Genomic DNA, 113,838 nt, shown 5'->3' with positions numbered 1-113,838 from the left:
CCGCGTCATCGGCGGCTCCGGTTCACCGCTTGGTTAGGTGACAGCCCCTAGGATCTCCCGGGGGTGGATCACTGATTCCTAATTTCCGGTGGGAATCGGAATCTTGACGCCCTCCTTCTCAAGCTGCTCGCGGATGTGCAGGAAACGGAAATAGGAGCTCAGCGTGATCGGGCCCGAGTAGGCTGCACTCTGCATCGGCCGAGGCGGGTACTTCACGTAGGTTTCCATCTTCTTCTTAATCGCCTCGCTGATCGTCACCAGTGTCCAGGTCCGCTCTGTGTAGTTGTTCATGAAGATGTCGTAGCGCTCCTGCGGGTCTTGCCAGAGGTCGAAGACCTGTGGCACGGTGGCGACATACGCCTCCGGACCCTTCCACCCAAGGTTGGTATCCACGGCGAGTCCTCCAGTTGGCTGGCCATTGTCGCCGCGCAGGTTGAATGCAGCCTTGTAGTTGCCAACACGTGCGGCGCCAGGCGTCAGCTCATTCTCGGTGAAGTAGAACCACTCGTTCCGGTCACTTTTGCCGGTACCGAACAGGACTGGCGACATGTCGTAGCTGTCGAAAATAATGGGTTTACCCTCGCGGTCTTTTTCGGGCAGCTCCACACCGGCAACGGAGGCGAACGTGGCCATCAGGTCGAGGCCGCCCAGGATGTCGTGGTTTTTCGCGCCGGCCTTGATCTTGCCCGGCATCCAGGCAATCGCAGGCACCCGGTTGCCACCCTCACGCACTGTGCCCTTGGTGCCGCGGAACGGCGTGTAACCGGCGTCCGGGTAGACGTCCTGCCAAGCACCATTGTCGGTGGTGTAGAAGACCATCGTATTCTTGTCGAGTCCGAGCTCCCGCACCTTGTCCATGATCCGCCCGATTCTGGAGTCCAGCTCCACGACCGAATCCGCATACTTGCTCTTCGAAAGAGATTTGTGTTCGTAGTCAGGGTGCGGCATGTTCGGCTGGTGAACCTTCATGAAGTTGATGCTCATGAAGAACGGAGTCTTCGACTTCGATGCCTTGTCGAGATAGTCGATGGACGCCTTCTCCACATAGCCGTCGAAAAACGGAATCCCAACGACCCCATTCGGGTAGTCAGCCGTACTGGCATCGGGCGTATCGACGTACTGGCCGTTGATCGCGAATTCTTCAACCGGCTTCTCGCCTACCTTACCTGACAAGGCACCCTTGGTCACTTTCTTGAACATGGCACGCAACTCCGGACTCATGTCGGGGAACCATGTCGGATCGGCATAGGTATAGGCGTTGAGGTGGTAGAGGCCGGCGTACTTCATCTCGTCGTAGCCCTGGGCGTTGGGCAGCGCATAGTCGTCCTCGCCGAGGTGCCACTTGCCGGTGAAGAAGGTGTTGTAGCCCGCGGTCTTCAGTACCGCGGCTAGAGTCCACTCGGCGGCGGGCAGTCCGCCGCCCTGCCCCTGAAAGGCCACGGTGGTCATGCCGCTGCGGTTCGGGATACGGCCGGTCTGCATCGCCGCCCGGCCGGGTGTGCAGCTTGGCTGAGCGTAGAACGAAAAAAAAGTCGTCCCTTCTCTAGCCAAACGGTCGATATTCGGCGTAGGCATGCCGCGCCCTTCACCACCACCATAGGGGCCGAGATCGCCATAGCCGGTGTCGTCGGAGACGATGAGTATGACGTTGGGTTTGCTCTCCTGGGCCGTGGCTAGCATGCCGGGTAAAACGGTCAGGACAAATAGCAGGCTGAAAAATTGTCTCATGTGTTTCTCCTCTCGAAAGTTCTTCGTGTAAATTAGCACGACTCGACGATCGCCACCTAACGTCACGCGTCACCCGGCACGCGCGGAAGATTCTCAAGTTCAAAACCGCCCGACTCGCGTGCTCGGGTGCACGCGATTGTTCGCCAGGGCTTCGAGAGTTAGTCGATAGGTTCGGTGGCGTCAGGAACTGGTTTGCCGCTGGCGTCATAGTATACCGGCTTGCCGGCGTTGCCGTACATGTTCACGTCCGGCATGTATTCGTACGTGTATTTGCTACGGATGGTCCCGTCTTGTCGCAAGTAATACCCAACGCCACCTGTCGCCTTGTCGTAGGTCTCGGTCGCAAGTTCCCGGCCATCAGGTGTGAACCAAGTTGAGCGGTAGATTAAACCGCGGAAGTACCACTCCCGAATCATCAGCGATCCGTCGTCGTAGTGATACTCTGCGACGCCAGTCCCGCGCGGAAAACCGTTTTCGTTTTTGTGATACGTTCCCGGTATTGCGTCCCAGTAGGAGTAGGCCGCAATCGCGAATGCGACAAGCGTGACGAGAACGATAAGCGTCCTGAGTCGGTATCTCACGGCAGCGAGCGGATGCATGCGGAGGTGTCAATCAGCTTGATCGGCGAACTTGTTTATAGGGTGACCAACGTAACACCTGTAGACGGCAAGGTTGTCAACCTAACGCGCAGTACGTCGATCCTCGTAAGTGGTTGCCTAGTCTCTATTTGCGTCCAAATCGCGATTGCCGCGGCGTGATAGGATGTTTCCGTCTATCGCTCCTCTGGTCCGGGCGCCAGGCCGTCTGCCGGGCTGCGGACTCCACGGCCGCCTCGATTTAGGACATGCGTATAGATCATGGTCGTGCGAACGTCCTTGTGGCCCAGCAGCTCTTGCACCGTCCGGATGTCGTAGCCGTCGGCCAGCAGGTGGGTGGCAAACGAGTGGCGGAACGTGTGGCTCGTGACTCGCTTCGTGAGACCTGCCTGCCTCACCGCGGTCTTCAGCGACCGCGAAAACAACGATTCGTCGATGTGATGACGGCCCTGCTCACCGGTCTTGGCGTTTCGCCAGCGGCGTTCCTGTGGGAACACGAACTGCCAGCACCACTCGCGGTTGGCGTTTGGGTACTTGCGGACCAGCGCGTGGGGCAGGTCCACGCGGCCGTAGCCATCGGCTACGTCTTGCTGGTGGATCGACTTGACTTGCTCCAGATGTTCCTGCAGAGGACGCGCGGTTGCGCGCGGCATAGTCGTCACGCGATCCTTGTCTCCTTTCCCCTCGCGAACGGTAATCTCGCCACGCTCGAAGTCCAAATCCTTGACCCGCAGGCGGAGTGCTTCGAGCAGACGCAGCCCGCCCCCGTAGAGGAGCATGGCGACCAGCCACTTCACCCCAGCCAAGTGCGGCATCACTCGCGAGACTTCATCGACCGTCAAGACGACGGGCAATCGCTTGGGCCGCCGGGCACGAACAACGCCTTCGATGCGGTCGAGCGGTTGCTGCAGGACATGCTCGTAGAGAAAGAGAATCGCCGAGAGCGCCTGATTCTGCGTCGACGCAGCGACATGCTCTTCGACAGCCAGGTGAGTCAGGAAACGGTTGACCTCGTCTTCGGCAAGTTCGCGGGGATGGCGCCGATCGTGAAAGCCGATGTATCTGCGGACCCAGTGGACGTAGGCTTCTTCCGTTCGCCGGCTGTAGTGCCGAACGCGTAGCACTTCGACCATGTGGTCATGGAGCCGGGGCGTCAGCTTGTCGGTGAACAAACCAAGCGGTGAGCGGCGTTGCTGCGACGAGTTGGTCACGGCCAAGTCCCATGAGAAACACAGCTAGCACCGAAAATTAGAGCCGCGAGGAGTGGCGGAATCAAGCAACGCCGGTCGATGCGATGAATCAGGCAATCGAGGAAACCGACGCACATTTCGCCAGTTCCTTCGAGCAGGCGGATGCCTCGGCCGACAGAACTTTAAACCGGACCAAACCTGCATCGGTGGACATCACCTCGGCAGGAATGCAGCCGGACGAAGCCGCCGACTGACTCTCCTTCGAACCGTCGTAGCTCGCCGCCAAAGCCGGCGCAGAGCGGGAATCCCGCCGTGGCCAAAACACGCTGGGAAAGGCCTCGCTTGGGCGACAATGCCGGGTTCGTTGCGGCTTGAGCAGGGCCGACGCCGCGTCGAACGCCGCAGGCGCGTTGCGCGAAACGACGCCGTTTCGTTACACCCAGGGCAGCGCGTAACGCTTCGCTAAGCCGTTGCCGGGCAGGCGCTTAACGCCGTTTTGGACACGATCAAGCGTGACACAGCGTTCGCCAGCGTGTCGCGTTTGTAACGAATCAGCGCGGATCGACAGCCGCAATTTCTTCCCAAGCCGAAGGCGCCGCCGCGCGGGCGAAAGAGCCCCTATGACCTAGCCCGAACGACCAAGCCCGCACGACCAAGGGCGCCAGCTCAACTTCACGGACCACGGACCACGGACCCCAAGCCACAAGCCACAGGCCACAGGCCACAGGCCCCTAGCCACTGACAACTGGCCACCGACCAGTTACACGCTCGCCATCTCGCCGGCGTGCTCTACTGCGCGGCCTTCGGCGACCGACGTGTCGCAGGTGAGCCGCAGCGTGACGCTCCAGCGGCCGTGCGCGTCGCCTTGCAGGATCCAGCGGGGCTGCACGGTGACCGACTGGTTGACCAGCTCGAAGCCCCCCTCGCTCTGGCTCACGGTAGAGATCGGATAGGTCCAGTACGAGGTGGGCCGGTCCGCGTCGACGCCGATCTCGATCCCTTGCCAGCCGTCGACCAGGCAGACCCGCTCGACGTCGATCAGGTCTTGCGGCTCGCCGAGTTGGCCGATCGACTCGCCGTCGCCGAGGTGGAAGTACCGGTCGTCGGCGCCGGCCGGCAGGCCGGCCAGGTTCAGCTCGGTGCTGAACAGGAGCGGGCGGTCGGTGGGCAGCCGCTCGAGCAGGTAGGCGATCTCGAGCGTGGCGCCGCCGGCGTCGAGCGTGACCCCCTTGTGGATCGTCACGGGGTGGCCGTCGACGTGCCCCTCGCGGGTGAACAGAGCTTGCATGCGCTCCGGCTTGCGGCGGAGCTTGGTCTCGTACTGGGCGCCGACGAAGTCGCCGGCCTCGCGGGCCTCGCTGCGGCGGATCGCGTCGGGGGTGACGTCGAGGTCGTAGAAGTGGTCGGTCAGGCTGCGGCGGGGGCGCTGGTCGTACTGCAGGTGCTCGTCGAGGCCCTCCTGCTTGAAGACCACCCGGTCGTGGATGCTGGCCACGCCGGAGTTGTCGCTGGGGCCGGCGAGGACCTTGCGGTGGTAGGCCTCCTCGCGGCGGGCGAGCGTGGCGCCGAGGTTGAGGCAGATCGAGCGCACGTCGAGCTCGTAGATCTCGGCGCCGTCGGCGGGGGTCATCAACGCGACCAGGCGGTTCGACGCGAGGCGCACGTCTTGGCGGCCGTCGAGGTTGTAGTCGGCCGTGTCGAGCTCGACCCAGTCGGCGTCGCCGAGGCCGCGGCGGCGGCGCTGGTCGAGCAGGTTCTCGGCCGCGATCAGGTGGTTGTAGACCGCGTGCCGCAGGTGCGGCAGGTAGACCCCGCCGAACGCGCCGTGCCAGTAGCTGCAGTTGCACTGGCCGCGGTACAGCTCGGTGCGGGCAGACAGGAGCGTCTGGTCCGGCTCGCCGTCGTCGCGGCGCGCGTCGTCGGCCTGGGCCTCGGCGAGCTGGCGGCTGACCATCTGCATGCGGGCGTACATGTCGCTGGTTTCGGGGTAGCGGACCTTGAAGTTCCGCCAGAACCCGCCGCGTACGAAGGGGGCCACGGCCTCCCACTGGCCGGCGTCTTGCAGCTGGTGCTGCACGTCGTGGAAGAGGTTTTGCTGATCGGCGGGCAGGGCCCACTCGGTCATTTCGCGGTAGCTGCACTCGGGGATGTAGAGCTTGCCGAGGGGGCCGACCGCGTCGAGCGCCTCGCTGGGGGTGGTGAGCTTGATCCAGTCGGAGTTGGCCTCGAGGGCCTCGAAGAACCGGCGCAGCCAGCCGTGGGTGTACACGTGCGCGTGGGTGTCGGGCCAGGTGCCGAACTTCTCGCCGTCGTCGCCGAACAGGACGATCGCGCCGGGCTGTTTGGCGGCCACGTGGCGGAGGTGGTCGATCGTGGCGTGGGGCTCGGCGAAGGGGATCGTGTAGCGGAGCCGCTCGCTGCCGGGGAACACGCGCAGCAGGCGGGTGTCGTCCTCGGTCAGGTAGTAGCCGTGCAGTTGGTCCTCGGTCCAGCCGGCGTTCTTGAAGTGGAAGTCGTCGAGGATCGTGTACTCCATCCCCGCGTCGACCAGGTCGCGCGTGAGCGACTGCTCCCACACACGCTCGGGCATCCACATGCCGCGGACCCGCGCGCCGAGGCGGTCGGTCAGCCACTTCGAGTACGCGCGGATCTGGCCGACCCGGTCGCGCGAGGGGATCATCGTCAGGATCGGCTCGAAGAACGGCCCGCCGAGGATCTCGATCCGCCCCTCGCTCACCAGCCGCGCCAAGCGGTGCAGGTACTCCGGCCGGTGGCGCTCGAGCCACTCGATCAGCGAGCCGCTGGTGTGCAGGCCGATCTGGATGCCGCGGAACTCCTCGAACACGTCGAGGAACGGCAGGTAGCTCTCTTGGTACGCCTGCTCGAACACCCCGTCGAAGTTGCCGATCGGTTGGTGATTGTGCAGGACCAGCACAAGCCTTAGCGGTTGGCTCATCAGAATCGCTTCGAAGCAGAAGGGCGGGGGAGGGCGGGGGCGAGTCGCGAGCACGCAGCGCCGGCCCGGGGGGGGCCGAGGGCTGGCCGCTAGGTTTCACCGCGATCCTAGCGAAAGACGCCGCAACCCGTCCACGCGTCAAACGCGACAGGGCCGCGGAATCCGGCAAGCTCGGCGCCGGGCATCCCCGACGACCGCGGTGCTTTGCCTAGCTGTTGTATCTTCGGCGACCGGCCGGGTCGCCTTTGGGGCGGTCTGGCGAGTTCAACGCTTCGGCGAGCGCGGCGGCCGCGGTTTCCGGATCGACCGAATTGACCCAAACCCCGGTGGCGATCTCAAACCCGGCAGCCAGCCCGCGTCGCGGCAGCACCTCGAGCCACCACGGCGACGAATCGTACGCACGCGGCGGCGCCTGCAGCACCAGATTCAACGCCGGCGCGGCGGCCAGCCCCGTCGCGACTCCCGCGACCCGGCGGACCAGCCCGCCGACCCGCGCGGCTGCTAGCGGGTCGGCCGCGACCTCTCCCACGGTCGGGCCCCCCGCCGCGGGCGCGATCCAGGCCTCGTAGGCGACCCGCGGCGCCGGCGGGGCGATCACACGCAGGCCGTCGGCCTCGTAGACGCTCGCGCCGCCGGCCAGGCCGCCAGCAGCCACGCGGCGCCACATCGCTTCGACCTGCGCCGGGGTGCTCCGCAGAGCGACCACCTGGCTGTGCACGTGCTCGAGCGTCGCGCCGGCCAGCGGGCCCTCGTTCTTGAAGACGAGGCCGTAGTCGAGCCCTTCCGCCTGCAAGGCGGCGAGCCGGCCGAACCAGGCGGCGGCGGCCGAGTGGGTCTCTTCGTCGGTCAGGTCGACGAGCCGCCGCACGTGGCGGGGCGACTCGACGACGACCTCATGGGCGCCGCCGTCGGCCTCGACGATCGGGTACAGGTTGTCGACCACGCGGGTCAGCCAGCCGCCGCGGCCCCCAGCGATCCGCAGCCGCTCCGCGGGGGTGTCTTGCTCTGCGCCGGCGCAGAAGGGACACCTCGTTGGCGGCCCGCGGGGATCGTCGAAGTCGCTCGGCCGCTGGACCCGGCCGGCGGCCAAGCGGACGGTTCGGTCGGTCAGCGGGTCGTGCCGCCAGAGCAAGAGAGAGATCCTCGTTGGCCCCCGGTCAACGACCGGGGGCTGATTTATCAAGCCGTGGCTGTGGGCGGACCTGCCAATGGCCGTGGCGAGAACATCAGCGACCGCTAGCCAGCGCCGGCTCGCCCTTCTTGGCGCGGGCGAGGGTCTGCTCGTAGAGGTCCGCGTACTGCCGCGCGCTGCGGTCCCAGGACCAGTCTTGCCGCATGCCGGTCTCGACGAGCTGGCGCCACACCGGCTCGCTGCGGTAGGCCCGCACCGCGCGGTCGATCGCCATCGACAACGCGTAGGCCGACGCGTCGGCGAACGAGAAGCCGTTGGCCGTTCCGTCGGCGAGCGTCGCCTCGGACGTGTTGGTGATCGTGTCGGCCAGGCCGCCGGTCTCGCGCACGATCGGCACGGCGCCGTAGCGCAGGCTGTACATCTGGTTCAGGCCGCAGGGCTCGTAGCGGCTGGGCATCAGGAACATGTCGGCGCCGGCCTCGATGCGGTGGGCGAGCTCGTTCGAGAAGCCGACCCGCACCGCCACCCGCTCCGGGTGCTCCGCCGCCAGTCGCAGCATCATCTGCTCGTAGCGCGGCTCGCCCGTGCCGAGCAGCACCCACTGCGCGTCGACCTGCTCGGCCAGGCGGGGCATCACCTCGGCGATGAGGTCGAAGCCCTTCTGGTCGGCCAGCCGGCCGATGTTGGCCAGCAGCGGCACGTCGCGCCGCAGCGGCAGGCCGACCTCGGCTTGCAACGCGCGCTTGCAGGTGCCCTTGCCCTCTTGCCAGTTGTCGACCGTGTAGTTGGCGACCAGGTTGGGGTCGTCCGCCGGGTCCCACGCGGAGTAGTCCACGCCGTTGAGCACCCCCACGAGGTCGTCGCGCCGGTGCCGCAAGATGCCTTCCAGGCCGCAGCTCATCGGCGGGTCGAGGATCTCTTCGGCGTAGCGGGGGCTGACGGTGCTGATCATGTCGGCGCGGGTCAGCGCGGCCTTCATGAAGTTCAGCCGGCCGTAGAACTCGACCTCCTGCCAGTTGAAGTGCTCCCACCCCAAGCCCGTGAGCTCCATGTCCCAGTGCCAGAAGCTGCCCTGGTAAGCGAGGTTGTGGATCGTGAACAGGGTCGCCACGTCGGCCAGCTCGGGCCGGTCGGCGTACAGGGTCCGCAGGTAAACCGGCAGGAGGCCGGATTGCCAGTCGTGGCAGTGCAGCACCTGCGTGCCGAGGTCGAGCCTGCCGATCGCTTCGAGCACCGCCCGCGCGAAGAAGACGAACCGCTCGCAGTTGTCGACGTAGTCGCCGTCGGGCTCGCGGTACAGCTCGGGGCGGTTGTAGTAGCCGTGCTGCTCGACCAGGTAGACCGGCACGTCGGAGCCGGGCAGCGAGCTGCGCAGCAGCTCGCCCATGACCTTCTTGCGGCCGATGGGGACCTCCAGCCGCACGCCGGTCTCCTCGATCGCCTGCCCCGAGTTCATCGCTTGGCGGAACGCGGGCAGGATCAGCGTGGGCCGCACGCCGATCGCCGAGAGGGCCTTCGGCAACGCGCCGCACACGTCGCCCAGGCCGCCCGTCTTGCTGAAGGGGAGGGCCTCGGTGGTCGCGAAGAGAACGTTCACAAGCGCGTCGCGGTCGGGGGATGGCGCGGACAGAGGGCCTCAGACGACCGTTTCGACCCAGCCGCCAGATTTTATCCAGTCGATCTGGCCCGCCAAACCGCCCCGCGAGCCGCCGCGCACGCGCACGGGCGATGCAGCCCACACAGAGCGATCGCGCGATTCCTCGACGCGGCCGGACAATCCGCCCAACCCGCGCGGCGCCACTCGGCGGGGCGCCCCCTCAGGCCTCGCGCTGCGCCTCGGCGATGGCTTGGCACAAGCGGTCGACGTTGTCCGGGTCGATCCCCGCCACGTTGATGCGGCCCGAGCCGACGATGTAGATCGATCGCTTCTCGCGGAGGAAGTCGACCTGCGGCCTCGTCAGGCCGCTGAACGAGAACATGCCGCGTTGCCGCCGGATGAACGAGAAGTCGCCCTCGGCGCGGTGCTCGGCCAGCTTCGCTACGAGCAGGCTCCGCATGCCGTTGATGCGGTCGCGCATGGCGGCGACCTCGGCGTCCCACAGGCCGGCCAGCTCGGGGTCGTCGAGGATCGTGCTCACCAGCGCGGCGCCGTGCGCCGGCGGGTTGGAGTAGTTGGTGCGGATGACCCGCTTCATCTGGCTGGCGACCCGACCGCAGGTCTCGGCGTCGGCGGCGACGAACGTCACGGCCCCGACGCGTTCGCGGTACAAGCCGAAGTTCTTGCTGAACGAGCTGCACACGATCAGCTCCGCGCCGGGGCGGCAGAACTCGCGGAGGCCGGCCGCGTCTTGCTCGACGCCGTCGCCGAAGCCCTGGTACGCGAAGTCGAGCACCGGCAGCACGCCCCGCTCGCTCAGCAGGTCGGCGAGGCGGCGCCACTGGTCGGGCGTGGGGTCGATGCCGCTCGGGTTGTGGCAGCAGCCGTGCAGCAGGACCGCGTCGCCGGCCGGCACGCCGGCGAGCGTGTCGAGCATCGCCTCGAAGGCCAGGCCGTTGGTCTTCGGGTCGAAGTACGGGTACGAGCGGGTCGGCACGCCGGCCGCCGCGAAGATCGCCGGGTGGTTGGCCCAGGTCGGGTCGGACAGCCAAAGCGTGGCGCCAGGCAGGTTCTGCTTGAGGAAGTCGCCCGCCACACGCAACGCGCCGGTGCCGCCGGGCGTGTGCGCGGTGACCGCGCGGCCCTCGGCGATGGCCTCGCTCCCCTCGCCGAACAACAACCGCTGCACCGCGGCCGCGTACTCCGGCGCGCCGGGGATCGGCAGGTACGACTTGGTCTTCTCGGTGGCGACGACCCGCCGCGTCGCTTCGGCGACGGACTCCAAGACCGGCGTCACGCCGTGTTCGTCTTGGTACACGCCGACCCCGAGGTTGATCTTCTCCGGGTTGGGGTCCGCTTTGAACGCGTCGGTCAGGCCGAGGATCGGATCGACAGGCGCGGCTTCGATTGACTGGAACATAGCAGCGACTCGGGTTGCGGAAGCGGCGAGCACCAAGCGAAGCGGGCCGCGTCAGAGCCCAGGGGCGCCAGCCCGCCGGGCGCCGACGCCCCATCGATTGACCTCGGCGGCGGCGCTGCCGAGGATCGGTCAATCTAGTTCCGCCCGCGGCGAGTCGGTAGCGGTCCCCCGCGTTACCCGGTGAACGGCCCCATGACAGACAGCAAGACAGGCGTTTGGTTCGTCGGCGCGCGGGGGTCGGTCGCCACGACGGCCACCGTCGGCCTGGCGGCCCTCGTCCGGGGCGAGGCGCCCCCCATCGGCCTGGTGACCGAGTCGCTCGGCGAAGGGGCTTTCGCGGCCTGGGACCGGCTCGTCGTCGGCGGGCACGACATCCGGGGCGGCTCGCTGGCCGATTCGGCGGCCGAGCTCGAAAGGGGCCGCGTGCTCCCGCCGGGCTACGCGGAGCGGTTCGCCGACGAGCTGGCCGACGCCGACGCGCGGATCCGGCCCGGCGTGACGCTCGGCAGCGGCGCGGCGATCGAGCGCCTCGGCGAGCGGGGATGGGTCGAGCCTTGCGACACGCCCGCCGAAGCGGTCCGGCGGGTCGCGGCCGACCTGGCCGCGTTCCGCGAGGCGACCGCCGTGGAGCGGCTGGTGGTGGTGCTGCTCGGCTCGACCGAGCCGCCCGTCGACCGCGACACGTTGCCCCCGCGGTGGGAAGAGCTCTCGGCGACGCTCGGCGACCCGGCCCGCTGCCCGCTGCGGCCCAGCTCGCTGTACGCGATCGGCGCGATCGAGGCCGGCGCGGCGGTGGTGAACTTCACGCCGTCGCTCGGCGCGGGCTGCCCGGCGATCGACGAGCTGGCCCGCCGCCGCGGCGTGCCCCACGCGGGCGCCGACGGCAAGACCGGCGAGACCCTCCTCAAGGCGACCCTCGCCCCGATGTTCGCCGCCCGCAACCTGAAGGTCGATAGCTGGGTCGGCCACAACCTGCTGGGCAACCGCGACGGCGCGATCCTGGCCGACGCCCAGAACAAGCAGGCCAAGGTCGAATCGAAGGAGCGGCTGCTCGCCGAGCTGCTGGGCTACGCGCCGCAGAGCCTCGTGTCGATCGAGCCGATCGAGAGCCTCGGCGACTGGAAGACCGCTTGGGACCACATCCACTTCCGGGGGTTCTTGGGCGTGCCGATGACCCTGCAGTTCACCTGGCAAGGGAGCGACTCGGCGCTGGCGGCGCCGCTCGTGCTCGACCTCGCGCGGCTGGCCGACCTGGCCTTGCGCCGCGGCGAGTCTGGCGCGCTGGGGGAGCTGGCGGCGTTCTTCAAGAGCCCGGTAGGCGACCGGCCGCCGCACGCTCTGGCCGACCAGATGCGGGTGCTCAAGGAGTGGCTCGCGGGGGGTAGGCCTGAGGCCTGAGGCCTGAGGAAGAGGGAAGAGGGAAGAGGCGGCTTTGGCTCACGGTTCACGCCCGCCTTCATTGCAAGAAATGCTGCAATCGGTATTGACGCCGCGCGCTGGCAATTGATTGAATCCGCACAAGCCTGGCGGTTTGCGTTCGCGAAACGTTTCGCGGGGCCCGCCTAAACAAGGAAGACGCCGCTGCTTTTTCAATCTGAAGCGCCCGGAGGGCGCGGCGTAACAACCCACCGGGCGCCGCCAGGGAAGGGAGTCATTCAAGCAATGGCCGCTCCGAAGAAGACCGCGAAGAAGCGTGTCGCCAAGAAGGCGACGACCAAGAAGACCGCGACCAAGTCGACCAAGAAGAAGGCGGCCACCAAGAAGGCCGCCAAGAAGTCGACCGCCAAAAAGGCGGTGAAGAAGTCGACGAAGAAGAAGGCCGCTAAGAAGTCGACGGCCAAGAAGGCGGTGAAGAAGTCGACCAAGAAGAAGGCCGCGAAGAAGTCGCCCGCCAAGGGGACGACCAAGCGCGCCGCGAAGAAGTGATCCGCGCCGGCGCCCTCGCGCCGGCTAGCTCGACAAGCAACGCCGCGAGGCCGGTCGCCCCACTGGGGGTGTCGGCCGTCGGGTGTCCTTTTCGCTGCTTTTCGAGCCGGTCGGGGCCTTGCCGTACGGGTCCCGACCGGCTCTTTTGTTGCGTGGGCGCACGATTTGCATTTGCCTCCGGGGTTGCCGGGGGTTATGGTTTTCACAGATTCTATGTCGGCAGTCGCTCTCGCGAGCCGCTCCGGGGCGTGATCCGCCCCGGGAGACCCCTCTAGTGACGAGGGCGTCGGGCTACGGTGTGGGCGGCATTCGAGAAAGAAACGACCCACCACCATTCCCGGCCACGCCACGCCCGTTCGCTGGACGGTGCGGGCGCGTCGACGCCGCCGCCGCGGGCGAAGTGATCCCGCCGCGCGTCGTGCTCGCCCACGCCGAGCTTCGCTTGAGATAGCGTGGCGGCCCCCCTCTGTCCGAAGGGCCTCCGTGTCTACTGCTGAACTCGAACAAACCACCCAAGACCAAACGACCACCACCGACGACCTCTCTGGCTCGACCGCTTCGAAGCGGTTCGACGAGCTCGGCCTGTCCGACGAGATGCTCGCCACGCTGGCGGACATCGGCTACGAGACCCCCTCCCCGGTTCAGGCCGGCGTGATCCCGGTCGCGCTCAGCGGGCGCGACGTGCTGGGCCAGGCCCGCACGGGGACCGGCAAGACCGCGTCGTTCGCGATCCCGATCCTCGAGACGATGGACGACCGCGGCAAAGGCGCCGCGCCGCAGGCGATCGTGCTGGTGCCGACGCGTGAGCTGGCCGTCCAAGTGACGGGCGAGTTCCAGCGGCTGGCGGGCCGCAGCAAGATCCGCTGCGTGGCGGTCTACGGCGGCAAGCCGATCAAGTCGCAGATCGGCAAGCTGGAGCGCGGCTGCGACGTGGTGATCGGCACGCCGGGCCGTGTGCTGGACCACCTCAGCCGCCGCACGATCGACCTGCAACAGCTGCGTGTGGTCGTGCTGGACGAGGCCGACCGGATGCTCGACATCGGCTTCCGCCCCGACATCGAGAAGATCCTCCGCCAGTGCCCGAGCGACCGCCAGACGCTGCTGTTGTCGGCGACCGTCGCGCCGGGCGTGCAGCGGCTGGCCGAGCGCTACATGCGCGAACCGGAGATGCTCGACTTCTCGCCGAAGAGCAAGTCGGTCGACACGATCGAGCAGCACTACTTCACGGTCGACGCCGACCGGAAGTTCGAGCTGCTGGGCCGGTTGCTCGACCGCGAGAAGCCCGAGCAGACGATCGTGTTCTGCCGCACCAAACGCGGCTGCGACAAGATCCACCTCCGGCTGAGCAAGAAACGCAAGGGCGTCGGCTGCATCCACGGCGACCTGCCGCAGGGCGCCCGCGACAAGGTCATGAAGGCGTTCCGCGCCGAAGAGATCAGCCTGCTCGTGGCGACCGACGTGGTCGGCCGCGGGATCGACGTCAGCAGCATCTCGCACATCATCAACTACGACATCCCCCAGTCGTCCGACGACTATGTGCACCGCGTGGGCCGCACCGGCCGCATGGGGCGTGACGGGGTCGCGTACACGTTCGTCACCCGCGAAGAGGGCGAGGAGCTGACCCGGATCGAGATGCTCATCAACAAGGTCCTCATCGAGGACAAGATCGAGGGCTTCGAGGCGGCCCGGCCCGTGCAGAAAGCGGCCGCGGCGCCGGTCAAGTTCTTCGGCGCCGGCGTGCAGCAAGACCCGGACCTGCAGGGCGGCGACGCCGCACCCGCCGAAACGCCCGAGGCAGAGCCTCCCAAAAAGAAGCCGGCGCCCTTCGGCCGCCGCGGCCGATCGAAACACCGCCGCGGCCTCTGACAACCCGCGCGGCGCCGCGGCCGAGAGGCCGGCGTCACGCGGCTAGAAAATCTCCACGCTCACCAACAACGCCCTGCGGATTGCCGCGGGGCGTTGTTTTCTTTTGGTGGCGCCGCAGATCGCTAAATCCACCCAAGCGGCACGACCGTAATCCCCCCGAAATCAGTCGGATCAAGCCCGGGCGATGGCGCGCCCAATCCACCAGACTCCTACACCAGGTCGAACCCATGATCGCGAACCGAGAAGGGCGTTGCTTTGCGGCAATCGCCGCAGCCGTGGCGTTTGCTGTTCCCGCCGCGCCTGCCTCAGCAGAACTCGTCTACGCGTTGACCACGCAGAACAGCGTAGCGGTGTTCGACTCGGCGGACCCCTCGGCCATCCTCGACGGGGGCAGCGTGCGAAACCTGCCGGGCTCGGTCGACCTCGAGGCGATCGACTACCGGGCCGCGACCGGCGAGATTTACTTGCTCGACGACATGGAGAACGTGTACACGTTCGACCCGGCGTCGTTCGAGGCGAGCGTCGTTGGCACGTTCTCGCCGCGTATCCCCGGCCTGAGCTTCGCGTTCGACTTCAACCCGGCGTTCATGGGGGGGCAGTTCGCTCGCATCATCACCGACACGAACGACAACCGCGTTATTAGCGGCGACACCGGCCAGTACCTGCCGCCGGTCGAGAAGACCGACGTGTTCTACGCCGCCGGCGACCCGAACGAGGGCGCCGACCCGAACGTCGCGGGCATCGCGTACACGAACAGCTTCGGCGTGCCGAGCTCGACCCAGCAGTACGGCATCGACAGCCGCTTGGGCGTGCTGGTGACCGTGGCGAACAACGCGGGCACGCTCCAGACGGTCGGCAGCCTCGGCGTCGGACCGCTCACCAACGAGCTCGGCTTCGACATCAGCGGCGCGACCGGCGTCGCCTACGCCGCGCTGCAGAGCGGGCCCAACAGCATGCTGTACACGATCGACCTCGGCACGGGCGCGGCGACCCTTGTCGATCAGATCGCCGCGGGTGACCTGATCCGCAGCCTGACCGTCATCCCGGTGCCGGAGCCGACTGGCTTCGCTCTGGCCTCGCTCGCCGGGCTGGGTCTGCTCCGCCGCCGCGGTTGATCGCGGGCTTCGTTGTCGACGAGCGAAACGAGAGAACGCCAAAGCCCCGCGTGACCTGGTTCACGCGGGGCTTTGGTCGTTGCGGGGCCCGCTCAGCCGGCCGCGCCGAACTCCTCGGCCAGCCATTTGGCCGCGTCGTCCCAGCCGGCCGCGGCCGCGGGCCAGTCGACCTGCATGGCCTTGACGTCGTCGGGCGTCTTGACGCGGCAGCGGCACGCGTTGTCGGCCTTGCTGTTGCGGTTGAGCGGGATCTGCGCGCTGGGGCCGATCACCAGGCGGCACTCGACCATCGACGTGAGCAAGAACTCGGCCAGCGCGTGGCCCGCTTGCGGGTTGGGCGAGTCCTTGATCAGCGCGACCGTGTTCGGGATGAACAGCGTGCCGAGCGCTGCGGAGTCGCCTGCCGGCGGGTCGTCGGCGGCGGGCTGGTCGGGGTAGATGATCGCTAGCGGCGCGTTGTTCTCTTCGATCTCGACCATCGCGTCGTCGGTGTCGGTGATCCCGAAGATCAGGTTGCCCTGGGCGACCTCCCGGGCGACCCGTCGGTTGCCCGACAGCACGCGGCAGTTTTGTTTCACGCCGGTGAAGAACTTCTTCGCCCGCTCCTCGCCCCACTCCTGGAACAGGCACGCCGCGTGGGTCGCCGTGGTGCCGAACAGCGGCTTGGCGATCCCCACCTGGTCGTAGAACTGGGGGTCGGTGAGGTCTTCGATCGAGTCGGGCCAGCGGGCCTCGGCCAAGCGGTTGGTGTTCACCACCAGCACCCGCGCGCGGGCGGCGAAGCCACGCCAGTCGTGGTCGGCCGAGCGGTACTCGGGCGGGTAGTTCGCGTCGGCCGACATGGGCTGCTCCCGCAGCAGGCCCTGCTGCTTCAGCCGCAGCGTGTGGAGCATCTCGTTGTTCCAGAACACGTCCGCGCGGGGGCGCTCGCCCTCGGCGAGGATCGCGTTGGCGAGGCCGACGGTCTTGGTGCTCTCGGTGTCGAAGCGCGCCTTGACCTCGATGCCGGTTTCGCGGGTGAACGCGTCGAAGATCGGGCGGCTGAACTCCTCGTCGAGCGCGGTGTAGACGACCACTTCTTTCGGCACGGTCGGCACGTCGCAGCCGACGACCACGACGACGAGGGCGGCGGCGGCGATAAGCGACAACCCGGCCGCGGCGGATGCGATACGCTTCATAGACCCGTGGGGGGGAGGTTTGCTACGTTTCGGAGGCCGCCCGCCGCGGCCCAGGGCTACCACCAACATAGCCCTCGACCCCGCCGATGGGCGCCGCCCATCCCACCGCTCACGGTCCGGCAACCCGCGTGGCTATGCAAATCGAATTGCTCGGCGCCGGCGGCTACCACCCCTCGCCGCGGCGGCACACGGCCTGTGTCTTCTTGCCGGAGGCCGCCCTCGCGCTCGACGCGGGCACCGCGGCCTTCCGGCTGCTACGGCGGGTCGGGGAGGGGGCGCTAGGCGAGTCGCGTCGGCTGGACGTGGTCCTCACGCACGCGCACCTGGACCACGTCGTCGGCCTGACCCACCTGCTCGGCATGGAGCACGCCGGCGAGCCGATCGAAACGGTTGTGCACGCCGCGCCGGAGGTCCTCGCGGCGATCCGCCAGCACCTGCTCGCGCCGGCCCTGTTCCCGATCCAGCCGGTGACCCGCTTCGAGCCGCTGGCCGACCCGCTGCGGCTGCCCGGCGGCGCGCGGGTCGATTGGTTCCCGCTCGACCACCCGGGCGGGTCGCTCGGGCTGCGCGTCGAGCACGGCGGCAAGAGCCTGGCTTACGTGACCGACACCCGCCCCCCGAGCCAAGCCAGCATCGACCGCGTGCGGGGCGTCGACGTGCTGCTGCACGAGGCCTACTTCGCCGACGCCCGCCGGGACTTCGCCCACACCACCGGCCACTGCACCGCCAGCCAAGCGGCCACGGTCGCGCGGGCGGCCGGCGTCGGGCGCCTGGTGATGGTCCACCCCGACCCGCGGGCCGACGAGGCGACCGAAGCGGCCGCGCTGGCCGAAGCCCGCCGCGTCTTCTCGGACTCCCAGTTCGGCCACGACGGGCAAGTCATCGAGGTCTGACCCGCCCCGCGTGCTAGCGGGCCGAGGGCGCAGCTCGCAGGCCCCGAGCGAGCCGGCGCCACTCGCGGTCGAGCCGCCGCGCGTAGCCGAAGTGCTCGACCTCCAGCAGGTGCCGCGCGGTCTCCACGTACCGGAGGCGCCGCACGCGGTCGTCGCCCCGTTTCTCTTGGCGGAAACGCCGCGCGGCGGGCGTGTCGCTCCGCGAAGCCAGCAGGCACCGAGCGACCAGCCGCGCCTGACGGTCGACCAGGCCCCACTGGCCGCTGTCGGGCTGGATCATCCCGAGCACGAACAGGTCGTCGCGCTCGGGGTGGAACACGTTGAGGTACAACTGCGGGCGTCCGTCGCGCCAGGCGAGCAGCGACTTGTCGATGAACGGGAAGGACAGGCGGTAGCCGGTCGCGTAGAGCACCACGCCGAACTCCTCTTCGCTGCCGTCGACGTACCGCACGCCTTCTTCGGTGAGCCGCTCGACGTCGGGCCGCACCTCGAGGTCGCCGTGCCGCAGGCAGTACACGAGCTGTGAGTTGATGACCGGGTGGGTCTCGAACAGCTTGTGGTCGGGCTTCGGCAGCCCGACGCTCGCCCGCGAACCCAGCATCAGGTAGCTCACCAGCCCGGCCAGCGCGCGGCGCGCGGCGATCGGCAACCGCAGGCGGAGCAGGTTCTCGCCGACCTGGTCGATCGGCAAGCCGCGGTAGAACTTCGGCAGCAGGTGGTACCCCCGCCGGAGGCTGAGCCGCGTGGCGGCCGCGTGCTGCGCGGCCTCCACGGCGATGTCGCAGCCGCTGTTGCCGCCGCCGACGACCAGCACTCTCTGCCCGCGCAGGCACTCCGGCGACTTGTACTCGCCGGAGTGCATCTCGATCCCCGTGAACGGGGACTCCGCGCCGGCCCGCCCGCTCCAAGCGGGGAACGACGGGTCCCAGTTGTGGCCGTTGGCGATCACGAGCGAGCCGTAGCGGCGGCGCTCGCCCGACTCGAGTTCGACCAGCCAGCCGCTCGCGGCGCGGCTCGCGTCGAGCGGCTGGACACGCCGCACGCCGGCCCCGTACTCGATCGCCTCTTCGAGGCCGAAGCGATCCGCGTAGCCGCGCAGGTACTCCAGGACCAGGCGGTGGCTCGGGTACTCCGGCCAGTGGTCGGGCATGGGGTGGTCGAGGTACTCGGTCAGCCGCTTGGAAGAAATCAGATGGGTTGACTCGAACACACGGCTTGTTCGCAGCGCAATATTCCAGTTGCCCCCCAGGTCGCGCTCGCGCTCGAGGCAGTCCACGGCGAGGCCCCCTTCGCGGAGCCGGCGGACCATCGCCAGCCCCGACGTGCCGGCGCCGATCACCGCGACGCGCTCGCGTCGCTCGAGACCGACCGCCGGGGGGGACGCGCTCACCTTCATGGGGGCTGTTGGCTGCATCGGATCTCTGCGTTGACGGGAGCGGCGCCCGGCCGGGGGGGTCGCCCACCCTGCGTCGCCGGATCAAGCCCCCTAACTTCCTTGCGACTTCTGCGGTCGTTCCGGCCGCTTCTTAGAAAACGAGTTGACGCCCTGCGGCGCGGTCCGAATGCTCTTGTGGGCAGTGGTCCAAGACGGACCGCCCACGGTGGAGAGCCGGCCAATCGCGCCCGCTCAGCGTACTCCGCTGGCCCCACGTGGGGGAACATGATGGCCAGGAAAGCCCATCCCGAATCCGCTCTCGCGCCCGACCCGCCCTCTCGAAAAGGGGGCGCGCCGGCCGATCTGTATCGCCTGGAGGGGACCTACGAGCGGCTGCGCCGCGCGTTGGTGCAGGGCCCCGCCGACGGGCGGCTCGAGCGGCCGCTGTCGTTCTGGGTGTTGCCCGACGACCGCCGCTTGCCGATCGCGTTCCTCGACCGGCCGATCCGCGTGCTGCTCGAGCGGCCGCTCGTCGAGTTGATGCAGACCCCCGGCGTGGGCCGCAAGAAGATCCTCGGGTTCTTCGAGCTGCTGCGTCGCGCGGTGAAGGACCGGTCCGCCCACGAGCCATTCGGCCTCGTCGGAGCGAACAACGGCGGCGCCGGCCCGGCCGCTAGGCGGGGGGTCGGCGTCGGCCGCGACACGGGGGCGGTTTCTGAATCGGTCTGGGCCGACTACTGCGAGACCGTCCGCCGCGCGGGCTTCGAGCCGCTCCCGCTGGGGTGCGTGGCGCCGAGCCTCAAGCCGCTGCCCACCGTGCTGTGGCGCAAGCCCCTCGCCGATTACGCCGGCCAGTCGCTCGCCGAGATCCGCGCGCTGAAGACCCACGGCGAGAAGCGGGTGTCCGCGATCATCGAGGTTTTCGCCACCGTGCACGAGGCCGCGTCGACCGCCGCGCTCGACGAGCACCTCCAGCTCGACCTTAGGCCGCACTTCGTGCGACCGATGACCGACTGGCTGCTGCGACGGTCCGAGGACCCGTCCCGCCTGACGCTGCCCGAGGCGCGCCAGCGACTCGCGCAGCCGCTCATCCACCAGACAGAGATCGACCTCGGGGCCGACGTGGCCCGCCTGGCGAGCGAACGCCTGGGCCTCGCCGGCGACGCCCCCTCGGTCAAGGAACAAGCCGAGCGGCTGCGGGTGACCCGGGCGCGTGTTTACCAGATGTTCGACGACTGTTCGCGGGTGCTAGCGGTGCGCTGGCCCGAGGGGCGTTGGCTGATGGCCGCGCTGGACGGGACCGACGCCACGCCCGACGCGGCGGCCCTCGTGCGTGGGGTGCGGGCGATCTTCTTCCCCGTGTGAGCGTGGCCCCGGGGCCGCGGTGTGTATACTCGTACACACAGCTCGCCCATGGCGCCGCCCCGCCCCAGATCCGTGTCCGATACGTCGCTGGCCCCCCGACCGTCGATCATTGCGCACAACGTGCGCCGGCTGATGGCGCGCGACGGGCTGACCTACGACGACGTGGTCGCCGCCACGGGGCTCGACGCGCGCACGCTGCGTGGCATCCTGCACGGCAAGAAGCGGCCCCACGCCAAGACGCTGCGGCGGCTGGCCGACGGCCTGGGGGTCGGCGCCGACGAGCTGTTCCTCGGCGAGGAGGGCTCGGCGTCGGCGCGGCTCGACGCGGCCAGCAACCCCGCTATCGAGCAAGCGGTCGCCGACCACCCCGGTCTGTTCGAAGACTGGTCGCCCCATGAGTTCGCCGAGCTCGCCAGCCGGGTGGGCGCGGGGGGCGGCCTGACGGCGGAGGGAGCGCGCGTCGCGGCGGCGGCGATGAACGCCAACCGCCGCACGATCGACCGCGCGAGGGTCCTGCTCGAGAGCGACCAGGCCGAGGCGCTGCGGACGGTCGTCGACGCGCTCTACGAGCGGGCCGCTTCGAGCAGCCGGTCGTAGCAAGCGCGGAGCTCGCCGCGGCGGGCCTCGACGTCGCGGTCGAGCGTGGCCGCGTCGGGGTAGTTCAGCAAGAACGCCAGCTTCTCGGCCTCGAGCTTGTCGGTCGGGTACTCGTGGCGGCCGGCCGAGTTCATCAGCCGGATCCTGGACTCGACGCTCCGCAGCAGCCGGTAGCCCTCGCGCAGCAACTCGGCGTCCGACCCGCCCAGGTAGCCGCCCGCCCGCAGCGCGTCGATCGCGTCGAGCGTGCCGGGGCGGCGGATCGACTCGTCGGCGCCGCCGTGGCGCAGCTGCAGCGTCTGCACGACGAACTCCGCGTCGACCGTGCCCCCCACGCCACGCTTGAGGTTGCGCGGGCTCGCGGTCTCCTCCATCCGCCGACGCATGTCGCGGATCGCGTCGACGTGTTCCGGCCGCCACTCGGCGCCGTAAGCCGCCTGGGCGACCGCCGCACGCGCCCGCTCCGCAGCCGGGCCGGTCCCGTAAACGACCCGCGCTTTGCACATCGCGAGCCGCTCCCAGAGCTGGCCCGACCCCTCCGCGAAGTAGTCCCGCAGCGCGCGGATCGACACGGCGAGCGTGCCGCCGCGGCCCGTGGGGCGCAGGCGGGCGTCGACCTCGTAGAGCCGCCCGTGGGGGCCGAGGCGGTTGGCGACCGAGATGATCCGCTGGCCCAGTTCGCTGAAGAAGTGGCTGTTGGTCGTGGAGATCGCGCGGCGGGAACGGCGCGGGTGGACCGTCGGGCCGTCGGCCTCGTAGAGGAAGACCAGGTCGAGGTCGGAGTGGTAGTTCGGCTCGCGGCCGCCGAGCTTGCCCAGCGCGAGCACCACCAGCCCGGCGGTCTGGCCCTCGCGGCCGGCGGTCGCCGACCGCTCTTCCTCGGCCGCGGCCGACTCGCCGGCGACCTCGTCGGCCGGCCCGATCGTCGGCGTGCCGTGCTTCTCGCACAGCGCCGCGTGCTCGCGCCGGGCGATCGCCCCCACGCACACCTGTGCGATGTCGGCCAGCGCGGCGTGGGTCTCGCCGACGTCGTCCTTGCCGACGAGGTCCCGCACGCCGACCCGCAGGTGCTGGGCGTTCTTGAAGCTGTGGAGGATCGGGTCGATGTCCTCCGCGCCGCGTGTCAGCTCGGCCAGGCCCAGGCAGAGCTGGTCGGGGGTGGGGAGCCGGTCCACCAACAGGCTGTCGACGAGCTCGTCGATCATGCCCGGGTTGCTGGTGAGGATGTCCGCCAGGTACGGGCACGCCGCGCAGAGCTTCACGTACAGCTCGAGCGCCGCGTCGCGGTGGCTGAACAGCTCCCACAGCGCGGCCTTGCCGCCGAGCGAGTCGCTGGTGCGGCTGAGGTTCACCAGCGTGGCGTCGGGCTCGGGCGTCTGGGCGACAGCGGCGAGCAGCCGGGGCGCGATCGACGCGAGGAAGTGCCGGCACCGCCGCGTCGACAAGAAGCGGATCCGCTCGGTCGCCAGCGCCATCAGGTTCGAGTAGGCCGCCTTCGGGTCGGCGAACGGGTAGCGGCCGAGGACCGACAGGATCGCTTCCTCCGAGGGGGCCGGGTCGTTCACGAGGTCGACCTCCGGCTCGTCGGCCGCCTGGTCGGTGAACGCGTCGTGCAGCAGGTGGTCGAGGATCCGGCGGTTGACCTCGGTGCGCTCGCGGAAGTCGTTCTGGAACGACTCGAGGGCCGAGGCCTTCTCGGTGTCGCGGTAGCCCATCCGCACGGCGACCTTCGCCAGCTCTGCGCGGTCGTCGGGCAGCGTGTGGGTCTGCAGGTCGAACAGCACCTGCAGGCGGTGCTCGAGCCTGCGGAGGAACTCGTAGTTCTCGCTCAGCCTCGCGCATTCTTGCGGCGTGAGGCAGCCGGCTTGCTCCAGGCGGTGCAGCGCGTCGAGCGTGGTGCCGGTGCGCACCTGGGGCAGCGCTCCGCCGTTGAGCAGCTGCAAGAACTGGATCACGAACTCGATGTCGCGGATGCCGCCGTGGCCGGTTTTGACGTTGCTCGCGTCGTCCCCCTCGCCGGTGGAGCGCTGCTCGATCCGCCGCTTGAGCGACTTGATGCCCGCGATGTCCGCCAGGCTCAGGTAGGTGCGGTAGACCCACGGCTCGAGCGTCGCTAGGAGCGAGCGGCCCAGCTCGAGGTCGCCCGCGACGGGCCGCGCCTTGATCAGCGCCTGCCGCTCCCACGTGCGGCCGCGGGTGTCGTAGTAGGCGACCATCGCGTCGGCGGTTTGGCAGAGCGGGCCGCGCGAGCCGTCGGGGCGCAGGCGGAGGTCGACGCGGTAGCCGGCGCCGTGCTCGGTGGCCTCGCCGACGAGCTTCACCACGTCGCGGGCCAGTCGGTCGAAGTACTCGGCGGTGGTGGTCGAGCCGGGCCGGTCGGTCGGGCCGTCCTCGTCGAACACGAACATCAGGTCGATGTCGCTGGAGTAGTTCAGCTCGACGCCGCCGAGCTTGCCGAGGCCGAGCACACAGAAGCGGGCGCGCTGGCCGTCGCGTCGCAGGGGGGCGCCGAAGCGCGCGTCGAGCTTGCGCGCGGCGAACGCGAGGGCCGCCTCGAGGATGGCGTCGGCCAGCAGCGAGATCTGGCGCGCGACGACCGCCACGTTCTGGCCGCGGACGATGTCGCCGTAGGCGATCCGTGTCATCTCGCGCCGCTTGGCCCGCCGCAACGCGGCCGACACGCGCGACGCGTCGTCGAGCGAGTCGACCTCGCTCACCAGCTCGTCGACCAGCGCCTCGCGCGACACGGGCCGGCCCTCGGTCATCCGCACCAGGTCGTAGCACTCCTGGTCGCGCACGAGCTGATCGGCCAGGTGTTGGCTGGCGGCGAGCAGTTGCAGCAGGTTCGGCAAGGCCTCGTGGTCGCGCTCGAACAGCGCGGCGGTCGACAGCGGGTGCCGCGCGGCGGCGATGAACCGCTCGAGGTTCCGCAGCGCCATCGGCGCGTCGGCCAGGCGGGGCGCCGTGGCCTCGTACTGCGTGCGCATCAACGCGACCAGGTCGGCAGGCACGCCCGACGCGCCGATCTCGCGCCAGGCCGCGTCGGTGGCTGGTGTCGGTGTGGAGGTCGCTGTCATGGGTCCAAGCGGCGGGCCGAAACGGCGGCCCGGGAAGAGCTACGCGATCAGTCCAAGGCCGGGGGCGGCCGCCTGGCCGACGCCCCCTGGCGGGTCTAGTTTACCCCGTTCCAACCGCCGAGGCGAGCACACGCCGACCGTCCGCGTTCAGGCCGAGCCGGCGAGCTGGAACAGCTCGGGCCCCGCGTGCTCGGTCACCACCTCGCCGAACAGCGTGTGGGCGTTGGCGTCGTACACGGCGACCGGCAGGGTTTGGCCGATCTGCCGGGGGTTCCCTTCGAACACGACGATCCGGTCGCACATCGTGCGGCCGGTGAGCTGAAGCGGGCCCTCGCCCCCGACCCGACCCGCTTTGACGGCCGCTTTGCTGGGCCCCTCGACGAGCACCCCGACCCGCGCGCCGAGGAACCGCTGGTTGTCTTCCTCGCTGATCTGGTTCTGCAGCGCGAGCAGCTCGTTGTTCCGCCGCCGCTTGACCTCGTCCGGCACGTCGTCGGGCAGGCGGTCGGCCGCTTTGGTTCCGGGGCGCTCGCTGTATTTGAAGATGAAGCTGTTCTTGAAGCGGCACTCGCGCACCAGGTCCATCGTCTGCTGGAAGTCCCCTTCGGTCTCGCCGCTGAAGCCCACGATGAAGTCGCTGGTGATCGCCACGTCGGGCATCCACCGCTTCGCGCGGTCGTGCATCTCACGGTAGTCGGCGATCGTGTAGCCCCGCTTCATCCTGCGGAGCTGCTCGTCCGAGCCGTGCTGCGCGGGCACGTGCAGGTACTTGCACGCCTTGGGCAGGTCGCGGACCGCCCGGAGCACGTCGTCGGTCATGTCCTTCGGGTACGACGTGACGAACTTGATCCGCTCGATGCCGTCGACCTCGTGCAGCGCGTAGAGCAGGTCGCTGAACCGCCAGGCGCGGCCGTCTTCGGTGTGCCGCCAGCTGTTGACCGTCTGGCCGAGCAGGACGACCTCTTTGCAGCCCTCGCCGGCGAGCTGCCGAGCTTCGGCGAGGACCTGGCTGGGGGGGCGGCTCTGCTCGGGGCCGCGCACGCTCGGCACGATGCAGTACGTGCAGAACTTGTCGCAGCCGATCTGGATCCGCACGTACGCCTGAAACGGCGTGGGACGCATCGTGGGGTCGCGGAGCGGGTCGAATGACTCGTGGCTGCGCTTGATGGCGTCGGCCTTGCCGTCGGTGCGGCCGAGCGAGACCTCCAGCCGCTGGCCCCCCGGCTTCGATCGGGCTTCGCGCACCAGCTGGGGCACCTGGTGGAGCTGGCCGGGGCCGACGACGATGTCCACGTACGGCGCGCGGCGGAAGATCAGCCGCTGGTCCTTTTGCGCCATGCAGCCCATCACGCCGATCACCTTGTCGGGCATCGCGCGCTTGGCGTCCTTCAGCCGCCCGAGGGCCGAGTAGATCTTGTCCTCGGCGTGCTGCCGCACGCTGCACGTGTTGAACAGCACGGTGTCGGCCTCGTCGGTCGAGCCGGTCAGCTCGTAGCCCTCTTTGCGTAGCGCCGCGACGACCAGCTCCGAGTCGAGCAGGTTCATCTGGCAGCCGACGGTTTCGATATAGAGCTTCTTCATCACGCTGCGTTAGGAGGCTTTTCTAAAGGCTTCTCGCGCGGCCTTCTCGCGGGCCTTCTTCTTCCGTTCGATCTCTCGGGCGTGGTGGGCGTCGACTTGTTGCTGCACCTGGCTGACGAGCGTCGCCGCGCGCTGCCGCATCATCTGCACCAGCATCCGCACCGCGACCCCAGCCGCGGCGACGAACAGGACCCACTCGAGCGTCGTCATCCCTGGGTTCTCCTTCCGTGGAGCCAGCCCGCCGGCGGCGGGGCTGCCTAGTTTACCCAGGTTGGCCTCTGCCGGGCGAGGGCAAGGGCCGCGGGTGCTAGCAATCACCAGATGCGGGCGACGCCGTACGCGTCGAACGCCTTGTCCCGGCTGACGATCGGGAGGCCCTCGGCCATCGCCTGAGCGATCAATAGCCGATCGAACGGGTCGCCGTGGTGGTGCGGCAAGCTCGGCAACAATCGCGGCATGCGACAGGCCGACCGGTAGTAACTGCAGTCCGAGCTGCTTGGTGGCTTCGCGAAAGTAGATTTCGAAAGGCTTCGCCAACTGGTATTTTCCCAACCCGACCTTGATGGCGATTTCCCAGTAGCTCCCGGCGCTTAAGACCAACGAGTTTCTTACGTCGGATAGGGTGTCTGCCGCGACGGAACTCAGCTTCGAGCTGTCGTCCATCGCCCACAGGAAAGCATGCGTGTCCAGCAGGACCCTCAAGGCATGTACTCTTTAAAGTCTTTCAGATGCTCGTCGTCTTCTTCGATGACCGTCAACCAGCCCTTGAGCAGCCCGAGTTGACGCCGTTTCGGTTGAGCGCTGTCCGGCGCCTCGCTAGTGGAGGCCCAGAGCGTCGCCACCGGCTGGTCGCCGCGGGTAAAGACGATCGGCTCCGTCGCGACGCGCGCGACGAGGTCCTTCACGGCGTCGGGGGCGGTCTCGAGTGGGACGATGACAGACATCGGAGGTCTCCAGGAAGGCTGCCCTATTCTACTACTCGCCCAAGAGCGACGCGAACGCCGCTAATGAACGGGCAGTGACAACCGTCGTTCACCCCGAACGAAGGCTCGCGCCGGCAGACAACTTCGCCCCCCGCAACCACTCCGCCGCCGCCATCCGCCGCTTGCCGGCGGGCTGGACCTCGAGCAGCTCGAGCGCGCCCTCGCCGGTCGCGACCAGGAGCCGCTCGTCGGCCTCGAGCACCTCGCCAGGAGCTCCGTCAGCGTCGGTCGCTTCCGCGCGGTCGACGACCAGTCGCAGCGGCTCGCCCTTCGCCTGCGGCGCAAACGTATAAGCCCGCGGCCAGGGCTGCAGGCCGCGGACTTGGTTCTTGATCTGGGTGGCCGGGCGGGACCAGTCGATGAGGCCGTGTTCCTTCTTCAGGCGGGGCGCCTTGGAGACTTGCGACCCGTCTTGCGGCCTGCCCTGGGCGGCGCCGGCCGCCAGCTCCGCGACGACCCGCTGCACGACCTCGGCGCCCATCGCGGCCAGCCGCGCCTCGAGGTCGCCGGCCGTCTCGTCCGGGTCGATCGGCGTGCGGGCCTCGCCGAGCACCGGGCCCGCGTCGAGGCCGGGCGTCATCTGTATGACGCTCACGCCGGTCTCGGCATCGCCGTTGAGAACCGCCCACTGCACCGGCGCCGCGCCGCGGTAGCGGGGCAACAACGAGCCGTGCAGGTTGATTCCCCCGAGCCGCGTCGCGGCGAGCGCAGGCGGCTTGAGGATCTCGCCGTAGTCGCACACGAGCAGCAGGTCGGCCTCGTAGCCCGCCAGGCGCTCGACCGATTCGGCGAGGTTCACGCTCTCGGGCTGCCAGAGCGGCAAGCCGAGCTCGTCGGCCGCCAGCGCCATCGGTGCCGCCGGCTCGCCGCGGCGGCCGCGCGGGGGCCGCGTGACGACGGCCAGCAGCTCGGCGTCGCCGGAGTCGGCCAAGAGCCGCAGCGTCGGCACGGCGAACGGCCCGGTTCCTAAGGCAACAATCCGCATGGGTTTAGCCGCTGATGTACGCTGATGGTGTCGGATGTCAAACGCAGAAACAAATCCTTCCTGCTCTCGATGCCGATGAGCTGAGAGTCGCAACGAACCAATCGACATCCGTGTCGATCCGCGTTCATCCGCGGCTAAATTCTTAGCACCGCAGCGACTCGAGTTCGGCCAGCCGCGCGGCGATCGCTTCGTCGCTGGGGGCGTCGCCGGTTTGTTGGCGGCTCTGCCAGTCGACCTCCAATTCGTAGAGCAGATCGTCGACCTCGGCCCGCTCGGTCGGCGACATCTTGTCCGTGAACAGGATGCCATCGAGGTGGTCGGTCTCGTGCTGGATCACGCGCGCGAGCATGCCGTCGACCGTTTGGTTGATCTCGTTGCCCGCCAGGTCGTACGCCTGCACCTGGATGGTGGTGTGGCGCCGCATGGGGCCGCGGATTTCGGGCAGGCTGAGGCAGCCCTCGGACATCTCGGCTTGGCCCTTGCCTTTGGAGAGGACCGGGTTGAGCAACACGGTCTCGTGCTCCTTCTGGTCCGGGTCGCCGGTCACGTTGATCACGAACATGCGGTAGGGCAGGTCGACTTGGTTGGCGGCCAAGCCGATCCCCTCGTGCTCGTACATCAGCTCGATCATCTCGGCGGCCCAATCGCGGAGCTGTCGATCGACCTTCACCAGCGGCCGGGACACGTGGCGGAGGGTCGGGTGCGGGTAATTGACGATTTCTAGCGGCACGACGCACGGCGCTCCGGCGGATTGGTAGCGATTCGAGGCGGAGCGTTCACTATAAAGGGACGGGCCGGACCGCGGCGCCCTGTCAGCCCGCCCCGTCAGCCCGCCCTGTCAGCCGGCCCCGTCTGCCCACCCCCTCTGCCCGCAGCAACGCCGCTGGAATGCCCCGCGTGGAAGCCGACCGCCGCGCTAGCCTCGCCGCTTGGGGCGCTTCGCTAGCGGCCCACTCGTTGCTGGTCGGGGGCGTGCTGTGGAGCGGGCTGGGCGCCGGCGCGCCGCAGGCCGGCGACGAGCCGACCCGCGAGGTAGGCATCGTGGTCCGCCAGTCGGACCAGCCCCCCGCCCCGTTCGAAACCCCGGCCGAAGCCCCGACCGACACCCAATCGCCGGCCGACTCCTCGGCGCAGGAGCAACTGCTGGCCGACATCCAAGCGGCGCCGAGCCCGTTCAGCGGCTTGCTCGAGGAGCTGCTGGCGGAGCCCACGCCGGGCCCCGGCGCCGCGGCGGCAGCCGCATCGAGCCAGGCGGCCGCGGGCGGGGGCGGTCGTCCCACGTTGCCGATCGGCGAGGCGCGTGTGCCGTTCTTCGGCGTGGAGGGGGTCGGCACGCGGTTCGTGTACGCTCTGGATCGATCGATCAGCATGCGGGGCGGGCCGCTGCGCACCGCGAAGGCCGAGCTGCTGGCGAGCCTCGCGGGGCTGGGGCCCACGCACCAGTTCCAGATCGTGTTCTTCAGCACACGCGTCGACGTGTTCGACCTCAGCGGCCGCAACCGCCTGGCTTGGGGCGACTCGCAGAGCAAGCGCCGCGCTGAGCAGTACGTGCAGTCGGTCACCGCCGAAGGGGGGACCGAGCGCCACTCGGCGCTGCTGGCCGCGCTGCGGTACGGGCCGGACGTGGTTTTCTTCCTCACCGACGACGACCTGCCGATGGCCCGCAACGAGATCGAAGAAGTCGTCGGCAAGGCCCGCGGCACGACGATCCACGCGATCGAGTTCGGCGGCGGACCCGACCACGGCCGCGACAACTTCCTCCGCGAGCTGGCCGAGCGGACCGGCGGCCAGCGGCGGTATGTCGACACCTCGCGTCTGCCCGATTAGCCTCGCGGTCTGCCGCAGGAACCTCCTCCCGCCTTCGCGCCCTCTGCACGCCATGCCGCCGGCCAGCCCGCTGCCGCCTGTCGCCGATTCTTGGGCGTGGCAATTGCTCACCTCCGGCGGCGTGCCGGGCATGCTGTTGCTGGGCGTGCTGCTGTTGTTGTCGCTGGCGGCGCTGGCCCTGGCGGTCGAGCAATTCCTCACGGTCCGCGCCAGCCGCCTCGCGCCGGAGACCGTCGGCATCCGCGTCCGCACGCTGCTGGAAGCGGGCGACCTGTCCGGGGCGGCGCGGGCGGCCGACTCGGGCGGGATGCTCGGCGCGGTGCTCAACGCGGCGATCGAAGAGGCCCAGGAGCTCTCCGGCACGGCCGGTCCGACCTGGCCGGCGGTCGAGAAAGCGATGGAGGACGCCGCGCAGGTCGGCGCCGCGCGGCTGATGCGGCGGATCGACTACCTGGCCGTGATCGGCAACCTGGCGCCGATGGTCGGCCTGCTCGGCACGGTCGTCGGGATGATCTTCGCGTTCCGAGAGGTGGCCGCCACCCAAGGCGCGGCGACCGCCGGGGAGCTCGCGTCGGGGATCTATCAAGCGCTCGTGACGACTGTCGGCGGCTTGCTCGTGGCGATCCCCTCGCTCGCCGTTTACGCGGTGCTGCGGAGCCGTGTCGAAGCGATCACGGCCGACGTGGCCGCCCAGGCCGACACCGCGACCCGGCCGCTGAAGCGCGCGCTGTGGTCGGACGGGGCGCGGCAGGCGGCCTCCCCCGCGATCGCGCTCCCCGCGAAGCCCGGCCGCCGAGCGTGACGATGCGTGTGCCGTTAGCCAACCGGTCCGGCGCCGGCCGCCACGCGGCCGAAGCGAACATGACGCCGATGATCGACGTCGTGTTCTTGCTGATCATCTTCTTCCTGGTGAGCAGCCACCTCGCCCGCCGCGAGACCCGCCTGGCGCTCGACCTCCCGTCGGCGCGCACGTCGGCCCCCGACGCCGACACCGCGCCGCGGCTCACCGTGAACGTGACCGCCGACGGCGCGGTGACCCTCGGCGCCCAGCCGGTCACGCTCGGCGAGCTGACCGAGCGCCTGAGCCAAGCCGCCGCCCAGGCCGGCGCCGCGCCGCGTGTGCGCCTGCGGAGCGACCGCGCGGTCGACTACGCACGCGTCGAGCCGGTGCTGGCCGCGTGTGTCGCCGCGGGCGTGGAGGACGTTTCGCTCGCGGTGCTCGGCGCGGCGCCCGCGGCCGGAGGGCCCACGCCGTGAGGACGCCGCGAGCCCCGCGGACGCTGGCCGCCAACCCCCTGGCGGCGGCCATGACGCCGATGATCGACGTGGTGTTCTTGCTGCTGGTGTTCTTCCTGTGCACGGCCAGCTTCCAGGAGCCCGAAGAGAACCTGGCCGCCAGCCTCGCCTACCAATCGGCCGACGCGGGGTCCGGCGCGGGCGAGGCGACCCGGCCGCCGCTGGAGGAGATCGCCATCGCCGGCCGGCGGGTCGAGGGCCGCACGCTGTGGACCGTCAACGACGGCCCCCAAGCCGCCGACCCGGCCACGCTCGCGCGGCTGCTCGCCGACCTGGCCGCGATCGACCGCTCGCTGCCGGTCACGATCGACCCGGCGGCCGGCGTGCCGATGGGCGACGCCGTCGCCGCGTACGACGCGGCCCGCGCGGCGGGGCTCGGCCGCGTGCTATTGGTCGCCTCGGACGCCGGCGCGGACGAAGGAGAACCGGCGCGGTGAAGACCTTTCTCCGCACGACGCTCGCCACGCTCGTCGCCGCCGGGCACGCGCTCGCGCAAGGCTCGCTGACCGACGACTTGGACCGCGCACAGCAGCAGCTAGGGCAAGCCGCCACGCCGGTCCCGGACGACGTCGAGTCGCTGGTGGCTGAAGCAGGGGAGCGCCTCCGCGCTGGCCACACCGACGCGGCGGTCGCCGCGCTCGACAAAGCGGCCTCGGCTGCGAGTCGGTCCGGCGCGACCGGCAGGTCGTTCGAGCTGTCGCTCGCCGCCGCCGAGGCGCTCCGCGCGGCCGGCCAGCCCGCCGAGGCGGCGCGTCGCTTCCGTGATGCGGCGCTCGAGAACCCGCGCGACCCGCGGGCCGCGGCCGCCCACCGCGCGGCTTGCGACGCGCTCGTGCCGCTGCTCGCCGCGGCGGACGAGGGGTTCCTTGCCTCGTACGACAAACTGCTCGCCGAGCACCTGGATGCCTGGCCCGGCGGTGAGTCGGAAGAAGCGGTGCGTCGCTTGCGGCGGCGGGTGCTCGCGCTCGCCGAGCGGTGGCCCGAGCTGCTCAAAGAGCTCCGCGCCGCGGCGGACGCGGCCGAGCCAGAGCTCCTCGTCGCCGCGCACGCGGGCCTGCTGCGGGAGGAGCCTTCGATCGAGCGCTTCGAAGCGGCCCGGGCCGACTTGCAAGGGATGTTCCTCGTCGGCCAGCCCCCCGCCTGGACCGACAACTGGACCGACGCGAGCCGCGAGGCGGCGCTCGTGCTGGCGACCGCGTCGCTGGGCCGGGGCGAAGACTGGCACGCGTACGCGCGGAAGCTCCTGCGGGTCGCGGCCCACGCGCCGCCGGCGCCCGACGCCGAGTGGCGCCGCCGCGCGGCGGCCGTGCGCGTCGTGGCGGCGCTGGCGTCGGACGACCGGCAGGGCGCCTCCGCGGCGATCGCCGACGCCGGCCTGCGCGGCACGCCGGCGGTCGCCGAGCTATTGCAAGCGACCAGCGCGAGGCTGGCCGAAGCCCGCTCGCCGGCCGCCGCCGCCCAGGCCGCGCGGCGGCTAGCCGACAGCCTCGGCGCCCTGGCCGGCGACAAGCGGGCCCCCGCCGCGAGCCAGATCGCCGCCGCCGGCCGCGAAGCGGAGGCTCTGGCCGTCGCCAAAACGCTCGCCGAAGAGAACCCCGCCGACCGGGCCGCCCAAGCCGCCTACGCGCGGCTGCTCGCCGAGAGCGCCGACGCCGGCAAGAAAGAGAAAGCGCTCGAGCGATGGCGCCAGATCGAAGCCCGCGACCCGCGCGGGACCCAAGCGTGGTACGAGGCCCGCCTGGCGCGGATCGACCTGCTCGAGGAGCTCGGCCGACAGGACGACGCCCAGAAGCTGGTGGCCCTAACCCGCCTGCTCGCGCCGCCGCCGCCGGACAGCGAAGCGGCGGAGCGGCTCAGCCCGCTGTAGGTCGCGTGGCGCCGCCGATCCACCGCCAGACTCAAACGCGGAGCGCCAATTCCCCGAACGACCCCACCCGCACATGCGGCGGCTGCGCCGCCGAAGCCTCGGCGTTGCCCGGCCGGACCACCAGGCAAGTCGCCATCCCCGCCGCGCGGGCCGCGTTGAGCTCTTCGGTCACGTCGCTGAGGAACAGGATCTCGCCGGGCGGTAGGCGCCAGTCTTCGGCGATGCGGCGGTAGCTCTCCGCGTCGCGCTTGGGGCCGGTCGTTGTGTCGTAATGGCCGCTGAAGTGGGGGGTCAGGTCGCCCGCTTCGGTGTGGCCGAAGAACAGCCGCTGCGCGTGCACGCTGCCGGAAGAATAGACCCGCAGGTCGAGGCCCGCCGCGCGCCAGCGCTCCAGGGCCGGCGGCACGTCGTCGTACACGTGCGCCTGCAACTCGCCCGAGCGGAAGCCGGCTTCCCACACGAGGCCCTGGAGGGTCTTCAGGCCGGTGGCCTTCACGTCGGAGTCCATCAGGCGGTGGGCCTCGTCGGCGAGCGCCGAGGGCGAGTCGAACTCGCGGCCCGCGTCCTGGGCGAACTGGCGCCGCACGTCGCGCATCGCGTCGTCGGACCAGTGGTCGGCCACGTACGTGGGGATCGCCCGCCGCGCGAAGGGGAACATCACGTCGTACACGTAGGCCACGGCCGAGGTGGTCCCCTCGATGTCGAGCAATACCCCGCGGCCGGAGAACTGCATACTAGTCCTTGGAATGAACCACAAAGGCACGAAGGACACAAAGACGCCTTCGTGATCTTCGTGCCTTTGTGGTTCCCTTTTGCCTTACAACCGGACCGGCCCGTCGCCCAGCGCGGCGGAGCCCGCTTCGGCGGTCATGTAGCGCGGGCCCCAGCACAGCGGCGGGTGCTCGGCGTGGACCGGGTTGTCCATGTACTCGGGCGTCCAGCCGCTTGTCTCTTGGAACAAGCGGATGCAGCGGATCGTGCGGTCGTCGCACAGGTGGAACCAGTGCCGCGTGCCGCGGGGCACGTTGATCAGGTCGCCGGGGCCGACCTCGATCGCGAACACCGGGTCGCTCCCCTCGGGGTTGATCCAGAACACGCCGGCGCCGCGCACGGTGAAGCGGACCTCGTCCTCCGAGTGGGTGTGCTCCTTGTCGAACTTGGCGAGCATCGCGTCGAGGTTCGGGGTGTCGGGCGACACGTTGATCACGTCGGCGGTCACGTAGCCGCCGGCCTCTTTCAGCCGCTCGATCTCCGGCGCGTAGGCGGCGAGGATCTCGTCGGACTCCGCGTCGGGCCCGACGCGACCCTCGACGTCCCAACGCTCGTGCCAGATGCCGTACGGCTTGAGGAACGCGGCGATCTCGGCCGGGTCGTCGAGGCGGCGGCTTTCGGCGGGAATCTTGACGGTGGCCATGGGAGGGAAGGCTGTAGGCTGGAGGCGGTAGGCTTTAGGAAGCGCTGTCGCGGTGCTTGGGGGATCACGCGCCCCGCCGCGCTTCGCACTCGAACAGGAACTCGAGCGCCTCGACGCAGCGCCGCGCGCCGCTCAGGTCGCTGTCCCAAGTGTAGAGGCCGTGCTTGTCGATGAGGAAGCCGCGGCGGACCGATTCGTCGCCGGCACGCAGGCGCTCCGCGAGCTCTTCGGCCAGGGCGGCGATGTCTTGCGTGTTGGGGAACACGGCCAGGTCGACGGCCGTGTCGTGCGTGGTCACGCCGGGCAGGGCCTTGAGCATCTCGTAGCCGGCGAGGGTGACCACGCCATCGGGCCCGTGGCGGTCGGACAGCAGCGTGTTCCAGACCGAGTGCGTGTGCACGATCGCCCCCGCGCCGGCGAACCGCGTGAGCGTGGTGTGCAGCAGCGTTTCGGCGGACGACTTTGGGGCGTCGGGCTCGACGCTCTGGCCGGTCTCGTCGACCAGCACGAAGTCGTCCTCGGTCAGCCGGTCCTTGTGCTTGCCGCTGGCGGTCACCAGCAGCCGCAGCGGGTTCTCCGACAGCCGCACGCTGTAGTTGCTGCTGGTCGCCAGCGACCAGCCCCGCGCGTGCATCTCGCCGCCCAGGGTGATCAGGCCGCGCGCGGCGGCCCGGCGGGCGTCGGCGGCGAAGGGGGCGTCGGCAGCGGCTGGCGGGATTGGCACGCCCGCTATGCTCGCAAATCGGGCCGCGGATGGTCAACAAGCTGCCTGGGCGCCTGCTTCGCAACCTGGCGAGCGGCCGCCCAAACCCACCCGCCGGCACGGCCGTCGCGACCCGCCCAGAACTTCGGCATGCCACACCCGGCTGCGGGCAAGCGCGGCGTGCGGACCAACGCATGTTTAAGCGGAGGCCGCTCCGCGTCGGGCGCCGCGCGTCGCCGCTACCAGTCCTCCGACTGCGAACGACCGTTGCTCCGGCGGGCGGTTGCATCGGTTCCTGTACCCGACGACCAAGCCGGTCGCCCGAGCCGGTGATTGTTGATGTCCTCCCCCGCCGCTCATCCCGCCATCGCGTGGCTCGCTCGGCCGAGCGTGTCGTCGAAGATCGCGCTGGGGTTCGGCACGGTGCTCGTGCTGCACCTGACGGTCGTCGCGCTGGGGCACTACGGCCTGCGTCGCGCGCAGAGCGACCGCGTCGCCCAGGAGGCGCTCCGCTCAAAGGTCGAGACCTTCAACGAGGTTGATCGCACCCTCGCCGAGCTGCAGCGCAACGTGCTCCTCTTCGAGTTCACCGGCTACACCGGGCCCGAGCACCGAGCCGAAGCGCTCGAGGGCAGGCTGCGGCAACTGCTAGACGAGGTCGAGGACTGCTTCAGCCCCGGCTCTGGGTTGGGCCTGGATCCAGAGCTGCTCACCCGGCTCCGCGGAGGCCTGCGGCGCCACCACGAGACCTTTCAGGCGGTAGTCCTGAAGCGGGCCGAGCGGCAGCGCCTGTTGGAAGACACCCTCGCCGGCGAGGCGCAGCGGTTCCTCGACTTGATCGGGCGGCTCGGCGCGGGCGCCGAGGAGGACCCCCGCCTGCTGCGGGTCCAGAACGCGTTCGCCGCCGCGCGGCTTCACACCCTGCGCTTCGTGGCCGACCCGTATTCGTCACACGTGCGCGTCGCCAAGCAGTCCCTCGCCGACGCGCGGCGCTGGCTTGCGAAAGCGGCCCCGGAGTTCCCGCGGCGTTCGGCCGACCTGCTCGACGCGATCGACCGGTACGAGTCGGCCTTCACGCAGATGGTCCAGTCGACGCGCGGCTACCTGCGGCTGGCGAACGTGGTGCTGGCCGGCGAGTCGGAGTGGTTGCTCCAAATGACCCGCGAGGCGCGTGTCGAGTGCGCACAGCGGACGCACGAGCTGTCCCAGCAAGTCGAGGCCGACGCCGACCGGTTCATCGCGATGAACACCGCGGTTTCGGTGATCACGGTCTTGCTCGGGCTCGGCGCGTCGTGGCTCATCGCCCGGAACGTGGCGCCCCCGCTCAAGGCGATCGCCGCCACGTTCGATCGGCTCGCCGCCGACCAGCCGTGCGGCGCCGTGCCGTGTCTGGGCCGCGGCGACGAGCTCGGCCGGCTGGCCCACGCGGCCGAGGCCTTCCGCGCCAAGGCCGCCGAGACCCAGCGCCTGCTCAACGAGATCACCCGCCTGAGGGAGCACGATCGGCAGGTCGCCCACTCTCGGAGGATGGAGTCGATCGGCCAACTCGCCGCCGGGATCGCCCACGAGGTGAACACGCCGATGCAAGCGGCCGTGAACAACGTCGGGTACATCTCGACAGCCAGCCGACGCGTGCTCGACGAGGTGGCCGCCCTGCAACAAGCCTGCCAGAGCCCCAACGCGGGCCGGCCGCGTTGGCGCGCCGCGGTGCGGCGCCGCGCCGAAGACCCCCAGCTCACCCACGCGGTCGCCGAGATGCCCGTCGCGATCGACGAGCTCCGCGGGGCCGTGGGCCGCGTGGTCGAGATCGTCGGCGCGATGCGGGTGATGGCGCACCCCGGCCGGGTCGCGAAAGCGCCGATCGATGTGAACCAGCTCGTGCGCGACGCCGCGGTCCTTAGCAGCAATCGCTGGAAGGAGCACTCCGTGTGCGAGTTCGAGCTCGGCGACTCGCTCCCCATGCCCGAAGGCGCCGCCGCCGCGATCAGCCAGGCGGTGCTCAACCTGATCGTGAACGCCGCCGACGCGATCGCCGAAGCCCGCGCTGCCGGCCGGCACGACCTGCCCGGCGTGATCCGCCTGTGCACCTACGCCGACGCCGATTCGGTCTACATCGAGGTCGCCGACACCGGGCCCGGCGTGCCGGAGGCGATCCGCGAGCGGATCTTCGATCCCTTCTTCACGACCAAGGACATCGGCCAAGGGACCGGCCAGGGGCTCGCCCTGTGCTACGACGTCGTCGTGCGACAGCACCGGGGCGAACTCACCCTCGTCGACCACCCGGGCCGCGGCGCGACGTTCCTCGTGCGTATCCCGATCGAGGCCGCCGACGCGTTCGAGCCGGCGCCGGCGACGGCCTCCGTGGTCGCGGCGAGCCAGCCTACCACGACGTGAACGCCCACACGGCCAGCCCACCGACCAGCCACGCCAGCGACGCCCAGGCCAGCCAGGTGAGCAACCGGTCGGCCGCGCTCGGCGATCCGCCGCCGTGCGAGTGGCCCCCCCCGTCGTCCTGCCCGGAGTGCGCCAGCCGCCACAGGCCGACCGTGAGGGCGGCGAAAAGAAGGTTCAAGAACAGGGTGTAGTCGACCCCGAACCGCTGGGTCGGCTCGACCGACTCGCTCGCCCCCCCTTGGGGCAACAGCCCCGCCAGGGCGAACCCGTAGTGCAGCGCGAGCGACGCCGCTACGAGCGACACGAGGAACACCGCCAGGATGTACAGCGCCATCTTCCAGCCGTAGTACTTCGCGTTGATCCGCAGCACCGGGAAGACGACCAAGTCGCTAAAGATGAACGCCATCACGCCGGCGAAGCTCACGCCGTTGGCCAGCAGCAGCGACGCCAGCGGGATGTTGCCCATCGAGCCGATGAACGTGCAGAACGCGGCAACCGGGCCGACCACGGTCTGCGCGAGCACCTGCCAGAAGGGCAGCGAGTCGCCCGACCCCGCGCCGACGAACAGCCAGGTGAAGAACTCCCGTGGCACGAACGCGCTGATCACGCCGGCCACCGTGAAGCCGAAGGTCACGTCGCGCCAGACCATGCCCCATTCCATGAAGTAGCGCTCCGCGACGCGTCGCCAGCCGTCCCACGAGCGGATCAGCTCTCGCCAGTCGTCCGGGTCGCCCTGGCCCCCCTCGCCCTGGGCCCGCTGCCGCGCCTGTTCTTCGAGCGACTTCGGCAGCGTCAGGCGCACGATCAGCCACATCACCAAGATCAGCAGCACGCCGCCGAGGTACTCGCCGACAACGAAGTGCCAGCTGAGGAACACCGCGATCAAGATCCCCAGCTCGATCACGAGGTTCGTCGACGCCAGCATGAAAGCCAGCGCCGGCGCGAGGCCCGCCCCCTTCTTGAACAGCGCCTTGCTGGTCGCCAGGGCGGCGAAGCTGCACGAGCTAGAGATAAAGCCGAACACGGTCGCCAGGGCCATGCTCTTGGGCCCCGACTCGCCCATCGCGCGCCGCATCCGCTCCCGGGTCACGAAGACCTGGATGCAGCTGCTGATCACGTACCCGAGCGCGAAGGCCCAGAAAGCCATCCAGAAGAAGCTGACCGTCGTAAGGGCGGACTCGCCCCAGCTCTCGACGAATGCGTCCCAAGACAAAACCGGCCCCCGAAAGGCAATAAGCGTGATGCGCGGGTGAGCCAAGCTGACGCCGCAAACGCTATGCCGCAAACACGGGCCGATACCTCGAAAACGCCCCTACAAGCCGCCGCCGCCCCGCGCGTCAGGCCGGCGCCGGGGCCTGGGCGCCGTCGGCGCGGAGCCCCAGCTCGACGACCGGTTTGCCGGTCGGCGCGGCGATTTGCTCGGCCGTCGCGGCGGGCAGCTTCAGGGTGAACTGCGTGCCGCGGCCCACCGCGCTCTCGACGCGGACCTTGCCGCCGACGGCCTCGATCATCTCACGGCAAGCGGCCAGGCCGAGCCCCGCCCCGCCCTTGCCGGTCGAGTCGGGGCCGGCTTTGGTCGTGTAGCCCCGCTGGAAGATCTTCGGCAGGTCTTCTTGGGGGATGCCTTGCCCGGTGTCGCGCACCACCAGGTCGACCGTGCCGGCCTCGGGGTCGTCGGCCGTGCGCACCACGACCTGCCCGCCGCGGGGCATCGCTTGGCGCGCGTTGGTGAGCAGGTTCAGCAGCACCTGCTGGATCTGGTTCCCCACGACCAACGCGGGCCGCGTGCTCTCGTAGCGGCGCTCCACGCCGACGCGGTGCTTTTGCAGCTCGCGCTCCAAGAGCACGAGCGTCTCGTCGGTGATCGCGGCCAGGTCGGTCGGCTCCGGCGCGGCGGAGCGGTTGCGCGCCAAGCCGAGCACGCTGCCGGTCAGCTTCTCGGCCCGCTGCGCGGCGCCGAGGATCTTCTCTAGCGCGCGGGTGCGGGTCGCCTCGTCGGTGTGCCGGAGCCCCAGCTTCGCGTAGTTGAGGATCGTCGTCAGCACGTTGTTGAACTCGTGCGTGGTGGTGCTGACGAGTTGGCCCAGCGCGGTCATCTGCTGCGCGGCCCTCAGCTCGCTCTCGAGCCGCTGGATCTCTTGTTGCATGGTGTCACGCGGAGCGGCGTCGATAGGATTCATTGCTAGCAGGTTCCCGCCGGGATATTTGATCGCCCGGATATGAAGTTCGTCGCTTTTGGCGTCGTGCCGTGAACGGCGGCGGACTAGAATCTCGCCCGATCGGCGGGCAGGAAGCCCGCCACACCAAACTGTGACGCCTGACCCGGCGAGGCAAGGATGCCCACCCAGACGAAGGCCCGGCTGCGCCTCTGCGCGGCCGGGGCAACGGCGCGAGGCGCCGAAGACTTTGCGGCCTACGAGGCCGGCCCCACGCTGCTGTCGTTCGAGGAAGCCGCCGCGCGCGAGCGTCGCTGCGTGGCGACCGCCGATAGCGACACCGCCAGCCTGCTCGGCGAGGCCCTCGACCTGGCGCGCCGCTTCGGCTGCGAGGTCCGCCGCCGCCGCTTGGGCGGCATTGGCGGCGGGTGCCGCTGGGTCGGTGCGCGGCGACGCATCGTGCTCGACCTCGACAGCACCGCCGCGACCCGCTTGGCCGTCGTGGCCGACGCCCTCCGTGGCGAGCCGCGCTTGCCCTACACGCCGATGTCGCAAGAGCTGACCGAGTACCTCCGCCCCACCCGCGCCGCATGACGCGCCGCGCGCGGCCGCTCGCGCTGGCGCTGCTGGCCGGATCGCTCGCCGCCCCGGCCGCTGCGCTGGACGTCGGCGACCCGTGGTTCGACGAAGCCACTCCCGGCCCGCCCGTGCGGCTGGAAGTGGCGTACGTCGACCTGCGCCGGGGCGTGGAGCTGCAGAGCCAGCCGATGCGGCTCGGCACGGCCGCTAGCGGCCCCGCGGTGGTGGGGCCCACGCTGCCGCCGGTCAAGGGCCACGCCGAGATCGAGCACGCGCTGCTGCGGCTCAGCGCCTCGCCGACGGCGCGCCTCGCGGGGCAAGTCGATATCGGCATCGGCGGCTCGGACGACGACGGCGACCACCTGGTGCTCGTCGGCGGCGCGCTGCGCGTGCTGATCGGCGAGACCGGCCCGCTGCGGCTCGCGGCCCAGGCCTCCGGCCACTGGATCTCCCCGCACACGGAGCGGATGTCGGGCGTCGATCCGAGCTGGGGGTCGTTCGCCGCTATTCAGAAGAGCGACTACAGCGAAGCGGGCGTCGCGCTGCTGGGCTCGTTCGACGCGCCGCTCGGCGAAGTCGCTTGGCTCAGCGTGTACGGCGGGCCGCGTTTCAGCGCGTTCGGCGGCTCGGTCGACGCGGTGTTCGACTACGAGAACCCGATCGTCGTCGGCGGCACGCCGGTCGGCGACCGCATCTGGCTCTCCGGCGAAACCGAGCAAGAAAGCCTGTTCGGCATCGTGGTCGGCGCAAGGGTCGACCTGGGCGACGTCTGGACCCTGCGAACCGAAGCCCGCCTGGTGGAAGAGTCGAGCTTCACGGTGAGCGTCGGAGCGGGATTTTGACGGAGGGATAAGGGACGGGGGACGGGGGACGAGGGAAAGCTGGCGCGCGAAGCCCCGGCCTTAAATCCCCTCATCCCTCGTCCCTCCCCCTACGGCGTCAGCCCCTCCGGCACGCCGTCGGGGAACACGTCCGCGATCACCTGCTGGATATACCGCACGCGGTTGGCCGGCTTCGGGTGGGTGCTCATGAACTCGGGCGGGCCGCCGCTGGGCGACGACTCTTCGAGGACTTTCATCAGGCCGATCATCGCGCGCGGGTCGTAGCCGGCCCTCTCGGTCAGCAGCACGCCCCACCGATCGCTCTCCAGCTCGTCGTCGCGGCCGTACTTCATCTGGATCATGCCGGCGATCATCTGGCCCATGCGGGCCGACTCGGCGTCGCCCCCGAGGGCGCCGCCGGCCATGCCGATCGTGGCGAACAACTGCTGCTCGGCCATCCGCTCGTTGCCGTGCCGCTCGATCACGTGGCCGATCTCGTGCCCCAGCACGCCGGCCAGCTGGCCGACCGTGTCCAGCCGCGAGTAGAGGGCCTCGGTGATGAAGACCTGGCCGCCGGGCAACGCGAACGCGTTGACGGTCTGGGGGTCGGCGAGCAGGGTGAACCGGAACTCGTAAGGGTTGCGGAGCTCGACGCCCAGCTCTTGCTCCTTTTGAGCCATCCACAGCTCGAGCCCCGCCAGCAGCTCCTGCCCGACGCCGCGGACCTGCGCGACGAACTCCCGATTGCGGGACTCCCCGCGGTGCTGCGCGATCATCTCTGGCGCGGCCCGTTGGCCGAGCGCCATCTCTTGCTCTGCGTCGGGGATCGCGACACGCTCGCGCTGGCCGGTGATCTCGTTGACGTCGCCCGGGTTGCCGTAGTACGTGACGAGCCCAAAGGCCACGATCGCCAGCGCGATCAACACCCGCACCCCCAGCCCGCCGAGCATCGGCCCCTTGCGCCGGCCGCCCAGCGAGTGGCTGTCGCGCGTGCCCACGCCGAACAACGGCCGCGACCGCTGGTTGTAACCCCCCGGCACACGTCGATAACCGCCCGAGGGGGCGCGGCGGGTGGGCATCGGGTACGGGAGGTGCACTCTCGGCACGGCAGGTCAACCTGGGAGGAGTCGGGCCGCTTCCGGGGGACGGCGTATGATAGCAGCCCGCCCGGCCCCGCCTACAATCGAGCCGCCCACAAACCGGGGGCCGAGCCGTCAGGGCCGCAGCGGCCGGATGGCGTTGGTCGCGCAGTGCACGTTGCCGCTCCACTTGTGGTACTGCCGGTCGTCGACGAATCGCACTGCCGCGTCGACTCCCTCCAGCCGGCGGACGACCTCCGCCCGGAGCGCGTCGTGGCCGCCGACGACCGGGCCGTCCGGGTCGGACATCGCCACCACGCCCGGCGCCCCGTCGCGGCCGGGAAGGACCAGGGCGTTCACGACGTTCGGCGTGCGCGCCGCGCCGCCGGCGTGGAAGAGCACGGGCAAGCGGACGAGCCTATCGGCGTCCACACCGATCTCGCTCAGCAGCTTTTTCGCGGCGGGCTCGATCCGCTGGGCCCACAGCCGCTCGTTCTCCGCCACGAACGGCTCGTCGGCCAACACGCCGGCGACCGTCGCCCCCGCTTCGTACTTGCCCAGCAGCGGCGCGGCGCCGTGGCCATCGGCCGCGAGCCCCCGCAGCACGTCGAGCGCCGCGGTCGGGTCCGGCACAGCCACATAGAACCCACCGCCCTTGGCCGGCAGGAACGAGACCATCTCGTCGACGTGCTTGATCTGCAGCCAGCCCACGTCGACCCGCAGCGGCGCTTGCAGGCCCTGCTCGGTCAAGAAGTCCACCACCTCCGGGTGCAACTGGGCGCCGCTCGCCGGGTCGAAGCCGTACAGCACGCGGCCGTGGGGCCACGCGTCGGTCGGCGGCGAGGCCTCGAGGTTGCCGTACCAGTCGATCCAGCTCACGCCCCCCTCGCCCCGCGCGTAGTCGGGCCGGTGCTCGCCGACGCGGAGCACCGGGACGCCCTCCAGCCGGTCTCCCGCGAAGGCGTCGATCGCGCGGTCGCGGTTGGCGGCCAGCGCGACGGTCCCGGACCCGTCCGACCGCTCGAGGAACTCGGTCGCGTCCTGCAGCCAGACGTGGTTGTAGGCGTAGGGCTCGCCGGCCGGGACCACGTGCAGCTCGGCGCCGACGGCGTCGCACAGCTCACGCAGCTGCTCCACGAGCCGCTCGTTCCGACCCGGGAACTCGCGCACGAACACCGTCTCGGCCGGGGCGAGGCTCGACCGCACAACGAGCGGCGCCTCGTCGGCCGCCGCCGTGCAAGCGACAAGGAAGACAGCAAGCATCCGCAAGGCCATCTCGACCTCCGTAACGTGAGCAGGGTTCGCGAGCGCCGACGCCCGACCCTAGCCGCGGGCGTGCGATAAGCCAGGGCCGGTCGCCCGAACCGCGAAACGCCTGCGCTAACGCGTTACCATCGCGACCACGCGCGGCAGCATCGCGCGGGTCGCGCGGCTGCGGTGGCTGATCGCCCGCTTCACCGCGGGCCCCATCTGGCCGAACGTGCGGTGGTACTCCCGGACCTCGAACAGCGGGTCGTAGCCGAACCCGTTCTCGCCGCGCGGCGCCGCGGTGATCCGCCCGTGGCACTCGCCCCGCTCGACCGCGCGGACCTCGCCCGTGGGGTCGGCCAGCGCGAGCACCGCCACGTAGTGGGCCGAGCGCCGCTCGGGCGGCGTGTCGGCGAGCTTCTCGAGCACCAGCGCGTTGTTCGCGGCGTCGGCGCCGTGCTCGCCCGCGTAGTGGGCCGAGGCCACGCCCGGCTCGCCGCCGAGCGCCTGCACGCACAGCCCGCTGTCGTCCGCCAGCGTCCAGTGGCCGGTCGCGCGGGCGTACTCGCTCGCTTTTTTGCGTGCGTTGTGCTCGAACGTGTCGCCGTCCTCTTCGACCTCGTGGTCGAGGCCCGTGAAGTCGGCGAGCGTGCGGACCTCGACCCCGTGCGGCGCGAGCAACTCGACGAGCTCGTCCCGCTTCTTCACGTTCCGCGAGCCAACAACCAAAACGGGGCGATCCGCCATCGAGGTGCAGCTCCGAGCCGGAGAGCGGTGGGTAGCAGCCGCCGGCGGAAGCCGACGGGGTCCAGCGCCACGGTAACGCCGCGCCGCGCAACAAAAAACCGCCGGCTCCCGCCGGCGGCTGCGCTCGATCCGCGGGGCACGCGTGGCCGCGTCAGTTCCGCCACGCGAGCGAGCTGCTCACGCTCTGCTTGGGCGCCTCGACCACCTCGGGGTGGATGTCGAACGGGATCGGCCGCTTCGCCTGGCCGCGGCCGGGCGAGAGCATCGCGTACTTCGGGTTCATGTTGGTCGTCATCTGCGCGCCGCCCAGTTGCTGGCCGACCTGCCGCACGACCTGCTGCGCCTTGACCGGGTCGGTCGGGCGGTTCTCCTCGAGCGGCGCGGCGGGCGTGTCGAAGGCCGCGCCGAACGTGCGGATGACCTCCATCACCTCCGCGCGGGGCTCGCCGGCGGAGAGGACCTCCTCAAAAGAGCCGACCATCACGCAGCTCTCGGTGCGGTCGTGGAACTCGTACGCGTCCCAGCCCTTGGCGCGCATGGCCTCGCACAGCAGGTGGGCGTTCTCGGCCGCCTGGACGAGGGGGTCCTCGTCGTCGTCGCGCTTCGCGCCGGACCGCTTCGCGGTGCTCGCGCCGACCAGCGTGCCGCGGCCGCCGAAGCTGGCCACCTTCACGGTGTACTTGCCCTTTATCTCCAGGGCGGAGTGGTCGACCTGCTTGTTCATCTTCGCCACGAACGGGTCGACCCCCTTGGGCTTGAAGAACTCTTCGGGCAGCAGCGGGTTGCGGGTCATGAAGGCCATCCGCATCGGGCCGGCGGACTCGTCGCGGCCCGCCAGGTAGGACAGCACCTTGCGGGTGTTGGAGAAGTTCTGCCGGGTCTGGCCGTTCTCGCCGACCTCCAGCGCGGCCGGCTCGGCCTTCCGCAGCTTCTCGAGGTCGCGTTGGGCGATCGTGTCGTCGACCGACGGGTAGTCGCCCACCAGCACGGCCCATTCGGTCCGCGAGTCGCCGCTGCGGTACCGCATCCGGACCGGCCGGCCCCGCTCGTCGATGCCGCGGCCGACGGGCGCCGCGTCGCGGAGGTCGAAGGTCTGTTCGTGCACGTAAGCCGAGAGGCCGTAGCGCTCACGCAGCTCCAGCGCCAGCTCGGTCGCCTGGTCTTCGGCGCCCTCGCCGCTGAACGTCGACGCGACGATCAGCCAGGGGCCCGACTCCTGCGACAGGTCGAGGCTCGCCGGCGTGGCGGGGGGCGGCGCGGGCTCGGCCCGCTGCGGGGCCGGCTTCTCGCGCGAGCGGAACGGGTTCCAGAATTGCCCCTCGGCGGGGGCGGCCAGCGCGGCCACGCTCGCCACGAGCAACGCGGCGCGAGCCACGGCTGGGTACGGCATGCAGACAAGTCGGCGAGACATCGGCGGCGTCCTCCTTGACGCATCGGGGCGGGGGCCTCACTCGGTCGCGACGCGGCGCCAGGACGCCCTCGCGACGGGGTCCGGCGGACCGTAGCACAGCGGCGCCGCCGGCCGCCAGAGCGCTGTCCACGCGGCGTGGAAGGCCCGGCCGCGGCCGCGGCCAATTGCCCCGAGCCCCCGCCCCGCAGCGACGAAAATGGCCGCAGGCGCCCCGCTGGGCCTTGGCCGCGCTCGGCGGATGCGACACGCCGAACGAGCCAGCCCCCGGGCGGTGTAACGAAACGCTAAGCGGTTGCCGCGTCGCGGCTTAGCAGCGGTTTCGTGACAGGTTTCGTTACGATCGCGTGCGCGCAGCAAGCGCCTGTCGCGTTGCAAACAAAATGTCGCGTTGCAAACAAAGCGGCCGCGAAAACCGCCGTAGCCGAGCCGACAGGCGATTGGTACGGTCCCCGGCCCTAACCGCCATCGTCTTTACCGAATCCAATCCGGACCCGAGCGATGACCAGCCGCTTTCTCTTGATCGCACTCGCCACCGCCGCCGCGGCCTCGGGGCAGGCGCCCGCCACGCCGCAGGGTTTCCAGCTCAACGAGGTGCAGCAGGCGTACCTCGATCAGGTGCTTTCGCAGTGGGAAGCGCGGAGCTCGGAGATCGCGACCTTCCAGTGCGAGTTCACCCGCTGGGTCTATGATCCGGTGTTCGGCCCGAAGCCGACCGAATCGGGCGAGCCGATCGCCAAGCAGGTCGAGTCGGGTGAGGTCAGCTACCAGCGGCCCGACCGCGGCAGCTTCCAGATCAGCAAGATCCAGGCGTGGGACGCGGCCGAGCAGCGGCACGTCGAGAACTCGAACCTGGTCGGCGAGCACTGGGTCTGCGACGGCCAGAGCATCTACCAGTACAACTACCGGGAGAAGCAGCTCGAGGTTCAGCCCATCCCGCCCGAGCAACAGGGGCAGAACATCACCGACGGGCCGCTGCCGTTCTTGTTCGGCGCGAAGGCCGACCAGCTCAAGGCGCGGTACTGGATGCGGGTCGACCCGCGGGCGCCGGCCGGCGCCGTTTGGCTCCACGCGGCGCCGAAGCGGCAGCAAGACGCCGCCAACTACCGGCTGGTCGAGATCATGCTCGACACCGAGCGGATGCTGCCGCGCGCGATGCGCGTCACCGCGCCGGACGGCAGCCGCACCACCTACCAGTTCCAGATCGATCAGGCGAGCGTCAACAGCCGGATGACACAGGTTTGGAACAGCCTGTTCCAAGCGCCGCGTGTGCCGATCGGCTGGAAGAAGGTCCAGATCGCGCCGCCGACGGCCACCGCGGCCCAGCCGGGCGCCGTGCAGCGGTGAGGCCGGGGGCACGGCGATCGCCGCCCCCGCCCCGGGTGTTCAGTCCTTCTTGAGGAGCCGGTCGTACACGGCGGCCACTTGGCGGGCCATGGCCACGTCGCTGAAGCGCTCGGCGTGGCGTGCGCGAGCGGCCACGGACATGCTCGTGTAGTCGGTCGGCCCGACGAACAGCTCCTCGATCGCGTCGGCCAACTGGCCCACGCTCTTGGGGCGTACGAGCAGGCCGGTCTCGCGGTCGAGGATCGCCTCGGTCGTGCCCTCGCAGCGGGTCGCGATCACCGGCAGGCCGGCCGACATCGCTTCGAGCACGACCATCGGCAGCCCCTCGCCGAACAGGCTCGGCAACGCCAACGCGTCGGCGCCGGCGAGGACCGTCGGGATGTCGTCGGTGAACGCCGACCGCGACACGTGCTCGGTCAGGCCGTGCCGCTTGATGCGGCCGTCGATCTCGGCTTCGTACTTTTGGGTCTCGAACGGGCCGACGAGCTCCACGTGCACGTCGATCTTCTTCTTCCGCAGCGCGGCCACCGCGTCGATCAGCACCTCGGCGCCCTTGCGCGGCCGGAACAGCGCGATCATCGTGACCACGTACGGTGGCAGCGGCGGGCGGCGGAACCGGGTCGCCGGGTGGTTCTCGTCGAGCAGCGGCGTGCCGTTCAGCACGCAACGCACCCGGTCGGCCGGCGCGCCGAGACGCACCATGTGGTCGGTCAGCGACGGCGAGACCGTGATGAACTGCTTCGGGAACCGCACGCAGCCGCGCTCCACCAGGTCGTTCGCCAGGTTGGCAAATAAACGAGTCGAGTCGCGCCGCGCGGGGCTGTGCACGTGGTAGACCAGCGGCACGTGCGTCAGGCGCGACGCGAGCGTCGCGACCAGCAGCCCGCGGGGCGTGTGGGCGTGGATCAGCTTGTAGTCGTTTTGACGCACCACCCGGGCCAGCCGCCGGGCCGCGCCGAGGCTCCAGCGGCGCCGCATGGGGACCTCGTGGATCGCCGCGTCGGCCGATTGGCGGTGCTCGGCGAACTTGCCCGGCTTCAGCAACGCGAAGCCCGCTTGGTAGCCGAACTCCGGCAGCCCACCGGCCAGCAGGTCCTGCACACGCTCGGCGCCCGAGTAGTGCTCGCCGTTGATCACGTGCAAGACCTTCGCGGTCTCGACCGCCAGGGCGGCCGCGTTGGCGCTCTCCGAGGGCGTCGGCACGGCCGGCTCGGGCCCGGCCGACGGCGCCGCCTGGCGCGTCGCGGGCGGGGCCGGCGCAGCGGAGATCGCCGGGCGGGGCGCCTTGACTCGTGGAGGGAGCACCACCGGCGCAATCGGCGGCGGCGCGGTCGGGTCCGCGGCGGGTGGTGTCCCTTCGGGCTCAGTGACGAGCGGCATGGGTCGACCAACAATCGGTAAAAGAGGAGCGGCCGGGCGGTCTTAGCGGGGCTCGCCACCGCGCAGGCCGACGCGCGGTGAGCCACTTGAAACCTAGCTCACGGCTGGTCCGGCGCGGCGGGTCGCGGGAATCCCGCTCGCCCGTGGGTCGCGGTTCGGCCGCGCCGGCTAGACGTCCACCTCCCGCCAACCGCCGTGGAGGAATCGGCCGGATAGGAGGGTCGCGCGGACAAACAGGTCGGTAGCGGCGCCGCACCACGCGCCGACCGCCCCGAGCCCCGCGCCGGCGACCGTCCAGCCCAGAACCGGAGCGGTCACGGTCTCTTGCGCGAGGTAGCTCGCCAGCGGGATCCGCACCAGGCACATGCTCAGCAAGGTGAAAGCCAGGGCCCACCGAGTATCGCCGGCCCCCCGCAGCGCGCCGGAGAGGACCATGCCGATCGCCAGCGGCAGCATCGCCAGCGAGATCACGCGCAGCAGCCGTGCGGCCAGCTCGGTCACGTCCGGCTTGTCCCGCACGAACAGCGCGATGACCTCCTCGGCCGCGAACCAGAACACCCCGCCCATGGCCATCATCAGCGCGGCGGCCGCCGCGCAGGCGACCAGCACGCTGCGTGTGGCGCGGTCCGGTTGGCCGGCGCCCAGGTACTGGCCCGCCATCGTCGAGGCCGCGATCTGGAACGCCCCGCCCGGCATGAAGGCGAGCGCCTCGACCTGAATGGCGACGCCGTGGGCGGCGGCCTCGACGTCGCCCAACGCGACGACGATCCGCAGGTACGCCAGGTTGCACAGCACGAGCAGCACCGCCTCGCACCCGCCGGGAATACCGATCCTCAGCAAGCGGCGGACGAGGGCCGGATCGGGTTTCATGTCTCGCAGGCGCAGCCGGAAGCCGGCCCGGCCCCCGACGAGCATCGCCAGCAAGATGACCGCGCCGGTCACGTGCCCGGCCGCGGTGCCCAGCGCGACGCCGTCCCAGCCCATCGGCTCGAGCCAACCCCCCGCGCCGGTCAGCAGCGCGAAGCTGACGCCGATATTCACGACGTTCACCACCATCATGGTGAGCAAGCCGCTCACGGTGTCGCCCGCCCCGCGCAGGCACGCGATGCCCACCCGCTCGACCATAATCGCCGGCAGCACGCACAACTCGACCAGCAGGTACCGGGTGGCCGCGTCGGCCGAGGCGCCGTCGAGGCCCATGGCTCGGATCAGGTCGCCGGCCAGCGGGAAGCCGATCGCCATCAAGACAGCGGCCCAAGCGGCGCCAACGGAAATCGACTGGTTCATCACCCGGTTGGCGAGCCGCGGGTCGCCGGCGCCGGTGAACCGCGCTATCAGCGGGGTCGCGCCGGTCGCTACGAAAGCGAACAGCATGCCGACGAGCCACAGCAGGTAGATCACCACGGTCATCGCCGCAACGAACGAGCTGCCTTCGAGGAACCGTCCCGTGAGGGTCAGGTCCGCCAGGCCGACCATCAGGTGCAGCACCTGCTCGGCCAGCACCGGCGCCGACAGCCGCAGCAGCGGCCGCAGCGTGCCCGGCGATTGCACTAAGTGGCTCGACATGCGGGCTGGCTGGGCGGGCTGGGCGGGTCGGGGGCCGGAGAGCGCGCCGCGCGTGGGGGAGTGGCGGGGCGGGCGCCGCGGGCGGCGATCCGGTACGATACGGCGACCGGGGGACCGGGGCCTAGCGTCGCGGGTTCGCTCGGCTGGCAAGCAAGCGGGGCGCCGTCATGCTCCTGGTGAGCACCACCACCGACAGCGAAGCGGCCGCGATGCGGCTGGCCAAGGAGCTTGTCGAGCGGCGCTTGGCGGCTTGTGTGCAGGTGATGGGGCCCATCAAGAGCGTGTACCGCTGGCAAGAGCGCGTAGAGACCGCCGACGAATGGCTGTGCACCGCCAAGACCCTCCGCGTGCGGTGGGACGCGGTGCGCCGGCTGATCGAGGAGCTGCACCCGTACGACACGCCGGAGGTTGTCGCCGTGCCGATCGAGTCGGCGTCGGCGGCCTACGGCCGGTGGCTCGCGGAGCAGTGCGACGGGGCCGACGCGGGCTAAACAGGCCGTCCGGGGCTGAGCGGGCCGACCGGGGCTGAGCGGGCCCGGCTCCTGGTGGGCGCCGCCGCGCTATCGCGTTGGCCGGTTCGGCGGCCGGCGGGTCGAACACCCGTGTTATGACCGCTTGAGGCCGTAAAATCGGAACGCTCCGGCCGGGGAGGGCGTCTCAGCCCAACCTATAATTCCGAGTCGCCCGCGGCCCCCCGGGCGGCCGAGCGCCGAGCCGAGTCGAGACGAGCCGAGGACAGCGATGAGCGGAATGATCCAGTACTACCTCCAGACGCTCCCGCCGTGGGTGCTGCCGGTCGGCGTGCCCGCGTTCGTGCTGTTGATCGTCGCGGCGGCGGTGCTGATCCCGTTCCGTCAGCTGCAGTACGTCGTGCTGATGCTGATGCCGGTGTCGCTGCTGGCGAACCAGTTCGTCGAGATCAAGGCGCTGCAGGCGGCCGCGAAGGTCCTGTTCCCGGTGGCCTACATCGCGCTGCTCGGCCTGCTCTTGATGCAGCCCGCGCGGCGGAAGATACCGCCGCTGTCGTGGGGGTTCGTGCTGCTCGGGCTGATGGGGGCGGTGTTCGTGTCGCGGTGCTCCGACGCGACGCTGCAGATCTACCTCGCGCTGAACTACTCGTTGATGGCGGTCACCGCGATCGTGTTGGTCTCCCGCTTGGGGAGTGCGGCCGACCTGAGGAAGGTGTGCCTCGCCCTGTACATCGGGTTTGTCATCTCCACGTTCACGCTGGCGGCGGCGATCCTGTTCGACGAGCGCGTGATGTTCCACCTCGGGAACTACCGGTTCTCGCCGTGGGGCTCCAACCCGAACCTGCTCACGGCCCACCCGATGCTCGCGATGCTGGGCTCGTTCTACCTGGTCACCACACGGTGCCAATTCCACTGGAAGGCTCTCGCCCTGTGCGTTGCGGGGACGGCGCTCGCCGAGCTGCTGCTGACCGGCAGCCGGTCGGTCTTGTTGATCGCGGCGCCCACGCTGCCGTGTTTCGCGGTCCGCTTCATCAAGCGGCCGGTGATCGTCGGCCTCGGGGTCGCCACCGCGGTGGCGCTAGTCGGCTACCTGGCCGCCAAGACCGAGCACGGCCTGCAGCTCGGGCGGATGGGCTCTCTGGAAACGTCGCGTTGGGAGATCGCCGACGCTTACCTGACCGAGATCGAGAAGAGGCCGCTGTTGGGCGCGCTGGAAGACCCGGGCATCCACTCGATCATGGTCCCCACCATCGACACCCACTCCCACAACACGTGGCTGCTGCTGCTGCACCGCGGCGGCATCCTCTACGCGGGCTTCTACACGCTGATGGCCTGCTTCTCTCTGTGGGCCGGCGTGCGGGTGTTGTTCGCCCGCCGCCGGATGGGCGCCGACCCGCTGTTGGTCACGCTGCTCGTGGCGCTGTTGTTCGCCAACTACGCGCACGGGGTCGTCAATTTCACCAACGTCTGGGCGACGAACATGTGGGCGTTCCTGCAGGTCACCCTGTCGGTGCTGATGCTCACGTGGAAGCGCGAGATCAACGAGATGGCCCACGGCGTCGACCGCATGACGAAGTCCGCCACGCTCTACAACGTGGCCCACGCCGGCGAGCAGGCCTACCCGGAGCTGGCTTCCTGAGAACGCCGCCGCCTCGCGGCCGCGACCCCCCCGCGCGGGCGGCGTCAGAAACCGCTCGTGATCGCGCTGACGGTCGCGAAGCCCTGCCCGTACACCAGCTCCAGCGGGATCGCCGCGTAGAGCCCGCGGGTGAACACCTGCTCGATAAACTCGTCGACCACCTGGATCGGCGCCTTGGGCACCAGGACGATGTCCGAGTCGTTCAGCCAGATCTCGTCGGCCGGCGTGGGGCGACGCCCGTACAACGCGCCGCGCAAGTCCACCAGGGTGGCCATCAGCCGCCAGTCCTCGCCGCGGCGGAACACGACCACCTGACGCAGGTTCGCGCCGATGTTCCAGCTCCCCGCCAACGCGATCGCCTGCATGACGGTGGTCGGGCCGCGCAGCTCGAATTGGCCCGGCTGTTGGACCTCGCCCAGCACGTAGACGAACCGCGGCGCGCGTCGCTGCAGGTCGACCGTGACGCTCACCCCCGGGATGTGGGCCGCGTAGCGGGCGTCGATCTCGCGCTTGGCCTCGGCGATCGTGAGGCCCTGCACGTACACGCTGCCCAGCGCCGGCAGCTGGATCTTGCCGGCCGGCGTGACCACCACGGTGATCTGGCGGCCGCCGAGCTGGCCGGCGCGGCTGTCGACGGTCTCGAGGAGGTCTTCCAGGCGGGTGTTGATCTGGATCGGCGTGACGGTGATCGCCGGCACGTTGTAGTACTCTGCGAAGCGCTCTTCGAGGTCTTCCTCCAGCGCGACCAGCCGCCGGCCCGCGGCGGGCACGCGGCCCACCAGGGGGAGCGTGATCATGCCGTCCGGCTGGACGACGACACGGCGGTTGAGGTCGTCGTCGGCGCCGCCGGCCGGCGCGTCGGCGCCGAGGCCAGCGGTGCTGCCGGCGGTGAGCGATTCGACGTTGACGACGTCGCCCACCTGAAGCTGGTACGGCCGCGACAGCACCTCGCGCGTGCGGAGGAAGAACAACGCGAGCGTGTCGTCGACCCGCAAGCGGTACTCGGGCACGTGGGCGGTCCGCGCGTGGCCGACGTACTCGCCCTGCGCGTAGCGTTGCCAGTCGATCGGCCCGCGGGAGTCCCAACCGACCTCGCCCGCCGCGCCGCAGGGCCCGCAGGCGGACTGGCTGTCGACGCCCCAGATGGCGTGCGGCGCGGCCGGGTTGCAGCCGCACCCCGGCGCCACTCCTTCCGGCGCGGCCATCACCACCGGCGCCGCGTGCGCCGCTGCGGCCGGCGCGAAGGGCTCGACGAGCATCGGCGGCGGCGCCGCGGCGGCGACGCTTGTCGCCACGGCGACGAGGGCGCGCGTGATCCGGTTGGCTTGCCGAGACAAGCGGTCGTAGGCGTGGGCGGGCTTCATGATCGGGGCGATGACTGGTCGGCGGTGTCGGTGTGGGTGGGATCGCTCAGCGAACGACCCGCTGCGGCGTGGCCAGGCGAGGGCCGGTCGCTGCGGGCCCTGCCTCCTGCTGCGGCGCCGGCGCCCACCCGGTCATCCGTTTGGCGGCCTTCACCCACGTGGTCCAGCCGCCGGTGTCGGGCGGGGCCGGCGCGGCGCCGACCGGCGCGGCGGCGACAGGGTGGGCAGCGACTGGTTGGGCAGCGGTTGGCTCGGCGGCCCGCGGCGGCGCCTCGGCCGGGGCCGCGCGACGGAACGCGTCGGGCGCCATCCACTCGACGCCGTGCCGGCGAGAGACCTGGCCCGTGGCGCGTTCGGCCTGAGCCAACCTCTCGCTACGCGACTCGGCCGCGACGGCCGCTCGACCGTAGCCGAGGCGACGCTCTACGGCGGCCAGGTTGGCGTGCACCGTGGCGATCGCCGCGGGCTGCTGCGCGGCGTCGAGGAGCACCCGGCGGGCTTGTTCGTAGTGCCCCTCGCGCGCCAGCCGCACGCCGAGTTCGTTGGCGGCGAGGTAGTTCTCCCCGTGGGCCTCGGTCGCCGCTCGGTACATCACGGCGCTCTTGCGACCGGCCGACGCGTCGTCGGCTTGGGCCTCCATGCGGGCGTAGGTCTTGCCGAGGCCGTAGAGCGCCATCGAGCCGGACGGCTCGTTCGCGGCCGCCTCGGCGAGGCGCGTCGCCGCGTGGCGCGAGTAGCGGCCGATCGCTTCGTGGGCGGAGATCGCTTCGCCGGGCTCCAGCAGCCCCGAAGTGTGCGACCGCGCTATCGCCGCGATGTCCATCTCGGCCTCCAACGCGTCGCCGTGGGCGACGAAGTCGTCGGCGTCTTCCAGCGTGCGGAGCCCGTCAGCGAGAGCGCGGGCGTGGCGGTCGCCCCCCTCCTCGGCGTCCTTCGCGGCGGCGATCCGGCGGAGGACTTCGACGAACTTCGACCGCGCGGCGTAGACCGCGCCCGACTTGCCGAGCTGAAAGCCCGCTTGCACGACCGGCTCTAAGCGTCGGCTCAGGTCGTTGGTCGACGTGGTGTACGCGATCTCTCTCCGCTCTTGGTCAGGGGCCGCTTCCGCGACGCTTGCCGACCGCGCCGGCGCTGGCGCTGGCTCCGGCGGGGCGGCGTCGCCGACCGGCGCTTCGGTTGGCCCGGCGGCCAGCTGCGCATCCGGCGCCGGCGGCATGGGCGCCGACTGGGCGAACGGGAATGGCTGCGCGGGGGGCGCCGGCGCTTGGGCTGGTTGCGGGGAGGGGCGCCACGCCACTTGGGGTTGTGGCGGGGGCGGCGCGTCGTCGTCGGGGGGGCCGAGCGCCGCCGGGTTTTCGATGACCAAGCCCCCGAAGTCGGAGTGAAGAGGAACCGACTGCTGTCGTTCGAGCCCCACCCAGGGGTTTGCCTCTGCTCCGACGGGCGACACGGCTATCGCCGGGCGGTGCTCCACGTCGGCGACTTGCTCGGCGGCCGCGGGCAGCGGCGGGGCTGGCTCGATCGCGGCCTCGATGGGGCGGGCGTCGATCGGCTCGGCGCCTGCTTGGCTGTCGTCGGCGAGGGTTAACGGATCCGTGGCGTCGAACGAGGGCGGCGGCGCCCAAACGGGCGCGGCCGACGCGGGAGTCAGCGACACGACCGGCGGCTCCGGCGCCGAGCGGTCCGCAACCCGGTACGCAGCGACCGCCAGCATAGCGAGCGTCGCCACGATGGCAGCTAGCATCCAAGCGAGGCGGAGCGCGGCCCTCTGGGGCGTAGCGGGTTTCATGCGTTGCGGCTCGTTCGCACTCGATCGACGGCTCCGGGGGCGGACCGACTCGCACCCCCGGCGGCGCGCGGCGTCCGCCCGGGGGGGCGGCGCGGCGTCCTTGGTAGGTTCGTCGCCGCTCAACCGGGACGACTAGCAAAACCGGACCCTCCGGAGGCCGCCTCGCTAGGCCGCGCCGGCGCAACCGGCACAACCCGCCCGGGTCGCCGCTAGCGGCGATGGCAGGGCGCCAGCGGCTAGAGCGGGGCGCCGGCGGCTAGAAGAGCCGGCCCTGCGGCTCGGGGGCCAACGGGCGGGCGTCGTGCCCGAGGCTGCGCAGGCGGTCGACGAACCCCGCTGGCCCGTGGGTGCAGTACACGACCTGCGGCTCGACGAGCTCGACGAGCCGGATCAGCTCCGTGTAGTCGGCGTGGTCCGAGAGCGGCAGCGCGACGTCGACGCCGAGCCGCTTCGCCGCGCCGGGGGCGGCGGCCCATCCGGTCACCGCGATCGACACCACCGGTCCCAGCCCCGGCAGCCGGTGGTTCTTCATCGAGCGGGGGAGCGTCACGACGGCGTGGCCCGCTAGCGGCGCGCGGTGGTACTCGGCCACATCGGCCGCGCCCGAGCCGAGTTCGCAGCCGCAGGCCTCGTAAACCCGGCTGATCCGCCATGCGTGCGGGTGCTGCAGCACCGGGACGCCGTTGGCGGTGAGGATCTTCGTGACCTCTTGGCTCTTGCCGAGCGCGTAGGCGTGCACGACGGGTGTGCGTCCGGCGTCGAGGGCGTCGTGGACCGTGTGCAGGAGTTGCTCGACGACCTCGCTGCGTGGCGGCAGGCGGTACTCGGGGCGGCCGAAGGTCGATTCCATGACCAGCCAGTCGGCCTTCACGGGCTGCGCGGGCGCCGCGGTGAGCGACGGGCCGAGCTTGAAGTCTCCCGTGTACAGCAGCGACCGGCCGTCTTGCTCGGCCAGCAGCATCGCCGAACCGAGGCAATGCCCCGCTGGCAGAGCGGTCAGCCGCACGCCCGCCAGCTCGATCGCCGAGCCGTACCGCATCTCCCGAACGGGCCGCGGGCCTAGCCGCGTGCGGTACAGGTGGGCCGTTTCGGTAGTGCAGAACGCCATCTCGTGCCGCGCCATGTGGTCGGCGTGCGCGTGCGACACGAACGCGCGGCGTTGCCGCCGGCGCACGTCGACCCACAGCCGGGGGCGGGTCAGCAGCAGGCCGTCTTCGTAGGCGAACAAGCGGGGGCTTCGGAAGTGAGTTGAGGCGCCGGCAGACACGGCCTGCGAAGCCGCGGCGATTACGGGCATAATACGGCCCCCACGCCCGCGGGGCGTGTCCGCTAGTTCTATCGCGATCGTGCCGTCATGGGGTGGTTGGAGTTGCTGTTGCTGTCGGTCCTGCAAGGGCTCACGGAGTTTCTGCCGGTCAGCTCGTCGGGCCACCTTGTGGTCGCGAACGCGGTGCTCGAGCGGTTGGGGCTGAGCCAGACCAAGGATCTGATCGAAGTGAGCATCGCGCTGCACCTGGGCACGTTGGCCAGCGTGCTGGCCTACTACCGCACGGAGATCGCTCGCCTGCTAGGCGAGGATCGCCGGGTGATCGGGTTGCTGGTGATCGGCACACTGCCCGCGGCGGTGGTCGGCGTAGGAATCAAGAAGGGCCTGGACGATGCGTCGGCCGACGCTCTGCTGGACAGCGTTTGGCTCGCGGCGCTGATGTTCCCCGTCACCGCGGCGGTGCTCGTGTACGCGTCGCGCCGCCGCGAAGGGACGGACCCGTACCAGGCGATGTCCTGGCGCCGGGCGCTCGGGATCGGCGCGGCGCAAGCGGTCGCGATCCTGCCCGGAGTGAGCCGCTCGGGCTCCACGATCGCCGCCGGCCTTGCCGCCGGGCTCGACCGGGAGAGCGCGTCGACCTTCGCGTTCTTGCTGGCCATCCCCGCGATCCTCGGCGCGGGGGCGCTCGAAGCGCTCGAGGCGCTCGAGTCCGGCACGACGGGCACGCCCATCGAACGGCTCGCGGTGGGCTTCGTGGCGTCGTTCATCGTGGGATGGGGCGCCCTGTCGCTGCTGATACGGTTCGTGAAGCGCGGCCGACTCGCCGTGTTCGCTTGGTACCTCGTGCCGCTGAGTGTGGCGGTGATCGCTTGGTTGCTCTGGGACGGCCGCGCGCCGGGAGGTTGAGCGAGTGGCGACCGACTGGCCCGACTACGAGCTGATCGACTTCGGCGACAACCGACGCCTGGAGCGGTTCGCCGGGTTCGTCGTCGACCGCCCCTGCCCGCAAGCCGACCGGCCGCGACAGGCGCCCTCGCGCTGGCGCGAAGCGGCCGCGCGGTACGACGGCGCGCGGGCGGCCGACGGCGATTGGCGGCCGCGGTCGGCCGAGCGGTCCGGCCCGTTCGAATGCCGTGTGCCGCTGGGCGATTCGCTGCAGATCGCGATGGCGATCCGGCCCACGCCGGCGGGGCAGGTCGGCCTGTTCCCCGAGCAACTCGAGTGTTGGCGCTGGATCGCCGGCCGGGTCAAAAGGATCGCCGCAACGCGACCCGACGAGCCGCCGCGGTTGCTGAACCTGTTCGCGTACACCGGCGGGAGCACGCTGGCGGCGGCGGCGGCCGGCGCGGCGGTGACCCACGTCGACGCGTCGAAGCCGTCGGTCCAAACGGCGCGCGACAACGCGAAACTCTCGGGTCTGGCCGAGGCGCCGATCCGCTGGATCGTCGAAGACGCCGTACGCTATTGTCAACGCGAAGTCCGCCGAGGCAGCCGGTACGACTTGGTCGTGCTCGATCCGCCGACCTATGGGCACGGGCCCGGCGGCAGCGCCTGGCGGATCGACCGCGACTTGCCGGGCCTGCTCGAGCTGTGCGCCGAGTTGGCCGGCGGGGTCGGCCAAGGCTTCCTGGCCACTTGCCACACGCCGGGCGTGGGGCCGGCCGAGCTGACGGCCTACCTGTCCGACGCGGTCATCGGCCACTGCGGGCAGCCCCCCCGGGCCGGCGAATTACTGCTCAGCACCGCCGATAACCGGAAGTTGAGGTCGGGCGTGTGGGCGCGGTGGCCGTGACCGGGAGCGCTTCGCCCATTGCGCGGGGCGCATCGCATTGCGCCACCGCTGCGTTGAGGCCCGAATTCGGGCGCGATAGAACAAAGGCCGGGCACAAGCACCCGTCGCTTTTATGTTCGTGCTTATCGCTGCACCGATCGGATTGCGCAGTCGTTTCACGACCGGTCAGGGGAGGGGTGAGTCGTCTGCCCGTGCTAGGAGAGTAGTCACCAAGTGAGCGATTCCGACACCCTCGTCGAGCCACCGCCGCCGTCTGCGGCGAATGAACCCTTGAACGAGGTCGCCGATCGCGCCGTCCAGTACGTGTGCGACGCGGTGGCCGAGGGGCAATACGACTTCGAGGGCTTCGAGGATTACTCCGACGGGATCGTGGTCAAGAACGCCGAAGGGGTGGTCGTCTACAGCAACCGCGCCCACGCGGCGGCCTTCACCCCCGGCTCGACGCCCGTCGGCCGCTGCTGCGGCTCGTACCTCGATCCGCCGATGGCGCGGCGGTCGGAGCTGATCGAACAGCTCGTGCTCGACGGCGTGCCGTATGTCGAATGCGAGCACTCCGGATTCGGACCCGATGGGTCGGTCTACCGCGTGCAGACGCACAAGCGTTCGCTCCGCAAGTTGGACACACCGGGGTTCGCCTTGTTGGCGGTGGTGCGAGTGATCGAGCGAACGGCGGTCGCCGCTACCGGCGCGACGCGGGCGATCGACTTGGCGGCGGCCTGCGAGCGGTTCCGCTTGCTCAGCAAGCGGGACCAAGAGATCTGCCGCCAGACGGCCCTGGGCGTGAGCAGCCGCGAACTGGGCGAAGCGCTCGGCATGACCACGCGCGGCATCGAGCTCCGCAAACAAAAGGCCTTCGCCAAGCTCGGCGTGGCGAAAGCCGTCGACCTGGCGCGGCTGCTCGTCCGCCTGCAGGACCGCGGCTTCCTCGACCTCGGGGTCTAAGCGGCTCGGGACCAGCCGCCGGGAGGTGCTGCGGCGCCGCCGGGGTTCGGTTACCGTGTGTCCACCCGGCCACCGGCCCGCGGGGCCGGACTGGCCGTCCGACGCGCCCGCGGACCCCAGCCCCTCGGCGGAAGCCCATGCGACTCACCTTCCACGGCGCCGCCGGTACGGTCACCGGCAGCAAGTATCTGCTCGAGGCGGGCGACGCCTCGGTGCTGATCGACTGCGGGCTGTTCCAGGGACTTAAGGAACTGCGTGAACGCAACTGGGCGGGCACCCCGTTCAAGGCGGGCGAGGTCGACGCGGTGCTGCTCACGCACGCGCACCTGGACCACGTGGGCTACCTGCCGCGGATCGTGAAGGAGGGCTTCGAGGGGCCGGTGTGGTGCACGCCGGCGACCGAGAAGCTCGCCGAGCTGATCCTGCTCGACTCCGCGAAGATCCAAGAGAAGGACGCCGAGTACGCGAACAAGAAGGGCTTCAGCAAGCACAAGCCGGCGCTGCCGCTGTACACCGCCGACGACGTCCGCGAGGCGATGCAGCTCTTCCGGCCGACCCCCCGCGACGAGTGGCGCCAGATCGCCGGCCCGATCCACGCGCGCTGGCGCGACGCGGGGCACCTGCTCGGTTCGAACCTGATCGAGATCGAGGTTCGCGAGCCGGGTTCGACCAAGCGGATCCTGTTCTCCGGCGACGTGGGCCGCTACGACGGCCCCCTCTACCACGACCCGACGCCGCCGCCGGAAGAGTGCGACTACTTGGTTTGCGAGAGCACCTACGGCAACCGCGACCACCCCGAAGAGAGCCTGCTCGACGGGCTCAAGGAGGTCGTCCACCGCGGGGTGGGGCGGGGCGGGGTGATGCTGATGGCCTCGTTCGCGGTGGGGCGGGCGCAGCAGCTGATCTACCTGCTGCAGGTGCTCAAGTGCGACGGGCGGATCCCGGACCTGCCGATCTACTTGGACAGCCCGATGAGCGTCGACGCGACCAAGATCTACCGCGAGCACTGCGAGGACCACGACCTCACCGAGGCGCAGCTGTGCGGCGTGCGCGGGGGCTGCGAGATCGGCGACCGGCCCGTGCTCGGCGGCCCTTCGGTTCACCTGTGCCGCAGCGTCGACGAGTCGAAGGCCCTCAACCACCTCGAGGGGCCCGCGGTGCTGATCAGCTCCAGCGGCATGATGACCGCCGGCCGGATCCTCCACCACCTAAAGCGGCGGCTTCCCGACAAGCGGACGACGGTCATCCTGGGCGGCTACATGGCGGTCGGCACCCGCGGGCGGCGGCTCGAGAACGGCGAGCCCACGCTGCGGATCCACGGGCAAGACATCGTCGTCAACGCGGCGATCGAGAAGGTCCCCGGCTTGTCCGGCCACGCCGACCGAGGGGGGCTGTTGCGGTGGCTGAGCCACGTGAAGCAGCCCCCCAAGAAGACCTTCCTCACCCACGGCGAGCCCGACGCCGCGGCCGCCCTGGCGAAGACCCTCCGCGAGCAGCGGAAGTGGACCGTGCACGTGCCCGCCATGGGCGAGGCGCACGAGCTAGCGTGACGCCGGGTGATCTCACGCCAAGGCGCAGAGACGCAAAGGACCCGCTCACTATGGAACCTGTTGCAGCAGTCCATGCTGGACGGCAACTGCTAGACCCCGTGCTTATGGCCCACGGGTTTTGCTTTCAACTAGCCGGCGCGGGCAATAGCTCGGGCGGCGCCTTTGCTGCGGCGAGGTACACCGCCCGCGACCGAGAAATGGCTTTCTCGTACCGGCAGGCGATCGGCTGCGTAACCTACGCTTGCGGAGGCCCCCAGGTGAGCCATGGCGACTTGATGAGGCTTCTGGGTGTAGCGAGCGTGTCGCGTTTCGCTTGGTTTGACCGCACCGTTCCGATGGCGGGTTTTGAAGCTTTGGCTCTCGACATACAGACATATCTTCAGCCGTTTACACGTGGGACCGACGCCGAGGCGCGTGCCTTCCTCTACCGGGACGACTGATCCATCTTTGCGCCTTCGCGCCTTTGCGTGAAACTTCTTAGCTATCCGAACGACCGAGCCGGAGCCGGCCCGCCCCCTCTTGCTAGCAACATGCCCAAGCCCCCTTCGAAGAACCGTCCCTCTAAGGACGTCGGCCCCGCTGCGCAGAAGCCGGCCGAGCCGATGGACGTCGCGCCCGACTTCTCGCTCGACGCGCACCACGCGGAGCTGCCGCCCGAGGTCGAGGCGAACCGGCGGGCGATCATCAATTCGCCCACCTACACGCTCGCGGAGAAAGACACCGAGTGGCTCCGCGACTCGTCGATGCGGCCGGTGCGGATGCAGCTGGAGCTGCAGAAGACCGAGGTCCTGCTCACCCGCGAGGGGGTGAAATCGACCGTGGTCGTGTTCGGCGGGACCCAGATCGTGCCGCGCGAAGAGGCGGAGATGCGCCTCGCCCTGGCCAAGGAAGAGCTGGACAACAACCCCGACGACCACGGCGCGCAGCGCGGCGTGATCCGGGCCGAGGCGCGGCTCAAGAAGTCCCGTTTCTACACCGAGTGCCGCGCGTTCGCTCGGCTGGTCAGCCAGCGGTGCCAGACCGACGGCCAGTGCGAGTACGTGATCACCACCGGCGGCGGCCCGGGCATCATGGAGGCCGGCAACCGCGGCGCGTTCGACATCGGCGCGAAGAGCGTCGGGCTCAACATCGAGCTGCCCCACGAGCAAGAGCCCAACCCCTACATCACGCCCGAGCTCTGCTTCCAGTTCCACTACTTCGCGATGCGGAAGTTCCACTTCATCCTCCGCGCCGCCGCTCTGGTGGTCTTCCCGGGGGGCTTCGGCACGCTCGACGAGCTCTTCAACACCCTCTGCCTGCGCCAGACCGGACGCATGCAGGCGATCCCGATCATCTTGTACGGGCGCGAGTACTGGGACTCGGTCATCGATTTCCAGAAGCTGGCCGACGAGGGCGTGATCGCCGACGAGCACCTCGAGCTGATCGACTACGCCGAGACGCCCGAGGAGGCTTGGGGCATCATCGCGAAATTCCACGACGTGAAGTGACCGCGTCGCCCCCCCGGGCTCGAGCCGGCGCCGCACTCCCCTAGCGGGCCGCGCGGCGGCCGGGCGAGGATAGTCGGTCTCGGATCGCCCACCGGAGGCTGTGCACGTGTGCCGCTGCTTGCTCGTTTTGTCGATGCTGCTCTTAGCCCTGCCCGCCCACGGCGCCGAGCGGGTGATGGTCGGCCACTACGCGACCTTCGGCGACCTGCCCGTCGAGCAGATCCCCTGGTCGAGCCTGACCCACCTGTGCCACGCGTTCCTGCGGGTCGACGCCGACGGCAAGCCGATCGGGACCGACGCGGTGCCCAACCCGGCCCTGACCGCCGACGGGCGCCGCGCCGGCGTGCCCGTGCTGATGACGATCGGCGGCGGCGCGACGGTCAAGGGTCTCGCCGTCGTGGCCGCCGACGAGCAGCGCCTGACGGAGTTCGTTTCCGAAGTGACGGGGCTGGTCGAGGAAGGTCGCTACGACGGCGTCCACGTCGGTTGGGAGTTCCCGTTCGACGAAGCGACGAAGCGGGGTCACCAGCGGCTGATCGCGCGGCTGCGGTCGGCGCTGGGCGAACTGGCGGCGCGCGAGGGCCGAGACGCCACCTACTTGCTCACCGCGACGGTGAGCCCGTCGCCGGACTTCGGCCAATGGGTCGATATCGAGCGGGTTGTGGGAGAGGCTGATTGGCTCGAGGTGGCCGCTTACGACATGTCGGGGCCGTGGTCCCGAGTCGCGGCCCTGCACGCGCCGCTGTTTGCTTCCTCGCGCGACCCCGAAAGGGAGTCGCGGAGCGTGGCCGGCGCGATGCGCTACTGGCAGCATGAGCGGGGCGTGCCGAAGGAAAAGCTGGTGGTCGCCGCGCCGCTGTTTGGGCGGTCGATGCCCGTGGCGCGTCCCTTCGACGCGCTCGACCCCGACCAAGGAGACCGCCACCGCGTGCTGCCGTTCTCCGCGGTGCGTCGGCTCGTGGGCGAGGGCTGGTTCGCCGAGTGGGACAACGAGAGCCGCGCTCCGTGGCTCCGCAAACCGGCGCCGCGGGTGAGCGGCGCCGGCGCCTCGCCGCTGACGCCCGTCGACGACGAACAGGCCGACGACGGGCCGGAGCTGATCACCTACGAAGACCGCAACTCGATCCACCTGAAGGCGACTTGGGCGCGCGAGCAGGGGTACCGCGGCATGTCGTTCTGGGCGGTCCATCAAGACCGCATGCCGGACGGGCGCCATTGGCTGATCAACGCGGCCAACAAGGCCTGGCCGGCCGAATGACCGCGGGGCGGGATCGGCGGATTGCTTGGGGTCCCGTGACTAGACCCCCAGGAGCTTCGCCGTCGCGTGCCACAGCAGGGTCCCCTCGCCCGGCTCGGGCGCGGGGGCGTCGAAGCGGATCGCCGCGACGGCGGCCTTCGGGAAGCGGAGCGACGCGCCCCGGTCGCCGATGAGCAACGCGGTGACACGTTCCATGTCCGGGTTGTGCCCGACGAGGCAAACCCGCTCCGCGCCCGACTTGCGGCTCCACCGGAGCAACGCCGGCGCCGTGCCGCCGGGCGTGAGGTCGCGGATCGATTCGAGGGGCGCCGCGGTCGCCTCGGCGATGAGCTCGGCCGACTGCACGCAGCGGACGTAGGGGCTGGTCGCGATGCGCTCGGGCGCGAAGCCGCCATCGATCAGGCGCTCGAGCATCCGCCGGTAGCGCTTCACCCCGTGCGGTGTGAGCGGCCGTTTGGAGTCGTCTGGCCAGGCCGGATCGCCGTAGCGGCCGGCCCAGGCGTGGCGGGCGAGGTAGAGGATCATCGTCAGCGTTCCCGCCAAAGGGCGGCGTCCGCGATGCCGAGCTCTGTCTGCGCGGCGGCGATTTCGGCTTTGAATCGCCGGGCGTCGACAGGATAACCAGCCGTCGGCCGCAAGTCGGGCAGCCGCCGCCGCCAAAACGCGTTAAAAGCCAGCATTTCTACTTCGCGGACCAGCTTCGCGGTCATCGACGCTAGGGCCACCGCCGGCTCGGACTCCCCCTTCGTACGGAATCGGAAGCCGAGCCGCTCGCCCGCCTGGTAAGCGCTTTCGGCGCGGCCCTCTTGGCGGACCTGGACCCAGTGGTCTGGGAAATGGTCTTGGAGCAGCCCCGCGTAACGGTTGCGGCCGCCGTGCTTGTCGAACACGAATCGCCAGTCGGCGTGAGGGTCGGCCGCTCGCTCGTAGACCCGCCGCGCCAGGCCGATCGAGAGGTGCGACAGCGCGGCGCCCTTCGTTCCGTGGCGAGCGATCAGCCGGTTGAACTCCTCAGCGCCCACCACCCGCGCCGCGACGATCGGCGGGGCGAACCGGGCCCCCCCGAGCGCGGCCGCCAGCCGGCGGCGGCCGGCTTCGACTTGGCCGAGGTCGGCGTGGATCGGCAACGGCGGGTCGTACCCTTGGCGCCACGGCGGCGGGGTGGCGTCGGCGGTCACGCCGAGTTGGGCGAGCCACCCGCGCCAGTTGGTCGGCGCTCCCGTGGCGGCGTAAACCGCCCGCTCCAGCGCCGCCAGGCCCCCGCCCGGCTTGTAGACCGACTTGGAGTCGGCGATCACCAGTCGCTCTTCCTCGCCGACGTCGGCCGCTAGAGCCGGCGCGAGCGCGCTCTCTAGCGGCGTGTCGGCGGGGCCCCGCCAGGCGGTCGCGACAACGACCAGCGGGCCCAGGTTCGGGCCGTAGCCGGCTTCGTCGACGCCGACCGTCCATCGGGCTCTGTCGCTTGGGAGCATGGCGCCGATTGTACGGGCGGGCGGCCGCCGCCTGCAGCCGGGGGCTGACCTACGCTTGTGGTGTGCAGCGTCGCTCCGCCAACGCCGGTTACTCGCTGATCGAATTGGTGATCGTGTTGCTGGTGATCGGCGTCCTCGCCGGCGTCGCCGCGCCGAGGCTAGGCGAGGCGTCGGACGCCGCCGCGGTCGAGGCGACCGTCCAGCACCTGAAGACGATCACGGTCGCGGCCGAGATGTACCGGCACGAGCTCGGCTCGTGGCCGCCCGGCGCCCTGCCGGGGCAGATGCCCGAGGGGCTCGACGCGTACCTGCGGCCGGACCTGTTCGCGGCCGCGTGCCCGGTCGGCGGACGCTACGACTGGGACGGCGCCGGCACGGGGACCGTCCAGCTGAAGATCGTCGGCCCGGGGGCCGACGCCGACGCGTTCCCGGAGATCGACGCGCGGATCGACGACGGCGACCTCTCGACCGGCGTGCTGAGCACCAACGCGCTGGGCGTCAACGAACGGCTGCGGATGCGGATGCAGTGACCGGGCCGTGGCCCGCGACGGCCGCGTCGACGGCGTCGCAAAACCGCCCGATCATCTCGGCCGTGTCGAAGCGCTCGTCGACCAGGCGACTGGCCCGCCGGCCCATCTCGGCTAGCTCGCCCGGCGGCAGGCCCCGCGCGTGGTCGATGGCGCCCACGGCGGCTTCGACGTCGCCGTGGGCGAGCGACCAGCCGATCCGCCGCTGGGGGTCGTCCTCGGCGATCAGGTCGGTCACGTGGCTCGGCTTGGGCCCCACGTACAACACCGGTCGGCCGAGCGCCAACGCGCCGTAGACCTTGCACGGGTGCACGCAGCCGACGACCGCTTCGCCCAGCGTGACCACGTGCAGGTCGGCCGCCGACAGCGAGTAGCGGATCGTGTCGCGGGGCTGGTAGGGGAGGCTCACCAGGTTCGTCGGCCGGTGGCGGGCGAGGGTCTCTTCGACCGAGCGCTTCCGCACGCCGCCGCCGACGAACAGGAACACCAGGTCCTCGCGGTCTTGCATCGCGACGGCCGCGTCGAGGACGGTCTCGATCGGGTTGGTCAGCGCGTGGTTTCCGCTGTACATCACGACGAACTTGCCCTCGAGCCCGTGCTCCTTCCGCCAGGGGTTCTCGTGGTGGGCGACCGGCTCCTCGTGCTGGCCGTGCGGCCAGGGGGGCATGACCGTCAGCTTCGCCGAGACGTCGAGTTTCCGGCAGAGCCGATCGGCCATGAACCGGTCGAGCGCGACCACCTGCGCGGCCCGGCGGAGGATCAGCCGATTGAACCAATCGAAGACGCGCGCCGAGAGAGCGCCCTCGCGGATCCGGCCGAGCTCGATCATCTGGTCCGGGTTGAGGTCCATCACCCAGTAGGTGATCGGCGCGCGGCGGACCCAGCCGATCAGCACCGCGGCGAACGACGCCAGCGGCGGCGACGTGCTGACGACGATGCCCTCGAGCCGCGGCGTGAAGAGGCCCCTCACGACGGCCTGCAAGAGGAACGCCACCATCCCCGCCAGGCGGTGTGCGATCGTGCGTTTGCCGAACGACGCCAACGGCATCCGGACGACCTCCACGCCGCGGAGCGTTTCGCGGAGCGGGTACCGCTGCGACGGGTCGTCGAAGCCCCGCGCCGAAGTGAGCACGCGCACCGCATAGCCACGCGCGGCGAGCGCCTCGGCGGCGTCGGTCAGGTACTGGCCCACGGCGGTCGGGTCCGGCGCGTAGACCTGCGTGAGGACGAGCAAGCGGCCCCGCGCGCCGGCTTGGGGATCGCTCGCAGCGTGGCGGCGGCCCGTCACAGCGTGGCGGCGGCCCGTCACAGCGTAGCGGCGGCGCTGTGGGAGGTGGCCTCGGCGCCGGCGAGCGCCAGGTCGTTCTCGACCATCATCTTCGCGAGCTCCTCGACGGTCACCGTCGGCTCCCAGCCGAGCACGCGCTTCGCCTTCGAGGGGTCGCCGAGCAACAAGTCGACCTCGGCGGGGCGGAAGTAGTTCGGGTCGACCTGCACGAGGGGCTGGCCGTCTTCGCCGACGCCGACCTCGTCGACCCCCTCGCCGCGCCATTCCAGCGGCAGGCCCACCTCGTTGAAGCAGTAGTCGCAGAAGTCACGGACCGAGTGCGTCTGGCCGGTGGCGAGCACGAAGTCCTCCGGCTCGTCGGCCTGCAGCATCCGCCACATGCCTTCGACGTAGTCGCCGGCGAAGCCCCAGTCGCGTTTCGCGTCGAGGTTGCCCAGGTACAGCTTGTCTTGGATGCCGAGCTTGATCCGCGCGGCGGCGCGGCTGATCTTGCGGGTGACGAACGTCTCGCCGCGTCGCGGCGACTCGTGGTTGAACAGGATCCCGTTGACCGCGAACAGGCCGTACGACTCGCGGTAGTTGCGGGTGATGTGGAACGCGTAAGCCTTGGCGGCCGCGTACGGGCTGCGTGGCCAGAAGGGGGTGGTTTCGGTCTGCGGCGTCTCGAGGACCTTGCCGTAGAGCTCCGAGCTGCTCGCCTGGTAGAACCGGCAGTCGTGCATGCCGAGCTCGTAGATCGCACCCAGCAGCCGCGCCGCGCCCAGGCCGGTGACGTCGCCCGTGTACTCGGGGACCTCGAACGAGACCTTCACGTGCGACTGCGCGCCGAGGTTGTAGACCTCGTCCGGCTGCGCTTGGCTGAGCACGCGCTGCAGCGAGGAGCTGTCCGCAAGGTCGCCGTAGCAGAGCTTTAGCCGGCGGTCCTTCTCGTGCGGGTCTTGGTACAGGTGGTCGATCCGGCCTGTGTTGAACGAAGAGCTGCGGCGGATCACCCCCCAGACCTCGTAACCCTTCTGGAGCAACAGCTCGGCGAGGTACGACCCGTCTTGCCCGGTGATGCCGGTGATCAGGGCGACTTTCCGCTTGGACGGATTGGCCATCGGGTGGTCTCTGGGGGGAGCGCTGGGCGGGACGGTTGGCGGGCGGGGGGCGGCAGCGGGAGTCGTGACAAGAATCGCCGCTCGCCGGGCGGCGGCCTCCTATCGGTCGGGCGTCAGGACGCCTTCAAACCACGGACCGAGTGCGACTCGTGCGTGTCCCGGGCGTGGCGACGGTACCAAGCATAGGTGGCCCGCACGCCCTCGGTAAGCGGCGTTTGGGCTGTCCAGCCGAGGTCGGTCAGGCGCGACACGTCGAGCAGCTTGCGGGGCGTGCCGTCGGGCATCGACGCGTCGTACACGATTTCGGCGTCGGGGCAAACGGCGTCCCGCACGATTTCTGCGAGCCGCGCGATCGGCAGGTCCTCGCCCGTGCCGATGTTGATTGTCGAGTCGCTGTCGTAATGGTCCATCAAGAACAGGCAAGCGTCGGCCAAGTCGTCCACGTGGAGGAACTCGCGCCGGGGCTTGCCGGTGCCCCAGATCGTGACCGGCGGCGGCGGGCCCCCGGCCGCTCCGGCGGCGGCGCGGGCGTCGTCGAACTTGCGGATCAGGGCCGGGAGGACGTGCGAGTTCTCGAGGTCGAAGTTGTCGTTGGGGCCGTACAGGTTGGTCGGCATCGCCGAGATGAAGTCGCAGCCGTGTTGCTGGCGGTACGCGGCGCACGACTTGAGGCCCGCGATCTTGGCGATCGCGTAGGCCTCGTTGGTCGTCTCGAGGGGCCCGGTGAGCAAGTACTCTTCGCGGATCGGCTGGGGGCAGTCGCGCGGGTAGATGCAACTGCTGCCCAGGTACAGCAGCTTCTCGACGCCCGTCCTCCAGGCCGCGTGGAGCACGGTCGCGTGGATCATCAGGTTGTCGTAGAGGAAGTCCGCCGGGCGGCTGCGGTTGGCGTGGATGCCCCCCACGGTGCCCGCCACGTGCAGCACGTACGCCGGGCGGTTCGCGTCGAACCACGCGTCGACTGCGCGCTGGTCTCGCAGGTCCAGCTCGTCGCGCGTGGCGGTCAGGGTCTGCGAGAACCCGGCGCTCTCGAGGCGCCGCACCAACGCCGAGCCGACCATCCCGCGGTGGCCGGAGACAAACACCGGTAGGCTGCGATCGATCATGCGGGGGGGCGGCGGGCGCGCGGGGGGAGGAGGGAGGAGGGAGGCCGGCGGCGGCGGGCCGGGCGCCGGTCAGTGGCTCGCGAGCACGGCGTCGCGGCTCGCAGCGGGTTCGGGGTCTCCTTCTGCCGATTGGGTTTGTTGCGCGGCGAGAAGGCGCTTCACGCGGCGGATGTCGTCCTCGATGGGCTCCAGGAAGTCTAGCACCTGGGCGAGGTGCTCACTGGTGGGCTTGTCGCCATCGGCCAAACCCGCCAGCTCGAGCTTGCCGACGGTCTCGCCGTCGACCAGCAAGGGCTGGGTCAGGCGCCAGGTCGCCTCGGCGAGGGCCTTGGGTGTTTTTGGTCCGCGCCAGCGTGCGAAGAACGCCTCGTGGACGGCCGGCATGTGGATGGTCAGTTGCAGCTTGGTGATGCCGTAGGTCGGTGCGGCCTCGACGAGCGAAGTCCACAGGGTCTCCCACTCGTGCGATCCCTGCAGCCGCACCGCGCCGGGCGAGACGCCGGCCCCCGCGCCCCGGCCCAGCGGGCGGACGCGGTCCCTGACCAGCGCGAACTCCACGTGGCCGAAGGTCTTGCTGCCGATCAGGAACACGAGGACGAACGCCACCGTGGCGATCACCACCCACTCGTTCCGCCAAAGCACGCCGAGCACCGCGCTGAGGCACGTCACGGCACAGATCAGCACGATGAAGATCGTCGCTTGGCGGACACTCCAGCCCCGCGTGAGCAGCGAGTGGTGCAGGTGGCCGCGGTCCGGCGCGAAGATGCTCCGCCCGGTCAACCGCCGACGCACGATCGCCGCTCCCGAGTCGAGGATCGGCACGGCCCACACGGCCAGCGGCACGACCATCGCCACGAAGGCGGGCGTCTTCGCGTGGGTCTCCATCGCGATCGCCCCGATCACCAAGCCGATCAGCATGCTGCCGGCGTCGCCGAGGTAGATCGTGGCCGGCGCGAAGTTGTAGCGGAGGAACCCGACCAGCGCGCCGGCCAAGGCCAGCATCACAACGGCCTCGGGGAAGTGGCCGAAAAGAGCGTTGATCGAAGCGAGGGTGAGGCACAGCACGAGGCCGATCCCCGAAGCGAGACCGTCGATCCCGTCGAGCAAGTTGATCGCGTTGGTCGAGCCCACGAGCCAGAACATCGAGAACGGCACGGCGAGCCAGCCCAGTGTGATCTCGTTGCCGAACAGCTCGAAGCGGTCCATCCGCAAGCCGAGGTAGACCAGCAGACCCGCGATGGCGACCTGGCCGAGGAGCTTGTAAATGCCCCGGAGGTTGGTCGCGTCGTCGTACACGCCCAGCGCCAAGGTGGCGGCCGCCGCCAGCGCGAGGCCAGACAGCAGGCGCGCATCTCCGCCGAAGAAGGTGGCCGACAACGCGATGTCGGCGAACAAGAAAGCAACCGCAACGGCCGCCAGCGCGCCGGTGAAAACCGCCACGCCCCCGCCGAGCGCGACCGCGTGCGCCTGCACCTTGCGGCCGCCCGGCCGGTCGACAAAGCCGAGCTTGTGCGACGCCTTGCGTACGACCGGCGTGAGCAAGTAAGTCGCGAACCACCCCACCCCAATCGCCAGGAGGTAAGTGGCGGCTCGGTACTCGGAGAAGAACATTGCGGAGAGGTTCACGACAGCGCTTTCCTAGGTGCAGCGTCAGTTGAGCGTGCTGATTCTGCCGGCGGGACCCCGGCGCGTCGAGTCGTTCGACGGCGCCGTCGGGAATCCGCCTCCCCGCGTGTCGGCGTGCCTGCCGCGACCCGCGGACCAAGCCTTAAGGCAAGCCCCGGGCCAATACGTCAGCGGGGCGCCTAAACCCTTTGTTCCACCGGCTTTGGACGCCGCACGCATCGGGAGAGTTGCTCGCCGTTGGTGAAAAAGTGCCAATCTTTTCACCCGGCATGTTGAAAAAAGACAACCCGCCCCGATGGTTTCCGGCTATTGCTCCGGCCGCCGGCGATCGGCAAGAACCCGGGCCGGGGCGCCGCCGACGATCTTACCCGCCGGCGTGTCGCGGCCGACGACCGCACCGGCGGCGACGATGCTGTTTGCGCAGATCCGCACCCCGCCCAGCACGATCGCCCCCGCGGCGACCCATGCGCCGTTCTCGAGCGTGATCGGGCCGGTCTTCAGATCGAAACCGCGCCGGCGGTGATCGTGGCTGCCGGTGCAAAGGTACACGCGTTGCGAAACACACACGTGGTCGCCGATACGCACGTCGGCCAGGTTGTCGATCCAGGCTTCTTGCCCGATCCAGACATGATCGCCCACGGTCAGGCGCCACGGGTACTTGATCCGGACGTTCGGCTTGATCACCACGCCGCGTCCGATCCGCGCGCCGAACAGCCGCAGCAAGGCCGGCTTCGCGCGGGTGACCGGGAACAAGCCCGACTCGAACAGCAGCACGCTCGTGAGATACCAGGCCACCCGAACCGCCGCGCCGCGGCCGGGGCGGTAGTCTCCGGGCGTGTAGCCCGACAGATCGACCCAGGCCGCCTCGGCAGGGGGCGGCTGGGGCGACTCGGCGGGCGGGGCGGTTTTGGGCATCCGCTGGCGGCGCGTTACCGTGCGACCGCGTTGGCTGGCCGGCTGGCCAACAGCGGCTTGATGCTCTCGCGGTCGACGCTCTGGTCGGCCCAGCGGAGCGAGACCGGCTTCAGCTCGGCGTCGGTCACCGCCCGCCAAAGGCTCGCGACCGGCGCTTGTCGATCGGCGGGCAGGGTGATCACCAGCGTGTCGTTCGCTAGCGATGCGGTCACCTTTCGGACGCCCTTCACCGCGTAGAGTTTCCTGGCCGCCTTGCGGGCGCAGGTGGCGCAGTGCAGGTCTTCGACGGTCACCTGGACGATCCCCGGCGCTAGCGGCTGCGGCTGGGAGCCCTCGGCGGCCAGCCCGGGCTGGCTGGCAACGAACAGCACTCCCATCGCGGCGATCGTTAGCCAAGTACGGCGCTGCATCACGACCTCCCTGTCGTCGCAAATCGGTTTGGTAAAGACGCCTGTCACTCGCGGATAAACAGCCCGTCGGCGGCCACCACCAACAGCCCGCCTTCCAGCGACCACTCGCCCCGGACGACCGCCAGGTCCCCCTCTTTCAGGTCGAAGAGCTCTCGGACATCCACGGGCGCCGGCGCGCCGGACTCCCCGGCGAAGGTGACCATAGCCACGGCGTCGGTCTTTCCGGCGGCTTCGCGTGAGCAGAACGGGCAGTCGGCCGCATGGTCGGAACCTTTTTCCGCGGCGTGGGACTCAAACTCGGCCGCGGTGGCCGGATCGACGAGGAAGAACGCGGCCTCGCCCTCTCGGAAGGGGAAGCCTTGGTCGACCGACTGGTCGAACGGGCTCGGCATGCCACCGACCCTGCCCATCACGACGACGCGGCTGTCCGTAGTCTCGGCGTTCGATCCCGGCTTCGCCGCAGCCGTTTCGACGAGGTCGATCGCTTCGGCTGGGGCTTCGTCCTCTGCCGTCGGCTGGGCCTGCGCTTCGTGCCAATCAACGGGCGTGACCGCGCCGGCCGGCTCGACTTCCAGGAGATAGAGATCCCGCAGGGCCTCCACGAGCGCCGGGTCCGGTTTCCCGGCGCCGCTGTCGCAGCCGGCGACGAGCGAGCCGAGTGCTAGCAAGCAGAAAATCGTGCCGTGGCAGGGTCGCATCGGTTTGGGGCCTCTCGGGTCTTGGGCTGCGGGGGCGCCGAATGGGGGCTGCCGGGCTCGGGTAATCATATCGTTTGGCCGGTCTGGCAGGGCGGGAACCCTACCTCGGCTAGCGGCTAGCGGATTTTTCCAAGTTCTCCCCAAAGAATCGCCGGCGGCGCGCGAAGTCCCCACTGTGAGCCCGGTATTCGGCGGGCGTCAAGTTCGGATCGCGACCCCGCGTCGGGGCCCCGTCCCATCCGTCCCAAAACTAGAGAGATCGAGGGGACCCATACCATGATCAAGAAAATCGTCGTTTCTACCCTGTTGCTCGGATTGGTCGGCGGCATCGCGCTGGGCACCGATGCGGACAGCTACGTCACCACCGCTTTCAACCGCGCTACGAACCGAGTCGAGAAGGCGGTGCCGATCGAGTTCCAGCTCGACCGGGCCCGCCACATGGTCAGCGACCTCGCCCCCGAGGTGCGGCGTTCGATGGAGGTGATCGCCCGCGAAGAGATCGAGCTAGAGCGGCTCGCCGAGCAGATCGGTGCGACCAAGGAGAAGGCCGACAAGAGCGAGGAGGAGATCCTCCGGCTGCAAGCGGACCTCGGGTCGGAGCGGGACGTGTTCCACTACGCCGGCCACGCCTACGAGCGAGGCGAGGTCGTTGAGGACCTGTCCCGGCGGTTCACCCGCCACAAGCTGACCGACCAGAAGCTCGAGCACCTGCAGAAGATGCACGCCGCGCGGGAAGGGAAGCTGCACGCTGCCCGCGAGAACCTGACGAGCCTGGCCTCCGCTCAGAAAGAGCTCGAAGCCGAGATCGAGAACCTCGAGGCGCAGCGTCAACTGGTCGAGGTCGCCCAAGCGTCGAGCGACGTGGTCGCCCTCGACGAGAGCCAACTCGCGAAGGCCAAGGGGCTGATCGCCGACATCCGCTCGCGGCTCGACGTGGCGGCGCGGCTCGCCAACGCCGAGGATCACTACCCGAGCCAGATCCAGCTCGACCCGGCCGAGTCGCAGGACGTCACGAAACAGGTCGCCAGCTACTTCGGCCTGGACAAGAAGTCGGACGGGAAGGTGGCCGCCGCCTCGGCGAGCGTCCGCCTGGACTGACGAAGCGATCGCAGCGCCCCGCCCGTTCTTGGCCCGGGGGGCTGACGCTTGTGGCTCGCCGGGCAAACGGGGGCGACCCCGCCGGCGAGCCGCGTGCGTTGGCGCCCGCAGGGAGTCCTCACCCGCGTCGGCCCGACGCCCAACCAGCGAAGCGATACGATGTCACGAGCGCTCCAGGACCGGCCCACACGATGGCACAGGGGGCTCTCGCCCGCTGGCGAAGGGGTGGGCTCGCTGAGTTGGTCGCTGCGACGCACCACGATCGGCAGGCGCCAAGCCGAGGAGGACACGGTGTCGGGTAATGCGGATAGCGGCGGCCCGGTGCGGCATCGGTTGCTGTGGGTCGACGGCGTAGGGGGCTTCTTGCTGATGCTCGCCGACGAGCTCACGATCGGCCAGCCCGGCGGCGACGCCCCGCCGGACATCGCGATCCTCGCCGACCTGTCGCGGCGCCACGCCCGCCTGAGCCGCCGCGAGGGGAGCTACGTGCTGACGCCGTACGGCCCGTGCGAGATTGATGGGCGGCCGATCGACGGGCCGACCCTCGTGCCGGACGACGCCGAAATTTGCCTGGGCAGCGTGCGGCTTCGGCTGCGGCGGCCCCACGCGCTGAGCGCCACGGCCCTGCTGAGCATCGAGAGCGGCCGCCGCACCGCGCCGGCCGCCGACGCGGTGTTGCTGATGGCCGAGTGCGCGGTGATCGGGCCCGGCAAACACAGCCACATCTGCTGCCCGCACGCGACAGACGAGGCCATCCTGTTCCGCGGCGCCGAGGGCCTCCGCTGCCGAGCGGGGGGCCCGCTGACGGTTGCTGGGCGGAGCGTCGAGGGCCCGGTCGTCGTTGTTCCGGGGGAACGAATCGAGGGGCAAGATTTCGCCTTCTGCGTCGAAGAAGTGGCTGAGGTCTGAGGTTTATCCCAGGGCCTCACCCGTCGCTCCTTTTACCTTGTAAAATGATGTTCGCCGCCCCCCTGTGCCGCAAACGTCGTAGCATGCCATCCAACGCGTCGCCCGCCGACAGAGCCGCCGACAGAGCCGCCGCCGACGTGGCCTCCGCTGAGGACGCCGCCGGGCAGGCCGGTCCGGCCGACGCGGGCCGCTCGCCACGCGGCAGCCGCGCCAAGGCCATGCGTTTTCAATACGCCACAGGCGACCGCCCGCTCGAGGGCTACACGATCAAACGCGGCGTGGGCCGCGGAGGGTTCGGCGAAGTCTATTTCGCCACCAGCGACGCCGGCAAAGAGGTCGCCCTGAAGCTGATCCGCCGGAACCTCGATGTCGAGGTCCGCGGCGTGCGGCAGTGCCTGAACCTGAAGCACCCGAACCTGGTCGCCCTGTACGACCTCCGCACCGACTCGGCCGACGACCAGTGGGTCGTCATGGAGTACGTGGCCGGCGAATCACTCGAGGACGCCATCGCGCGCCACCCCGACGGCATGCCGGTCGAGGAAGCCCTCCAGTGGTTCCGCGGCGTGGCCGCGGGGGTCGCCTACCTGCACGCCAGCGGCATCGTCCACCGCGACCTGAAGCCGGGCAACATCTACCTCGAACGGGGCGACGCCCCGATCTCCCAGCGGGTGAGGATCGGCGATTACGGCTTGTCGAAGTTCATCTCCACCAGCCGCCGCAGCGGCCAGACCGAGTCGGTCGGCACCGTCCACTACATGGCGCCCGAGATCGCCGGCGGGCGGTACGGCCGAGAGATCGACTCTTACGCGCTGGGCGTGATCCTCTACGAGATGCTCACCGGCCACGTCCCCTTCGAGGGGGAGAGCGTCGGCGAGGTGCTCATGAAGCACCTCACCGCCGAGCCCAACCTGAGCCGCATCGCCGACCCCTACCGCACGATCGTGGCCGGCGCCTTGGCCAAAGACCCCGAGAACCGGCTGTCGAGTGTCGAAGAGATGGTCGCGCTGCTGCCGGGCGAGTCGTCGCCGGCGGCCCTGACGCCCGTGCCGCCGCCGGTCGAGCAAGAGGTCTGGTCGCCGGTCTCGCGCCCGCCGCACACCGACCACCCGAAGCCGCCCCGCGAGCCGCTCTGGCAGTACGCGGTCGAGCTGTCCGACGAGGCCCGTCGGTGGTGGAAGGACCTGCCGCTGCCGCCGCTGGGGAAGGGGCTCATCTTTTTCGCCACGCTGGCGATGCTGATCGCGTCGGGGGTGCTTTTCGTTATCCCCGTGACGATCGTGCCGATGTACCTCGGTTGGTACCTGTTCTGGTCGATCTTCCTCAAGGGCGACACGACGCCTCCCGCCGCCGAGGCCGCGCCGGCGCAGCTCCAGCGGCCGAAGCCCAACCGCCGCCGCGGCCCGCTTTACGACTGGCGCGAGCTGGCGCGGAAAGAACGCCGCCTCCGCTCGCGGCGGGACAAGGCGACGAGCCTGACCGGATCGCTCCTCGTGGCCGCGCTAGCCGCGATCGTTCTCGGAGCTATCGCGGGGCCGTTGCTCGCGGGCGGCACGGCAGCCGACGCCATGTCGCTCGCGGTCTGGACCGCCGCGGTGATCGCCCTGGGGTCTTGGGGCGTGATCCTCTCCGGCGCGGTTTCCGAAGCCCTGCTCGAAGACCACTTGCCCCGCCGCGGGCTGAACCTGGTCGTCGGGCTCGCAGCCGGCTGCGCCGCCTTTGGCCTGGCCGAAACGATGGGCCTGGCGTTGCCGTACAGCGACGACCTCGGCGTTGAATGGAACGAGGTGCTTCTGGAGGAGGCCTTCGGCTTGGACCTCTACCCGGCATGGGAACGCGGCGCCGGCGCCGGCGCCGTGCCGCTTGTCGCGTCGATGGCCTACTTCGGATTGACCTTCGCGGTCATCCGGTGGTGGAGGTCCACCGACTACCTGCGGCGAACCCGCAACGGCTTCTTCGCCGTCGCGGCGACCGCCCTCGCCGCGTTCTTGGCGGGGCTGGTGACTTGGTACCCGCAACCGCTCGGCATGGTCTTGCTCGCGGGCATTGTCTGCGCGACCCAGACCGCGAGCCCCTGGTGCCCGCCCAGCCGGCGCATCCAGCTGGCCCGCGGCCCCGTCCACGGAGGTCTCTACCATGAGCGTGCATAGCGGCGTTGGCGTCCCCGAAGTGGTCATCTCCTTCGCCGGCCTCGCGGTGCTGGGCGTGTTGGCGCTGGCCGTGCTGTTTGCGGTCGTAGCGGCGCTCAAGCACCGGCGTTGGGGGTGGCTCACCGGCATGACCGTGATGGCCCTGTCCGCGGCAGTCGCCCTTGCCGCCGCGTTTGTGTCGGTGATTCCGTCCACGCGGACGGTCAGTGTGCCGGGCGTCGAGACGCCTGTCTCCGCCGTGCCGGGCGTCGACCCCGAGGCGATCGCCGCCGCCCCACGCATCGCCCTAGACGGGGGGGCTGAAGCCGAACAGACGCGGCAAGATCCGACCGAGGCCGCCCCCGAAGCTTCGATAGGCGAACTAAACACGTCGGACGCGCAGGCCGACGCGAGCCAGGCCGCGGTCGCGGCGACGGACGTCGCGCAAAAGTCGCCCGCCGACGAGCTGGTTATCGGCGAGCCCGCCAAGGCCCGCCCGGCCTGGATCGACCAGCCGCCGGCGGCCAACCAGAAGGTCATCGTCGTCGGACCCTTCACGACACGCACCGCGTGCCAAGAGAAGGCGACCGAGAGCGCCGTCGCGTGGGTCAACAGCCAGGTCGGCGCCGCGTGGCCGCCCCGGCTCGGCCCAATGCCGCCGCTGCCGATCGATTTGGTGGAGCAGGTCACCAAGGCGCGGCACGTCGAAGCACGCGACACGTCCGTCGGCGAGGTCTACTTCCAGTACGCGCTGGTGGAACTCGACGAGGAGCTCCGCACCGACTTGCTCGGGCGAGTCGAGCGGGAGCGGTCGGCCCTCACGCAACAGCGCGGCGTGCGCGTCGTGACGCTGGGCGGCGCGTCGCTCCTGGCGGCGGTCGGCGTGCTGCACATGGCGCTGCGGATCGGCCCGCGTCGCGCGCCGACACCGACCGCCTGATCGCCGCCGCGGTGATTGCGTGGCGACCGCTCGCGGCCGATACTCGTAGCCGGGGCCGACAAGCTCGACCCTCCCACAGAACGGCTCACGCCCACGCCCACGATGTCCGACGCCTGCGCCGACACCGCCGCCGACCCCCGCCCGGAGGCGCTGCTCGTCGCGCAGATCCGGCGTGGCAAGCCCGACGCGTGGCGGCGGCTGATCGACGAGTACGAGGGCCGCTTGCTGGCGTTTGCGCGGAGCCGGCTCGGCGCCGGCAAGTCGTCCGCCAGCGAAGACGTGGTGCAAGAGACCTTCATCGGTTTCCTCACGAGCCTGCCGAACTACGACGCGCGGCGGCCCCTCGAGGGGTGGCTCTTTTCGATCGCCGCCCACAAGCTGACCGACCACCTGCGCCGCGAGGGGCGCCGGCCCGCGGTCACCCTCAGCAGCACCGAGGGGGACGGCGCCGACGACGGCGGCGCGTGGGACCTGCCCGGCTCGGCCCGGAGGGCCAGCACGATCGCCCGCAGCGCCGAGCGCCGCGACCTGGAGGCCAACGCCCTCGCCGACGCCCTCGCCGAGCAGATCGCGCTGTGGCGCGAGCGCGACGACTGGCCGAAGATCAAGACCATGGAGCTGCTGTTCGTGTGCGGCTCGGGCAACAAGCAAGCGGCCGAGGCCGTCGGCCTCACCGAGCAGCAAGTCGCGAACTTCAAGTTCGACTTCCTGGCCAACCTCAAGAAGCGGCTCCGCAAGCAGGGCCTCGACGAAGAGGTCTTTCCGGAGCTGGCGTGAAGACGCAGGGCCGCCGGCCGTCGGCCATCGGCTCGCGCGGAACACACCTCAGGGCGACGGCCGCCACCGCCAACAGCCAGGTGATCATGTCCCCATCCGCGTTCTCTACCGCCGAGCTGCTCGCCTACCTCGACGAGGCCGCGCCGCCGGAACGCGTCGCGCGGATCGAGGCCGCCCTACGCGACGACGAGTCGCTCCGCAGCCGCTTGGCCGAGTTGGTCGCCGGGCGCGACGCGGGGCTGCACTCGCTCGGCGAGGTCTGGCGCCGGCGGCGGCTCACTTGCCCCACCCGCGAGCAGCTCGGCAGCCACCTGCTGGGCGTTCTCGAGGGCGAGCTCGGCGACTACGTGGCGTTTCACCTGAATGAGGTCCAGTGCCGCTGGTGCGTGGCGAGCCTGGAGGACCTCCGCGAGCGCCACGAGGAGGGCGCCGAGCCGGCGTCGCAGCGGCGGGGCCGCTACTTCGAGTCGAGCGTCGGCCGCCTACGCGACTCGGGCGGGGCGGCTAGTTGACCGACGTCGCGGGCCGCGAGGCGACCGCCTCGTGCTCCAGGGCCGGCCTGAGCAACTGCTCGGCGAGCTGGGCCGCCTCGACGAAGCCCGCCCGCCCCGCGAAGGCCTTTCCCTCGGGCGTGATGACGACCGTCGTCGGGAACGCGCGGACACGCAACGCGGCGACTTCCTCGGGGTGCTGGTCCGAGTGCAGCCGCAGCGCGACGAAGCGCTCGTCAACGAGCCGCGCGACGGCCGGCGAGGCCCACGTTTCGCGTTCCATCTTGCGGCAGTAGCCGCAATGTGCCGACGTCACGTAGGCGAGGATCGGCTTGCCGCTGCGCTTCGCGGCGGCAAGCGCGTCGGCGGGGGTCTCGACCCAGCGGATCTCGGCGCCGGCCGTTGGGCGGCCGAAGAACGGGAACTGGCCAACCGCCGACGGCGCGGCCACAGCCAGCGCCGCAACGGTCAGTGCTAGCAGACGGCACACGGCGGGTGGCTCCGGTCGGATCAGTGGCGGCCTAAGGGGAGCCCTCGGCTCGTCCCTAACCCCACTGATCGGCGGCCCGGCGGCCGACGATGAATTATCGCCGGCCGACTCGCAGGGATTACTCCTTAACGGGCTGCTGAAGACGCCGTTTAGGGGTTATCCGCCCTCACCGAACTCGGCGCGAGCTCCTCGCGGCTCGCATGACGCCGGCTTTCAGCCAACGTTTCGACGCCATCCCTCCGTGGCGGCGACGCTGGCCGCTGATCGACCAACGGCCCGCGAGCACCCCCGCCGCGAGAGGGGGGGGCGTGGTCCGCAGCCGGCTGGCTACGGGTTTTGCATCGCTTCTTTGTCCGAGGTGTAGGTCTCCACCTGCGGCTGGTACTGGCCGCTGTCCAGCAGCGCCATCCCGATGAAGAGGACCATGAACACGACCGCCCCGATCAACAGGATCGCGTTGAACAGCTTGTCGTGCTGCAGGTGCATGAAGATGACCGCGACCAGCAGGGCCTTCGCCGTGGCGATAGCCAGGGTGATCGGCATGTCGAGCCAGCGGACGTCGACCGGGTCGTCGAACACCATCGGCAAGAAGACCTGCGCCGGAAACCGCTCGAGGTGCACGTAGCTAGAGACCGCCACGGTGAGCAGCGTCAGCGCGACGAGCGCCGCGAAGGTCGCCCACAGCAGCTGGGGGCTCGTGATGTGGTGCGAGTGAGCGTCGTGCGACATGGCGGTGGGTTATCGGCTTTCGGCTGCCAGCTATCGGCGGGTTTTGTGGTGGGTCAGCCGACGGCCCCTAGCCGACAGCCGGCGGCGGATCACGCTAGTGAATCAGGTACATCAGCGGGAACAGGTAGATCCAAACGAGGTCCACCAAGTGCCAGTAAAGGCCGACGTTCTCGACCGGCAGGAAGTAGTCCGCGTCGAACTCGCCCGCCGCGGCTTTGCCGACGACCCACAAGATGGCGATGATGCCGCCCACAATGTGCACCGCGTGCACGCCGGTCATCACGAAGTAGATGCTGAAGAAGTTCGCCTCGGTGAACTTGGGTTGCCGTGTGGGTGGCTCGGCGGCCGGGGGGGCTTCCGGTCCGGGGTCGGGGCCCGGGTCGGTCAGCTCGCCGCGGGGGATCGGGTTGGGGTTCAACGCGCCCGACTCGGCGCCGGCCGGCTCGCCGACCTGGTCCGGGGCGGCGTCGACCTCGGCGAGGCCCTCGCCGCTCGGGTGGTCGATCGGCGCGATGTCGCCGTGGGGGCTGGCCTCGGTTGCCGAAGCGCCATCGATGGCGCCCTCGGAGTGGCCCGCGTCGTGCACGGCGTGGGCGTCGTGTCCCCCGGCTCGGGCCAGCTCCAGCTCCGTCGGCATGACGCCCTTGGCGAGCACGATCCCGAAGCCGAACGAGAAGATGCACACGCCGATCGCGCCGGTCACCCAGCCCTTCACCAGCGCGTTGTTGCCGGCCCAGCGGGCGCCCCACAGCGCGACGAGCACGCCGATCACGAGCGAGCCGATCGCCAGGCCGGGCATGTAGTCGCCCCAGGTCCAGTCGCCCCAGTAGTTGAAGCCCTTGTGGGTGGCGGGGTCGTAGGAGTACCAGTCGCCGGCGCCGATGCCCTCGTCCCACTTGTGGGTGTACTCGATCGCCTTGACGCCCATGAACAGGGCCGCGCAGCCGAGCGTGAACACGTGGGTGTTGAGGATCGTGCGGCGGTCGCTCCGCATCGCCGCCCGCACGCCCCAAGCGATCGCCAGGCTGCTGGCGAGCAGCACGATCGTGTTGACCGCGCCGAGGGTGGTGTTGAGGTGGGTGTGCGCGTCGACGAACACCTCGGGGTGGTGCCACCGGTAGACCGCGTACGCGGCGAACAGCCCGGAGAAGAACAGCACCTCCTGCGCGAGGAAGAGCCACATCCCCAGCTTGCCGGCCTCGAACTGTTGGTCGAGGTCCTCGAAGTGGTGCGCGAGGGCTTCGTGGTGGTCGTGCCCGTGATCGTGGCCGCTGTGGTGCGGTTCGGTTTCAGGGGGGGCTGCGGTGGCGGCGTCGGCCATCGTGACTGTTCGGGGTCGAGCTTGTGTTCGGAGTCGAGCTTGTCGGACTCACCGCGGGATCCGCGTGGGCCGCTGAGCGAGCGGAGGACACCTCCGCTCGCTCAACGCACTCCGCGGTGCGTGGAACTGCTAGGTGGTCGCCGGCTGGTCGGAGGGCTTCTCGGCGGGCTTCAGCCCCCGCTTCAGGTCGGGGAGCACCTCGACGTAACCCTCCTCGTCCGGGTCGTACACGAAGTCGTCGTACACGTAGGGCGACCCGACCCAGGGCTGAACCTCGAAGTTGTGGTGCGTGGGCGGGCTGCAGCTCTTCCACTCCAGCGTGGCCGCGCCCCACGGGTTGTTCGGCGCCTTCTTCCCGCGGAACAGCGAGTAGATCAGCACGCCGGCCGCCAGGAAGAGCCCGGTCCCGAGAACGACGAAGCCCGTGGTCGACATCTGGTGGTAGAACTGGAACTCCGGCTTGTAGCCCGCGTACCGCCGCGGCATGCCCTGCGTGCCGAGGATGAACTGCGGGAAGAACGTCAGGTTGAACCCCACGAAGACCAGCAGGCAGGCGATGCGGGCGAGGGTCTCGTTGTACATCTTGCCGAACATCTTCGGCCACCAGTAGTGCAGCCCCGCCAGGAACGCGATCAGCGTGCCGCCCATCATCACGTAGTGGAAGTGGGCCACCACGAAGTACGTGTCGTGCAGGTGCACGTCGACGGCCAGCGCGCCCAGGAACAGGCCGGTCAGCCCGCCGATCGTGAAGAGGAAGAGGAACGACAGCGCGTAGCACATCGGCGCCTGCAGGTGGATCGACCCCTTGTACATCGTCGTCAGCCAGTTGAAGACCTTGATCGCCGACGGGATCGAAACCGTGAAGGTGAGCGCCGAGAAGATGACCGCCGCGAGCTTGCTCTCGGTGCTGGTGAACATGTGGTGGCCCCAGACCAAGAAGCCGAGCAGCGCGATCGCCACCGAGCTGTACGCGATGAACGTGTAGCCGAAGATGTGCTTGCGGCTGAACACGGGGATCACCTCGGAGATGATCGCCATCGCCGGCAGGATCATGATGTAGACCGCCGGGTGCGAGTAGAACCAGAAGAAGTGCTGGTACAGCACCGGGTCCCCGCCGAGCAGCGGGTCGAAGATGCCGATCCCCAGCGTGCGCTCGAGGATCAGCAGCACGAGCGTGATCGCCAGAACCGGCGTGGCGAGGACCTGGATGATCGCCGTGGAGTAGATGCCCCAGAGGAACAGCGGCATCTTGAACCACGTCATGCCCTTGGGGCGCATCGTGTTGACGGTCACGACGAAGTTCAGCCCCGTGAAGATCGAGCTGAAGCCGAGGATGAACACGCCCATCGTGGCGAAGATCACGCTCGTGCTCGTCGTGGTGCTGTACGGCGTGTAGAAGGTCCAGCCGGTGTCGAGTCCCGAGGAGAGCAGCGTCGCGACGAAGAACAAGGCGCCGACGCACCACAGGTGGAAGCTGGCCAGGTTCAGCCGCGGGAAGGCCACGTCCTTCGCGCCGAGCATCATCGGCAAGAAGATGTTGCCCAGCGCGGCCGGGATGCTCGGGATGATGAACAGGAACGTCATGATCGCCCCGTGCAGCGTGAACGCCTGGTTGTAGGCGTCCTGCGCTTCCTGGACGCTGCCCCCGACGAGGTTCGGCGTGGGGTTCCAGAGCTCGAATCGCACCCAGCCGGCGTAGAAACCGCCCAGCAAGAACGAGGTCATGATCCCGCACAGGTACATCACGCCGATCCGCTTGTGGTCGAGCGTGAACACCCACGACGCGACCCCCTGCCAGAACGTGGTGCCGGGCGGGTTGGTCAGGTAGCTCGGCCCCTGCGGGATGTCGACCCGGCGGTCCGGGTCCTCTTCGATCGCTTGCAAGAGCGAGTGTTGGCGGGATTGAGAGATCATTTTTTACAGGCTTTAGGCTGAAGGCCGTAGGCTGCAGGGAATCGGGGTGATCGCCGGCGGGTTACGCGGCGGTTCGATTCGTTTGGTTCGCGTCGCCGGACTCGTCCTCGACGGCGCTCGGCTGGTCGGCGCCCTCTTCGGGCTGGTCTTCGCCGTCGCCGGCCGCGGCGCCAGGGGCCGCGGGGTCAGCGGCCGGGGAATCGTCGGCCGGGGGGTCAGTGGCCGGGGAGTCAGTGGCCGGGGAGTCTCCGCTGTCGCTCGCCGGGGCGGCGGCTTCGGCGCCGTTCGCGCCTTCGCTGTCGGGGGCGTCTTGGCCCGGGACGCCGCCCACGTCGGTCCACGTGTCGGGCACCTCCGTGCCCTCTTGCAGCGACTTGATGAAGTAGATCAGCGCGGCGATTTCCTTGTCCTTTAGCTGGCCTTGGTAGCTGGGCATCACGCCCTGGTACCCCTCACGGATCTTGGCCATCGGTTCGAGGATCGACTCGCGGATGTAGTTCTCGTCGACGGTGATCTGCCCCTTGTTTGTCGCTTGCTGGGTGCCGTACGTCCCCTTCCAGGTCGGGCCCGCCAGCTTGGCGCCGTCGAGCGAGTGGCACTGGGAGCAGCCACGGTCTTTGTAGAGTTGCGCGCCGCGTTCGACGGGCGATTCGGACGGGTCGTACTTGTTGGCCTCTTCGAGCCACTGCTCGAACGTGCCGGATTCGTGCACGACGACCTTGGCGATCATCGTCGAGTGCCCTTGGCCGCAGTACTCGGTGCAGAACAGGTCGTAGCCATTCTCGTCCGATCCGGTCTCCGACGGCGGCCGGTCCGGGTCGAACGACGCGGTGGGCGTCTTGGCCTCGAACCAGAGGGTGCTGTACCGGCCCGGCACGCAGTCGCACTTCACGCGGAACGCGGGGATGTAGAGGCTGTGGATGACGTCGTCGGACGACAAGATCAGCTTCACCGGCCGGTCGACAGGCACGTGCAGGTTGGCGTCGATCACGCCGTTGGGGTACTGGAACGCGAAGTTCCACTTCTTGGCGATGACGTTGATCTCGTACGCGTCGGCCGGCGGCGTCCGCAGCTCGAGGTAATAGGTGAAACCGAACCCGAAGATGCCCAACACCAGGAAGCCCGGGATAATCGACCAGGAGGCCTCGAGCACGTTGTTGTGGTGGGGCGTCGATTCTTCGTTGTGGCCCGGCCGCGCGTAGTAGCGGCCGATGAACGCGATCATCATGCCGACGATCAGCACGAAGAAGAACACGCAGATCCAGAGGATCACGTAGAAGAGCCAGTCGATTTGGCCCGCGAACGTCGACGCCTGATCGCGGAACCACACGCCCGGCGCGGCTAGCGGCGCCGGGGTCCAGAGGCTGGCGGTAAGGTTGCTCAGTGGGTTCATGCTGGCGTGGTCGCGGTTACGCGTTGTGGGCGTCGCTGTGGGCGTCGCTGTGGGGCGCGGGCTCGCCCGGGGGCGTGGACGGGGACGACGCTGCTACGGCGTCCGCCTCGCCGGCCGGGTCGGGCGCGGGCGGGCTCGAGCGGTGCAGCCAGTAGGGCAGCAGCCCCGCGGCCAGGGCGACCACCGTGATGCCGGCGCCGACGCTCATCACGCGCCGGGCGACCGGCCCGTAGCGCCCCTCGGTCTCGTCGTAGTGGAAACAGTACAAGATCAGCTGGTCGAGCGGCGAGCCGATCTTGCCGTCGGAGGCCTCGACCAGGGAAAGCCTGAGCGTCTGCGGATCGTACATCACGCCGTACAGGTACCTCGACACCACGCCGTCGGGCGTGCAGACGATCTCCGCCGCGGTGTGCGAGTACTCCTTGCGGTCGGGCAGGTACTTGTAGCGGAAGCCGATCGCGTCGGCGAGCGCTCGGATGTTGTCGTTGTTGCCGGTCAAGAAGCGGAACCCGCCGGCCGCGCCGCCGCGTGCGTACTGCTTCAGGTACTTCTGCTCGGTGAGCTTCGCGCGGCTGGTGGTCTCGAGCGGGTCGACGCTGACGCTCACGACGTCGAAATCCTTGCCGGCCGAGAGCTTCAAGTCCTGCAGGCTCTGCACGAGGCCGTTGAGTTGCAGGCCGCACAGCATCGGGCAGTCCGAGTAGTTCAGCGACAAGAGCACGGGCCGGTCGCCGTCGAACACGTCGGCGAGGGTGATCGCCCGGCCGTTCTCGTCGCGGAACCGCAGGTCCAGCGGGATCTGCGCGCCGGACTTGTCGTCGATCCCGACGCCCTGCATCTGCTCGGGCAGGTCCGAGAGCAGCTGAGCCTGCGCGGCGCCCGTTGTGCCGATCCCCGCTAGCAGCGCGCACGCCAAGACGGCCCTCCGCACACGGGCGGGAGCAGAGCGCTGGTCGGCGGACGGGCTTTTAGCAAGCATCGGGATGGTTCTACGCTCCGGCTTGGCGGCAAGGTGCGGTTACTGCTGGGCCCGCTCGGCGTACTCGTCGACGACAAGCTCCATCGCGCGGCCGATCGGTATATGGTACGCCTGTCCCTCCGCCTCGGGGGCCTTGTAGCTCGTCAGCACCCCGAGTTGGTCGGTATAAATCTTCTCCGAATCGGGGTACTTCTTGGCGATCACGACGCGTTGGTCGAGGTCGTTTTGCACCTGATAGAACAGGGCGGCCGAGACCAGCATCACGCAAACGACAAGCACCACCGACACGAACCCCCACATCAGGAGGGTGGGTGTGTCGATCCCCTCGGGCTCCACGCCGGTTTCCGGAGTGAGCTTGCCGCGGGTGTCGGACTCGAGGGAGGGCGATTCGCTGCTCATGACGGGGCGTGTGGCGGGCGATTCGGCTGGCGGGGCGGACTGGGTCGCGGCGTCGGCCTGATTGCTAACCGGCGACAGCGGGCGGAATCAACCGCCGGCTACTCCGGCAGGGGGGGTCAGTGGTTGTGGTACGAGAGCGCGAGCGGCAGGCGCGGGTCTTGCACCGGCAGCAGCCACTTGCCGGCCGCGCTCGACATCCAAGCCCATGCGAACACGCCCAGCGCGCCGGCGGTGGTCAGCAGCCCCAGCAGGAGCGTGATCCCCACGTTCGACTCGACCCGCACCTGCGGCAGCACGAGGTACGCCAGGTCCATCCAGTGGACGACCAGCATCCAGGCGGCCCATCCGGTCATCGCCGAGCGGTTGCGTCGCATCGCGCGGGACATGAAGCCGAGGAACGGGATCAGCAGGTGGCCGAACACGAGGCCGAGGCCCCAGTACGGCCAGATCCCCATCTGGCGGATGTCGTACCAGAGGGTCTCTTCGGGGATCGCCGCGTACCAGATCAGCAGGTACTGGCTGAACGCGATGTAGCCCCAGAACACGACGAACGCGAACATCAGCTTCGCCAAGTCGTGCAGGTGCTCGGTCGTGACCGACTGGGTCAGGGCGCCGCGCGACTGGGCCGCCACGGCGATGAGCAGCGTGAGGGCGAGCGCGCCGCCGAACGAGCCGGTGAAGAAGTACACGCCGAACATCGTGCTGAACCAGTGCGGCTCGAGCGACATCATCCAGTCGAACGCGGCGAAGTTCATGCTGAGGGCGTAGATCAGCACCATCGGGCCCGCCCACCACTGCATGCTCTTGGCGCGTTGCATCGGGTCGCTCTGGTCCTGTTTGACCGACAGCCGCAGCATGGTGCGCGACATCCAGATCCACAGGCCGAAGTAGATCACCGTGCGGAGCGCGAAGAACGTCGGCTCGAGGTAGACCGACTTGGACCGGAGGATCGGGTCGTTGCTGACGAACTCGCCCTCGACCCACAGCCCCGCCCACGGGTAGAGGCTGTCGGAGCCGACGAGCACCGCGACGAGGATCGGGATGTAGAGCAACGCCGAGACCCAGATCGTCCCGGCCGTTACTTCGGCCAAGCGGCGCACGGTGGTGCCCCAGCGGCCGCCGGTCAGGTGGTGGCCGATGACGAAAAACAGCCCCCCCACCCCCAGCGACGTGACGTACATCACCGCCAGCAGGTAGGCGTGCGCGAACTGCTGCCACAAACCGGCCAGGTAGCCGATCGCGGCCGCCACGCCCAGCAGCGCCAAGCCGATCAACCCCGGCGCGAGGCCGGCGGTCGCCAGCCCGTGCGACGCTTGGCGGGTTTCGTTGATGTCTTGGTTGACGAGGGTCGCCATGGCGGTAGCGGCGGGGCGGGGTTCGGACGGGGGACGGGCGGCGGCCCGGGGTCAGCTGGCGCTCGGTTGCTCGCGACGCACCTCGGCCGGCACGTCGCCGGCGGCCGCGTTCTGCGAACGCTGCAGCGCCTTCATGTAAAGGATGATCGCCCAGCGGTCCTTGGGCGTGATGTGCTCGGCGTAGCCGGGCATCTTGCGGCGTCCGTTGGTGATCGTGTCGAAGATCCGGCCGACCGGCTGGGTCACGACCGCTTCGGTGTGGAGGTTCGTCGGCGGCGTCCAGCTGGCGCCGCTCACCTTCTGGGCCCGCTGCGACACGAGGCCGTCGCCGTTGCCGGCCAGGCCGTGGCACGCGGCGCAGTGGATGTTGTAGCGCTGCTGGCCCCGCTCGACGAACGCCTCGTTGATCTTCAGCGCCTCGGGGAACTCGGCGACCCAGTTGGGCTCGGCCGCTTCGCCCTCGGCGCCGGCGTCGGCCGGCTGGGCGTCCTGCGGTTGGCCTTCCCCGTCGTCGCCGGGCGCCGCGTCACCCGCGTCGGGCGAGCCGTCGGATTCGGTCTGCTGGACGAAGCGGGCGGGGGTTTTGCCGCCCGAGAAGGCGGCGAACCGGGCCGGGGTGGCGGCGTTGCTGGCCGACAGGTCCGACTCTTGTTGCACCCCGTAGTACAGCGGGATGTCGTCCTTGCCGCTGCCCCGGGCGATCGTGCCGGGGATCGGCGGGCGGGCTGAGCGGCCGTCTTCGAACAGGGTGCTTGTGTTCTGGGCCTTGTACTTCGCCTGGTCCTCCATGTCCTTGAAGAACGAGATCCGCGGCGCGGTGGAGGTCGGGGCGGCCCACACGTAGTACAGGTACAGCGGCGGGAGCAGCGCGAGCGTGCCCACGGCGGCGCCGACGAGGAAGATGAGGTTCGGCAGCGCGTGGCCGGAGGTCGGCTCGTCGATCGCCTCGACGCCGGTCGCGCCGATCGACGAGAGGAACGCCTCGGTTTCGGTGTCGGCGTACTTCGAGTCGGTCGCTTCGACGAACAAGAAGAAGCCGTCGGTCGTCGCGTCGGCGAAGCGGTTGCTCCGGAACAGCGCGTTGAACAGCCGCGGCAGCTTGTTGAGCACCAGCATGCCGAAGAACGCGCCGAACGCGCTGAGCAGGATCGTCAGCTCGAACGTGACCGGGATGAACGCGGGGATGCTCCAGGGGCCCGGCTTGCCGGAGATCATGTAGTGGTAGCCGGAGAGCCCCCAGATCGCGCCGGCGAACTCGTACGCGTTCATGTAGAGCTGCATGCCGAGGCCAACGAGGCAGCCGGTCAGCCCCATCGCGAAGACGATCCAAGGCAGGACCGTGCCCTTTGCCTTGAGGGCCTCGTCGATGCCTATCACGGGGAACGGCGAGTACGCCTCGACGTTGCGGTAGCCCTCGTCGGTCGCCTTCTCGGCGGCGGCGATCAGCTCGTCGGGGCCGGCGAACTGCGCGAGCAGGCCGAGCCGCTTCGGCTGGATGACTTCGTCGGTGTCGTGGGTTTCGGTCATGGCGTTTTTCAAAGCGTTCGTTAGCCCCCGGTCGACGACCGGGGGCTAATGCCCCGAGGGCTAAAGCGCTACGAGTGACTCCTCTTGGCGAGCCCGTCGACGTGGGCCATGACCTGCTTGACCTCGGCCATCGCCACGATCGGCAGGAACCGGCAGAACAGCAGGAACAGCGTGAAGAACAAGCCGAAGCTGCCAACCAGCATGCCGAGGTCGACCCAAGTCGGCACGAACGACTGCCAGCTGCCCGGCAGGAACGTCCGCTCGAGCGACAGGATGATCACGAACCGCTCGAACCACATCCCGATGTTCACGAAGATCGAGATGATGAAGATCAGCAGCGGCGAGCGGCGCACGGCCTTGATCCAGAACAGCTGCGGCGAGATCACGTTGCACGTGACCATGATCCAGTACGCGTAAGCCGTCGGGCCGAACGCGCGGTTGATGAACGTGAACTGCTCGTAAGGGTTGCCGCCGTACCAGGCGATGAAGAACTCCGTCAGGTACGCGAAGCCCACCATCGAGCCGGTCGCGATGATGATCTTGCACATGCAGTCGATGTGACGCATCGTCACGATGTCCTTCAGCCCGAACCACTCCCGCGCCGGGATCATCAGCGTGAGCACCATGCCGAAGCCGCTGAACACGGCGCCCGCTACGAAGTAGGGGGGGAAGATCGTGGTGTGCCAGCCGGGCAGCTGGCTGACGGCGAAGTCGAACGAAACGATCGTGTGGACCGAGAGCACGAGCGGCGTCGCCAGCGCGGCGAGCAGGCCGTACGCCTTCTCGTACACCCGCCACTGGGTGGCCGAGCCGGTCCAGCCCACCGACAGGATCCCGTAGGCGATGCGCCGCGCGGGGTGCTTCGCCCGGTCGCGCAGGGTCGCCAGGTCGGGGATCATGCCCATGTACCAGAACAACAGCGACACCGTCGCGTAGGTCCCCACGGCGAACACGTCCCACAGCAGCGGGCTGCGGAACTGGCTCCACATGTTCAGCCGCGTGTCCGGGTACGGGAACAGCCAGTAGGCGAACCACACGCGCCCCACGTGGATGCCCGGGAAGGTGCCCGCGCACACGACGGCGAAGATGGTCATCGCCTCGGCGAAGCGGTTGATGCTCGTGCGCCAGTGCTGGCGGAACAGGAACAGGATCGCCGAGATCAGCGTGCCCGCGTGGCCGATGCCGACCCAGAACACGAAGTTGACGATCGGGAAGCCCCAGCTCACCGAGTTCTGGTTACCCCACACGCCCACGCCGGTGACGATCAGGTACCCGATCAGCGCGCCGAACATGCCGGCGATCGAGGCCGCGATCAAGAAGCCGACCCACCAGGCGATCGGCGGGCGGGGGTTCTCGGCGATCCGGCACACCTTGTCGGTGACCGACCGGTAGTCGTTGTCCCCTTCGATCCAGGGCGGGTCGTTCCACACCTCGGGCACGTAGCCCAGCTTGCCCCGCTCGAGGCTCGAAGGGGTGGAGTAGCTGACGGGGATGTCGGCGGATGCCAGGCCCATGCTTGTCGCTTTGGAATGGTCCGGGGTCTCGGTTAGCCAGGTCGATCGGGCCGCCGACGCCGCGGCCGCTTCGGTTCTTGCCGGGGGTTAGGCGTTGGCCGCCTCTTTGGTGTGCTGGCCGTCGTGCGGCTCTTCGTGGTGCTCGTCGCCGTGGCCCCCGTCGCCGTGGCCCTCGTCGCCGTGGCCCCCGCCGTGGCCGCCGTGCAGCTCCGACTCGTACGGCCTCGAGAGCCGCGGGTGGGGGTTGCGGATGCGGGCGAGGAAGTTCGTCCGCGGCCGGGTCATCAGCTCGGTCAGGATGCCGTACGACCGCGGGCTCGTCGCGAGGGCGTGCACCTTCGACTCCTTGTCGCGGAGGTCGCCGAACACGATCGCTTGGGTCGGGCAGGTCTGCTGGCAAGCCGTCACGACGCTGCCGTCGGTGAGCGGCGAATTGGTCACCTTGGCCTTGATCCGCGCGGCCGAGATCCGCTGCACGCAGTAGGTGCACTTCTCCATCACGCCGCGGCTGCGGACGGTGACTTCCGGGTTGGTCGCCAGCTGCAGCATCCGGTTGGCCTCTTGGTACAGCGGCTGCGTGTACCGGAAGTAGTTGAAGCGGCGGACCTTGTACGGGCAGTTGTTCGCGCAGTACCGCGTGCCGATGCAGCGGTTGTACGTCATGCCGTTGAGGCCCTCGCTGTCGTGCACGGTGGCCGCGACAGGGCAGACCTGCTCGCAAGGAGCGGTCTCGCAGTGCTGGCACGCGATCGGCTGGTAGGCGACCTCGGGGTTCTCGAAGTTCGCCGGGTCGTCCGGGTGGTCCGGGTCCACGCGGCCGCGGAAGTACCGGTCGATGCGGATCCAGTGCATCTCGCGGCCCTTCGCCACCTGGTCCTTGCCGACGACCGGCACGTTGTTCTCCGCCTGGCAAGCGACCATGCACGCGTTGCACCCGATGCAACGCGTCAAGTCGATCGACATGCCCCACGCGGGCGTGATCGGCGGAGGGGTGTCGCCGACGTACTGGTCATCGCCGGTGTACTCCCAGAACGGCAGCAGCGGGTCGGTCGGCCGGTGCTCGCCGTTGACGTGAACCATCACCTCGTGGCTCATCTGCGGCGCGAAGTTCGGGTTCTCTTCGTAGTACTCCTTGCGGGCGGTGCGGATCAGCTCGCCGGTCCGCCGGCCGATCGCCTCGAGGCCCAGCTGGTCGATCGCGTGGTGGTCTTGCGTGGTCGCTAGCAGGTAGTCCTTGCCCGTGTTCTGGACCGACACGCCGTCGGTCAAGAAGCCCACGGTCGCGTTGGGACGCAGCGGGTACGCGTTCACGCCGACCGGGTCGGCCGGGGCGGGCGCCCAGAACGCGGCCAGGTCGTTCGCGTAGATGCCTTGCGCGGACTTGCCGGTCTCGGCGTCGACCAATCCGCCGACCCGGCCCGCCGACGTGCGGCCGTAACCCAGCGCCAGCGCGAGCGACCCCGCCGCCTGACCGGGCATCACGTAAACGGGGACCTCGATCGACTGCTCGCCAACCGACAAGCGGGCGACCTTCTCGTGCGCCAGGCCGAGCTGCTTGGCCGTCGCCGGCGACACCAACAGCGCGTTGTCCCAGGTCAGCTTCGTGAGGAAGTCGGGGGTCTCTTGCAGCCACCCGTTGTTCGCCAAACGGCCATCAAACGTGCTGCTGCTTGGTGTGAACACCAGCTCCAGGCGGTCCTCGCTCGCCACGTACTCGGGCGGCTCGACGCCGGTCTGCTGGAGCGAGGCCTCGACCGGCTCGGCGGCCGAGTCGGCGAGCAGGCCGTCGTGCAGCAGCTTGTTCCAGGCTCGCTCGCTAGAGAGCGAGGTGGCTTCCATCAGGGCCGACTGGACGATCTCACGCGCGTCGGGCGACCGGTCGCCGGCCACCAGCGCGAGGACCTCCAGCACCGACCGCCCGTCGAGCAGCGGCGCGATCATTGGCTGGCACACGCCGACCGTGCCGTCCCAGGCGATGACGTCGCCCCACTCCTCGAGCGGGTGCGTCTGGGGCACGAACCAATCGCACAACCGGGAGGTCTCGTCCTCGAAAGCGCTGAGGTGCGCCGTGTGCGGGACCTCGGCGAGGGCCTCGGCGAAGCCGGGCGTGTCGTACACGGGGTTGCCGTCGAGGATCAGCAGCGTGTCGACGTCGCGGTCGCTCATCGACGCCATCAACTCGACCATCGTGCCCACCCCGACACGCGGCGACGGCTCCTCGGTGTAAACGACCGTCTTGCCGACCGCGCCGAGCAGGCTGTTGATCTCGTGCGCGATGGCGTGCGCCTCGGGCGGCTGGCCCTGGCCGACCACGACCACGCTCGCCCCTTGGTTGTGCACCAGGTCGTCGGCCATCACCTCGAGGAACTCCTCGGGCGTGGGCTCGGTCTCGATGGGCTCGCCGTGCTCGTGGTCGCCGCTGGAGAGCTCCTTGACCTTGTCGCGCAACTGGGCGAGGAAGCCCGCGATCGCGCCGGCCTTCATCGGCAAGCGGTGGTCGGCCGACGCACCGGTCGTGCTGAAGTGGCTCTCGACCGCCCACATGCGGTTCATGTCGCCGTCGGGGTCGCGGTGGTCCGCGAACTCCCGCGCGATCCGCAACGAGTCGGGCATCCCGGTCAGCAGGTCCGCATCGAAAGCGGCGATGATCTTTGCCTCGCTCAAGCGGTAGTGCGTGCGCAGCCGCTTGCCGAAGGCCATCTCCGCGCCGGACAGCTCGTTCTCGCGCGAGAGCGGCGCGTGCTGGTAGAACTTCGCCTGCGGGAACCGCTCGGCGACCCGGTCGAGCGTCGCGTAGAAAGCGTGCGAGTCGATCGGCGGGGTCAGGATCGCGAGGCCGTCGCCGTCGCCGACCTCCGCCAGGCGCTCGGCCAGCGCTTGTTCGAAGTCGTCCCACGACTTGTTGAACGAGCGGTTTTGCTCCCACAGCTTCGCCGTCGTCGCCCGGTCGGGGTCGTACAGCGACAGGGTCGCGGCCTGCGTGAACGTGTCGGCCGCGCCCCGGCTGCCCGGGTGGTCGGGGTTCCCCTCGATCTTCACGGGGCGCTCGTCGAACTTAGTCACGAGCAGGTGCCGCGGGGCGCCGGCCCAGAAGATGTTCGTCGCGTAAAACTGGTGCTCGCCGGGGATGTACCCCTCGGGGCGGTAAGCGAAGGGGGCGAGCTTCTCGGTCTGCCACCGGCAGCCCGCCGCGCCCGCCAACGCGAACGACGCGCTCATCAGTTGCATCCACCGCCGCCGCGACACGCCTTCGGGGTACTCCGAGGCGGCCTGCGGGAATTCGCGGGCGACGAACTCCTTGAAGGATTCGGTGTTTTGCAGCTCGTCGAGGCTCCGCCAGAAGGGGCTGGCGCCACGGGGCGAGCGGTTCTGGTTGTCGGCGGTCGCTTCAGGCATCGCGGCGGTTGTCGCGGTAAAGGCGGTTGCTGTCAGCGGCGGGTCTGGGCCCGCTACGCATCGGACGCTGTGGGAAAGGCTCTAGCGGTGGCAGGTCGTGCAGTTCGTGTTGGGGTGCACGTCGAGCTGCTCCCTCACCAGGCGCCCGATCTCTTCGCGCGACTGCTCGCTGGTCTCTTCCGGGTCCCAATCCATGTTGGTGATCTGGTCCAGCGGCCGGAGGTGGGGCTCCGGGTTGCGGTGGCAGTCCAGGCACCAGCTCATCGCGAGCGATTCGGCTTTGTGGACGACCTCCATCCGGTCGATCCGGCCGTGGCACTCCACGCAACCGACGCCCTTGTTCACGTGGGCCGCGTGGTTGAAGTACACGTAATCCGCCAGGTCGTGGATCTTCTCCCAGAGGACCGGCTCGCCGGTCGCCAGGCTGTTGCGGATCGGCTGGAGCTTCGGGCTGTCCGGGTGGACAACCGTCTTGGCGAGGGCGCCATCCGGGGTTTTTTGGGCGTTGTGGCAGTTGCCGCAGGTGCTCGTCGCCGGCACCGCCGCGTGGGCCGCCTGGTCGACCGTGTAGTGGCAGTACCGGCAGTCCATCTTGAGCTCGCCCGCGTGCAGCTTGTGGCTGAACGGCACCGGCTGGGTCGGCTGGTAGCCGACGTACATCACCTCGGGCAGCGTGCCAAAAAACAGCAAGCCGCCAGCGTACGCGCCCCCGGCGAGCACCCCGCCGATGACGAGCAGCGTGAAGGTGTTGACCCAGGGCGGGAAATGAAATCGGTCCACTTCGACGCAATCGGCGAGGGCGAAGGGCGGGTGAAGCCGCTACGCAGCGAGTGCGCAGCATTGGCGGAACGCCAAACTCTACCCGGCCCCGTGCGCTGTCGGAAGCGGCCTTCGCGTCACACCCGATCGGGGGGTGCTACCGGATCGCGGCCGCGTAAACGCCAAGGACCAGCGCCAGGTACACGTTGGCCAACAGCGCCTGCCGGAGCGTGAAGCGCCCGCCGCGGCGGCCGAGGCCCTTGCGCCGCCGCCGCGACGAACGCCAAGCGAAGATCGCCGCGCCGCCGCCGCCGGTCACCGCGGCCCACAGGATGGCCGTCGGAGTCGGCGCCACGACCCGCGCCGCGACGAGGCCCGCGAGCGCCCCGCCGGCCGCGGCCGCCGAGAGCGACTCGGGGCAGCGGGCGAGCAGGCTGATCAGGCACGTGAGCGACAACGTTTGGATGCTGATCATCGCCGCGCACATCGACCCGAAGACCATCGCCACAGCGACGATGAGGATCGCGGCCGGCGAGTCGGGCAGCTCCGACGAGATGGCCAGCGCCGCGGCCAGCGCCCCGCCGCTCAGCGCCGCGCCGGACCACGCCGAGAACCAGAACCAGAAGATCGCGTCGAGGCGCGCCTCGTGGGGTCGATCGTCGGCCGGTTCGGCTGCGCGGTTCACGGGGCGAGCTTCTTGAGTTTCCGCTGCAGGGTGCGTCGCGGGATGCCGAGGCGTTCCGCGGTGCGGGTGATGTTGCCGCCGCAATCGGCCAACACCTGCTGGATGTGGTTCCACTCGGCCTCGGCTAGGCTCGGCGTGTGGATCGCGGCTTCGCCGGCGGGCGGGGCCTCGTCGTCGGACAGCGCGCCGCTGCGGTGGAACGCCTCGAGCACCTGGTCGGCGTCGGCCGGCTTGGTGACGTAGTTCTCCGCCCCCTGGTGCATCGCCTCGACCGTGTTCGCGATGCTCCCGTAGCCCGTGAGGATCACCGCCCGCACGCCCGGCGCGACCTTGCGTAGCTCGGCGAGCGTCTCCAGGCCGGTCATGCCGGGCATCTTCAGGTCGAGCACCGCCAGCTCCGGCGGCGACTGCCGAGCCATCTCCAAGGCCGCCGCGCCGCTCGACGCGACGCGCACCTCCAGGCCCCGCGCGGTCAGCGCGCGGCCCATCCGCTCGCGCAGCAACTCGTCGTCGTCGACGAGCAACAGCGACTTGCCGGCGAGGGGTTGGTCGTTCATGCCGCTCTCGGCGTTGAGGCTTCTGGAAGGAAGATCGGGATAGGAATCAGAGAGAAGGGGATGGTCAAGCGTGGGAGTCGAGCGGTCTTGTGAGGACCGTTTCGATGCGGCGTGGAGCACGGACCTGCCATCCCCAACTACCCTCTCATCCCCTCATCTCCCTTCCCCCGGCTCGCCAGCCAAGGGGAGCACGATCGTCACGGCGGCGCCCCCCGACGCCCGCGATTCTAGTCGCAACGAGCCACCGAGTCTCTCGACGACGCTCCGGGCGAGGAACAGCCCGAGGCCCATGCCCGCGCCGGGCGCCTTGGTCGTGAAGAACGGCTCGTCGGCGCGCTCGAGCACCTCGGGGGGCATGCCGGGGCCGTGGTCGGAGATCGTCAGGCGGAGCGTGTTGGCCAGGCGGTCGCAGGCGACCGTGACCGGCGCGTCGACGCCGGCCTCGTCGGTCGCGTCGAGGCCGTTCTTGACCACCGCCCGCACCGCTTGGGCGAGGGCGACCGGCGGGGCGACGATCTCGAGGGCCGCCGCGCCGTTTCGCCAGACGACCTCCACGCGGTCGGCTTGGGGCAGCTCTTCGAGCACGTCGAGGATCAGCTCCTCGGCGGTCAGCCGCTCGGGCAAGCCCGCGGCGGGCTGGCCCGACTCGGTCGCCATGCGTTGGAGGATCGTGCGGCACCGGTCGATCTCCCGACGCACCAGAGCGAGGTCCTCAACGGCCGGCCCGTCGTGCCCGGATTGCAGCAGCTCGCGGTGCGTCTCGGTGACGGCGACCGCGATCGTCGAGAGCGGCGTGGCCAGCTCGTGGGCGGCGCCAGCCGCCAGGGTGCCGAGCGCTTCGAGCTTCTCCGAACGGGCCCGCTCCTTCTCTGCGCGCCGGCGGAGCCGCTCGCTGGCGCGGAGCTCGCTGGTCAGCCGGGTCGTGAAGTTGACGATCACCACCGCGCACGCGGCAAAGGCGACCCACGCGCCGACCACCGCCAGCGGCGGCGACCACATGCCCACCCTCCACAGGCTTAGCAGTCTCTCCAAGCGGGCCGGGTTGCGGAGCGTGTCGATCGGTTGGTGGGCGACCCCGAGCAGCACGAACGCGACGATCGCCAGCACCGACAACCCCCACGCCCACCGCGCCGGCAGCACCACGCCCGACAGCGCGAGGTTCACGAAGAAGAAGAAGACAAAGGGGTTCGTCGTCCCGCCGGTGAGGGCGAGCATCGTCGTGAGCACAACCAGGTCGAGCAGCATCAACCCGCCCAGCACCGCGTGCCAGGTCTCGCGCCGGGGGGGGGCGGCCCGGGAGGCCTTCCACCATGAGAACAGCGCGTTGCTAACCAGCGTCACGCCGACCAGCAGCAGCAGCGGGCCGACCGGCGCGGCCACGCCCAGCGGGCCGGCCACCGCGGCGATCGTGGCCAACTGGCCGGCGGCGGCGACCCAACGCAGGCGGCCGAACCACTCGGCGTTGATCGCCAGTCGACGCGAGCCTGTTGGGGGGGCGGTTGCCACAGCGGCGCTGTCCTTCCTCATGCGTCGCGGCCTTGCTCACGCGTCGCGGAGTTCACGCAGCACGGCCTCGGCGGTGCGCCGCCCCGAGCGGATCGCGCCGTTGATCGAGGCCGTGTCGAAGCGGTCGCCGCACACGAACACGCGCTGCCGAGCGCGGGTCGACTTCTCGACCGTCGCGTAGTGCGGCGGCCGCTGGTCCGGCAACGCGTTGCGGACCCGGCACACACGGATCGGCCGCCAAAGGTCGGCCTCGTCGCCGAACCAGCCGGCGGCTTGACGCTGCACCGCCGCGGCCAGCTGCTCGTCCGATTCGGTCGGATCGCCGAGCACCGACGCCGACACCAACGACCGCCCCGGCGGCGCGTACGTCGGCGCCGCTTGGCTGGGCACGCAGAGGTTGTTGATAGGCCCCTCGCCTCGCTCGCCGGCGAGCACGAGCGTCGCCTCGCCGATCGGCGGGCTCGGCGCGTCGAAGTACACGCACGCCGTGCTCCGCCACGGGCGGTCCGGCGGCGGTTCGCCCAGCAGCGCGGCCGCCGCCGGCCCGTCGGTCGCGAGGACCACGAGCCGCGCTTGCAGCCGCTCGCCGTCGAGCAGCACGCCGCCGTCGTCGGTCACGCTCTGGGCCGGCGACCGCAGCCGCAGCACCCCCTCGGGCAGCCTGCCGGCCAGTTGCTCGGGGATCGCTTGCATGCCGGCCGCGGGAAGGGCGACCTCGCCCCGCGCGAACATGCCGAACACGAACTCGAACATCCGGCTCGAGGTGACCAGCTCGTCCTCGAGGAACACGCCGCCAAGGAACGGCCGGAAGAACCGCTCGACGATCGCGTCGGAGAAGCCAAACCGCGACAACGCCTGGAGGGTCGTGACTTCCTCGCCGGCGACCGCGTCGAGCGACCGGTCGCTGCGGAGCTTCGCTCGCAGCCGCGCGACGAGCAGCTTGTCGCGTAGCGTGGCCGCGTGGCTGAGGGCCGTGGCCACGGCCTTCGACGGGCGGCGCCAGGGGTCGGACAGCCGGTGGAAGCCGTCCCCCAGCCGCACCAACGCGCCGGGCTCGAAGGGCCTCAGGTCGAGCGCGGCGTGGTCGAGCTCCTCGGCCGCGTCGGGGTACGCGGGGTTGTAGACTTGGAAGCCCCGGTCGAGCAGGAACCCGTCGACACGGTCCGTGCGGACGCGGCCGCCGACGGCCTCGGCCGCTTCTAGCAGCAGCACCCGCCGGCCGGCCTCGGCCAGCCGCCGCGCACATACCAGCCCCGCGAGCCCGGCGCCGACTACGATGACGTCGTACACGTCGGCTTGGCTTGGCATATCGCGGGGGCGGGTTGCTTCTCGGGGCGAGGTCCGGTCCGACTAATCTACCGACGCCCCCAGCCGACTCTACCCCGAGCCGCCCCGATGCCCGAACAACAAATCCTCGCCGACACCGTCGCCGTGATCGGAGGCGGCGTGGCCGGTCTCGCCGCCGCGCGCCGGCTCGCCGCCGAGGGAGTCGACGTCACGGTGTTCGACAAGGGCCGCGGCGTGGGGGGCCGGACCTCGACCCGCTACGCCGACGGCGCCCGCCAGTTCGACCACGGCGCGCAGTACTTCACCGTGCGGAGCAAAGCCCTGGCCGACCAGCTCGAGGCCTGGATCGCCGCCGGCGTGGCCGCCGAGTGGACCGGCCGGCTGGCGGTCATCGAGTGCCACGCCGACGGCTGCCACCTGTCCGATCCGCCGGGCCCAAAACAACGCTTCGTCGGCACGCCCGGCATGAACGCCCCCGCGAAACAATTGGCCGAGGAACTGACGGCCGCCGGCGGGCGGATCGAGTCGGGCGTGCGCGTGGCGCCGCTGAAGCGGTCGCACGGCCGGTGGGGCCTCCGCAGCGAATCGGGCGACGACCTGGGCGACTACGCGAAGGTGCTGGTCACCGCGCCGGCGCCCCAAGCGGCCGAGCTGCTCACGCCGTCGCCGGCGTTGTCCAACGCGGCCAAATCGGTCTCGATGTCCGCTTGTTGGTCGGCGATGGTCGCGTTCGACGATCCGGTGGCGTTCGGTGCGCCCGACCAGCAGGGCGACCTCGCAGGGGCGTTCGTCAACGGCCCGAAAGACTTCACGGCCCTGTCCTGGATCGCCCGCGACAGCTCCAAACCGGGCCGCCCCGAGGCGGACGACCGGTGGGTGCTGCACGGCTCGCCCGAGTGGTCGGAAGCGAACGTCGACATCGAAGCGGACCAAGCCGCCGCGAGCCTGCTGGAGTCGTTCTGGAAGGCCACCGGCGCCGCCCCACGCCAGCCGGCGTACCTCGCTGCCCATCGGTGGCGGCACGCCCTGCCGGCCGAGCCGCTGGGCGACCGTCGACTCGCCGACGCCGGGATGGGGCTGTTCGCGGCAGGCGATTGGTGCGGCGGCCCGAAATTCGAGGGGGCTTTTCTCAGCGGTTTGGCCGCCGCCGACGCGATTCTCAACGGCTAGCGGGAACTCGCTCGCTACGGCCGGCGTCGGAGATCCCAAGCCGCCGGATCCGCAAGCCGCCATCTACCCGAAGCAGAAACGAAAACCCCGGACAAGCCGTCTGGCCTGCCCGGGGCGAGTCCTATCAAGTGTTGCCGTACCTAGTGCTGTGCCGTACTCCACTCCGCAGAACCGACGAGGGCTCTTGAGGAACAAGTCAAGCTAGTCCCGCGAAGTGTTTCGTCACCCAGGGGCGTTGCACCCCTGGGCGTCGACGCGGACGGTAGCTTCCGTCGGGGGGGTCGTTCCGTGAACCCGGCCGCGTCTACGAGCGAAAATACTTGCGACCCGGCTGGGTGTCAGGTGTTTTGTAGGAAAGTTAACGAAAAAACGCGGCCTCCCGCGGGTGGCCGCCGCTGTTGCCGCTAGCGAGACAGCGAATTCCACCACGCCGCCGCACCGGCCACGACCAGCCTGGTGCAGGATCGAGCAGCCACGCGACGGGGTATCGTGATCCCCGCAACCGCGGCGTCCGGCCTCGCCCACCAACGCGCGGCCTGGCTCATCTCAGTCGAGGGGCTTCACCCACACCTGGCGGTAGCGGACCGTGCTCCCGGGGTCGTGCCCCTGCAGCGCGAAGGTCCCCTTCCCAAGCTTCCGCTCGGCCATCCGGCCCTCGCGCTCGACGTTCTCCGGCTCGGTGTAATCGACCGTGACCTCCCCGTCGACGCGGATCACGACCCGGTCTCCCTCGACCTTGACGTGCTCCACGTACCACTGGTTGTCCTCGACGGGAGACTCGTCGAGGATGTCCACCACGCCGTAGAGGCTGCCGGTCTTCCGCCGGTCTTGATAGGTCTGATTGACCTGCACCTCGTAGCCCTTCGCGGGCCAACCCTCTTCCTGGTACTCGGTGTGGAAGAAGACGCCGCCGTTCGAGTTCGGCTCGGTCATCACCTCGACCCACAGCTCGAAGTCGTCGAACTGGCCGCCGTTGACATCGCCCGTGTAGAAGAGGTGCGCCCGGTCGCCATCGGTGACGATCGAGCCGTCTTCCACCGAGAAGGTGTCCGGGTGTTCGCTCGCTTTCCAGCCGGTGAGGTCCTTGCCGTTGAACAGCGGGATCCACCCGTCCGCCTCGCTCGGCGTGACGGTCAGCTTCTCGGGCTGGTCGAGCGAAGCCTGAGCCAAGCAGGCGGCGGGGAACAACACCAGGGCGGTCACGATCAAGCGTGTCATGCGAAGCGGGTCCACAGTCGATAAGGAACGCGGGAAGCCCGTCGCGGCGCCCAACGCGCCGAAGACGGAAGAGAAGGCAGTGTCAGGATACTCAGAATCACGATACCAAGCAGGACGCGGAGGTGTCGGTGCGACCCGCCGCTTTCCCATCGCAGCAGGCCTCGACGGGGCCCCAGGCGTCACTCGCCGGCGAGCGTCAGCACCAGCCGCCGCGGCCCGCCGTGGTCGCGGTGCTCGCACAGCGTGATCCCCTGCCACGTGCCAAGCGCGAGCCGCCCATCGGCCACCGGGATCGACAGGCTCGCCCCCAACAACGACGCCTTCACGTGCGCCGGCATGTCGTCCGGGCCCTCGGAAGTATGCGTGTAGGGGAAGGACTTAGGCGCAATCGCGTTGAAAGCAGCCTCCAGGTCGACGCGCACGTCGGGGTCGGCGTTCTCGTTGATCGTCAGGCTGGCCGACGTGTGCTGGATAAACACGTGCAGCACGCCGGCGCGGGTCTCGCCGATCGCCGGCAGCGCGTCGACGATGCGGTGGGTGATCAGATGGAACCCCCGCGGCATCTCGGGGAGCTCGAGCGTCGTTTGGGACCAAGGCATAGAGGGCTCCCGGCTGTCGGCTTTCGCGTTTCGGCTTGGTGCGGTCCAAGCCAAGCGACCAGAATAGGCCCCAGAGCCGACAGCCGATAGCCAACAGCCCTGTCTCATGTTCGACGACCCCGCAGCCCGCCACCGGCGCAAGCGCAAGAGCCTGCTCACGCTGTGGCTCGTCGTGGCCACGGCGCTGTTGCTGGTCGGCTTGGCGGCCCACGTCACGTTCGGTCCGAACCCGCCGATCATCGTCAGCAAAGAGACGACGTTCCTCACCGAGCCGCTCGGCCCCGACGGCTTGCCCGACTACGCGGCCGCGCTCAACGCCCACTATGGCAAAGGGGTCACGCCAGAGAACAACGCGGTTGTGCCATTCCTCAGGGCGGTGTGGCCGAAGGAGCCTGAACCGGAATGGGGCATGAGCATCGCCGAGGCCGAGTCGCTCGCCCGCGCGATCGGCGTGACGGGCGACCCCCTGCCGATGACCCCCCTCGACACGCCCCAACGGCGGCTGGAGGTCGTCGAGCTGCTCCGCGGCTTGATCCGCGACGGCACGCTCAAGAAAGCCAAGCCCGGCGACTGGCTGGGGAGCGCTGCCGCGGACAATGCAGAGTTCTTGAAAACGCCCGCCGCGATCGCCGCCAAAGACCCGCGGGTAGAGCAACTGATCTTCGCATGCGACCCGGTCAAACGGCCCTTCACGGCGACTCAGTTGCCGTTCGTCGCCGCTTGGCTCGAGGAGAACGAGGACCCGATTGACCTGATCGTGGAAGCGACGAATCGGTCCCGCTGGTTCGCACCGATGCTCTCGGAAGGAGGCGGATTCGAAGCGTTCCTTGAGTTCGAGATGTCTCTCTTTCAAGAGCAGCGGAACGCTGCGAACACGCTGCAAACCCGGAGCAACCTCGCCCTCGGCGAGGGTCGCCATGCCGACGCGGCCCGCGACGCGCTCGCGATCGTGCGTTTAGCGGCGCTTGGCGCCGAGGGACCGTTCTGGATTAACCAATTCGTCGCTGTCGCCATCGGTGGCGTCGCCCTCGATCAGATCGACCATGTGGCCGCGCACGCTAGCGCGACTGAGGAATCGCTCCGCCGGCTCTTACAGAACCTTCAAGCGACTGGCCCCGCGATGAGGATCGCTGAAGCGACCGATCGCGGCGAGCGATACTTCGGGTTGAGCATGATCATCGCCTGCTCCGGCGGAGACCTTGACTTGGGGCTCGATGAGGCGCCTCTCGCGCTGGCTGGTACGTCGGTTGACTGGAATCCGACACTAAGAGCGGTGAACCACTGCTGCGACGAGCTTGTCGCCGCGACCAGGTTGCCGACCACTCGGCGCCGCCTAGCGGCTGCCGAACGGATCGATCAACGACTAGGCGCGGCTGAGTTCAACCTTCGCGATTGGAGGCTGCTCACCCCGTCCGGCCGCGGGGCGATGGTCGCTCCGGTGTTAAGCGCTTCCAGCTTCGGAGGCGCTCAAGCCATTATGATGGCAGGGGAACGCATTTCTGTGCGCCGACGGCTTACTGAAACGGGGGTCGCGCTCGCGGTCTATCGCGCAGCGAACGGCGAGTACCCCGAGAAGCTCGACGCCTTGGTTCCCGGCATCCTCGACACCGTTCCCGCCGACCCGTTCGGCAGCGGGCCGCTCGTCTACCGCCGCACGCCCGGCGGCTACCTGCTGTACAGCGTCGGCCGCAACGGCATCGACGACGGCGGCTCACTTGAAGCCCAAACTTGGTGGGGTCAATCAACCTACGATGGCGTGCCGGTCGACGACGTGGGCGAGCCGCACTACGACCCGGCCGACCCCTCCAAGGCCTTCCCGGCCGACGCAGCCGTCGACATCCCCGAAGGGGCCGACGACATGTCGCTGCGCGTGCCCTTGCCGGTCGAGCCGTGGCCGTGGGAGCAGTGGTGAAGGAGTAGGCAGCAGGCAGCAGGCAGCCAGCGCGACCTCGAAGCCCGAAGCCCGAGGTCCTTCCTCAAAACCAGCGGCGGCGGACGCTTCCCTAGAGGATGCGTCCGCCGCCGGCTGCCCCAACATGGTGTGGCCGAATTAGGTAGGTGGCCCGACGACGCTCGGCGGCGTCAGGCGTTCGGGTTTTCGGAGAGCTTCACGAGGCCCTCGGCGGTCTTCGACAGCTCGGCCATCGTGATCGACTGTTCCTCGATCGCGGCGGCCACCGTGTTGGTGTTGCCGGAGACCTCGCTGACGCTGGCGGTGATCTGGCTGATCGCCTCGGCCACCTCGGCGATCCGGCTCTGGATCTCCTGGACCGACTGCTCGATGCTCTGCGTGGCGCCGCTGGTCTCCGAAGCGAGGTCCTTCACCTCGTTCGCAACCACCGCGAACGAGCGGCCGCTCTCGCCCGCGCGGGCCGCCTCGATCGTGGCGTTCAGCGCGAGCAGGTTCGTTTGGTCGGCCAGCTCTTGGATCACGCCGACCACCTTGCCGATCGCGCGGCTGCTCTCTTGCAGCGCGTCGGTCGCGGCGTTGGACAGCTGCGCGTGGCTCTCGGCCTGCTGGGCGAGGCTCGCGGTGCGGGCCACGTTCTTGCTGATCTCCTCGATCGTGGCGGCCATCTCGGTGGTGCTGGTGGCCACGCTGTGGCCGACCTGCTGGGCCTCCTTCCGCGTGCGGAGCTGCTCGGTGACGAGCGTCCAGGTCGCCATCGCGCCCAGGTACTGGCCGGCCTGGTCGGTGATGGCGGTCACCAAGAGGTCGAGCGACTCTTCGCCGACATTGATGATGGTCTTTACCGGCAGGTTCGACGGGTCGGCGAGGACTCGCCGCTGGTGCGAGGGGTCCTTGTGGAACTGGTCGATGCACGTGCCGACGATCTTGTCGACCGGCACCGGCAGCAGGTGCTGGATCGCGCGGAGCGTGCGCAGCGAGGCCGGGTTCATGTAGCGGACGACCAGGTCGCGGTCGGCGAACATCACGTTGATCGGCAGGTTCTCGACCATGTTCGACAGCCGGAAGGCCTCGTCGCTCTCGCGCTTGGTCGCGGTGATGTCCGACGCGATCTTCACGACCTTCGTCACGCGGCCCGACTTGTCGATGACCGGGTTGTACGACGCGCTGATCCAGATCAGCTCGCCCGACTTGGTGTACCGCTTGTACTCGCCGGATGCGAACTGGCCGCGGGCCAGGTCTTCCCAGAACGCGCGGTACGCGGGGCTGCCCGCTTCCTTCGGGTCGACGAAGATCCGGTGGTGCTTGCCCTGGATCTCGCCGAGCGAGTAGCCGAGCACCGAAAGGAAGTTCTCGTTGGCGTGGACGATCTCGCCGTTTGGCGTGAACTCGATGATCGCCTGCGACCGACCGAACGCGTCCAGCACGTCCCGGGAGTCGTCGGCCGGGGCGATCGGTTGGGCGTCGGCGCCGGTTGCGGCGGATGCGATACGCGACGACTTGCTCTTGGTCATGAACATGGTCTTTCCGATTGCCAGCATGCGGGGGCGTTGGGGAGCGTCGCGCGGGGCCTGGCGGTGGGCCCCTACCGACACGCGGCGCCGACAACGGTTGGTCACGATCCCGTGGCGTGCGGCCACGCATCGACGATCGCAGCACGCCGCAGGCGACGGCCGTGCGACGCGACAAAACGGCCAACGCGTTCACCCGCGGGCCGAGCGCCGCCGGCACGACCGCGCGAAACGATCCCGGCAGCGGGGGAGAGCGGCCGCGGAAATTTTGTGGAAATTTGCCGCCGCTTCTCGGGGTTGGGCGGGTTGGGCGCGTCGTGCGGCCGCGGCCCGCGGCATTCGGCCGCGACGCGGTCGACGGGGCGCCGGAGCGAAGTATCATGGGCGGTCGCCCCGCCCCGCGGCGGGCCCGCCGGCGGGCGCCTCGGATCGTGCTCCCGGGTGGCCCGCAGGGCGCCCCCACCGCCACCGCCTGACTCGCTCGGCCACCCGTCATGAAGATCGCTGTCATTGGAACCGGCTACGTCGGCTTGGTCACCGGTACGTGCTTCGCCAACAGCGGCAACGATGTCACCTGCATCGACATCGACGAGAAGAAGATCGCGGGCCTCAAGAACGGCGTGATCCCGATCTACGAGCCGGGCCTCAAGGAGCTGGTGCTCCGCAACGCCGAGGCGGGCCGGCTGCACTTCACCACCGACACCGCTTCCGCGGTGGCGCCGGCCGAGATGGTCTACCTGGCCGTCGGCACGCCCCAGGGCGACGACGGCTCGGCCGACCTGTCCGCCATGTGGGCCGTCACTAAGGCGATCGCCCCCCACCTGCAAGACGACGCGATCGTCGTCACCAAGAGCACCGTGCCGGTCGGCACCAACGCGAAGATCTTCGGCATGCTCAAGGAGCTCACCGGCCGCGAGTGCCACGTCGCGAGCAACCCCGAGTTCCTCAAGGAGGGCGCCGCGATCGACGACTTCATGAAGCCCGACCGCGTCGTCGTCGGGGTGCGCTGCGACTTCGTTAAGGACAAGCTGCAGCAGCTCTACTCGCCGTTCCTGCGGACCGAGAAACCGTTCCTGTCGATGTCGCCCGAGTCGGCCGAGATGACCAAGTACGTGGCCAACGCGCTGCTGGCCACGAAGATCAGCTTCATCAACGAGATGGCCAACCTCTGCGAGAAGATGGGCGGCGACATCAACGACGTCCGCCGCGGCATCGGCCACGACAGCCGCATCGGCTTCGCGTTCCTCTTCCCCGGCGTGGGCTACGGCGGCAGCTGCTTCCCAAAAGACGTCCGCGCCCTCACCGCGATGACCGAGGAGAAGGGCAACCTGCCCGAGATGCTCCGCGCGGTCGACAACGTGAACGAGCGGCAGAAGACCGTGCTGTTCGAGAAGGTCAAGTCGCACTTCGCTTCCGACGGCGCCGACCTCGCCGGCAAGCGGATCGCCATCTGGGGCCTGGCGTTCAAGCCGGAGACCGACGACATCCGCGAGGCGCCCGCCCTCGTGCTCATCCGCCAACTCCAGGAGGCCGGCGCGAAGGTCGCCGCCCACGACCCCGAGGCGATGGACAACGCGCGGGCCGAGACCTCCGGCGTCGAGTTCGCCGAACGCATGATGGACGCCCTCCGCGGCGCCGACGCGCTGTGCATCTGCACCGACTGGAAGGCCTACCACCAGCCGGACTTCGCCGAGATGTACCAGCTGCTCTCCTCGCCGGTCGTTTTCGACGGCCGCAACCTGTACGACCCCGGGCGGATGAAGGCCCGCGGCTACTGCTACCACTCGATCGGCCGCGTCGCGGTCGATGGCCGCAAGGGCTGATTGTCTCGATACAAGGCGCGCCGCTCGGCTCTGGCTGATGGCGATGAGCTCGATCGCCGGCGAAGAGATCCTCGTCGACGAGTGACCCGACGCGCCGGCCGGCGGTCGCTGGAAACGTGGCGCGTTACGCGCCCCGACAAACGCGCGTAACGCTAAAACGGGCGATTCTCGGCGCAAGTCGTTGCCGCGTCGGCGGTTGTGAAGCGTTACGCGCGGCGCCGGCGTTACGTTTCGCGCTGCGGCGGCGTTCGCGCGAGATTCTGCGGTCGGCGGCCCTATTTTCCGGCCCGACCACGGCAGCGTAGGCGAATTGGCCGCCTGTCGGGCGGTTGTTTGGGCCGCCGAGGCGCCACGGCATCCCCTCACACCAATAGCGGCCCGCCGTCGGCTTCTTCCCACGCTTTGCGGACCTCGCCCAGGCCGTACACGCAGAGCTCGAACTCGTCGCTCAGGCGCTCGAGCAGCTCGCTGGGGGCGGTCTCTCGGTCGACGCGGATGCGGCTGGCGGCCGCGTAGCTGAGCTTGCCGAGCTCGCGGTAGTTCAAGAGCGCGTCCTTGCCGCCCGCGTGGCGCAAGCGGTCGGCCACGTCGGGGAACACGCCGGTCCAGAAGAGCGTGAAGTCGCCGATGTGGCGGTGCAGCCGGCGGCGGGCCGGGCCGCGGCGGGCCTCGGCCTCGGCCAGCATGTCGGCGACCTGCGTGAGCCGCTCGCCCCGCACGCCGCGGACGCTGTAGATGTCGTCCGACGCGATGAAGCGGGTCAAGAGTTCGGTCACGTAGTCGATCAGCGGGGGGTCGGCGACCCCCAGCTCGGTCATGAACGCTTGCTCGGTCACGCCGGCGAAGAACCGGCGGGCGGCCGACTCGTCGCGGTCGGCTTGGGGGCGGTCGTCGCGCATCTCTGGTCGCTCTCCGGGGCACGGGCGGATGGCCGGGCCTCGCGGGAGAGGGTCACACACCAGCAGCGATCGACAGGGGCGGCGAGACCCCGGGTCGGTCGCCTCGAGGGGGGGGATTCTCTGGCCCCGCGAGCCGCGCCGTCGTGGTTCCTTGCGACGGCCGTGCCAGAGCCCCTGGCCAGACCGCCGCCGCCTGTGGCAGCACCGATATTCTACTTGGCGATTCCGGGCGAGGCCAAAATCGGACCAGGCGATAGGATCGGCATTTTTGGGCGGTTCCCCGCAAGGATTTTTAGGCCGCCGAGACTTCAGCCCTGCCAGAGGCCGGCCTGAGCCAGAGGGCGCCCGCTAGAGAATCCCCAGCGCCCGCGACAAACCGAACAGGGCGAACAGGGCGATCGACGTGCAGCTGATGGCGAAGGCCGTGTCGTACAGGCGGCCGGGGCGGATCGCTGCGACGTTCTCGGAGCGGCGGAACACGATCGCCGCGAACACGACCAGCAGCAGCAGGGCCGACGTGGCCACGCCGCCCAGGACGATCATCATGACCGGCGCGTCGTAGATCAGGAAGACGGTCGCCCAAGCGAGCGGGAAGACCCACGAGAGCACGACGATCGCGCGGCGCCGCGAGCGGGTGTCGCGGAAGTCGCACCAGCCGAGCTGGCTGAACGCGTCGGCGAAGATGCGCGTCCACACGGCCAGCGCGGAGAAGAGCGTCGAGAACAGCACGGTGAACGCGCCGAACAAGAACACCCCCTCGGCCCACGCGCCGAGCGAGTTGGTGTACATCTCGGCGAGCGTGCGGATCACGCCGGTCCCCTCGGGCGTGAGGCCTTGGGCGTGGAGCACCGCCGCGCCGAGCAGGTAGAACGCGGCCGTGACGAGCGTGTACGCGGCCATCGACAGCAACGCGTCGGCGTACATCACGCGGATCCAGCCGCGCGCGCGGCGGCGCCAGTCGGGGTCGTCCGCGGCGCGGGCGCCGGCGTGGGCCGCGTAGCCTTTCTCGAGCATCCAGTACGGGTACTGCATGACCTCGTCGCCGCCGACGCCGGTGAGCCCGAACGCGCCGAACACGACCAGCAGCGTGTGCGCGGGGAGCTGGAAGGTCAGCCCGCTGAGGATGTCCGCGGCGGAGATCGCGTACTCGGTCCACTGCAGCGACACGACCGACGCGAGCGTCAGCGCGGTGAACCCACCGAGCAGCGAGAGCGCGACGCGTTCGATCGTCGTGTACCGGTTTGTGGCCACCAACACGGCCACGAGGATCGCGAAGCCCCAGCACCAGATCCAAACCGGCAGGCTCGGCAGCACCATGTTCATCAGCAACGCGAGGCTGCCGATGATGCCGCCGACCTGGAGGACCTTCAGCGGCTGCGCGGCGAGCCACAGCCAGATCGGCCAGCTCACTCCGGCGGCCGCGGGGCCGGGGATCTTGTTGAACGATTCCATCACCGTTTCGCCGGTGAGGATCGCGTGGCGGCCGAACTGCAGCTGCAGCGCGACCTTGATCACGCAGCTCAGCAGGATCACCCACAACGCGGTGAATCCGGCCTCGGCGCCCAGCGCGGTCGTGGCGATCAGCTCGCCCGACCCGACGATCGCGGCCGACAGCACGAAGCCCGGCCCCAAATACGGAATCGCCTCGCGCCAGCTCGTGGGCGGCTCGAGCGGCGCGGGCGCCGGGGTCTGGGTCGGGTTCGACAAGGGCGCTGAGCGAGGGGGAGAGGAGGCTCGCCCCCTTTATCGCCCGACGAACTCCGGCTTGACAAGCTCCGGCAGCACGCCGGCCGCGTGGCCGCGCTCGAGGAACAGGCGGACCGACTCGCGGCCCTTCTCGCCGAAGTCGCGGGTCCAGTCGTTCACGTACATGCCGACGAACTTGTCGGCCTTGGCGTTGTCCAGGTCGCGGCCGTACTGCAGCGCGTAGTCGAGGGCCGGCTGGCGGTGCTCCAGGCCATAGTCGATGCTCTGGTAGAGGAGCTTCTCGACGTCGGCGATCGCCTTCTCGCCCAGGTCCTTGCGGATCGCGTTGGCGCCGAGCGGCAGCGGGAGGCCGCCGGTCTCTTCGCCCCACCACACGCCGAGGTCGACGATCAGCTTGAGGCCCGCGTCGGCGTAGGTGAGTTGCCCCTCGTGGATGAGCAGGCCCGCGTCGACCGGCTGGCCCTCCCACTCGCCCGCGGCCACGGCCGGGATGATCTGGTCGAACGGCACGAGCACGTGGTCGAAGTCTTGCCCGAGGAACAGCCGCAGCGAGAGCGTCGCGCTGGTGAGCTTGCCGGGGATGGCGAGGCGCCGCTGCCGGAGGTCGTCGGCCGAGAGCGCTTCGCGGGCCACGACCATCGGGCCGTAGCCGTCGCCCATCGACGCGCCGCAGTTGCACAGCAGGTACTTGTCCTGCAAAAACGCGTACGCGTGGATGCTGACGGCCGTCAGCTCCAGCTCGCCGGAGAAGGCCCGCTGGTTGAGGGTCTCGATGTCGACCAGCTCGTGGGTGAACTGGTATTCGCCCGTCGGGATCAGGTCCTTCGCCAGGGCGTAGAACATGAACGCGTCGTCGGGGTCGGGGCTGTGGCCGACGCGGATGAGCATGGGGAGAGGCTGCAGGCTTGAGGCGGGAGGCGGGAGAGGCTGCGGGGCGGTCCGCACCGCTCGGCCAACCGGATTTGGTTGGCAAGCGTTCACGGCTGGCCAGCAAATGCTACGGCCTACAGCCTGTGGCCTACAGCCTCCCTAGCTCCGGCCTCCCGCCTGCGGCCTGCCCGCGGAGCGGGCTCAGGCCTCGATCGACAGGCCGCCGGGCGTTGCCGGGTGCGACCCGTCGAGGTGGGGCTTGGGCGAGGGGGCCTTCGCGCGGGAGGCGACCTTCCCGCCGGGGTGGGCGGCGGCAGCGGGCCGGTCGTCGGCGGTCGGTGGGCCGTCCTCGGTCAGTCGGGCGACGGCCAGGCGCCAGGTCTCGCGCTGGATTTCGAGGACGCGGATCGCGTCGGCGACCTGTTGCTTGTCGCCGTTGACGTACACGCTCGTGAGCCGCGCGTAGATGTACGCGTACAGCTGGGCGAGCTTGGCGTTGAGCGCGTCGGTGTCGTGCCGCACGCCGACCAGCAGCTCCTCGACGATGTCCATCGCGCGGAGCAGCGGGGGGTGGTACGCGAGCTCGTCGCCGCGCAGCACGCCCTTCTCTGCCTCGCGCGCGAAGCGGATCGCGCCGTCGAGCAGCATCAGGTGCAGCTGGGCGGAGTTGGCCGTGCGGACCTTCGCCTCGAGGTACTCGCGATTCTTGTCGTTTGTCATCGGGCTCCTTGCGGGGGGCGGTTCGCTCAGCGTTGGCTGCCGCTGTTGGTTGACTGGCGACCGATCGAGAGGGGTTGGATCGAGCCGAGCGCGTCCGAGTTGCTCTGGAGCAGGGCGATCGTCTCTTCCATGCGGAGGAAGTCGAGCAGCAGGCGCTCGCGCTCGCGGTCCAGCCGAGCGGTGAGCGTTTCGATCCGCTCGTCGTTCAGCTCGATGGTCCGCTGGAGCGTGGCCGAGCGGGCGGAGAGCAACGAGTTCTCGTTGCTGGCGAGCTGGTCGATGGCGGCTTGCAGCCGGTCGACGGCGCCGACGCCCTCGTCGCGCCACAGCGCTTCGACCGCCTCGGGCGACTCGTCGAGCTGGCGCTGCAGCTTGGCCTCGTCGAGCTCGAGCGAGCCGTCGGCGGTCAGGCGGAGGCCGATGTCTTGGAGGGTCTTCAAGGACCCGGACACGCCGTAGCGCGAGCCCAGCAGCCGCGACAGGTCGGACTCGACGCGCACCGCCTCGCCGCGGCCGAAGAGGATGCCGGTGGTCTCTGTCTCCGCGTCGAAGTCGGTCAGCTCGCCGAGCGTGGTGCGTAGCGAATTGAACGCGTTGACGAAGCTCTCGACGGCGCCGGTCACGCGCGAGGAGTCGGGCGTGACGGTCACCGTGACCGGCTCTCCGGTCGGCTGCTTCAGCTCGACCGTGACGCCGTCGACCACGTCGGCGAACTTGTTGGTCGACGAGGTGATCGCGAACCCGTTGGGCCCGCCGAACAGGGCGACGGCGTCGCCGGCGCGGGAGGTCTGGGTGAAGCCGAGCGACGCGTCGAGGCCGTCGACGAGCAGCTCGGACCCGGCGCCGGCGCCCTCGGAGGTGAGGCTCAGGCGGAAGCCGTCGCCGTCGTTGAAGACCGCCGCGGTCACGCCGGCGCCGAGGTCGTTGATCCGCTCGGCGAGGGTCTGCAGGCCGTTGTCGGGATCGACGCGGAACAGCCCGGCGCCGTCGATTCGGGCGTCGTCGGTGTCGCCGGCGTTGCGGATCAGGCGGAGGTCGCTCGCGCCGGCGCCGGACAGGTCCTCCACGAAGAGCGTGCCGCCGCCGCCGGTCTCGTCGATCAGCACGAGTCCGTTGTTCAGGCTGTTGACCTCGGCGCGCACGTCGAGTCCCGCGTCGGAAGCGGATTGGTTGATGCGCTCGATCACGTCGGCGATGGTCTTCGTGTCGGGCAATCCCACGCCGAGGTCGACGACGAACCGCTGGCCGCTGGTGGTCGTGACCTGGAAGATCCCCAGGTCGACCCCTTCGCCGGCCAGGCGCGAGAGGGCCACGCCGCCGGCCGAGCCGTCGATCGTCGAGAGGTCGATCGAGTAGCTGGGCGAGCCATCGATCGTGGGGCGGCCCAATGCGTCGACGCCGTCGGCCTCGCCCAGGATGCCGAGGTCCGCCGCGGCCGTGCCCGAGCCGATCTCTTCGACCGTTAAGGCGCCGCCGCCGCCGGCCGTGTCGGTCAGCAGCAGGCCGTCGCCGGCGGCGTTGACCGACGCGTGCACGCCGGTCTTGGCAGCGTTGATGCGGTCGATGACGTCGCCGATCGTACGGGGCGGGTCGCCTGCCGCGTCGATGTCGATCGTGGCCGACACGCCGCTAGAGTCGGTGATGCGGATGTCGGCGAGCGCCACCCCGCGCCCGCCCGCGTAGTCCTCCAGCCGCGTGCCGAGCCCGACCGTGCGGCGCCCGAGCGAGCCGGTGTCGACCGAGTCGACCGCCGCGCTGGTGGTGAGGCCGAGCTCGGCGGCGGTCCGGCCGCCGGACGTGTCGTACACCTGGAGCGAACCGGCGCCGCCGGACGTGTCGGTGATCGTCAGGCCGTTCCGCGCGCTGTTGATCTCGGCGCGCACGCTCGCCGACGAGGCGTTGATCCGGTCGAGGATCTCGGTGAGCGTTTCCGCGCCGGCCAGGTCGACCGTGTCGGCCACGCCCGCGCGGTCGGTGATCGCGATCTGGCCGAGCTGGAGCCCGTCGGCCAGGCCGAGGTTGCTCACGAGCGTGTCCTTCAGGCCCGACACCAGGCGCTGGCCGGTGAGGGTCGTGTCGACCCCCGCGGTGGCGATCCCCAGGTCGGAAGCGAGCGCGCCGCCGCCGACGTCCTCGACCACCAGCGTGCCGCTGGTCGAGTCGGTGAGGACCAGGCGCGTGCCGTCGGCGGAGATCGCGGCCGTGAGTTGGCCGCCGAACTCGGACGCGTTGTTGATGCGGTCGAGCACGTCGCCCAGGCTGTTCGCGCCGGCCAGGTCGACCGTGGCGGACGTGCCGTCGCCGAGGGTGAAGCGGACGGCGTTCGCGTCGGCGCCGGCCTCGTCGGTGACACGCACGCCAAGGTTGTCGCGGAGGCTCGCCAGGTCGGTCGCCGCGGAGAGCCCGAAGATCGTGTCGCCGGTGAGCGTGTCGCCCGACGCGGCGTTCAGGAGGCCGAGCTCGGCGGCGGCCGCGCCGCCGCTGACGTCGCGCACACGCAGCTCGCCCGCGCCGCCGGATTGGTCGGTCAGCACCAGGCGACCGCCGTCGGCCGACGCGGTCACGTCGATCTCGACCGCGCTGTTGATGGCCTCGATCACGTCGTCGATGGTGCGCGCGGCGCGGAGGTCGACGAGGGCCGTGGCGCCGCTGCGGTCGGCGATCCGGATCTGGCCCCCGTTGAAGCCCTCGCCGTCGTTGATCGTGCTCAGGCGCACGCCGCGGTCGACTTGGCCGCCGTAGCCGAACGAGAGCACGCCGCTGCCCAAGTCGGACACGTCGTCGATCCGAGAGGACACGAACTGTGAGCCGGTCGCTTCGCGGAGCGGCACGAACTGGTAGCTGCCCGGCGTGGGCGACGCGCCGGCGTCGATCGTCGCGGCGAGCGCGTCGGCGTTCGAGGAGCGCACCAGGCGGCCGTCGAACGTGCGGCGGAGCGCGAGCGCGTTCAGCGAGACTTTGGTGCTCAGCGTGAGCGTCGCCAGCTGATCCACCGCGGCGCGCTCGGCCACGAGGCCCTCGTTGCGCGTCTTCAGACGGTCCCGCGGCCGCGCCGAGAGCGCGATCAGCTGGTCCACCGTGTCCTGTATCGGGATCCCGGAGATCAGGCCGATGCTGGACTGGATAGCAGACATGCGGACGGGGAGCGGGGCGTGCGGGCTTGCGAGG

98 protein-coding genes and 1 pseudogene are annotated in these 113,838 nt (G+C 69.9%); 35 read left to right on the top strand and 64 right to left on the bottom strand.

Going from position 1 to position 113,838, the window contains the following annotated elements; genetic code table 11:
* Positions 1–78: 78 nt before the first annotated feature.
* The 3 genes from RIC11_RS05285 to RIC11_RS05275 form a co-directional block, all read right to left on the bottom strand.
* Positions 79–1,728: an arylsulfatase gene (locus tag RIC11_RS05285; RefSeq protein WP_350209066.1), complete on the bottom strand. Its 1,650-nt coding sequence runs from the start codon at positions 1,726–1,728 to the stop codon at positions 79–81.
* A gap of 158 nt (positions 1,729–1,886) precedes the next feature.
* Entirely contained in the window at positions 1,887–2,309 is a 423-nt protein-coding gene (locus RIC11_RS05280) for a hypothetical protein (RefSeq protein WP_350209064.1), read from the bottom strand.
* Positions 2,310–2,500: 191 nt separating this feature from the next.
* Positions 2,501–3,535 carry an integron integrase gene (locus tag RIC11_RS05275; RefSeq protein WP_502879372.1) on the bottom strand — a complete coding sequence of 345 codons (1,035 nt, stop codon included), beginning with the start codon at positions 3,533–3,535 and terminating at the stop codon, positions 2,501–2,503.
* Between the two features lie 83 nt (positions 3,536–3,618).
* Here RIC11_RS05275 and RIC11_RS05270 point away from each other — a divergent pair, with 83 nt between their 5' ends.
* The gene (locus tag RIC11_RS05270) at positions 3,619–3,768 is read left to right on the top strand and encodes a hypothetical protein (protein WP_350209062.1); all 150 of its coding nucleotides are present in this window, start codon (positions 3,619–3,621) and stop codon (positions 3,766–3,768) included.
* A gap of 506 nt (positions 3,769–4,274) precedes the next feature.
* Here RIC11_RS05270 and RIC11_RS05265 read toward each other — a convergent pair.
* The 4 genes from RIC11_RS05265 to RIC11_RS05250 form a co-directional block, all read right to left on the bottom strand.
* Positions 4,275–6,470, bottom strand: a complete 2,196-nt coding sequence (locus RIC11_RS05265) for an alpha-amylase/4-alpha-glucanotransferase domain-containing protein (RefSeq protein WP_350209060.1) — start codon at positions 6,468–6,470, stop codon at positions 4,275–4,277.
* A gap of 208 nt (positions 6,471–6,678) precedes the next feature.
* Complete coding sequence (locus RIC11_RS05260) at positions 6,679–7,602, bottom strand: galactose-1-phosphate uridylyltransferase (RefSeq protein WP_350209058.1); 924 nt, start codon at positions 7,600–7,602, stop codon at positions 6,679–6,681.
* A gap of 94 nt (positions 7,603–7,696) precedes the next feature.
* Positions 7,697–9,199 (bottom strand): glycogen synthase GlgA, encoded by a 1,503-nt coding sequence (glgA, locus tag RIC11_RS05255; protein ID WP_350209056.1) that lies wholly within the window; start codon positions 9,197–9,199, stop codon positions 7,697–7,699.
* 220 nt (positions 9,200–9,419) lie between these two features.
* Positions 9,420–10,619, bottom strand: coding sequence for an amino acid aminotransferase (locus tag RIC11_RS05250; RefSeq protein ID WP_350209054.1), 1,200 nt, complete (start codon positions 10,617–10,619; stop codon positions 9,420–9,422).
* Between the two features lie 192 nt (positions 10,620–10,811).
* Between RIC11_RS05250 and RIC11_RS05245 the strand changes: the two genes are divergently transcribed.
* From RIC11_RS05245 to RIC11_RS05230, 4 genes are all read left to right on the top strand, one after another.
* The gene (locus RIC11_RS05245) at positions 10,812–12,017 is read left to right on the top strand and encodes an inositol-3-phosphate synthase (protein WP_350209053.1); all 1,206 of its coding nucleotides are present in this window, start codon (positions 10,812–10,814) and stop codon (positions 12,015–12,017) included.
* Between the two features lie 264 nt (positions 12,018–12,281).
* Positions 12,282–12,545, top strand: a complete 264-nt coding sequence (locus RIC11_RS05240) for a hypothetical protein (RefSeq protein ID WP_350209051.1) — start codon at positions 12,282–12,284, stop codon at positions 12,543–12,545.
* A 483-nt stretch (positions 12,546–13,028) separates the two neighbouring features.
* Positions 13,029–14,411 carry a DEAD/DEAH box helicase gene (locus RIC11_RS05235; RefSeq protein WP_350209049.1) on the top strand — a complete coding sequence of 461 codons (1,383 nt, stop codon included), beginning with the start codon at positions 13,029–13,031 and terminating at the stop codon, positions 14,409–14,411.
* Positions 14,412–14,638: 227 nt separating this feature from the next.
* A complete protein-coding gene (locus tag RIC11_RS05230) occupies positions 14,639–15,526 on the top strand; it encodes a DUF4394 domain-containing protein (RefSeq protein ID WP_350209047.1) in 888 nt (295 codons plus the stop codon).
* Positions 15,527–15,618: 92 nt separating this feature from the next.
* Here RIC11_RS05230 and RIC11_RS05225 read toward each other — a convergent pair whose 3' ends face one another.
* Positions 15,619–16,704: an extracellular solute-binding protein gene (locus RIC11_RS05225; RefSeq protein WP_350209045.1), complete on the bottom strand. Its 1,086-nt coding sequence runs from the start codon at positions 16,702–16,704 to the stop codon at positions 15,619–15,621.
* Between the two features lie 134 nt (positions 16,705–16,838).
* Between RIC11_RS05225 and RIC11_RS05220 the strand changes: the two genes are divergently transcribed.
* Positions 16,839–17,597, top strand: a complete 759-nt coding sequence (locus RIC11_RS05220; RefSeq protein ID WP_350209717.1) for an MBL fold metallo-hydrolase — start codon at positions 16,839–16,841, stop codon at positions 17,595–17,597.
* A 13-nt stretch (positions 17,598–17,610) separates the two neighbouring features.
* Here the strand turns inward: RIC11_RS05220 and RIC11_RS05215 are convergent, their stop codons facing one another.
* Entirely contained in the window at positions 17,611–18,987 is a 1,377-nt protein-coding gene (locus RIC11_RS05215) for a flavin-containing monooxygenase (RefSeq protein WP_350209043.1), read from the bottom strand.
* Between the two features lie 273 nt (positions 18,988–19,260).
* Between RIC11_RS05215 and RIC11_RS05210 the strand changes: the two genes are divergently transcribed.
* Positions 19,261–20,337 (top strand): hypothetical protein, encoded by a 1,077-nt coding sequence (locus RIC11_RS05210; protein WP_350209041.1) that lies wholly within the window; start codon positions 19,261–19,263, stop codon positions 20,335–20,337.
* A gap of 72 nt (positions 20,338–20,409) precedes the next feature.
* Positions 20,410–20,934, top strand: a complete 525-nt coding sequence (locus tag RIC11_RS05205; RefSeq protein ID WP_350209039.1) for a helix-turn-helix domain-containing protein — start codon at positions 20,410–20,412, stop codon at positions 20,932–20,934.
* On the opposite strand, the gene RIC11_RS05200 is transcribed toward RIC11_RS05205, so the two are convergent.
* The 8 genes and pseudogenes from RIC11_RS05200 to def form a co-directional block, all read right to left on the bottom strand.
* Positions 20,901–24,011 carry a [protein-PII] uridylyltransferase family protein gene (locus RIC11_RS05200; protein ID WP_350209037.1) on the bottom strand — a complete coding sequence of 1,037 codons (3,111 nt, stop codon included), beginning with the start codon at positions 24,009–24,011 and terminating at the stop codon, positions 20,901–20,903. The genes RIC11_RS05205 and RIC11_RS05200 overlap by 34 nt on opposite strands.
* Before the next feature lie 147 nt (positions 24,012–24,158).
* Positions 24,159–25,592 carry a tRNA (N6-isopentenyl adenosine(37)-C2)-methylthiotransferase MiaB gene (gene miaB / locus RIC11_RS05195; protein ID WP_350209035.1) on the bottom strand — a complete coding sequence of 478 codons (1,434 nt, stop codon included), beginning with the start codon at positions 25,590–25,592 and terminating at the stop codon, positions 24,159–24,161.
* A 9-nt stretch (positions 25,593–25,601) separates the two neighbouring features.
* Positions 25,602–25,802 (bottom strand): hypothetical protein, encoded by a 201-nt coding sequence (locus tag RIC11_RS05190; protein WP_350209729.1) that lies wholly within the window; start codon positions 25,800–25,802, stop codon positions 25,602–25,604.
* Positions 25,803–25,906: 104 nt separating this feature from the next.
* The gene (locus RIC11_RS05185) at positions 25,907–26,050 is read right to left on the bottom strand and encodes a PIN domain-containing protein (protein ID WP_350209727.1); all 144 of its coding nucleotides are present in this window, start codon (positions 26,048–26,050) and stop codon (positions 25,907–25,909) included.
* A gap of 10 nt (positions 26,051–26,060) precedes the next feature.
* Positions 26,061–26,255: pseudogene (locus RIC11_RS05180) on the bottom strand (type II toxin-antitoxin system VapC family toxin); the annotation flags it as partial.
* Between the two features lie 35 nt (positions 26,256–26,290).
* Complete coding sequence (locus RIC11_RS05175) at positions 26,291–26,536, bottom strand: hypothetical protein (protein WP_350209034.1); 246 nt, start codon at positions 26,534–26,536, stop codon at positions 26,291–26,293.
* Between the two features lie 88 nt (positions 26,537–26,624).
* Positions 26,625–27,560, bottom strand: coding sequence for a methionyl-tRNA formyltransferase (gene fmt, locus RIC11_RS05170; RefSeq protein WP_350209032.1), 936 nt, complete (start codon positions 27,558–27,560; stop codon positions 26,625–26,627).
* A gap of 142 nt (positions 27,561–27,702) precedes the next feature.
* The gene (gene def, locus RIC11_RS05165; RefSeq protein ID WP_350209030.1) at positions 27,703–28,290 is read right to left on the bottom strand and encodes a peptide deformylase; all 588 of its coding nucleotides are present in this window, start codon (positions 28,288–28,290) and stop codon (positions 27,703–27,705) included.
* A 158-nt stretch (positions 28,291–28,448) separates the two neighbouring features.
* Here def and RIC11_RS05160 point away from each other — a divergent pair, with 158 nt between their 5' ends.
* Genes RIC11_RS05160 through RIC11_RS05140 form a run of 5 tightly spaced genes read left to right on the top strand, consistent with a single transcriptional unit; the run spans position 28,449 to position 32,550 of the window.
* On the top strand, positions 28,449–29,387 hold the full coding sequence (locus RIC11_RS05160) for a vWA domain-containing protein (RefSeq protein ID WP_350209028.1): 939 nt from the start codon (positions 28,449–28,451) through the stop codon (positions 29,385–29,387).
* A gap of 52 nt (positions 29,388–29,439) precedes the next feature.
* Positions 29,440–30,189 (top strand): MotA/TolQ/ExbB proton channel family protein, encoded by a 750-nt coding sequence (locus RIC11_RS05155; protein ID WP_350209026.1) that lies wholly within the window; start codon positions 29,440–29,442, stop codon positions 30,187–30,189.
* Positions 30,190–30,191: 2 nt separating this feature from the next.
* Positions 30,192–30,644, top strand: a complete 453-nt coding sequence (locus RIC11_RS05150; protein WP_350209024.1) for an ExbD/TolR family protein — start codon at positions 30,192–30,194, stop codon at positions 30,642–30,644.
* On the top strand, positions 30,641–31,120 hold the full coding sequence (locus tag RIC11_RS05145) for a biopolymer transporter ExbD (RefSeq protein ID WP_350209022.1): 480 nt from the start codon (positions 30,641–30,643) through the stop codon (positions 31,118–31,120). The genes RIC11_RS05150 and RIC11_RS05145 overlap by 4 nt, the downstream gene beginning before the upstream one ends.
* Positions 31,117–32,550: a hypothetical protein gene (locus RIC11_RS05140; RefSeq protein ID WP_350209020.1), complete on the top strand. Its 1,434-nt coding sequence runs from the start codon at positions 31,117–31,119 to the stop codon at positions 32,548–32,550. The genes RIC11_RS05145 and RIC11_RS05140 overlap by 4 nt, the downstream gene beginning before the upstream one ends.
* A 31-nt stretch (positions 32,551–32,581) precedes the next feature.
* On the opposite strand, the gene mtnC is transcribed toward RIC11_RS05140, so the two are convergent.
* From mtnC to mtnB, 3 genes are all read right to left on the bottom strand, one after another.
* Positions 32,582–33,283 carry an acireductone synthase gene (gene mtnC, locus RIC11_RS05135; protein ID WP_350209018.1) on the bottom strand — a complete coding sequence of 234 codons (702 nt, stop codon included), beginning with the start codon at positions 33,281–33,283 and terminating at the stop codon, positions 32,582–32,584.
* Positions 33,284–33,367: 84 nt separating this feature from the next.
* A complete protein-coding gene (locus tag RIC11_RS05130; protein WP_350209016.1) occupies positions 33,368–33,964 on the bottom strand; it encodes a 1,2-dihydroxy-3-keto-5-methylthiopentene dioxygenase in 597 nt (198 codons plus the stop codon).
* Positions 33,965–34,028: 64 nt separating this feature from the next.
* A complete protein-coding gene (mtnB, locus tag RIC11_RS05125; RefSeq protein ID WP_350209015.1) occupies positions 34,029–34,688 on the bottom strand; it encodes a methylthioribulose 1-phosphate dehydratase in 660 nt (219 codons plus the stop codon).
* A gap of 318 nt (positions 34,689–35,006) precedes the next feature.
* Here mtnB and RIC11_RS05120 point away from each other — a divergent pair, with 318 nt between their 5' ends.
* On the top strand, positions 35,007–37,061 hold the full coding sequence (locus RIC11_RS05120) for a sensor histidine kinase (RefSeq protein WP_350209013.1): 2,055 nt from the start codon (positions 35,007–35,009) through the stop codon (positions 37,059–37,061).
* On the opposite strand, the gene RIC11_RS05115 is transcribed toward RIC11_RS05120, so the two are convergent.
* Together RIC11_RS05115 and RIC11_RS05110 are read right to left on the bottom strand one after the other, a co-directional pair.
* Positions 37,048–38,274: a permease gene (locus RIC11_RS05115; RefSeq protein WP_350209011.1), complete on the bottom strand. Its 1,227-nt coding sequence runs from the start codon at positions 38,272–38,274 to the stop codon at positions 37,048–37,050. The genes RIC11_RS05120 and RIC11_RS05115 overlap by 14 nt on opposite strands.
* A 124-nt stretch (positions 38,275–38,398) precedes the next feature.
* Positions 38,399–39,241: a sensor histidine kinase gene (locus RIC11_RS05110; RefSeq protein ID WP_350209009.1), complete on the bottom strand. Its 843-nt coding sequence runs from the start codon at positions 39,239–39,241 to the stop codon at positions 38,399–38,401.
* A gap of 156 nt (positions 39,242–39,397) precedes the next feature.
* On the opposite strand from RIC11_RS05110, the gene RIC11_RS05105 reads away from it, so the two are divergent.
* Entirely contained in the window at positions 39,398–39,811 is a 414-nt protein-coding gene (locus tag RIC11_RS05105) for a hypothetical protein (RefSeq protein ID WP_350209007.1), read from the top strand.
* Positions 39,808–40,638 carry a hypothetical protein gene (locus RIC11_RS05100; RefSeq protein WP_350209005.1) on the top strand — a complete coding sequence of 277 codons (831 nt, stop codon included), beginning with the start codon at positions 39,808–39,810 and terminating at the stop codon, positions 40,636–40,638. The genes RIC11_RS05105 and RIC11_RS05100 overlap by 4 nt, the downstream gene beginning before the upstream one ends.
* Positions 40,639–40,727: 89 nt before the next feature.
* Here the strand turns inward: RIC11_RS05100 and RIC11_RS05095 are convergent, their stop codons facing one another.
* The 4 genes from RIC11_RS05095 to RIC11_RS05080 all read right to left on the bottom strand — a co-directional run bounded on the left by RIC11_RS05095 (position 40,728) and on the right by RIC11_RS05080 (position 45,102).
* Positions 40,728–41,696: a M48 family metalloprotease gene (locus RIC11_RS05095; protein ID WP_350209003.1), complete on the bottom strand. Its 969-nt coding sequence runs from the start codon at positions 41,694–41,696 to the stop codon at positions 40,728–40,730.
* A gap of 135 nt (positions 41,697–41,831) precedes the next feature.
* Positions 41,832–42,971, bottom strand: a complete 1,140-nt coding sequence (locus RIC11_RS05090) for a protein-arginine deiminase family protein (RefSeq protein WP_350209001.1) — start codon at positions 42,969–42,971, stop codon at positions 41,832–41,834.
* Positions 42,972–43,076: 105 nt separating this feature from the next.
* Positions 43,077–43,691: a non-canonical purine NTP pyrophosphatase gene (locus RIC11_RS05085; RefSeq protein ID WP_350208999.1), complete on the bottom strand. Its 615-nt coding sequence runs from the start codon at positions 43,689–43,691 to the stop codon at positions 43,077–43,079.
* A gap of 151 nt (positions 43,692–43,842) precedes the next feature.
* Positions 43,843–45,102: a hypothetical protein gene (locus RIC11_RS05080; protein WP_350208997.1), complete on the bottom strand. Its 1,260-nt coding sequence runs from the start codon at positions 45,100–45,102 to the stop codon at positions 43,843–43,845.
* A 498-nt stretch (positions 45,103–45,600) separates the two neighbouring features.
* On the opposite strand from RIC11_RS05080, the gene RIC11_RS05075 reads away from it, so the two are divergent.
* Positions 45,601–46,446 (top strand): TIGR03009 domain-containing protein, encoded by an 846-nt coding sequence (locus RIC11_RS05075; protein WP_350208995.1) that lies wholly within the window; start codon positions 45,601–45,603, stop codon positions 46,444–46,446.
* A gap of 39 nt (positions 46,447–46,485) precedes the next feature.
* Here the strand turns inward: RIC11_RS05075 and RIC11_RS05070 are convergent, their stop codons facing one another.
* Together RIC11_RS05070 and RIC11_RS05065 are read right to left on the bottom strand one after the other, a co-directional pair.
* Positions 46,486–47,826, bottom strand: a complete 1,341-nt coding sequence (locus tag RIC11_RS05070; protein ID WP_350208993.1) for a glycosyltransferase — start codon at positions 47,824–47,826, stop codon at positions 46,486–46,488.
* 168 nt (positions 47,827–47,994) lie between these two features.
* Positions 47,995–49,392, bottom strand: coding sequence for an MATE family efflux transporter (locus RIC11_RS05065; protein ID WP_350208991.1), 1,398 nt, complete (start codon positions 49,390–49,392; stop codon positions 47,995–47,997).
* Positions 49,393–49,559: 167 nt separating this feature from the next.
* Between RIC11_RS05065 and cutA the strand changes: the two genes are divergently transcribed.
* Entirely contained in the window at positions 49,560–49,883 is a 324-nt protein-coding gene (gene cutA, locus RIC11_RS05060) for a divalent-cation tolerance protein CutA (protein ID WP_350208989.1), read from the top strand.
* 250 nt (positions 49,884–50,133) lie between these two features.
* The gene (locus RIC11_RS05055; protein ID WP_350208987.1) at positions 50,134–51,501 is read left to right on the top strand and encodes an O-antigen ligase family protein; all 1,368 of its coding nucleotides are present in this window, start codon (positions 50,134–50,136) and stop codon (positions 51,499–51,501) included.
* 44 nt (positions 51,502–51,545) lie between these two features.
* Here the strand turns inward: RIC11_RS05055 and RIC11_RS05050 are convergent, their stop codons facing one another.
* From RIC11_RS05050 to RIC11_RS05040, 3 genes are all read right to left on the bottom strand, one after another.
* Positions 51,546–52,865: a polysaccharide biosynthesis/export family protein gene (locus tag RIC11_RS05050; protein WP_350208985.1), complete on the bottom strand. Its 1,320-nt coding sequence runs from the start codon at positions 52,863–52,865 to the stop codon at positions 51,546–51,548.
* A gap of 46 nt (positions 52,866–52,911) precedes the next feature.
* The gene (locus RIC11_RS05045; protein ID WP_350208983.1) at positions 52,912–54,654 is read right to left on the bottom strand and encodes a tetratricopeptide repeat protein; all 1,743 of its coding nucleotides are present in this window, start codon (positions 54,652–54,654) and stop codon (positions 52,912–52,914) included.
* 256 nt (positions 54,655–54,910) lie between these two features.
* The gene (locus RIC11_RS05040; RefSeq protein ID WP_350208981.1) at positions 54,911–55,882 is read right to left on the bottom strand and encodes an MBL fold metallo-hydrolase; all 972 of its coding nucleotides are present in this window, start codon (positions 55,880–55,882) and stop codon (positions 54,911–54,913) included.
* 126 nt (positions 55,883–56,008) lie between these two features.
* Here RIC11_RS05040 and RIC11_RS05035 point away from each other — a divergent pair, with 126 nt between their 5' ends.
* The 6 genes from RIC11_RS05035 (at position 56,009) to RIC11_RS05010 (ending at position 62,950) form a co-directional block, all read left to right on the top strand.
* Positions 56,009–56,827, top strand: coding sequence for an undecaprenyl-diphosphate phosphatase (locus tag RIC11_RS05035; RefSeq protein ID WP_350208979.1), 819 nt, complete (start codon positions 56,009–56,011; stop codon positions 56,825–56,827).
* 4 nt (positions 56,828–56,831) lie between these two features.
* Entirely contained in the window at positions 56,832–57,713 is an 882-nt protein-coding gene (locus RIC11_RS05030) for a class I SAM-dependent methyltransferase (protein ID WP_350208977.1), read from the top strand.
* Positions 57,714–57,926: 213 nt separating this feature from the next.
* Positions 57,927–58,655, top strand: a complete 729-nt coding sequence (locus RIC11_RS05025) for a PAS domain-containing protein (protein ID WP_350208975.1) — start codon at positions 57,927–57,929, stop codon at positions 58,653–58,655.
* A gap of 137 nt (positions 58,656–58,792) precedes the next feature.
* A complete protein-coding gene (locus RIC11_RS05020) occupies positions 58,793–60,205 on the top strand; it encodes an MBL fold metallo-hydrolase RNA specificity domain-containing protein (RefSeq protein WP_350208973.1) in 1,413 nt (470 codons plus the stop codon).
* 530 nt (positions 60,206–60,735) lie between these two features.
* Positions 60,736–61,692, top strand: a complete 957-nt coding sequence (locus RIC11_RS05015) for an LOG family protein (protein ID WP_350208971.1) — start codon at positions 60,736–60,738, stop codon at positions 61,690–61,692.
* A gap of 133 nt (positions 61,693–61,825) precedes the next feature.
* A complete protein-coding gene (locus RIC11_RS05010) occupies positions 61,826–62,950 on the top strand; it encodes a glycoside hydrolase family 18 protein (protein WP_350208969.1) in 1,125 nt (374 codons plus the stop codon).
* A gap of 39 nt (positions 62,951–62,989) precedes the next feature.
* On the opposite strand, the gene RIC11_RS05005 is transcribed toward RIC11_RS05010, so the two are convergent.
* Positions 62,990–63,475 carry a SixA phosphatase family protein gene (locus RIC11_RS05005; RefSeq protein WP_350208967.1) on the bottom strand — a complete coding sequence of 162 codons (486 nt, stop codon included), beginning with the start codon at positions 63,473–63,475 and terminating at the stop codon, positions 62,990–62,992.
* Between the two features lie 2 nt (positions 63,476–63,477).
* Positions 63,478–64,422 (bottom strand): hypothetical protein, encoded by a 945-nt coding sequence (locus RIC11_RS05000; RefSeq protein ID WP_350208965.1) that lies wholly within the window; start codon positions 64,420–64,422, stop codon positions 63,478–63,480.
* Between the two features lie 62 nt (positions 64,423–64,484).
* On the opposite strand from RIC11_RS05000, the gene RIC11_RS04995 reads away from it, so the two are divergent.
* Positions 64,485–64,952: a type II secretion system protein gene (locus RIC11_RS04995; protein WP_350208963.1), complete on the top strand. Its 468-nt coding sequence runs from the start codon at positions 64,485–64,487 to the stop codon at positions 64,950–64,952.
* Here the strand turns inward: RIC11_RS04995 and RIC11_RS04990 are convergent.
* From RIC11_RS04990 to RIC11_RS04960, 7 genes are all read right to left on the bottom strand, one after another.
* The gene (locus RIC11_RS04990; RefSeq protein ID WP_350208961.1) at positions 64,921–66,258 is read right to left on the bottom strand and encodes a glycosyltransferase family 4 protein; all 1,338 of its coding nucleotides are present in this window, start codon (positions 66,256–66,258) and stop codon (positions 64,921–64,923) included. The genes RIC11_RS04995 and RIC11_RS04990 overlap by 32 nt on opposite strands.
* The gene (gene gmd / locus RIC11_RS04985; RefSeq protein WP_350208960.1) at positions 66,255–67,337 is read right to left on the bottom strand and encodes a GDP-mannose 4,6-dehydratase; all 1,083 of its coding nucleotides are present in this window, start codon (positions 67,335–67,337) and stop codon (positions 66,255–66,257) included. Before gmd ends, RIC11_RS04990 begins: the two co-directional genes overlap by 4 nt.
* Before the next feature lie 113 nt (positions 67,338–67,450).
* A complete protein-coding gene (locus tag RIC11_RS04980; protein ID WP_350208958.1) occupies positions 67,451–68,443 on the bottom strand; it encodes a GDP-L-fucose synthase family protein in 993 nt (330 codons plus the stop codon).
* Positions 68,444–68,512: 69 nt separating this feature from the next.
* A complete protein-coding gene (locus RIC11_RS04975; protein WP_350208956.1) occupies positions 68,513–70,069 on the bottom strand; it encodes a glycosyltransferase family 4 protein in 1,557 nt (518 codons plus the stop codon).
* 306 nt (positions 70,070–70,375) lie between these two features.
* Positions 70,376–70,984, bottom strand: coding sequence for a WcaF family extracellular polysaccharide biosynthesis acetyltransferase (locus tag RIC11_RS04970; RefSeq protein ID WP_350208954.1), 609 nt, complete (start codon positions 70,982–70,984; stop codon positions 70,376–70,378).
* 14 nt (positions 70,985–70,998) lie between these two features.
* Positions 70,999–71,394, bottom strand: coding sequence for a heavy-metal-associated domain-containing protein (locus RIC11_RS04965; RefSeq protein ID WP_350208950.1), 396 nt, complete (start codon positions 71,392–71,394; stop codon positions 70,999–71,001).
* Between the two features lie 44 nt (positions 71,395–71,438).
* Positions 71,439–72,092, bottom strand: a complete 654-nt coding sequence (locus tag RIC11_RS04960) for a hypothetical protein (protein ID WP_350208948.1) — start codon at positions 72,090–72,092, stop codon at positions 71,439–71,441.
* Between the two features lie 276 nt (positions 72,093–72,368).
* Between RIC11_RS04960 and RIC11_RS04955 the strand changes: the two genes are divergently transcribed.
* The 6 genes from RIC11_RS04955 (at position 72,369) to RIC11_RS04930 (ending at position 78,454) form a co-directional block, all read left to right on the top strand.
* Entirely contained in the window at positions 72,369–73,190 is an 822-nt protein-coding gene (locus tag RIC11_RS04955; protein WP_350208946.1) for a hypothetical protein, read from the top strand.
* Positions 73,191–73,349: 159 nt separating this feature from the next.
* The gene (locus tag RIC11_RS04950) at positions 73,350–74,099 is read left to right on the top strand and encodes an FHA domain-containing protein (protein WP_350208945.1); all 750 of its coding nucleotides are present in this window, start codon (positions 73,350–73,352) and stop codon (positions 74,097–74,099) included.
* Between the two features lie 47 nt (positions 74,100–74,146).
* A complete protein-coding gene (locus tag RIC11_RS04945) occupies positions 74,147–76,246 on the top strand; it encodes a serine/threonine-protein kinase (RefSeq protein ID WP_350208943.1) in 2,100 nt (699 codons plus the stop codon).
* Entirely contained in the window at positions 76,233–77,165 is a 933-nt protein-coding gene (locus tag RIC11_RS04940) for a hypothetical protein (RefSeq protein WP_350208941.1), read from the top strand. The genes RIC11_RS04945 and RIC11_RS04940 overlap by 14 nt, the downstream gene beginning before the upstream one ends.
* A gap of 102 nt (positions 77,166–77,267) precedes the next feature.
* Complete coding sequence (locus RIC11_RS04935; protein ID WP_350208939.1) at positions 77,268–77,942, top strand: RNA polymerase sigma factor; 675 nt, start codon at positions 77,268–77,270, stop codon at positions 77,940–77,942.
* Positions 77,939–78,454 (top strand): anti-sigma factor, encoded by a 516-nt coding sequence (locus tag RIC11_RS04930; RefSeq protein ID WP_350208937.1) that lies wholly within the window; start codon positions 77,939–77,941, stop codon positions 78,452–78,454. The genes RIC11_RS04935 and RIC11_RS04930 overlap by 4 nt, the downstream gene beginning before the upstream one ends.
* Here the strand turns inward: RIC11_RS04930 and RIC11_RS04925 are convergent.
* The 16 genes from RIC11_RS04925 to RIC11_RS04850 all read right to left on the bottom strand — a co-directional run bounded on the left by RIC11_RS04925 (position 78,447) and on the right by RIC11_RS04850 (position 98,265).
* Positions 78,447–78,923 carry a thioredoxin family protein gene (locus tag RIC11_RS04925; RefSeq protein WP_350208935.1) on the bottom strand — a complete coding sequence of 159 codons (477 nt, stop codon included), beginning with the start codon at positions 78,921–78,923 and terminating at the stop codon, positions 78,447–78,449. The two genes, RIC11_RS04930 and RIC11_RS04925, sit on opposite strands and share 8 nt — an antisense overlap.
* A gap of 327 nt (positions 78,924–79,250) precedes the next feature.
* Positions 79,251–79,652: a cytochrome C oxidase subunit IV family protein gene (locus RIC11_RS04920; RefSeq protein WP_350208933.1), complete on the bottom strand. Its 402-nt coding sequence runs from the start codon at positions 79,650–79,652 to the stop codon at positions 79,251–79,253.
* Between the two features lie 94 nt (positions 79,653–79,746).
* Positions 79,747–80,973, bottom strand: coding sequence for a cytochrome c oxidase subunit 3 (locus RIC11_RS04915; RefSeq protein WP_350208931.1), 1,227 nt, complete (start codon positions 80,971–80,973; stop codon positions 79,747–79,749).
* 129 nt (positions 80,974–81,102) lie between these two features.
* Positions 81,103–82,887 carry a cytochrome c oxidase subunit I gene (locus RIC11_RS04910; protein WP_350208929.1) on the bottom strand — a complete coding sequence of 595 codons (1,785 nt, stop codon included), beginning with the start codon at positions 82,885–82,887 and terminating at the stop codon, positions 81,103–81,105.
* Positions 82,888–82,948: 61 nt separating this feature from the next.
* Complete coding sequence (locus RIC11_RS04905) at positions 82,949–84,280, bottom strand: cytochrome c oxidase subunit II (protein WP_350208927.1); 1,332 nt, start codon at positions 84,278–84,280, stop codon at positions 82,949–82,951.
* Positions 84,281–84,296: 16 nt separating this feature from the next.
* The gene (locus RIC11_RS04900; protein ID WP_350208925.1) at positions 84,297–85,259 is read right to left on the bottom strand and encodes an SCO family protein; all 963 of its coding nucleotides are present in this window, start codon (positions 85,257–85,259) and stop codon (positions 84,297–84,299) included.
* A 39-nt stretch (positions 85,260–85,298) separates the two neighbouring features.
* Positions 85,299–85,658 carry a hypothetical protein gene (locus RIC11_RS04895; protein ID WP_350208923.1) on the bottom strand — a complete coding sequence of 120 codons (360 nt, stop codon included), beginning with the start codon at positions 85,656–85,658 and terminating at the stop codon, positions 85,299–85,301.
* A gap of 116 nt (positions 85,659–85,774) precedes the next feature.
* A complete protein-coding gene (locus RIC11_RS04890; protein ID WP_350208921.1) occupies positions 85,775–87,013 on the bottom strand; it encodes a quinol:cytochrome C oxidoreductase in 1,239 nt (412 codons plus the stop codon).
* Positions 87,014–87,064: 51 nt separating this feature from the next.
* On the bottom strand, positions 87,065–88,540 hold the full coding sequence (locus RIC11_RS04885) for a quinol:electron acceptor oxidoreductase subunit ActD (RefSeq protein WP_350208919.1): 1,476 nt from the start codon (positions 88,538–88,540) through the stop codon (positions 87,065–87,067).
* A 68-nt stretch (positions 88,541–88,608) separates the two neighbouring features.
* Entirely contained in the window at positions 88,609–90,054 is a 1,446-nt protein-coding gene (gene nrfD / locus RIC11_RS04880) for an NrfD/PsrC family molybdoenzyme membrane anchor subunit (RefSeq protein WP_350208917.1), read from the bottom strand.
* 87 nt (positions 90,055–90,141) lie between these two features.
* Positions 90,142–93,450, bottom strand: a complete 3,309-nt coding sequence (locus RIC11_RS04875) for a TAT-variant-translocated molybdopterin oxidoreductase (protein ID WP_350208915.1) — start codon at positions 93,448–93,450, stop codon at positions 90,142–90,144.
* A gap of 81 nt (positions 93,451–93,531) precedes the next feature.
* Positions 93,532–94,230 carry a cytochrome c3 family protein gene (locus RIC11_RS04870; RefSeq protein WP_350208913.1) on the bottom strand — a complete coding sequence of 233 codons (699 nt, stop codon included), beginning with the start codon at positions 94,228–94,230 and terminating at the stop codon, positions 93,532–93,534.
* Positions 94,231–94,366: 136 nt separating this feature from the next.
* Positions 94,367–94,894 (bottom strand): hypothetical protein, encoded by a 528-nt coding sequence (locus tag RIC11_RS04865; RefSeq protein ID WP_350208911.1) that lies wholly within the window; start codon positions 94,892–94,894, stop codon positions 94,367–94,369.
* Complete coding sequence (locus RIC11_RS04860; RefSeq protein ID WP_350208909.1) at positions 94,891–95,451, bottom strand: response regulator transcription factor; 561 nt, start codon at positions 95,449–95,451, stop codon at positions 94,891–94,893. Before RIC11_RS04860 ends, RIC11_RS04865 begins: the two co-directional genes overlap by 4 nt.
* Positions 95,452–95,604: 153 nt before the next feature.
* Positions 95,605–96,957 carry an ATP-binding protein gene (locus RIC11_RS04855; protein WP_350208907.1) on the bottom strand — a complete coding sequence of 451 codons (1,353 nt, stop codon included), beginning with the start codon at positions 96,955–96,957 and terminating at the stop codon, positions 95,605–95,607.
* A gap of 36 nt (positions 96,958–96,993) precedes the next feature.
* Positions 96,994–98,265: a protoporphyrinogen/coproporphyrinogen oxidase gene (locus RIC11_RS04850; protein WP_350208905.1), complete on the bottom strand. Its 1,272-nt coding sequence runs from the start codon at positions 98,263–98,265 to the stop codon at positions 96,994–96,996.
* Between the two features lie 87 nt (positions 98,266–98,352).
* On the opposite strand from RIC11_RS04850, the gene RIC11_RS04845 reads away from it, so the two are divergent.
* Positions 98,353–99,414: an NAD(P)/FAD-dependent oxidoreductase gene (locus RIC11_RS04845; protein WP_350208903.1), complete on the top strand. Its 1,062-nt coding sequence runs from the start codon at positions 98,353–98,355 to the stop codon at positions 99,412–99,414.
* 546 nt (positions 99,415–99,960) lie between these two features.
* Here the strand turns inward: RIC11_RS04845 and RIC11_RS04840 are convergent.
* A complete protein-coding gene (locus tag RIC11_RS04840; RefSeq protein ID WP_350208901.1) occupies positions 99,961–100,632 on the bottom strand; it encodes a 3-keto-disaccharide hydrolase in 672 nt (223 codons plus the stop codon).
* Between the two features lie 179 nt (positions 100,633–100,811).
* Positions 100,812–101,231, bottom strand: coding sequence for a secondary thiamine-phosphate synthase enzyme YjbQ (locus RIC11_RS04835; protein WP_350208899.1), 420 nt, complete (start codon positions 101,229–101,231; stop codon positions 100,812–100,814).
* A gap of 106 nt (positions 101,232–101,337) precedes the next feature.
* On the opposite strand from RIC11_RS04835, the gene RIC11_RS04830 reads away from it, so the two are divergent.
* Positions 101,338–103,143, top strand: coding sequence for a hypothetical protein (locus RIC11_RS04830; RefSeq protein WP_350208897.1), 1,806 nt, complete (start codon positions 101,338–101,340; stop codon positions 103,141–103,143).
* Between the two features lie 170 nt (positions 103,144–103,313).
* Here the strand turns inward: RIC11_RS04830 and RIC11_RS04825 are convergent, their stop codons facing one another.
* Positions 103,314–104,681 (bottom strand): methyl-accepting chemotaxis protein, encoded by a 1,368-nt coding sequence (locus RIC11_RS04825; protein WP_350208895.1) that lies wholly within the window; start codon positions 104,679–104,681, stop codon positions 103,314–103,316.
* 464 nt (positions 104,682–105,145) lie between these two features.
* Between RIC11_RS04825 and RIC11_RS04820 the strand changes: the two genes are divergently transcribed.
* Positions 105,146–106,474 (top strand): UDP-glucose dehydrogenase family protein, encoded by a 1,329-nt coding sequence (locus tag RIC11_RS04820; RefSeq protein WP_350208893.1) that lies wholly within the window; start codon positions 105,146–105,148, stop codon positions 106,472–106,474.
* 362 nt (positions 106,475–106,836) lie between these two features.
* On the opposite strand, the gene RIC11_RS04815 is transcribed toward RIC11_RS04820, so the two are convergent.
* The 5 genes from RIC11_RS04815 to fliD form a co-directional block, all read right to left on the bottom strand.
* Entirely contained in the window at positions 106,837–107,373 is a 537-nt protein-coding gene (locus RIC11_RS04815) for a hypothetical protein (RefSeq protein WP_350208892.1), read from the bottom strand.
* Positions 107,374–107,721: 348 nt separating this feature from the next.
* Positions 107,722–109,080, bottom strand: a complete 1,359-nt coding sequence (locus tag RIC11_RS04810; protein WP_350208890.1) for an Nramp family divalent metal transporter — start codon at positions 109,078–109,080, stop codon at positions 107,722–107,724.
* Between the two features lie 36 nt (positions 109,081–109,116).
* Complete coding sequence (locus RIC11_RS04805; RefSeq protein ID WP_350208888.1) at positions 109,117–109,968, bottom strand: menaquinone biosynthesis family protein; 852 nt, start codon at positions 109,966–109,968, stop codon at positions 109,117–109,119.
* Positions 109,969–110,151: 183 nt separating this feature from the next.
* Positions 110,152–110,670: a flagellar export chaperone FliS gene (locus RIC11_RS04800; RefSeq protein WP_350208887.1), complete on the bottom strand. Its 519-nt coding sequence runs from the start codon at positions 110,668–110,670 to the stop codon at positions 110,152–110,154.
* A gap of 26 nt (positions 110,671–110,696) precedes the next feature.
* Positions 110,697–113,804 carry a flagellar filament capping protein FliD gene (gene fliD, locus RIC11_RS04795; protein ID WP_350208885.1) on the bottom strand — a complete coding sequence of 1,036 codons (3,108 nt, stop codon included), beginning with the start codon at positions 113,802–113,804 and terminating at the stop codon, positions 110,697–110,699.
* Positions 113,805–113,838: the final 34 nt, after the last annotated feature.

The organism is Botrimarina sp., assembly GCF_040219535.1.
In the GTDB taxonomy this organism is placed as follows: Bacteria; Planctomycetota; Planctomycetia; order Pirellulales; family Lacipirellulaceae; genus Botrimarina.
Note: the sequence above shows the minus strand (reverse complement) of the source record. Positions and strands in the feature narration are given on the sequence as shown.

Coding starts and splice junctions, on each gene's coding strand:
- RIC11_RS05285 (WP_350209066.1), bottom strand. CDS start 1,728: ATGAGACAATTTTTCAGCCTGCTATTTGTCCTGACCGTTTTACCCGGC.
- RIC11_RS05270 (WP_350209062.1), top strand. CDS start 3,619: ATGAATCAGGCAATCGAGGAAACCGACGCACATTTCGCCAGTTCCTTC.
- RIC11_RS05265 (WP_350209060.1), bottom strand. CDS start 6,470: ATGAGCCAACCGCTAAGGCTTGTGCTGGTCCTGCACAATCACCAACCG.
- RIC11_RS05250 (WP_350209054.1), bottom strand. CDS start 10,619: ATGTTCCAGTCAATCGAAGCCGCGCCTGTCGATCCGATCCTCGGCCTG.
- RIC11_RS05245 (WP_350209053.1), top strand. CDS start 10,812: ATGACAGACAGCAAGACAGGCGTTTGGTTCGTCGGCGCGCGGGGGTCG.
- RIC11_RS05240 (WP_350209051.1), top strand. CDS start 12,282: ATGGCCGCTCCGAAGAAGACCGCGAAGAAGCGTGTCGCCAAGAAGGCG.
- RIC11_RS05230 (WP_350209047.1), top strand. CDS start 14,639: ATGATCGCGAACCGAGAAGGGCGTTGCTTTGCGGCAATCGCCGCAGCC.
- RIC11_RS05225 (WP_350209045.1), bottom strand. CDS start 16,704: ATGAAGCGTATCGCATCCGCCGCGGCCGGGTTGTCGCTTATCGCCGCC.
- RIC11_RS05220 (WP_350209717.1), top strand. CDS start 16,839: ATGCAAATCGAATTGCTCGGCGCCGGCGGCTACCACCCCTCGCCGCGG.
- RIC11_RS05210 (WP_350209041.1), top strand. CDS start 19,261: ATGGCCAGGAAAGCCCATCCCGAATCCGCTCTCGCGCCCGACCCGCCC.
- RIC11_RS05200 (WP_350209037.1), bottom strand. CDS start 24,011: ATGACAGCGACCTCCACACCGACACCAGCCACCGACGCGGCCTGGCGC.
- miaB (WP_350209035.1), bottom strand. CDS start 25,592: ATGAAGAAGCTCTATATCGAAACCGTCGGCTGCCAGATGAACCTGCTC.
- RIC11_RS05190 (WP_350209729.1), bottom strand. CDS start 25,802: ATGACGACGCTCGAGTGGGTCCTGTTCGTCGCCGCGGCTGGGGTCGCG.
- RIC11_RS05185 (WP_350209727.1), bottom strand. CDS start 26,050: ATGCCGCGATTGTTGCCGAGCTTGCCGCACCACCACGGCGACCCGTTC.
- RIC11_RS05175 (WP_350209034.1), bottom strand. CDS start 26,536: ATGTCTGTCATCGTCCCACTCGAGACCGCCCCCGACGCCGTGAAGGAC.
- fmt (WP_350209032.1), bottom strand. CDS start 27,560: ATGCGGATTGTTGCCTTAGGAACCGGGCCGTTCGCCGTGCCGACGCTG.
- RIC11_RS05160 (WP_350209028.1), top strand. CDS start 28,449: ATGCCCCGCGTGGAAGCCGACCGCCGCGCTAGCCTCGCCGCTTGGGGC.
- RIC11_RS05155 (WP_350209026.1), top strand. CDS start 29,440: ATGCCGCCGGCCAGCCCGCTGCCGCCTGTCGCCGATTCTTGGGCGTGG.
- RIC11_RS05150 (WP_350209024.1), top strand. CDS start 30,192: ATGCGTGTGCCGTTAGCCAACCGGTCCGGCGCCGGCCGCCACGCGGCC.
- mtnC (WP_350209018.1), bottom strand. CDS start 33,283: ATGCAGTTCTCCGGCCGCGGGGTATTGCTCGACATCGAGGGGACCACC.
- RIC11_RS05130 (WP_350209016.1), bottom strand. CDS start 33,964: ATGGCCACCGTCAAGATTCCCGCCGAAAGCCGCCGCCTCGACGACCCG.
- RIC11_RS05120 (WP_350209013.1), top strand. CDS start 35,007: ATGTCCTCCCCCGCCGCTCATCCCGCCATCGCGTGGCTCGCTCGGCCG.
- RIC11_RS05110 (WP_350209009.1), bottom strand. CDS start 39,241: ATGAATCCTATCGACGCCGCTCCGCGTGACACCATGCAACAAGAGATC.
- RIC11_RS05105 (WP_350209007.1), top strand. CDS start 39,398: ATGCCCACCCAGACGAAGGCCCGGCTGCGCCTCTGCGCGGCCGGGGCA.
- RIC11_RS05100 (WP_350209005.1), top strand. CDS start 39,808: ATGACGCGCCGCGCGCGGCCGCTCGCGCTGGCGCTGCTGGCCGGATCG.
- RIC11_RS05095 (WP_350209003.1), bottom strand. CDS start 41,696: ATGCCCACCCGCCGCGCCCCCTCGGGCGGTTATCGACGTGTGCCGGGG.
- RIC11_RS05090 (WP_350209001.1), bottom strand. CDS start 42,971: ATGGCCTTGCGGATGCTTGCTGTCTTCCTTGTCGCTTGCACGGCGGCG.
- RIC11_RS05085 (WP_350208999.1), bottom strand. CDS start 43,691: ATGGCGGATCGCCCCGTTTTGGTTGTTGGCTCGCGGAACGTGAAGAAG.
- RIC11_RS05080 (WP_350208997.1), bottom strand. CDS start 45,102: ATGTCTCGCCGACTTGTCTGCATGCCGTACCCAGCCGTGGCTCGCGCC.
- RIC11_RS05075 (WP_350208995.1), top strand. CDS start 45,601: ATGACCAGCCGCTTTCTCTTGATCGCACTCGCCACCGCCGCCGCGGCC.
- RIC11_RS05070 (WP_350208993.1), bottom strand. CDS start 47,826: ATGCCGCTCGTCACTGAGCCCGAAGGGACACCACCCGCCGCGGACCCG.
- RIC11_RS05065 (WP_350208991.1), bottom strand. CDS start 49,392: ATGTCGAGCCACTTAGTGCAATCGCCGGGCACGCTGCGGCCGCTGCTG.
- cutA (WP_350208989.1), top strand. CDS start 49,560: ATGCTCCTGGTGAGCACCACCACCGACAGCGAAGCGGCCGCGATGCGG.
- RIC11_RS05055 (WP_350208987.1), top strand. CDS start 50,134: ATGAGCGGAATGATCCAGTACTACCTCCAGACGCTCCCGCCGTGGGTG.
- RIC11_RS05050 (WP_350208985.1), bottom strand. CDS start 52,865: ATGAAGCCCGCCCACGCCTACGACCGCTTGTCTCGGCAAGCCAACCGG.
- RIC11_RS05045 (WP_350208983.1), bottom strand. CDS start 54,654: ATGAAACCCGCTACGCCCCAGAGGGCCGCGCTCCGCCTCGCTTGGATG.
- RIC11_RS05035 (WP_350208979.1), top strand. CDS start 56,009: ATGGGGTGGTTGGAGTTGCTGTTGCTGTCGGTCCTGCAAGGGCTCACG.
- RIC11_RS05020 (WP_350208973.1), top strand. CDS start 58,793: ATGCGACTCACCTTCCACGGCGCCGCCGGTACGGTCACCGGCAGCAAG.
- RIC11_RS05015 (WP_350208971.1), top strand. CDS start 60,736: ATGCCCAAGCCCCCTTCGAAGAACCGTCCCTCTAAGGACGTCGGCCCC.
- RIC11_RS05010 (WP_350208969.1), top strand. CDS start 61,826: ATGCTGCTCTTAGCCCTGCCCGCCCACGGCGCCGAGCGGGTGATGGTC.
- RIC11_RS05005 (WP_350208967.1), bottom strand. CDS start 63,475: ATGATCCTCTACCTCGCCCGCCACGCCTGGGCCGGCCGCTACGGCGAT.
- RIC11_RS05000 (WP_350208965.1), bottom strand. CDS start 64,422: ATGCTCCCAAGCGACAGAGCCCGATGGACGGTCGGCGTCGACGAAGCC.
- gmd (WP_350208960.1), bottom strand. CDS start 67,337: ATGGCCAATCCGTCCAAGCGGAAAGTCGCCCTGATCACCGGCATCACC.
- RIC11_RS04980 (WP_350208958.1), bottom strand. CDS start 68,443: ATGATCGATCGCAGCCTACCGGTGTTTGTCTCCGGCCACCGCGGGATG.
- RIC11_RS04970 (WP_350208954.1), bottom strand. CDS start 70,984: ATGCCCAAAACCGCCCCGCCCGCCGAGTCGCCCCAGCCGCCCCCTGCC.
- RIC11_RS04965 (WP_350208950.1), bottom strand. CDS start 71,394: ATGCAGCGCCGTACTTGGCTAACGATCGCCGCGATGGGAGTGCTGTTC.
- RIC11_RS04960 (WP_350208948.1), bottom strand. CDS start 72,092: ATGCGACCCTGCCACGGCACGATTTTCTGCTTGCTAGCACTCGGCTCG.
- RIC11_RS04955 (WP_350208946.1), top strand. CDS start 72,369: ATGATCAAGAAAATCGTCGTTTCTACCCTGTTGCTCGGATTGGTCGGC.
- RIC11_RS04950 (WP_350208945.1), top strand. CDS start 73,350: ATGTCACGAGCGCTCCAGGACCGGCCCACACGATGGCACAGGGGGCTC.
- RIC11_RS04945 (WP_350208943.1), top strand. CDS start 74,147: ATGTTCGCCGCCCCCCTGTGCCGCAAACGTCGTAGCATGCCATCCAAC.
- RIC11_RS04940 (WP_350208941.1), top strand. CDS start 76,233: ATGAGCGTGCATAGCGGCGTTGGCGTCCCCGAAGTGGTCATCTCCTTC.
- RIC11_RS04935 (WP_350208939.1), top strand. CDS start 77,268: ATGTCCGACGCCTGCGCCGACACCGCCGCCGACCCCCGCCCGGAGGCG.
- RIC11_RS04920 (WP_350208933.1), bottom strand. CDS start 79,652: ATGTCGCACGACGCTCACTCGCACCACATCACGAGCCCCCAGCTGCTG.
- RIC11_RS04915 (WP_350208931.1), bottom strand. CDS start 80,973: ATGGCCGACGCCGCCACCGCAGCCCCCCCTGAAACCGAACCGCACCAC.
- RIC11_RS04910 (WP_350208929.1), bottom strand. CDS start 82,887: ATGATCTCTCAATCCCGCCAACACTCGCTCTTGCAAGCGATCGAAGAG.
- RIC11_RS04905 (WP_350208927.1), bottom strand. CDS start 84,280: ATGAACCCACTGAGCAACCTTACCGCCAGCCTCTGGACCCCGGCGCCG.
- RIC11_RS04900 (WP_350208925.1), bottom strand. CDS start 85,259: ATGCTTGCTAAAAGCCCGTCCGCCGACCAGCGCTCTGCTCCCGCCCGT.
- RIC11_RS04895 (WP_350208923.1), bottom strand. CDS start 85,658: ATGAGCAGCGAATCGCCCTCCCTCGAGTCCGACACCCGCGGCAAGCTC.
- RIC11_RS04890 (WP_350208921.1), bottom strand. CDS start 87,013: ATGGCGACCCTCGTCAACCAAGACATCAACGAAACCCGCCAAGCGTCG.
- RIC11_RS04885 (WP_350208919.1), bottom strand. CDS start 88,540: ATGACCGAAACCCACGACACCGACGAAGTCATCCAGCCGAAGCGGCTC.
- nrfD (WP_350208917.1), bottom strand. CDS start 90,054: ATGGGCCTGGCATCCGCCGACATCCCCGTCAGCTACTCCACCCCTTCG.
- RIC11_RS04875 (WP_350208915.1), bottom strand. CDS start 93,450: ATGCCTGAAGCGACCGCCGACAACCAGAACCGCTCGCCCCGTGGCGCC.
- RIC11_RS04860 (WP_350208909.1), bottom strand. CDS start 95,451: ATGAACGACCAACCCCTCGCCGGCAAGTCGCTGTTGCTCGTCGACGAC.
- RIC11_RS04850 (WP_350208905.1), bottom strand. CDS start 98,265: ATGCCAAGCCAAGCCGACGTGTACGACGTCATCGTAGTCGGCGCCGGG.
- RIC11_RS04845 (WP_350208903.1), top strand. CDS start 98,353: ATGCCCGAACAACAAATCCTCGCCGACACCGTCGCCGTGATCGGAGGC.
- RIC11_RS04840 (WP_350208901.1), bottom strand. CDS start 100,632: ATGACACGCTTGATCGTGACCGCCCTGGTGTTGTTCCCCGCCGCCTGC.
- RIC11_RS04835 (WP_350208899.1), bottom strand. CDS start 101,231: ATGCCTTGGTCCCAAACGACGCTCGAGCTCCCCGAGATGCCGCGGGGG.
- RIC11_RS04830 (WP_350208897.1), top strand. CDS start 101,338: ATGTTCGACGACCCCGCAGCCCGCCACCGGCGCAAGCGCAAGAGCCTG.
- RIC11_RS04825 (WP_350208895.1), bottom strand. CDS start 104,681: ATGCTGGCAATCGGAAAGACCATGTTCATGACCAAGAGCAAGTCGTCG.
- RIC11_RS04820 (WP_350208893.1), top strand. CDS start 105,146: ATGAAGATCGCTGTCATTGGAACCGGCTACGTCGGCTTGGTCACCGGT.
- RIC11_RS04815 (WP_350208892.1), bottom strand. CDS start 107,373: ATGCGCGACGACCGCCCCCAAGCCGACCGCGACGAGTCGGCCGCCCGC.
- RIC11_RS04805 (WP_350208888.1), bottom strand. CDS start 109,968: ATGCTCATCCGCGTCGGCCACAGCCCCGACCCCGACGACGCGTTCATG.
- RIC11_RS04800 (WP_350208887.1), bottom strand. CDS start 110,670: ATGACAAACGACAAGAATCGCGAGTACCTCGAGGCGAAGGTCCGCACG.
- fliD (WP_350208885.1), bottom strand. CDS start 113,804: ATGTCTGCTATCCAGTCCAGCATCGGCCTGATCTCCGGGATCCCGATA.